This is a genomic window from Halomonas sp. DP4Y7-1 (genome assembly GCF_019800705.1).
Classification (GTDB): Bacteria; Pseudomonadota; Gammaproteobacteria; order Pseudomonadales; family Halomonadaceae; genus Halomonas; species Halomonas litopenaei_A.
This window is the reverse complement of sequence record NZ_JAHVKS010000008.1, coordinates 57,672-173,014: the sequence shown is the minus strand read 5'-3', so window position 1 is coordinate 173,014 and position 115,343 is coordinate 57,672. Positions and strand designations below refer to the sequence as shown.

The window sequence follows — 115,343 nt, the reverse complement described above, 5'->3', positions numbered from 1 at the left end:
TGGGTGACTCCCGGACTATGTTGGCCTTGGCTCGGGCGTCTGCTGTCAGGGGCGCAGGTCATCGTCTGCAGAAGTTTGCCCCGCGCCTGGCTAGAGCTGCTCGAGTCTCAACGTGGCCATTTGGCGAGTCTGCATTATTTGCTGGACGATGACATCGGGGCAGCGGCAGAGGATGTAAGCCTTCCGTTGCCCTATCGTGAGCGTATGGCCTTGTTGTCTTGCCACTGCGTACCTCGGCTGTTGGCCTTGGCTGATGAAGTTGTGGTGGCAAGTGAGCGGTTGGCCCGTTGTCTCAGTCGCTACCATGGGACGGTGACGGTGTTGACGCCGGCTCTAGGCTCATTGCCTGGCGCGGCGACTCCGCTGCCAGGTAACGGGCAGTGGCGGTTGGGATATCACGGGACGCGAGCCCATCGAGAGGACCTTGCAAGGATCAGCCCAGCCCTCGTCAATGCCTTGTCGTCGTTTGACAGCGCCTCGCTGGAGGTGGCGATGGGCGCATTTACCCCTGAACCGCTGCGAGACCATAAGCAGGTCATGATCCTTGCACCCATGGGATGGCATGCCTATCGGCGACGGCTCGGCCAGACGCGCCTGCACGTAGGGCTTGCTCCGCTGTGGCCATCAGCCTTTAACAGCGCCAAGTCACACCTCAAGTTTCTCGAGATTGCTCGTATGGGAGGGGTCGGTGTCTACAGCCGCCGCTCGCCATATCAGGAGATCGTCGATGATGGCGTGGATGGCGTGCTGGTCGATGATGATGATCTCGCCTGGCAGGAAGCCCTGGAGCGGTTGCTGTCGTCCCCAGAACAGATGCAGGTGATGGCCAGGCGTGCCGTGGAAAAGGCCGCGGATATAGGTAATCCGGCGAGGCACGAAGCCTTTTGGCGCGAGCGACAATGCTAGGAAAGTGTTTGCAATACTCAAGGCTTGCCTGACTAGGGCTTGTACGAAAAGTGCCTGCGCTTGGTGATACGGCGTTAAAAATCGGCTTAAAATGCTCATTTACACCTCGTAAACTGCGCTTTCTCACCAATTTTTGCCTTGTCTAACCTTCGCTCGTCGACTTTTCGGACAAAGCCTAGGAAGCTCACTTCAACCTCTCTTCTCTCTTCTCTCTTCTCTCTTTTTCCCTCCCCTCGCTTTCTCCCCCTTTCTTCTCTCTCCTCTACTGCTTCTCCCTACGTTGATGGTTCCCCATTCACGCTGTTGCTGCTCACAGGCTTGGGTGTCTTCTTGGTTGGATCATTGGCTTTCCGTTGCTGGGAGAAAGGTCAGGATCCTTCAATCACTACCATTTCATGGCGATGTCGCCATCAATCCACCCAGCGTTTGCAGGGTGAGGTCGATCTGCTCGTGTGTATGTTCGCTACTGACAAAGAAGCGCAGGCGGGCGCTTCGCTCCGGCACGGCGGGATAGAGAATTGGCTGGACATTGATGCCAGCCTCCAGCAGTCGGTGTGAGAGCAGGGTCGCCTTGGCAGAGTCTCCCAGGATGACAGGAATGATGGCATGGCCCTGGCAATGTCCTGTCTCTAGTCCTAGCGCCCTACAACCTGCCAGCAGACGCTGAGCGTTGTGCTGCAGGGCGGTGACGCGCCACGGCTCCTGCTCAAGAAGCTCGAGCGCGCGAATCGCAGGGGCGCCGAGCTGTGGCGCCAGGCCAACACTGTAAAGGAATCCTGGCGCCAGATAGCGCAGGGTGTCGATCAGCGGTTGGCAGCCGGCAATGTAACCACCGCTCGATGCCAGTGCCTTGCTGAGCGTGCCCATCCAGATATCGACCTCGGCGGCAGGTACGTCGCAATGCTGGTACAGCCCTTGTCCGGTCGCTCCCAACACCCCTAGTGAGTGCGCTTCATCCACCATGAGCCAGCACTGATGGTGACGCTTGACGGCAATGAATCGGGTTAGGTCCGGCGTATCACCATCCATACCGTAGAGCCCTTCGATCACCACCAGTACCCGCTCGAAACGTTGGCGGTGGCGTCGAAGCAGCTGGTCCAGGGCGTCGGGATCATTGTGAGGAAAGCTCATGCGCGTGGCCCCGGATAGCTTGGCGCCGACGAGCACGCTGTTATGGATCAGGCTATCGTGAACGATAAGGTCGCGTGGCCCGACCAACATGGCAATGGTGGACACATTGGTCGCGTGGCCACTGACGAAGGCCAGGGCATCGTCGCTCTGATAGTGCTGGGCCAGCGCGCCCTCCAGTTTTTGGTGGAACGGCCGTTCGCCGGCCACGATGCGACTGGCGGAAACGGAAGTCCCATAGCGTTCGATAGCGTGGCGCGTCGCGGCGATGACCCTGGAGTCTCCTGCCAGTCCCAGGTAGTCATAGCTGGCAAAGTTGATGACATCGCGACCCTGTAGCTGACTAACGGCCCCCGCTCTAGCGTCATGACAGCGAAAGAAGGGGCTGGCGACACCAGCAGCGCTGGCGAGTGAGCGCATCATGCTGATCTGGCGGTAACCTTCCAGCGTGCTGAAGTCGGTGAGGTCAGGGGCGGCATCCTGGCGGCCAGGCAGCTCGCTGTGGCTGGCATCCTGCCTCCTGGCCTGATCGAGCCATCGCTCCTTCAATACTTTGCGTTCGTCAGGCGTCATGCCCCCTCCTTCTCGGCCGCTGTGCTTGCACCATGACGGTGGGCCAGGTGGGTCTGCTCGTCGTGTACCGTGTCGGATGGGCCCATCGCCTGTTCGCAGATCAGGTTAACGGTTCGCTTGAGCGTTGCTGCGTCTGCCAGGGCCATGGGAGACAGAGTGACGCCCAGCTGGTGATCGATAGCCGTCACCAGCTCGACCCCCATCAGGGAATCGAACCCCAGTTCCGAGAGACGCTTGTGGCCGTCGATCCGCTCCGGCTCGAGCATCAGGATGCTGGCGAGCTGCTGGCGCACCACGCTTTCCACGATCTCCGCCCTTTCGTTGTCGTCCAGGGTCGCCAGGTCGACTTGGGGGAGAGTCACTTCTGAGCTGTCCGTCCGTTGCCACTGCTGACGCAGGTCGTCAAAGCGGCGCTGGGCGGGCAAGCCATCGACGGGGCCAATTACAGCGCCGACCCCGATATCCTCGGTGATGGCCTGTTGCAGCTGGTCCAGCGCCTGGCCGGCACGCAGCTGACTGCCCCCCATGCGCTTGGCCAGTGACTGTTGGAGAGAGGGATGGCGCGCGAGAAAGCCGGTGTCCTCGATGATGCCCCAGCTCAGGCAGGTAGCAGGCAGGCCCGCCCGTCGTCGTCTCACGGCAAGGGCTTCCAGCGCCATATTGGCGGCAACGTAGGCGGACTGCCCAGGGCTACCGAAAACGGTGGTGGCGGAGGCATACAGCACGAACATCTGTAGCGGGAAGTCGCGGGTCAGGTGATCCAAATGCAGTGCCCCCAGCAGCTTGGCTCCAAGCGTTGTCTCCAGGTGGGAGCGCTCCAGATGGTGCACCAAGGCGTCATCGATGGCGGCCGCCGCATGGATGACCCCTCGCAGGGGGGGGCGCTGCTGTTGCGTGACCCTGATCAGCGCAGCGAGCGCTGCGCCATCGGCAAGGTCCACGCAGGGGGTCTCCACGGTAATGCCCTGGCGATGCCAGCGATCGACTGCCGCCTTGGTTTCGGCGCTGCTGGCGCCAGATCGACTTAACAGCAGCAGGTGACGGGCACCGCGGTCCACCAGTCGCTGGGCAGTCGCCAGCCCCAGCCCCGATAGCCCTCCGGTGATCAGGTAGCATCCGTCTGCATCGACCCAAGTTTCTCCAGAACTGAACTCATCCTCTTGCAGTGAGCCCGGCTCATGGTCGCTGGGCTCAACGCCTGTCCTGATCACGTCAGAGGCGAGTCCGGTGGCGACAGCGCTGTCCGGTAGCTCGCTCTGGTGGGCCGTGTCAGGGGCGGTCACGATGATCTTGCCGATATGTGCGGCCTTTTGCATGTGGCGAAAAGCATCGACCACGCGTTCTGCAGTGAAGACGGTACATGGCAAGGCGTGAAAAGCCCCCGAATGGAAGCCTTCCATCAGTTGCCCCAACAGCTTCCCGGCGAGAGCGGGTCGATGGGACAACAGCTGGTCGGAGTCGATGCCGAAGTAGCTCAGGTTTTGGCGAAAGGGTCTCAGCCCCATCGGCGTATCCTGGTAGAAGTCGCGTTTGCCGAGTTCCAGGAAACGACCGAACGGCGCCAGTACCCGCAGGCTTTGGTGAATCGCCTCGCCAGACAGGGAGTTGAGCACCACATCAACGCCATCACCTTGAGTATCGTCGAGGATCTGTTCAGCGAAATGCAGGCTGCGGGAATCGTACAGGTGGGTAACGCCAAGCAGGGTCAGCATATCGCGCTTCGCCGGGCTGCCTACCGTCGCAAAGATCTCGGCTCCCTTCCACTGGGCGATCTGTATGGCAGCAAGGCCGACGCCTCCGGCGGCACCATGGACCAGTATTCGCTCGCCCGGAGAGAGCCGAGCCAGATGTTCCAGCGCGTAGAACGCGGTCAGAAAGGCGGTGGGTACTCCGGCGGCAGCGATGGGATCGACGCCAGGAGGAATCCGCGTCAACGCGCTAGCACTAGTGACGAGGCGGGAGGAGAAAGCGTTTGAGCCGAGCCCCATGACGAGGTCTCCCGGCGCCAGTCCCTCGACACCGGGGCCCGCGGCTTCAACGATGCCTGAGAACTCCAGCCCCAGGCCTGCGCCCGAGAACCCTTGTTCCAGGGCCTCGTCGCTCAGCATGCCGAGGGCATACATGACATCGCGGAAATTCAGTCCCGTGGCCAGCACCTTGACCCTGACCTGATCCGCGTCGAGGGCATCAGGCGCATGGCCGCTGGTGAGCGCTGGCTGCCAGGTCAGACGTGATAGCTGTCCCGGATGGCTGATGGCCAGGCGCTGGTCGTTCGCGCCGGTCGTCACAGGCGCGGACACTGGCCTGTCGCAAGCCGGGGGGAGTGCTGGCCATCGGCGCACGCGAACCGCGTAGCGATCTCCCTGGGCAGTGATCACGGTTTCCTCTTCGCCATCATCCTGCTCAAGTGCCCGGCCAAGCGTCTCCAGCGCTTCATCGGTCAGGACAATATCGACGGCGCGACAGCGCACCTTCGGCCGTTCATTTGCCAGGCTGCGCCACAGTCCCCAGGCGGCGGCCTGTTCGATCTCATCAGCCGCCGTGCACCACATCGCGTCCGCCAACCTCGGCGTGGCGCCGTTCAGCAGCGGTGCCAGCTGGCAGGTGACCAGCGTCATGGCAGCGACCTCAGGCAATCGAGCGAGCTGGCCAAGCTGTTCCAACCGATCGAGACAGCGACGGTGGGTATCGATAGGGAGACAGGGCTCTTGCTGCGAGCTGATGGCTGTAGCGCCAGTGGCTGGCGCAGTGGAGGCTGGCGCAATAGGCGTCTGGCGATCGCCCGTGGACAGGCCGCGCAGGTCGACGAGATGGACGCGTGCGCGCTCGTCACTGGTCAGATGTTCAAGCTCAGCCTCCAGCTCACTCTCCATTAGGCAACGTGGCATCAGGCAGTGTGCGTGGCTTGCTCCTTCCCCTTCCCCTTCCCCTTCCCCTTCTCCTTGCCCTAGCTGCAGCTGCAGGCGCTGCGCTGCTTGCTGGTTACGCTGATCGGTGATGAGCCAGAGCGAAGGAGAAGTAGCAGCCTCGGGCGTGTTGGGCCGTGTCAGTACGGCGTGAATGATCGCCGGTTGATGAGCTTTTGTACGTGAGGGGGGGCTAAGAATGTCAAAGCCATGGTCGATGAGATACCGACATATGGCGTCGTGTCGGGCCGGACGAGCGGTTGGGTACAGTGCACCCAGGGCTTGCCACCAGCGGGTGGAAGGGGGCGCCAGGATGATCAGCTGTCCCTGTTCGGCCAGAGGGGCCCTGGCCTGATCGATGGCCTTCAAGCTGGCATCGAGATCGAGGGGCGTGGTGACTACCCAAGCCAGTTGAGCCGGAGGCCCAGCCGTGGATGTCGCCAACGATATGGCGCTGTTGGCGTCGATCAGGCGTTGGGCGCGCTGGCGCGAAAGCTCGTCCGAGACACAGAGCTGCAGCGTGATGCGGCTAGGCTGAAGCACCGGCAGCAGCGCCTCCGCCAGGCGTGGGGCCGCCATCCCCGCCTCCACCAGGCGTACAGGCTGAGACGAAGGAAGCTCCTGGTGCAGCGTGTCGACCAGCCCACGGACCTGCTGATGCAGTACCTCCCATAGAGCGTCATCTATCAGACTGGCCGCGGCAGGCTGGAGCTGTTCCAGAGTCAGCTCGTCGATGACCTGGTGCGTCCCGGCCAGCAGCGACGGCAGGTGCTGGCCAAGGCGTCCAAGCGGGCCTAGCAACGCCAGTTGCTGAGGATATTCCGCCAGCAGTAGTCGCCACAGCGCGGCGGGCGCATGTTGCTCATCTTCGCCGGACGCGGCGGTCGAAAGCTGCGCTTCGTGCTGGCACGGGGGCTCTGGCGAGTCATCCTCTGAGACGTGGCGCGTGGTCGGGAACAAGGCCTCGAGCCGGTGTGCCACGCTGTCTTCTGTGATACCGACGCTTTGCTCTGTCCTCGGCTCGCTGGCTGCAGCCTGGCAGGCGGCCTGTGCAAGCCAGCGATCGCAGAGGTGATTCAGCAGCACACTGAGTTCCTCCAGCACAAGTCCGTGGCGGCCGTTGATCACCTCCTGGAGCTGAGCGGCTAGACGGCTGCCGTGCTGGCCGATCGGGTGTGGCGAGAGTGGCGCGGGGACCTGGGTCGACGTCAGTCGTTCCACACCGGCTGTGGCGTTGGAGGAGACTCCTCGTGGCAAGGGCGTGGCGGCAAAGCGCACCGCCTCAAGGGCGGCAACACAGCCATCGGCGTTGTAGAGCCACAGGTCGGCGGTGAAGGAATGGGGGGAGCGCCGACGTATGACGGCTCTGGCCAGTGTCGGCTGGCCTGAGCCGCGACGAAACTGAAGGCGCGACAGTCGCACGGGTAGATAGCCACGATTCTGGGGCTCTCCCAGCAAGGGAAGACACAGCTGCAGGGCGCCGTCGAGTAGACCGGGAGGCAACTCCCAGTCGGTGTCGTCCTCTACCATGGCCAGCGTGGCCATGGCCTCATCACCTTGACACCAGATATGCTCGAGGCAGCGATAGTCACCGTGGTAGTCCAGTCCCATGGCCTGGGTGAGCTCGATATGCTGCTCGCCGCTAAGCTGGGAAGGGGGGGCGGGTAGCTCGGGAGGCGGCTCCTGCAGCGTGCGCCCCAGGCAGCTTGGTGCCAGGCGTGCCGTCAGTTGTGGCGTCCACCGATCTGCCTCGTCGAGTCCTCGGGTCTGCAGGCTGACACGACGCTGGGCATCCACGTCCAGCCGGGTCAGACGTCCCAATGGGTCCTCCAGTACCAGCGGTGCGAGGATTTCCAGGTCGTTGATCTCGATACAGGCGGAATCCTCGAGTGCGGCAGCGGCGGCCAGCACCATCTCGACCTGAGCCGCGGCAGCGAGTACCGGCGTGCCACCGACGCAGTGGTCTGCAAGCGATGGCAGCGTGGCAGTGCTCAGGCGTTGATGCCACACGGCCAGCGTAGGATCCGGGCGGTAGCCCAGCAGCACATGCTCGTCTCGAGCGATCAGCGAGTGGTCGCCCCAGCCGCTTGGGCGGGGCCAGTGGTGGCGACGTTGCCAGGGGTAGGGCGGCAGCTCCACGGGGGCATGGCGTCGGCCAAACCAGGCGGCGAAGCTGCCCTGCACGCCACTGAGCCACAGCCTAGCGGAGGCTTCTTCAAGCGTCGCCGAGGCATCTTTGGTGCGCGCCAGGGTAGTGACATGGAGGACCGGTTGACCATGCAGCCGGTACTGGGCCTCGATATAGCGTTTCAACAGCGGATGCCCACCGACTTCCAGCAGCACCGAGTCGCCGCGCTCCACCAGAACATCGAGGACCTCGCGAAACCTTACCGGGGCGCGCAGATTACGCCACCAGTAGCTAGCATCCAGCGGAGCGTCGACCAGCGTTCCGCTGACACTCGAGATCATCGGCAGCCGTGGAGGGGCGGGGGTTAGGTCGCACAGTGCATCCCGCAGCGAGGGTTCCAGTTCGTCCAGCAGGGCACTGTGAAAGGGGTAGTCCAGCGGTAGGCGAAGATGACGAATACCGGCGGCGGAGAGCTCATGTTCCAGCTCCGTCAGCGCTGCCAGCGGTCCTGCCAGGGTGATATTGCCGTGGCTATTGTCCCCCGCCAGATCAAGGGCAGCGAAGCGAGGCTGTTCCAACCAGGGCGCTATATCGTTCAACTGACAGGCGATGGCCGTCATGCCGCCCCGGTAGCGAAGCAGACTCTGCAGGCGACTGCGCTGGAATACCACCTCTACCGCATCGCTGAGTGACAGGGCACCACAGGCCCAGGCCGCGGCCACTTCGCCTACGCTGTGGCCGGTCACCGCCGTCGGTACTATGCCCGCCGCACGCAGCCATTCGGTCACGCCAACCTGTAGCGCAAAGAGAGCCGGCTGTGCCACCAGGGTGTCGTTCAGCAGCTCAGCATCGACGCCTTCCGCCAGCAAGGTGAACAGCGAAAACCCACCGCGTGGTGCAAAGCAGTCACTGACCTTGGCGATGGCATCCCGGAAGACGCCACTGCTGGTAAAAAGCTCTCGTCCCATGCCTAGCCATTGGCAGCCGTTGCCAGTGTAGACAAAGACGGGCCCGCGGGGGGCCGCGAGACGCGGCTGATGCCACACCGCTGGCGGCTGGCCGGCAGCGGTTTGCGCTGCATCGGGGGAGTCGTCGCCCCCTGATGCTGGCGTAGCCGCCAGCTGGCGCAGCGCCGTCATGGCCTGCTCGTGATCACTGACCAACGCGATGGCCTGGTGGCTTAGCCGTTCACGATGCTGGGTGAGGGTCCAGGTCAGCGCCTCCAGCGCTGGTTGATGGTGCTCAAGGTGGGCGGCAAGCTGAGCGGCCCGCGCCGCCAGGGTTGGCTCGTCATGGGCGGACAGTACCAGCGGCCAGCGCTGTGCGTTGGGCACTGGATGAGTTGCCACGGCAACCTGGGTAGGCGCTGTCTGGCGTGGTGGTGAGGTCAGCACGACGTGGGCGTTGGCTCCGCCAAAGCCGAAGCTGTTGATGCCGATGGTCAGAGGGCCACTGGCAGCCAGCGTTCGGGTATGACGAACGACCTGCAGATTGTGGTCATCCAGGCGCAAGGCAGGATTCAAGCGTTCAATGCCGATCGTGGCCGGAACCCGGCGGGCGCTCAGGCAGCCCAGGGCCTTGTAGAGTCCGGCCATGCCCGCGGCGGTCTCGGCATGACCGATGTTGCTCTTGATTGAGCCGATAGGCAGGGGCATTGAGCGATGCCTGCCGAGTGCTTCGCCGATGGCGGACACCTCGATGGGGTCGCCCACCGGTGTTCCGGTGCCATGCGCTTCCAGGTAGTCGAGCTGGGCCGGCGCGATACCGGCGCGCGCATAGACCTCGGTCAACAGACGCGACTGAGCGTCGGCGCTGGGTACCGTAAGTGCGCTCTTGTGGCCGTCGGTATTGACGCCGGTCGCCGCCACCTCTGCCAGGATCGGGTCGCCGTCGGCCAGCGCCCGGTCGAGCGCCTTGAGCACGACGACCCCGGCGCCCTCCGCTCGCACATAGCCGTCCGCCTCGTCACTGAAGACGCGGCAACGGCCGCGTGGGGACAGCATGCCAGCACGCGAGAAGGCGATGAAACCGAAGGGGTGGAGATGCAGACAGACTCCGCCGGCCAGGGCGGTGTCGCACTCACCGCTGCGAATGGCTTGGCACGCCTGGTGAAACGCCACCAGTGATGACGAACAGGCGGTGTCGATGGCCATGCTGGGGCCCGTGACGTCCAGCAGGTAAGACAGCCGATTGGCAGCGATGCTGAAGGTATTGCCGGTAGCAGACAGGCTGTCCAGTGACGCCAGGTCACCGGTGTACCGATAGGCGAAGTCGGGGCTGGAAATCCCCACGTAAACCCCGCAGCGCGTTCCTCTCAGTGTCGATACCGGAATAGCGGCATGCTCGAGGGCTTCCCAGGTCAATTCCAGCAGCACACGCTGCTGCGGGTCCATCGTGGCAGCTTCTCTGGGAGAAATGCCGAAGAAGTCGGCATCAAAACCGCTGATATCCCCGAGGGTCCCGGCGGCCATGCTGACGCTGGTCCCCAGCGAGCCTCGCTGCGGATGATAGAAACGACGAGCATCCCAGCGTGAGGGATGCACCTGCGTGACCAGGTCTCGCCCGGCCAGCAGGCTCTGCCATAGAGACTCGCCGGGCTGCTGGGGAAAGCGGACTGCGTTTCCGATAATGGCGACACGCCGGGTCATGGCGACTCCTTCGGCCGACGTATGCGGCCAGACACGTAGGGAGAAGTGCCGTTCGAGAGGTACGGCGATGCGGACGAGCGTCGTTCGGCATCTTGATACGCCAGGGCCGAGGCGGCATCCAGCATGCCGTCGGCGAGCTCGGTGAGCTCTGTCACTGGTGGCTGCGGGTCAATACTGGCGCCCTGGGGGCTCCATAGCAGAAAGGGCGTTTTGCCATCTGGATCGCCGAGCCAGTCATAACTGGCGCTCAAGATAGGCACGTGATCACCGTAGGCACAGAGCAGTCCTGATCGCGATTGGCCTGCGAGTGACGCCGCGAGGTGGCCGATCATGGCGTCGATATTCGCCAGATGGTGCAGATAGATGTCCAGCTCGTGACTTACCTTGTCCGGGCGCCGGGTATCTGGAGTCAGCCAACGTAGCGGCGATGGCATAGGTTCGAGCAGAAAGGGCCCATGACTTTCCATGGTGATCACCAACACCATCAACGGCCGGGGATCGGGGTCCTGGAGCGCCCGTTCGACACGCTCAGCCAGTACTGCATCGGCCACGTAGGGGCCGTCGCGACGCTCGTGCCGGAAGTTGTCGAGATCTTCAAAGACATCAAAGCCTAGCCTCGGCATCACCTTGTCTCGCTGATAGAAACTGGCCGGATAGGGGTGAAGCACCAGGGTCCGGTAGCCGAGTTGAGAGCAGGCGCTGGCCAGGCTGGGGACCTGTTGACGAGCCAGCTGGTGGTACGGATTGAAGCGATGCATGCCGAGGGCGTCAGCGCTCAGCCCGCAGAGAAATGCGGTCTCGCTGCGCACGGTATTGGCGCCCCAGGCGGGCACGCTAAGGCGCCCATGGGCCAATGCGCTGGCGCAAAGGTGGTCCCAGTGGGAGAGCACCTCAGCAGGAATCTGGGAATACCAGGGACGAGGGGCGAACAACGACTCCCCTTGGACGATGACCAGGTGAGGCAGGTTGTCCACCGAGGGCCTGAAGGGGGGCGTGTGCTGAGACAGCGGGATCGACGGCTGGTTGAAGTGCATCCGTCGAGGTTGGCGCAATGAGATGGGGGCGCGGGAAACGTTGATCGGGGTGTCTGGGTAGCGTGCGAAGGCCCAGAAGCCTGCCCATAGCCCCAGTCTGCGGTGATGGGCAACAGGATCCAGGCTAGCCCCTGGCAAACGCGTCAGGCCCAGCGCCAGAGCTGACGCCGGCGCCAGGGCCAGGAAAAGCCACCACAGCACGCTCTGCTGAGGGCCAAGCGTGGACATCAGGCTGGGCTCCAGCCACCAGAACGCCGCGATGGCCAAGAGGCCTGCCAGGGTCGCTGATATGGCCAGCGTGATGCCGAAGAAGGGCAAATACAGTCGCGGATGACGCACCGCGTCCAGGAAATACTCGAAATCCTGGAGCAGGAAGGGTTCCTTCAGGCTCTGCCATTTGGCCCGGTGGCTGTGATGCACGACCCACTGCAGGGTAAGAGTGATGACCATGGCCAGCATGCCGCGCTGTACCAAGCCCAGCCAGAGCAAATAGACAAGACCCCATGAGCCCATGTGGACCAGCCAGGCAGACGCAGGGCGTTGGCGCCACGGCGCGCGTTCATCGGAAGCCTCGAGGGCGAGGCTGAGCAGCGTGCCGAGGGGAAGGCCAAGCAGCCCCAGGCACAGTGCCGTTCTCGCTACCTGTGTATCCAGCCCGAAGGTCATCATGACAGGACATCCTGGCCGAGCCCTCGGCTCCTGGCGGCTGACCCAAGGCTTACGCAGCGCATGGCACGCATGACAGCAACTCCTCGAGTCGAGAGCGTTCGGTACAGAGGCGACGGGCGCTGTGGTGGACCGCCAGTGCGATGCCTGGGCGGCAGTAGAAACTGCCGTTGAGCTGAACGGTATGGAGCAATGTCGTTTTCAGTGCCTGGAATAGCTTGCCGTCTGGACGGGGCGCTGCATGCCAGAAGTCCGCTGGTACCCGACGTCGAGATAGCGTCAGGCCCGGCAGGTTGTAGATGGCATTACCGAGGGAAAGTAGAGGGCAGTTGTTTTCCAGCGCCACAAAGCCCGAGGTGCTGTTGACGGTAATGGCTCCCTGGGCGGCAGGCAGCAGATGATTGAGGTCGCCGCCCTCGATGAACAGCAGGCGATGATCGATCTGCCACTCCCTCGCCATGTTCTGGGTATGCCGACGAAGGCCGCTCAATCCCGGATCGAGGGGATGATTCTTGACCAGCAAACGAGCGTCGGGAGGAGCAAACTGAGCAAAGGACAGCAGTACCTCGCGCAGTACCCTGAGCATGTCGGGATAGGCTGAGTGACAGCGAATCTGTGCATCGCTGTCCAGCTGCAGCAGCAACACAAAGTAAGGCCCAGGATGGCCAAGAAACGCCCTCAGGCGATGAGCTTCGCTGGCGCGCTCAAGACGCTTGCGCGTCAGTTGCCGTAGATAGCCGGCGTATTCACGCGGTGCACTGACGGGAGCGTGGCCGCGGTAGCCGGGAAACAGCAGTGGATTGGAGAGCCCGGCCAGGTGGTAGAGAACGTCATGGGTGGCGCGCACCCTGAAGGGACTAAGGCTGTGTTGTGCAGGGGGCGGTGGGCCGAGCCTGGCGGCGGCTTCCACAAACCAGTCTGGGTCCTTGGGGAGCCGGGAGCAACCGTTGACGCCATCCGGCTCCAAGGTGACCCAGTGGGGTCTCAGGTAGCCTTCTTCAAACACCTGGACGCGCAGTGCAAGCTGCCGAGCAGCCTGGATCGCTATTCGATGATGAGGGCGCTGATCACCAAACACCACAAGGTCGGTGATCCGCCATTGGCTCATCCAGGTGGCTATCTGTGACGTGAAGTCCGTCAGCCCGCCGCGAAACCGACGACTGCCTAGCCGCCAGCGGTAGATCAGGTCACCTCCGCACAGGTCGATCAGATGTACGCCATGGCCACGTTCCAGCAGCTCACGACTGAGCGTTGTGAAGAATGGTGAACAGGGGCCCTGTAGCAGCAGGAACTGGCGAGTCCTGAGCAGCGTCATTGGCGGGGCACCCTTAACCTGCTGGGCCGCTTTAATTTGCGGGGCAGCCCGAGAGCGTGATGATTGCTCATGGCCTGACAGTGGCTCGTCGACAACAGCAAGGCGCGCGATGATTGGCCATCCACCGCTAAGCCGCAGTGCTGAGACGTGGGTTCCATCATGCGAGCCGATAAAATCCTGTGTCAGTGAAACGCCCGGCAGTGACCACAACGTCCTGGCTGGCTGCGTCGAGGCTGAGGCATCTGAGAGTGATAGGGATGTGGTTCGCAACATATCATGCGAGCGGGTGACATTTTGGTACGAACTTCGCAGAATCGGGCGCTAAAAGTACGAGATTCATGACAGCCACTGCTTCTATCCGATGGCGGCACAGCTTCTGTCGGCTTGGATAGGCGTTGATCGTGCTCCTGCAACTTTTCCACAGGACATCTCTGTATCGTCCACAGTGTTGTGCACAGCCTATGAGCCTGACAGTGCTGCCGGTCGGGGAAGATGCTGGGTCACGGACATTCCGACGAGGGCCGACCGCCCGTCAGGCATCCGTGGAAATGGCCTCAGGAGGAGGTGGTGCCAGCGGCATCGGCGCCTACGATCAGAGGACGGATATCTGCCGGTGCCAGTGGCGGCTGGTCACGATGTGCCGACAGTGGCTGCCCGCTGGCGGCTGTCAGCAGGATGTGCAGTGGGTCGCCGTGGCTGACGAGCAGGATGGTCTGGAGGTGAAAGCGGGCCTCCAGGTCGATGATCAGCGCGATCATACGCTGGACAACGTCCGCGACACTCTCGCAGCCTTGAAGGTGGTGATGGGGGTTCTCGGCATCGTGGCTCCAGATAGAGGCGTAGGCGCTATCCGGGCCCTGGTCGAGATCACCGAAAAAACGCTCTCTAAGCCGTTGGTCGGGCGTGGGCGTGAGCGAGAAATACGCGCCGACGTGCTCGGCGGTCTGAGTGGTACGTAGAAAGTCGGAGTGCACGATATGTGTCGGTGTCGCTAGATGCCAGCTGTCGAGCCGGTGCTGCAGCTGTTCCTCGCCCTTGGCAGACAGGCCATAGCCCTCGCAGCCGTGGGTAGGAGAAGACACGATCAGTCCTCTGGCATTGGCCTGGCTATGTCCATGGCGCATCACCAGATAGTGGTTGTGGCAGTGAGGAAGAGCCACTGTAGTGGCGTCTGCCATGGGCGTAGCTCCCGCTGCAAGAGGTGTTGCCTGGAAACGGCGTGCGGTCGGCGAGCGTCTGTGACATCGCCGTATCACCCAACAGCATAGGCGCTGGTAGAACAGGCTGCATCGTCAGCTTTCATCAGCGTGGCCCTTAGCGTGGAAACCCCCACTGCGATGTCAGCTCCAATTCAGCTATTCTCGATACATTGAATGCCTGATTCAGGGATGGGTCGCTCAGCCGATGAAGATGGACGCCCGCCGAGCCTTTCAGCGCCTTGCCGACAGCCTCTCTCGCGAAGTGGGGGGAGACTTCTTTGTTCATCTGGTAGAACGCCTGGCGGTGATTCTCAATGCAGATGCACTGGTGGTGGCGGTACCCGTCGGGGATGGCACGAGGCTGCGCACGCTGGTGTTGTATGTGGACGGCGAATGCCTGCCGAACATCGAATACGTGTCGGCGGGGACTCCCTGCCATGGCGCCATGGTCAGTGGCGCCTGCAGCTATACCGAAGACGTCTGTCATGCCTTTCCCGACGACCAATGGTTGCGTGAGTTCAGGGCCCAGGCCTACTCCGGTGTTCCCATGCATGGGCCGGATGGAGAGTTGCACGGGGTGCTGGTGGCGCTGTACCGCCATCCTCTGCGCCAGCAACATCTGGTGGAGGAGGTGCTGCGAATTGCCGGTGCCCGCTGCGGCGCTGAACTCTCCCATCAACGCACCGAGCGCAAACTGGCATCTACCGCGATTCAACTGGAAGCCACCAACCGGCAGCTGCAGCGAACCCATCGCGCTCTGACACTGCTGCGTCTGGTCAACCGAGCCGTGATCCGGTTGACGGACGAAATGGACGTACTCGAAGAGGTCTGTCGGTTGGCTGTTGATCAGGGGAGCTATCGCTATGCCTGGGCAGGGTTGGCCCAGGACGCACCGGACTATCGCATTCTGCCGCTGGCCAGTGCTGGGGGGGCGGATGAACTGCTGCGCCATGCCAGCTTCAGCTGGGATGCTGACGGACGCCATGGTCAGGGGCCGAGCGGGAGAGCGATTCGTGAGGACGTAGAGCATCTGGTGGCCGATTACGCCGACATGGAACACTATCCCAACTGGGTCCAGCGCTTCGGAGTGAGGGCTGAAATCGCCTTGCCGCTACATCTGGGGAGTGGGCGCCGGGGCGTGATGGTGCTGCTGATGGACACACCCTATCGCGCCAGTGACGGTGAGCTGGCGCTATTGAGGGAGCTGGCGGGCAATCTGTCGTTTGGGCTGCAGGCCATGCGTGCGCACCAGCATCAACGCCATACACAGCAGGCGGTGCTGGATATGGCGGAAGTGGTCACGGCCCGCAGTGATGACGCCTTTTTTTCTCAGTTTGTGCGCCGACTGGCCAAGGCTCTGGGAGCAGACGGTGTCTTTGTGTCCCGGGTAGAAGAAAGTGTCCCGCTACAGGCGACCTTGTTGGCTGGATTGGTGGATGGTCAGCCGGTGGCACCGTTTCACTACTGCTTTGAAGGCTTGCCTTGCGACGATGCCTTTCGCGACCTGGAACACGTTATTGCGCGTGGGGTAAGCGACCGCTACCCACGTGCCCAGGAGATGATCGGGTTCCGTGTGGAGGCTTATGTGGGGCGCCGCCTGGAAGACGCTAGCGGGGATGCCATTGGGACATTGTTCGTGCTGTTTCGTGAGCCTTTGCACGACCCAGAGCCCGTGTCGCACCTGTTGCGCATCTTTGCCGCAGGCGCGTCGGCGGAGCTGGAGCGGCGACGCAGCGACGCCCATATCCGCCGACTGGCGTTCTTTGACCCCGGTACCGGATTGCCCAATCGCGCTAACTTCATGGAGTGTCTGCAGAGTGCTATCGCCCTGGCGCGCACCGAGCAACACCGGGTCGCGCTGATGTTTCTGGACCTCAATCGGTTCAAGGAAATCAACGACAGTCAGGGCCACGATGTAGGTGACCAGGTGCTCAAGGAAGTGGCTGCACGGTTCAGCGCCTGCCTGGGCAAGCAGGGTACCCTGGCCCGCCTGGGCGGCGATGAGTTTGTGGTCATGGTCGAGCGAGCTGACGAAATCGGAACGGCTCAGGTCGTGGGGCGACTGCTCAGTGCACTGAATGCTCCGGTGGTGCATGACCGTCATCGCTTCAACGTGGAGGTAAGTATCGGCGTTGCCTTCTTCCCAGAGGATGGGGATGGGCCTAGAGAACTGCTGAAACACACCGATATCGCCATGTATCACGCCAAGGAAAGCCGCAGCGGTTATCGTTTCTATGCGTCGGAAATGGGTCGTGACCTGCGTCGTCGCCTGGTGCTGGCTGCGCGCCTCGATGATGCGCTGGCCGGAGAGCGGCTGGAACTGTGTTTTCAGCCCAGCGTGGCGTTGGGCAGTGGGGCTCTCGTCGGGGCCGAGGTGTTGTGCCGCTGGTTCGATGCCGAGCTGGGTTGGGTGAGCCCGTCAGAGTTCGTCACGATCGCCGAAGAGCGTGGCATGATCGAGGCCTTGGGCAGCTGGGTGATGGAGCGCGCCTGTCGCCAGCTGAAAGAGTGGCAGGACGCTTCGCTGACGCGCTTGCCGCATCGCCTGCACGTCAATTTGGCTGCCGCACAGTTTGAGGACCCAGACCTGGCCAAGCAGTTGACCGACATTGCCAGTCGCTATGGGATCTCGCCGCAACAGCTTGGGCTTGAGATCACGGAGAGCGGCTTCATGAAGGACCCTGAGCAAGCCGTGCGAATCACCGACGATCTCCGCCAGCGAGGCTTCTCGCTGTCTATCGATGACTTCGGCACCGGCTATTCGTCCCTTGCCTACCTGAAGCGTTTTGCGGTGGAGGCGGTCAAGATCGACATGTCCTTTGTCAGCGATATGCTGACGGACAGTAACGATCACGCCATTGTGGCGACCATCATCGCCATGGCACGGCAGTTGGGATTGACCGTGGTCGCTGAAGGCATCGAGACCGCTGCTCAGCTAAAGGCCCTGCGCGAGCTGGGGTGCGACCATGGCCAGGGTTACTTGCTGTCGCGTCCACTGAGCAGCGAAGAGTTCGCCCAGCAGTGGTTGATGGGTGAGACCAGCAGAGGACCCCTGACAGAGACCGAGTTCGCCGAAGGGTATCGTCCTGGCTAGATCGTACAGGCTAGGTCGTCATGGCGAGATAGAGGGCGAGCCGGAGGAGTCGCCTGCCTCCTGAGTGCACAACCTGTTCAAGCGCGACAGCGCCTCATCGGCGCCTGCCAGTGAGAAACTGAGAAACCAATAGTCACTTTCCTTCTCGGTCATGCGCAGCCGGAGATGCAACGTACTGCCGGTGCTCAGGCGTGACTCCAGCAGTGGCATGTCCAGATCTTCGACGTGGACATACAGACCGTCATCGCCCCGCTGCGTAGAAAGCACTGCCGTCCCGGTCTGGGCGGTCTGCTCATCGACCAGAATATCGACGGGCACGCGGTTGACCACTTCACTGCGTGATTGACGTTCCCCCAGGCGGCTTCTCAGCTCAAGCCAATGGATGGCGCAGTGCCCTGCCGTGGCATTGATGCTGAGCAGCGTATCGCTGTAGCTGGTGTTTTCGAGGGCGCGTACATGTCGCTCCCCACCCAGAGAGGCGGTCAGCGACTGCCAGCGTTGGTGACGTTGTCCGTCGGCGACATTGAAGCTGGTGGCGAATACGGCTTGGGAGCTGGTCAGCGCGCCTACCAGGATCGCCATGCCAAGCAGACGACTGGCACCACGGCGAATACCCCGGTGAACGGAAAAGGCATGGGACAGCAAAAACGGCATGACAGCTCCTGACAGCGCTCGAGACAGAGCTCAGGAGGCTAGCACTCACGGGCGTCTCTGTCCCGGCCTTAGCCGGTGCGATCAGGCGCTCTCGGCTTCCGGTGTCAGCGAAATCAGCTTCAAGGCGTGCAGTCGCTGGCGGCAGTCAGTGGTCATCAGGTCATCCAGCGTATAGCGGTCGAGTACTTCCAGGAACGCTGCCAAGGCCTCGTTGGCGATCTGCTTGAAGCGACAGATGGGTGCCATGTAGCAGGCGCTGTCGTCCCCATCGCACTCGACCAAGGCCAGGCTGTGCTCCGTATCCTTTACCAATGTGCCCAGGTGGATGCTGGCGGGTTGACGCTTGAGCGACAGCCCTCCGTGCTTTCCTCTGACGGCGGACACATAGCCCAGGCGACTGAGTTCCTGGACCACCTTCATCAGATGGTTGCGAGATACCTCAAATCGCGAGGCAATTTCGGCGATGGTGGTGCGCTCATTACCTGATTCTGCCAAGTACATGAGAACGCGAAGAGAGTAGTCAGTAAAACGTGTGAGGTGCATGGGTCGTATCCCGGCGCCCTAGGGCGGCAGTTAGAAAGCGATAGAGGAAGATCTTTATCGGGTTCGACTCTATCAGGGGAGGGCAATACTAACGCAGGTATGGAGCATGAAAGTGAAGTAATGTGTGGAAAAACCTACAGCACATGACCTATATCAATTACTCGAGCGTGAGCAGATTTCTCATCATCTTTGATGTCATCTAAACCTCACTATAATTTGAATGTAGCATGGAACTTTTCTTGAAATAGATGAAACATGAATTAATGAGTTCGGATGACCGCATTGGTTTAGTTTTCATACCTCGTTCGGGGTATTTGGAAGAAAGTCTGCTGATGTGGCTACCACGATTGAGACTTTATTCGGCCGGCCAATCTACTGGGCTATCAGCGAGTGAGCAGAGAGAAAGCCGGACAGGCAGGGGCTGGAGGCGCCGTACGAAGGGGGATGTCGGTAAGGGAATGAGTCACTTGTGGCGCAGTGGTCTCGCCTTTTCCAGATGGATTTCACTACCATACAGCGTAAAGCGTCACTATTTTTTTCATCGCCTAGGTGTCGATAAATGACTAAATCGCGACATCTGACTGACCCACCGTGACGGCAATGTGTCTATCAAAGGGGGTAGATTGGGATGGCGAGGTAACATTTTCAGGATGTGATGAAGGGACCTCGAGAGCGAGAAAAATGTATGATTTTTCTGGAATATCCAGCAATGATTGTGTGGTCAGAAATGCGTGTTTTAGCAAAGTGCTTAAGGAAGCCTCTCTCCTGGGAAGCGGATCGACGGGCGTGCCGCCATGGGGCAAATCTCGCTGAAGTATGTCTGGATAGTCGTGGCTCTTGATAAATGGCGCAGAAGCATGTCGTGAGCATAGCGTCGCGGGCATAGCAGGGGAGATAACGCGCCAGGGGGCATGTTACGTGCGTCATGACGTCTCTTTGTGACACCCGACACGGTCATCAGCGGCTTGCGCCGCATGGCTATCCGCCTCGTGCCTCCCGAAAGACCCATGTGCCAGCAGGCCGTGGGTGATAGCCGCCATTGTGAGGCAGGCATCATGGCGGTGGTGGTCGTCATGTGCTGGCACGAGAGCCCGACCTGGCTGAGGGTTGCCGGTACTGCAGGACACCGGAAGCTAGAGAGAACGCTTCGCTGGGTGGCCTAGCAGCGTCGCGACCTGTTGTCAGGGCGTCAGTGAGGAGTAGTAGGCGGCAATGTCGGCGATGTCTTGATCGGACAGTGCAGCCGCCTGGGGGGCCATGATGGCGGACATGCCGCCGCTGCGCTGGCCGTCGCGGTAGGCCTTCAGCGCGCCTTCCAGGTAGGGCGCATTCTGTCCTGCCAGGTTGGGATAGATGGGGCCAGTGGCCTTGCCATCGGTGCCATGGCAGGCGGCGCAGGCCCCGACCTTGGTTTCACCGGCGTCGGCGTCGCCCGCGGCTTGGGCAGTAACACTGAACAGACAGGCGGCGCCAAGCGCGGCCAGGGGGAACCATTTCATGATGAGCGCTCCTCGGGATTGGGTCTGCGGATGGGCAGCGTGGGCAAGGCATGCCACGCCGCCAGCCGAGTCTGTCCGGGGTCGTTGTGTCGGCAAGCCAGAGCTGCCGGCAACCCTTGGGACTCTCGAGTATTGGAGCGCTCAGCGACAATACCCTATGACGCTGGTCAACTTTCGCTAGGGAGAGGTAGTCGCTACGCACTATGCTTGATGGGGATCAAGGGAATCAGACAGGCATCATTGCGGTGGCGGCCGTCATGCGCTAGCACCAGAGACCGACCTGCCTGGGGATGACGTCCTGGTACTGATTTGATGCAGATCATGTCTGGCTTCGTCTATCGGAGCCAAGCCGAGATGACGTGAGACAATGCCGACAGATGCCGCCGTCGGGCGGTCGTGTCATGAGAGGCCTTGTCGATGTCATCCGATGTATTGCCGTTTCAGCGCAGCCTGGTCGAAAAGTATGATCGCCCCGGCCCGCGCTACACTTCCTACCCCACCGCGCCAAATTTCCATGCGGGCTTCGGTGTCGATGACTACCGACAGGCGGTACAACGCAGCCAGCAAGGAACGCCAAAGCCGCTCTCGGTGTACGTGCACGTGCCCTTCTGCGAAAGCCTCTGCTACTACTGCGCCTGCTCCAAGATCATTACCCACAATCGCGAGCGTGCCGCCGAATATCTGGGCCTGCTCAAGCGCGAGATCGCCCTGCAGGCCGAACTGTTCGATGGCCAGCGTGAACTGGCTCAGCTGCACCTGGGCGGTGGGACCCCCACCTTTCTGACTAACGCTCAGTTGGCTGGGCTGATCGACAGCCTGGCGCAACACTTTTCCTTCGCCCCAATGTCCCGTCGTGAATTTTCGCTGGAAGTGGACCCGCGCACGGTAACGCCCCAGCAGATACATGAATTGCGGGCCATGGGCTTCAATCGGTTGAGCTTCGGCATTCAGGACTTCGACCCCCTGGTGCAGAAAGCGGTGAACCGGTTGCAGAGTGAGGCCCAGGTAGCGGCGCTGATGGATGCCGCCAGAGAGGCGGGCTTCGCCTCGGTGTCGGTGGATCTGATCTACGGGCTGCCGCTGCAGACCCGCGACAGCTTCGATACCACGCTGGCCAAGGTGGTAGCGCTCAGGCCCGATCGTATCGCCGCCTACAGCTACGCCCACCTGCCGTCGCTGTTCAAGGCGCAGCGGCTGATCCGTGACGAGGACATGCCACCGCCTGGGCGCAAGCTCGAGCTGCTCGAGCTGACCATCGAGCGGCTGACCCAGGCGGGCTACGTCTATATCGGCATGGATCACTTTGCCTTGCCCGAGGATGAGCTCAGTCTGGCCCGTGAGAATGGCACCCTGCAGCGCAATTTCCAGGGCTACTCGACCCATGCCCAGTGCGACATGATCGGCCTGGGGGTGACGTCCATCGGCAAGGTGGGCGATGCCTACAGCCAGAACGTCAAGACCACCGCCGAATACGCCGAGCACCTTGAGGCCGGGCGGCTGCCGGTGCTGCGTGGTTACCGCTTGACCGAAGAGGACCAGCTGCGCGCAGAGCTGATCACTGCCCTGATGTGCCACGGCGAGGTACGCTTTGCCGAGTTCGAAGATCGTCATGGTATCCACTTTCAGCAGCACTTCGCGGCGGCGTTGAACCAGCTGGAAGAGATGCGCGAGGACGACTTGATCGAGATCAAGCAGGACGCACTCAGGGTGCGCCCGGCAGGCCGGCTGATGATGCGCAATCTGGCCATGGCCTTCGACGCCTACCTGGTGGCGGAAAGTGGGCGCTTCTCCCGTACCGTCTAGGATGCGCCGGACGGTTGGCGTCCCCGCCAGGTCCTCGCCGGTCCAGGCGTGACCGTTTATGCGCCAAAGGCAATTTAAAAACCGGGCCTTCCGTGTCCGGTTTTTTCGTTTATATTGTGCCGACGGCCAAAAATTTAACTATATCTAGTAGAGCGATCGACCTTGGCCGTAACGCGCGTCGACGCCCTTGTTACCTCGTTTCTTTGCCGGCAATTTCATCGGAGACATGTGTTCATGACCACATCCGCCAAGGCCGCCGCCCTGTCGCAGGAGGTTCCCATGCAGGGTCCCTCGTATGATATCTGGGATGCCAAGTACCGCTTGAAGGACCGTCACGGCCAGCCCGTGGATAGCGACCTCCAGGCCACCTGGGAGCGCGTGGCCAAGGCGCTGGCTGCTGTAGAGGGCGAGGCCGCTGACACCTGGTTGCCAAAGTTTCGCTGGGCCTTGGAGAACGGTGCCGTACCGGCGGGCCGGATCACCTCCAACGCCGGCGCCGAGGGCTACAAGCCCGCCGTCAGCCTGATCAACTGCACCGTGTCCCGCACCATCCGCGACTCCATGCACGACATCCTCGACAGCGTGGTGGACGCCGGCATGACCCTCAAGGCCGGCTGCGGCATCGGCTACGAGTTTTCCACCCTGCGCCACAAGGGAGCCTTCGTGTTCGGTGCTGGTGCCGGCACCAATGGCCCCCTGGCGTTCATGGATATCTACGACAAGATGTGTTTCACCGTGGCCTCCGCCGGGGGGCGCCGCGGCGCTCAGATGGGCACCTTCGACGTTGGCCATCCCGATGTTCGCGAGTTTATCGAGGCCAAGCGTGAAGCCGGTCGACTGCGCCAGTTCAACCTCAGCCTGCTGATCACCGACGAGTTCATGGAGGCGGTGAAAGAGGACGCCGACTGGCCGCTGGCCTTCCCCCTGCACTCGGGCGAAAAGGGCGATATCGAGGACAAGGACCTGATCTACCGTGACTGGCCGCTGATCGAGGACGGCTACACGGTGGACGCCGAAGGGCGCGTGGCCTGCCGCGTGGTCGAAGTGATCAAGGCGCGCGAGCTGTGGGACACCATCATGCGTTCCACCTACGACTACGCCGAGCCTGGCTTCATCCTGATCGACCAGGTCAATCGCATGAACAACAACTGGTTCTGCGAAGAGATCCGCGCCACTAACCCCTGTGGGGAGCAGCCGTTGCCGCCGGAAGGGGCCTGTCTGCTGGGCTCGATCAACCTGACTCGCTTCGTGATCGACCCGTTTGGTGAGGCGCCGCGCTTCGACTGGGACAAGTACCGCCAGGTGGTCGCGGTTTTCACCCGCATGCTCGACAACGTGGTCGAGATCAGCGGCCTGCCGCTGTCCGGCCAGCGTCGCGAGATCGAGGCCAAGCGCCGCCATGGCATGGGCTTTTTGGGACTGGGATCGACCATGACCATGCTCAAGATGCCCTATGGCAGCGCCGAATCGCTGGTCTTTACCGAGGAAGTCAGTCGGGTGTTGGCCGTGGAGGGCTGGAAGCAGGCGCTGGAGCTGTCCCGCGAGAAGGGCATGGCGCCGATTCTCGAACAGGAGTTCGAACTGACCCCCAGGATGCTGCGTGAACGTCCAGAATTGAGCCGCGATGGTTACGAGGCCGGCGACAAGGTGCCAGGCCGCATCCTGCATGCCCGCTACAGCCGCTATATGCAGAAGATCGCCGAGGTCGAGCCTGAACTGGTGGCGCAGCTGGCCGAGCATGGGGCGCGCTTCACCCATCACTCCTCGATTGCCCCCACCGGCACCATCAGCCTGTCGCTGGGCAATAATGCCTCCAACGGTATCGAGCCGTCGTTCTCTCATCGCTACTTCCGTAACGTCATCCAGGCGGGCAAGAAGACCAAGGAGCAGGTCGAGGTGGTGTCCTTCGAGCTGGCCGCCTATCGTCACTTCATGCACGCCGAGGCGGTAGAGAGCGACCTGCCGGATTACTTCATCACCGCCGATGCGGTGACCCCCAAGCAGCACGTGGCGGTGCAGGCCGCCGCCCAGGCCTGGGTCGACTCGGCGATCTCCAAGACGGTCAACGTGCCCACCGACTTTGCCTTCGAGGCGTTCAAGGACCTGTATCTGGACGCCTACCAGAGCCGCCTCAAGGGCTGTACCACCTTCCGCTTCAATCCGGAGGCCTTCCAGGGCGTGCTGGTGCGCGAGGATGACCTCAAGAACACCACCTACGTGTTCGAGCTGGAGAACGGCGAGACCCTTGAACTCAAGGGCGACGAGACGGTGATCTACGACGGCGAGGAGCACAATGCCGCCAACCTCTACGACGCCTTGAAGGAGGGGACCTATGGCAAGTGGTAACGCCCGGGGCGAAAGGTCGTTGCGTGGTGGCCGGCGCCTGTGGGCACCGCGTCTGAATCATCTTTGTGGAGGAGCCTGCTGATGGCTGTCGAAATCACATCCAAGATCGTGGGCTACCGGGTCAAGAGCGAAGAGGCCCCTGCGGCCCCGGTGCCGCCCCCTCTGCCCGAGGAAAACCCGCTGACCATGCGCATTCCCTCGCGCCCCGAGGGGACGCTGGAGGCGGTGTCCGAGAAGATTTCCTACGTCGGCGCCGAAGGCCGCAAGAAGGTCTACCTGTTAGTGTCCTTTATGCCGGTGGAAGGGGTGCTGAACGGACAGCGCGTGATCATCGAGCGTCCGGTGGAGTTCTTCTTTCCCTCCGGTCAGCTGTCCAGCGAACACCAGTGGATCACCGCCACCATGCGCAGCCTGTCGCTGGCCGCTCGCGGCGGCTACGTCACCCAGGCGGTGGCCGATCTGCGCAAGGTGGCCTGGGACAAGGGCCTGGTGCGTTGCGGCATGAACCGCTGGAACAAGCCGATGTTCCACGACTCCGAGGTTGCCGCGATTGCCTGGTCGATCCAGCAGATCCTCTATCGCCGCGGCTTTCTCGATATCGACGGCAACCAGATTCCGGTAGAGGAGCTGGTCAGCCGCTATGCCAAGCGTCAGGCCTCTGGCCACGGCTGGTTCCCTGCCGAGGTCGAAGAAGATGTCGCCACTGGCGCTGTCGAGCCACTGGATGGCAAGCCCGTCGAGGGTGGAGCAGGTGAAGGTGCCGGCCCCGCGGTGGTTGGCCACTGCCCCGAGTGTCGCGGCGAGCTGATCATGATGGACGGTTGCCCCACCTGCTACGCCGGCTGCGGTTGGTCAAAGTGCGGCTAGTCGAAGCGCGGCTAAACAAAGCGCGGCTAAAGCAAGGTATGGCCAAACGATGACCCAGCTATAGCCAAACTATGACCCAAGTATGGCCAAACCAGGCATGACTCATTTGGCGTCATGGCCGTCGCCGCCGTTGCGACGCTGACAGGTAGCAGGTGAACGTGGCTTTCCGCGAGCGAACAGCAAGCCTGACGAAAGGGTAGTGCGCCGACAAGGGTGTGGATAAGTGTGCGGGCTGGCTGTGAATAAGCGTGTGGTAATCGGTGGAAGGGCTGTGCAAGGGATCTGTTCGCCGCTCGGCGTGGAGTGACAATAGCGTGTGACGGCAAAAGAAAACGGGCCCCTGGGGGCCCGTTGTTGTATCGAATGCAGGGTTACTGTCCGCCAGAAGGGAAGTTGAACTCTGCCTTGGCGGTCTCGAAGGATGATGGCCAGCGCTGGGACACGGCCTTGCGGCGAGTATAGAAGCGCACCGCGTCAGGGCCGTAGGCGTGCAGGTCACCAAACAGCGAGCGCTTCCAGCCACCGAAGCTGTGGCTTGCCACCGGTACCGGCAGCGGCACGTTGATGCCGACCATGCCAACCTCGATGGCATCGGTGAAGCGGCGCGCCGCTTCACCGTCACGGGTGAACAGGCAGGTGCCGTTGCCGTACTCGTGGGCGTTGGTCAGGTCGATGGCTTCATCCAGGCTCGATACCCGCACCACGCACAGCACCGGGCCGAAGATTTCTTCTGCATAGATGGTCATCTGCGGGGTAACCCGGTCGAACAGGCAGCCGCCGACGAAGAAGCCGTCTTCATGGCCTGGCACCACCAGGTCGCGCCCATCGGCGACCAGGTCGGCGCCTTCCTGAATGCCCTTCTCGATATAGCCGAGCACCTTGTCACGATGCTGGGCGGTGACCAGGGCACCCATGTCCAGGCCCTTGTCGGTGCCGGGGCCGATCTTCAGCGCGGCGATCTTCGGCGTCATCGCCTCGATCAAGCGATCAGCGGTGTCATCGCCGACACACACCGCCACCGAAATGGCCATGCAGCGTTCGCCAGCGCTGCCGAAGGCAGCCCCCATCAGGGTGTTGGCGGCATTGTCGATGTCGGCGTCGGGCAGCACGATGGCGTGGTTCTTGGCGCCACCGAGGGCCTGCACGCGCTTGCCGCTTTCCGCGCCACGGCGGTAGATGGTTTCGGCGATGGGAGTGGAGCCAACAAAGGAAATGGCCTTGACGTCGGGGGCATCCAGCAGCGCCTCCACGGTCTCACGGCCACCTTGTACGACGCTCATGATGCCCTGGGGCAGGCCCGCCTCTTCCAGCAGCTTGGCGACCGCGACCGCCGCGGAGGGGTCCTTTTCGGAAGGCTTGAGGATAAAGGCGTTGCCGCAGGCAATCGCCATCGGGTACATCCACAGCGGCACCATGGCCGGGAAGTTGAACGGAGTGATGCCCGCGACGACCCCCAGCGGCTGGAAGTTGGAGAACGCGTCAATGGAGGGGCCCACGTTGTGGGAGTATTCGCCCTTGAGCAGTTCCGGTACGCCGCAGGCGTATTCCACGTTCTCGATACCGCGCTTGAGCTCGCCCATGGCGTCTTCGACGGTCTTGCCGTGTTCCTCGCTGATCAGCTGGACCAGACGCTCGGCGTCGCGCTCCAGCAGCGCCTTGAACCGGTACATCACCTGAGCGCGCTTGGCTGGCGGGGTGTCGCGCCAGGCCGGGAAGGCGGCCTTGGCTGCCTCGATGGCGGCCTGCACGGTGGTGGCATCGCCCTCGGCCACCTGGCGGATGGTAGCGCCGGTGGCGGGATTGGTGACCGGCAAGGTGCGGCTGGACTCCAGGTCCTGGCCATTGATCCAGTGACTGACGTATTCCATTGAAGACCTCTTGTCTTGAAGGGTGATGTCTGGACGCTGGGTCCAGCAACGATATCGGTGTGAACAGTGGCCACAGGCAGGCATGACACCTGCCTGTGGATAATGCTGTGAATGATGGGTGTAAAGGTTGTCCACAGGCTGTCGATGTGGCGTGGATAACCGTTCTTGCTACTCACCCGTCAGCGCTGATGTTTGCCCCCTGGGGCGCTCAATGTGCTTACGCCAGGCGGTCGAGGGTGGTGGCCACGGCGTCGAACAGTCGCTCGAGCTCTGCCTCTGTGGTGCCGAAAGGAGGACCAAACTGCAGGGTATCGCCGCCAAAGCGCACGTAGAAACCCGCTTCCCACAGGGCCAGATGTGCGTCCCTTGGGCGAATGCTCGGGTCGCCGTCCCGTGGTGCCAGCTGGATCGCTCCGGCCAGGCCATAGTTGCGGATATCGACCACATGGGAGCGACCCTTCAAGGCATGCAGACGGTCCTCGAAGGCGGGGGCGATGGCTCTGACCTGGCCGGGAAAGTCTTCCCGCTCCAACAGTTCCAGCGACGCCAGGGCCGCGGCACAGGCCACCGGATGTCCGCTGTAGGTGTAGCCATGGGTGAATTCGATGGCGTGCTCGGCACCGCCTGCGTGCATGAAGGTGTCGAAGATCTCGTTGGATGCAATCACCGCGCCCATGGGCACCGCACCGTTGGTGATCTGCTTGGCCACCGTCATCAGGTCTGGCGTCACCCCGAAGGCCTCGGCTCCGGTACGGGCACCGCTGCGCCCGAAGGCGGTGATGACCTCGTCGAAGATCAGCAGGATATCGTGGGCCGAGCAGATCTCGCGCAGACGATCCAGATAGCCCTTCGGCGGAACGATGACGCCGGCGGAGCCTGACATCGGTTCGACGATCACCGCCGCGATGTTGGAGGCGTCGTGCAGGGCGATCTGCTCGAGCAGGGCGTCGGCCAGCTCTGCCCCGGTGTCGGCCTGGCCGCGGGTGAAGGCCAGTGACGGTTGCAGGGTATGGGGCAGGTGGCTGGCATCCATCAGCTGGCCGTAGTGCTTGCGGTTGCCGCCGATCCCGCCAAGGCTGGTGCCGCCGACATTGACCCCGTGGTAGCCCTTGGCGCGGCCAATCATGCGGGTCTTTTCCGGACGTCCCTTGAGGCGCCAGTAGGCCTTGGCCATCTTCAACGCGGTATCGGCGGACTCGGAGCCAGAGTCAGTGAAGAACACATGGTCGAGCCCCTTGGGGGTCAGACTGGCGACCTTTTCCGCTAGCTTGAAGGCCAGCGGGTGGGACACCTGGAAGCTCGGCGCATAGTCGAGGCTGCCTAGCTGCTGGGCCACCGCCTGTTGAATCTCGACCCGATTGTGACCGGCGCCGCAGGTCCAGAGGCCTGACAGGGAATCAAACAGCCGACGCCCGCGGTCGTCGATGAAGTAGCGACCCTCGGCCCCGTGGATCAGCCGTGGGTGAGCGTGGAAGTCCCGGTTGGCGGTGAACGGCATCCAGTAGTGATGGTTCAGGTCGCTGTTATCCGCTTTCTCTGCGGTGGCGTCGGGGCGAGTCTCCAGAGTGTCGAAGGTCAGCATGGTGGGTCTCCTGTCAGCCGCCTGGGGCCGGGGCCTGGTGGTCATGGCCTGTCGTTGTCGTGGTCTAGCTGTCTTATCGGGTCTGTCTTGTCCGGGCTGTCTTGTTCGGGCTGTCTTGTTCGGGCTGTCTTGTCCGGACTGTCTAGGTCAGGCTAAGCGCCGAGCGGTGATAGCCGGATGGTCGTGACATAACGGCAGCATGGCGGCTGTAGAAAGTTGATAAAACACCACTCTGTTTTCGCTTAGGTCAGTAAATCTAAACGTAATTGGGTCTGCTGGCGTTGGCATAAATTGACTTGACCAATTCGCGCATTGGGACTAATCCTTATATTTATTCGAATAAATGACCGAGATGCCCGTGCCGACTTCTTTTCCCCAGCGCCGTCAGAAGCTCGCCGACCTGATCTGCGAGGACATCAAGCAGAAGATCGTGATGGAGAACCTGTCGCCAGGGGACCGGCTGCCCAACGAAAAAGCCCTGATGGAGCGCTATGAATGCGCCAAGGGCACGATTCGTGAGGCCCTCAGGGTGCTTGAGGTAGAGGGGCTGGTAGTGCTGAAGACGGGGCCAGGCGGTGGCGCGATCATCCGAGAAGTGACCATCGACCCGGCCTGCCGCGCCCTGCGCAACTTTCTGCACTTTCAGCACGTGGATGGCAGCCAGGTCTATCAGCTGCGTCGGATGGTAGAGGTGGAGGTCGCGGTAGCGGCCATGGATCATCTCGATGAGGCCGGACGTGAGCGGCTGCGTGACAACATCGCCCACTGCCAGCGGCCCCATGAAGATGAACTGAGCCAGCGCCAGCACCGCATGCTGGAGCTCGAGTTCCACAACATTCTGGCGGAGTACTGTCCCAATCCGCTGCTGCGTTTCATGAGCACCTTTCTCAACGATCTACTGCGCGACCTGGTGGTGATCAAGAAGGCCTATCGGCCGGAACGTCATGCCTTTGATGAGTCCAACATTCGCTACCACATCGCCCTGATGGAAGCCTTTGACAACGGTGACCGTGAAGCGGTGCGCCGTCTTATGTTCGAGCACATGTGTGATGCGGAGCACCACATGTCGGCCCTGGAAGGCGAGATGGCCAACCAGTTTCTGGTGTCGCCCGAGGTGCTGGGCGAAAGCGGCTGATCCCGTTTAGCCCGATCCGGCGACGGCCCACAGCGACCTATAACAACAACAGCGTCCCTTATAACAACAACCAAGCCACCCACGTCAGCGACCCCTCATCCACTCCGATGACGTCGACAAGAGGAATAACAATGACAGTGCGCAAGACACCCCTTCTGCTTTCCGCCCTGGCCCTTGGACTCGTGGCCCAGCCGTTGCTGGCCCAGGATCAGGAACCACTGACCTTCTACGGCGTGAAGTCGCTGTCTGGCGCCTTCGCCAGTTATGGCAAGTACGCCGAAATGGGGTCTCGCCTGGCGGTGGAAGAAGCCAGAACGTCCCTGGGACGTGATATCGACTACGTCAGCCTGGACACCGAAGGCAATGCCGGCCGGGCCATCCGCAAGGTGCAGGAAGCCATCAACCAGGACGGCGCCCGCTTGTTCAACGGCGCCACCCTTTCCTCCACCGCATTGGCGGTAGGCAAGGAAGTGGCTGGCGTCGAGGGGGTGTTCATGACGCCTGCCGGCGCCGACGAACTGACCGGCACCGAGTGCAACGCCTCCACCTTCCGCTGGTCGGTGCCGACCTACGGCGCCATTCGCGAAACCCTGGTGCCGTTGATGGAAGCGCTGCCCGAGGCCAAGCGGTTCTATACCATCACCCCGGAATATGTGTTCGGCGAGGCGCTGCTCGACAACGCCAAGGCCGTCTTCGAGGAAGCCGGTGTCGAGCACGTGGGGAACAGCTATCACTCGCTGCAGGAGCAGGAATTCTCCGGCTACCTGACCAACGCCATGGCGGCCTCTCCTGATGTACTGGTGCTGCTCAACTTTGGCGCCCAGTCCTCCAACGCCCTGCGCCAGGCACGCAACTTCGGCCTCAATGATCAGATGGATATTCTGATGGTGTGGTCGGCGGGCCTGGACCAGTTCGAAGAGCTGGGTGCCGCCAATGTCGAAGGCATCTACTTCGGCGCCCAGTACTGGCACGAGGTGGATACACCCTTCAACAACGAGCTGGTGGCAGCGGTGCGCGATGCCTATGACATCACGCCCACCTATCCGCTGGCAGCGGACTACACCATGACGCGGGTGATGCTGGAGGTCGCCGATCAGAGCGGGGCCAGCACAGGTCCGGCGCTGATCGAAGCCCTGGAGGGGTACACCTATCAAGGGCCGACCGGCGAAGAAACCATCCGAGCGTCTGACCATCAGGTCATCAAGGATTACTACCTGCTCCAGGGCAAGGCTCAGGACGAGATGGACGATGACGATGACTATGCCGACGTGATCAGCGCCGGCCAGTCCTTTGTCGCCCCCGAAGATTCGCCCTGCCAGCTGTAAGGCAGCCCTCGTCCGTCTGCCGGGGGCGCCGCCCTCGGCATTCCAGGAGCCGCGACCATGCTTAATGTCTATCTGTTCCAGGTCCTTAACGGCCTGGGGCTCGGGATGATCTATTTTCTGATTTCGGTGGGATTGACGCTGATCTTCGGCCTGTTGAACTTCGTCAACTTTGCCCATGGAGCCTTCTTCCTGGTCGGCTCCTACCTCTGCTACACCCTGGTCAGCCTGACCGGCAACTTCTGGCTGGCCCTGGTGGCGGGACCGCTGTTGGTCGCGCTGCTGGCCTGGGCGCTGGAGCGTAGCCTGATCCAGCGTATCTACCACTTGCCGCATACCTTTCAGATCCTGGTGACGCTAGGCATCGCCCTGATCATTCAGGAACTGTCGATCATGATCTGGGGGCCAGTGGGCAAGAGCATTCCCACCCCGGAAGCCCTGCAGGGCGTGGTGCGCATCGGCAACTTTGCCTACCCCTACTACCGACTGTTCCTGATCGGCTTCAGTGCCCTGGTCGCCGTCGTGCTGTGGCTGCTGCTGGAGCGGACCCGTTTCGGCGCCCTGGTCCGGGCCGGCAGCGAGTCCACCGAGATGGTGTCGCTGCTGGGCTCCAACATCTTTCGTCTGTTCTCGGTCACCTTTGCCCTGGGAGTGGGCCTGGCGGGATTGGCCGGGGTGCTGTCGGCTCCCCTGCGCGGGGCCCATCCGTTCATCGGCCCAGAGGTTCTGGGGCTGGCGTTCGTGGTGGTGGTGATCGGTGGCATGGGCTCCTTCAGTGGTGCCCTGGTGGCGGGATTGATCGTGGGCGTGGTGCAGAGCCTGATGACCTCGCTGTGGCCACAAGGCGCAAGCCTGATGATCTACGCCGCCATGGCAGTGGTGATTCTGCTGCGTCCCCACGGACTGTTCGGGAGAGCATGAGATGATGACCAAGACTCTGGAACCTACCAGCACCGCTGCGCGCCCAAGCCGGTTCAAGGGCCGGCTGGGGACGGGGACGACGTTGGCCATGCTGGCGGTGATGGTGCTGCTGCCGGTGGTGCTGCCGTCGGCGACCCTGGCGACCGAGATTCTGATCTTTGCCATGGCCGCACTGGCCTGCAATCTGCTGCTCGGCTTCACCGGTCTGCTGTCCTTTGGCCAGGCCATCTTCTTCGGTGCGGGGGCCTATATCAGTGCCCTGGCGATGATCCACCTCAATGCCGGGCTGGTCGGTGCCCTGTTGATTGCGGTGGTGGTGGGCGCCGTGCTGGCGCTGGGTGTCGGCATGCTGTGCATCCGCCGTAAAGGCATCTACTTTGTGATGCTCACCCTGGCCCTGACCCAGATGGCCTACTTTCTGGCCTACACCTTGAGTGACTGGACCGGTGGCGACAACGGCCTGCTCGACGTGCCACGTCCGCCCCTGGCAGTGGGCGAAACCACCCTGATCAGCTTCGACTCACCGCTGGCCTTCTATGCGCTGGTCGCGGTGCTGTTTGCGGTCATCTACGTGGTGGCACGACGCATCACCGACTCACCCTTCGGCAGCACCCTGCTGGCGATCCGCGAGAACGAACAGCGCGCCTCGGCGCTGGGGTATGACACCCGACTGTTCAAGGTCATGGTGTTCGTGCTGTCCGGGGGAATCACCGCCCTCGCCGGTGCCCTTTACGGCATGCTGCTGAACTTCGTGCCGCTGTCGAACATCGAGCTGTTGATGTCCGAACAGATCCTGATCATGACCATCATCGGCGGCACCGGCTCGCTGTTCGGCTCACTGCTGGGCGCCGGCGCGATCGTCTTGCTGGGTGATCTGCTGTCATCGATCTGGCCGCGCTGGATGCTGCTGCTCGGGGTGGCCCTGATCGCGGTGGTGATCTTTATGCGAGGTGGTCTGTGGGGCGGCCTGTCCAGCCTGCTGGAACGTCGTAGCAAGCGCACCGATGGCAAGGAGGGCGACCAATGACCACGCAAACCTCGCGTCCCGGCGCCGACACTCTGCTGGAAACCCGTGACCTGGTGCTCGCCTACGGGGCCTTCCACGCCGTGGATGGTGTCAACCTGCGTATCGGCAAGGGCAAGATCCATACCGTGATCGGGCCCAACGGGGCAGGCAAGACCAGCCTGTTCCACTGCCTGACCGGCGAGCGCCGTCCCAGCGCTGGCAAGATCCTGCTGGAGGGGAGAGACATCACCCGCGAGCCAGCCCATGGCCGAGTGGGACTTGGCATGTCGCGCTCGTTTCAGGTGACCAGCTTGTTTCAGGAGCTGAGCGTGCACGAGAACCTGCGGCTGGCGGCCCAGGGGGTCGACGGTTGGCGCGCCCTCAATTTCTGGCAACGCCTGAACAAGCGTCGCGAGCACCTGGCTCGAGCGGACGAGATTCTCGAACGCATTGGTCTGTCAGGCCGTGCCGGGGTGGCCGCGGGCGAGCTGTCCCATGGCCAGCAGCGCATTCTCGAGGTCGGCATGGCGATCTGCCCGCGACCACGCCTGCTATTGCTCGATGAGCCGACCTCAGGGATGGGCATCGACGATATCCCCAGCATGACCACGCTGATCGGCGAGCTGGGCCGAGACCACAGCATTCTGTTGATCGAACACAACATGAGCATCGTGATGTCGATCAGCGACACCATCACCGTCATGAACCGGGGGCAGGTGCTGGTGGAGGGCGACCCCCACAGCGTGCGCAATGATGCCCGTGTCAGAGACGCCTATCTGGGAGAAGCCGCCTGATGCTCGAGTTGACGGATATTCACAGCTATTACGGCAAGAGCCACGTCCTGGAAGGGGTATCGCTTACGGTCGGTGAAGGCGAGCTGGTGACGCTGCTGGGACGTAACGGTGCAGGCAAGACCACGACCTTGAAAAGCATCATGGGCCTGGTCGATACGCCGACCGGCAGCATCAGCCTGCGAGGCACGCCGCTGCTTGGCCAGGCACCGTTCCAGATTGCTCGCCAGGGCGTGGCGCTGGTGCCGGAGCATCGTGGCATCTTCAGCATTCTCAGCGTCGAAGAGAACCTGCAGATCGCCGTTCGCCGCGGCAGTCGCTGGCAGATGGCAGATATCTTTCGCTGGTTCCCCCGCCTCGAGGAGCGGCGACGCAATCGCGGCAACGCTCTATCCGGCGGCGAGCAGCAGATGCTGGCGATTGCCCGGGCGCTGCTCAACGATCCCCAGATCCTGCTGCTGGACGAGCCCACCGAGGGCCTGGCGCCAGTCATCGTCGACGAGATCGTCAAGATCCTCAAGGCCATTCGCGGCGAGGGACTGTCGGTACTGCTGGTCGAACAGAATCTGCGGGTCTGCGAAGAGGTGGCCGATCGCCACTACATCCTCGAACAGGGCCAGATCGTCTACACCGGCAGCGCCGATGATTTTCGTGACGATCCCGCGGTACGTGACCGTTATCTGGCCCTCAGCGCCTGACCTGGCGACGCCCCGGCTGCTGCGTTCGGCTGGGGCCACGCTACGCCCTCAGGACCCAGCGTCACCGCTCCCCTGGGGCGCTGAAACAGCACAATGACAAGGATACTCTGATGACAGCAACCGTCACTTCCCCGGCAGCCGCAGCGACTGCCACCCTGGCCTGCGATGGCGAGCGCCTGTGGGCCTCACTGATGTCCCTGGCAGAGCTGGGCGCCACTCCCAAGGGCGGCGTCAATCGCCAGGCCCTGACCGAGCTCGACCGCCAGGCCCGTGACCTGTTTATCGGCTGGTGCCAAGCGGAGGGCATGAGCGTGCGTATCGACGCCATCGGCAACATAGTGGCGCGTCGCGAGGGCAGTGAACCCGACCTGCCGGCGGTCATGACCGGCAGCCATATTGATACCCAGCCCACCGGTGGCAAGTTCGATGGCTGCTTCGGCGTGCTGGCGGGGCTTGAGGTCGTCCGTACCCTCAATCAGCATGCCATCACCACCCGTGCGCCCATCGACGTGGTCGCCTGGACCAACGAAGAAGGCTGTCGCTTTCCGCCCTGCATGATGGGTTCCGGAGTCTATGCCGGCCAGCTGGGTCTGGACGACATGCTGTCTCGCCAGGATGACGCTGGCGTCAGCGTGGGCGAGGCCCTGGATGCCATCGGCTATCGTGGTAGCGATCGGCTGGACCCCTCTGCGGTCAAGGCCTACTTCGAGGCGCATATCGAGCAAGGGCCCCTGCTCGAGGATACCGACACCACCCTGGGAGTGGTCATCGGTGCACTTGGCCAGAAATGGTTTGACCTGACCCTGACCGGCGTCGAAGCCCACGCCGGACCGACGCCCATGCATCTGCGCAAGGATGCGCTGGTGGGTGCCGCCGAGATTACCGTAGCGATCAACCGCATGGCGCGCGACGCGGCCCCCCACGGGCGCGGTACGGTCGGTGTGATGCAGCCCCATCCCGGGTCGCGCAACGTCATTCCTGGGCAGGTCAAGATGACCGTCGACCTGCGTCACCTGGACCCGCTGACCCTTGAGACGATGGCGACCCAGCTGGCAGAGGTGGTGCAGGAGGTCAGCCAGCGTCATGGTCTGGCGGCAGAACTGACGCCCACCGCCGATTTTCCGCCGGAGGCCTTCGACGATAGCTGCATCGAGGCCGTGCGTGCCGGTGCCAAGGCCCACGGGCTCAGCCATATGGACATCGTCAGTGGCGCCGGCCACGACGCCATCTTCGTGGGACGGGTGGCGCCGGCGGCGATGATTTTTGTGCCCTGCAAGGATGGTATCAGTCACAACGAAAGCGAGTATGCCAAGCCGGAGGAGCTCAAGGCCGGCTGCGATGTGCTGTTGCACGCCATGCTCGAGAGCGCCGGTGATGGCAGTGACGCCGCTGACCAGGGAGGCCAGGCATGAGCCATGAGGCTGCAGTGACGACCGGCCAGGCGGCGGAGCTTGCTGATCTGGGAGCGACCCAGGCGCTTGAGGCCTATCGCCGCGGCGAGTGCACGCCCAGCCTGGTCATCGCAGATTGCCTGTCGCGCATCGCCCGCGACAACCCACGGGTCAACGCCTTCTCCCATGTGGCGGGGGACGATGCCCTGGCGGCCGCCGAGGCGTCGACCCTGCGCTGGCAACAGGGCAGACCGTGCGGGCCATTGGACGGCGTGCCGGTGACCATCAAGGACCTGACGTTGACCCAGGGCATGCCGACGCGGCTGGGCTCACGTACCAGCGATGCCCATGCTCCTGCCGCTGTCGATGCCCCGGTATCGCGCTTTCTGCGCGAGGCCGGCGCCATCATCGTCGGCAAGACCTTGTCGCCGGAATTTGGCTGGAAGGGGGTGACCGATAACCCGCTGCATGGCATCTGTCGCAATCCCTGGGATACCCGTCTGACCCCAGGGGGCTCGTCGGGAGGAGCCGGGGCGGCGGCGGCGCTCAACCTTGGCATGCTGCATCAGGGGAGCGATGCCGGTGGCTCGATCCGTATTCCCTGCAGCTTTACCGGCACCTTTGGCATCAAACCCACCTTTGGCTGGGTGCCCCAGTGGCCCTCCAGCGCCATGAGTACCCTGTCCCACCTGGGGCCCATGACTCGCTCTGTGGAAGACAGTGCCCTGATGATGCGCTTGCTGGCACAGCCGGACAGCCGCGATGGCTATGCGGGGCCGCGTTGCCCCATCGACTGGCAGGCGCCGCGGCCTGATCACCTGCGCGGCGTTCGGGTCGCGATCAGTCTCGACCTTGGCTATGTCGAGGTAGCGCCGGACATTCGCCAGGGCGTCATCCGCGCCGCAGCGCTGCTGCAGGACCTGGGCGCCAGTGTCGAGTGGGTCGATCCGGGGTTCGCCGATCCCATCGAGACCTTCAATACCCTGTGGTTTGCCGGGGCTTCCCAGGTGCTGGAGAGACTCGATGAGTCGCAGCAGGCCATGCTGGATCCCGGTTTCCTCGAGATCGCCCGACGCGGCACCGGAATTTCCCTGTCGCAGTATCTGGCCGCCCGTCGTCATCGCAGCGAGCTGACCGCCGCCATGGGGGAGTTCCATCAACGCTATGACCTGCTGATGACGCCGACCATGCCGATCTCGCCGTTTGCCGCCGGCCACAACGTACCCCCGGGCGGGCCTTACCGGGAGTGGATGGACTGGACCCCCTTCACCTATCCCTTCAACCTCACCCAACAGCCCGCCGCCTCCTTGCCCTGCGGGCTGGACGAGCAGGGACTGCCGATGGGGCTGCACCTGGTCGGACCGAAGTTCGCTGATGACCGAGTGATGCAGGTGGCGGCGCTGCTGGAGTCACGTCTGCCACGCCTTACACCGCCGCGTCCCTGACCCAGGCCTTTATCCAGGTATTGAGCTTGACCTGCCTCAGCCACCGCCTTTTCCTCCAGGGCGTTGGCGGGGCCTTTGGTCTTAGCTGTCCAGCCGTTGGCGCGCAGCGGGTCAGCGCGTCGGTCGGCTTTGCCAGCACGCTCGTCTCAGGGATTGAGCTGCTCCAGGGTCAGCCGGGGAGACAGGGCCTGGCGATCCTGGCGCAGTTCCAGCAGTGCCGGGGAGGCACTGCGCCGGGTATGCTCCAGGGCACGTGACAGGGCGTCCACGAAGGCGTCATCGTGGTCCACGGTTTCGCCGAAGGCGCCATAGGCGCGGGCCAGGGCAGCAAAGTCTGGATTGACCAGATCGGTGGCGGACGGCCGCCGTGGGTAGCGCTTCTGCTGATGCATGCGAATGGTGCCGTACATGCCGTTGTTGATCACCAGAATCACCACCGCAGCGCCATACTGGCAGGCGGTGCCCAGCTCCTGGGAGACCATCTGGAAACAGCCGTCGCCGGCCAGGCAGATGGCATCCCGCTCGGGATGGCGCAACTTGGCGGCAATGGCGGCGGGCAAGCCATAGCCCATGGAGCCCGAGGTAGGGGCAAGCTGGGTGCGAAAGCCGCGATAGCGGTAGTAGCGGTGTAGCCAGGCGGAGTAGTTGCCGGCGCCATTGGTCAGGATGGCGTCATCACCCAGCACCTCATTGAGCCGTGCAATGACGTTCTCCATACGTAGCGCGCCTGGCGTGGGCTCCGGCTGTTGCCAGCTGGCGTAGTCGTCGCGGGCGGCGCGGACCCAGGCGCCGCGCTCGACGCTGGGCGCCTCGGCCGCTGCCGCCAGCTGCTCGATCATCGCCCCCGCACACGCGACCACCGCCAGCTCAGGACGGTAGACCCGCCCAAGTTCGCTGGGATCGGCATGCACGTGGATCAGCCGCTGACGTGGCAGCGGTGGCGTCAGCAGGGTGTAGCCGCTGGTGGTCATCTCGCCCAGGCGCGCGCCAAGGGCCAGGATCAGATCGGCATCACGGACCCGCTGGGCCAGCGCCGGGTTGATACCGATGCCCACGTCGCCGACGTAGTTCGGGTGGCGATTGTCCAGGTAGTCCTGGCAGCGAAAGGAGGCGCCGACGGGGAGTTCGCACAGGCGTGCAAAGTGGCCGAGCGCTTCGGCGGCGCGAGCCGACCAGCCGCCGCCTCCGATGATGACCAGTGGGCGTTCGGCACTGCCAATGGCGCGCATTACTGCCTGCACGTCGTGCTGCGCGGCGAGTCCGCTAGGCAGGGTGGCAGCAGGCACCGACGCCGCATCACAGTCCGATGACAGCATGTCTTCCGGCAGGCCCAGCACCACCGGGCCAGGCCTCCCGCTCTGGGCCACGTGGAAGGCGTGACTGATGTATTCCGGCAGGCGGTCGACCCGATCGATATTGGCGACCCACTTGGCCAGGGGCGAGAACATGGCGACCAGGTCGACCTCCTGAAAGGCCTCGCGATCGCGCTGGTCGCTTGCCACCTGGCCGACGAACAGCACCATGGGCGTGGAATCCTGATAGGCCACGTGCACGCCGCTGGCGGCGTTGGTGGCGCCCGGGCCGCGGGTCACAAAGGCGACGCCAGGGCGCCCGCTCAACTTGCCATCGGCCTCTGCCATCATCGCAGCCCCACCTTCCTGGCGGGCGACAATGGTCTCGATCTCGGCATCGTGGAGGGCATCCAGCGCTGCCAGATAGCTTTCGCCGGGCACACAGAATACCCGCTCGACCCGCTGCTGCTGCAGCGCCTCGACCAGAGCAAGTCCACCGTGAGGATGGGTCATGAAACCTCCTGGCTCAGAGCGGTGAGAAGCGGGTGGAGCGCAACAGCTTGTTGGTCTGATGCTGGACGTTACCGGCCTCGGCGCTTTTCTTGCGATAGGCGATCCATTCGGGGTCCTGTTCCATGGCCGTGCGACGGCGCTCCCGGTCCGCCGCGGAGGCATACCCCCACAGGTGCACCACCTGATTCTGTGGTCCGGTCTCGGTGACGAAGTAGCCGATCAGATTGCCCAAATGGCGCTGCTGGATGGGCAAACCCTCGCGTTCGTAGAGCTCGAGAAAGGCGTTCAAACGGCCGGGGACCATGGTGTAGGTGCGGTGGTCGACGATCATGAGATCTCCTGGTGGGGCACGATGGGTGAGGCATTCATTTGTCAATATTTGTAGTACATATGATTAATTCGTGCGAGTACGACCATGGTGGAAGGTGGAGGCAGCGAAGGTAGGAAAGGGTGTTTCGTAGCAGCGATAAAGCAGAGATAAGCTAGCGATAAAGCAGAGTTAAGGTGGCGATCTGGTAGCGATAGGGGGGTAATAGCGCCGCCCGGTCGGGACGCGGGGTTGTCGAAGGGACGTCGTTGCTGGTCGCTGCTTCACTAAAGTCGCATTTCGTTGTGCGGTGGCCCCGTCTATGTTGCTCATACAGCAACTTTGTATGATGTAGTACTTAATCTTCGACGGCGGTGCTGGCCCTTAGCGGCGAGGCACCACCCTCAAGGAGAGGTTCGATGACTCAGGTCACCTTTGACGAGCTGCGCTCGCGTTTGGCCGCAGTGCTGAATGCGGCGGGCCTGGCGCCGGAAGATGCCGAGCTGTGCGCGCGCATTCATGCTGAAAGTACTCGTGACGGGGTGGTCTCCCACGGTATTGGCCGCATTCCGCGTTTCGTCGATTACCTGAACAAGGGGTGGGTCGATCCGGCTGCTCGGCTGAGCCTGGTGCAACGATTGGGTGCCCTGGAAGTCTTCGATGGCCACTTTGGGATTGGCGTTCGCCACGCACTCGACGCCACCGAGCGGGCCATGGAGTTGGCCTCCGAGCATGGCATGGGGCTGGTCGCCGTGCGCAATACCACCCACTGGATGCGCGGTGGCAGCTATGGCTGGCATGCGGTCGAGCGGGGATTTGCCGCGATCATGTGGACCAACACCGAATCCTGCATGCCCGCCTGGGGGGCCGCCAGCCAGAGTATCGGCAACAACCCGTTGGTCATGGCGGTGCCTGCAGAGCAGGGTCCCATGGTGCTGGACATGGCCATGTCCCAGTTCTCCTACGGCAAGCTGAACAGCCTGGCCCTGGCCGGCGAGTCCTTGCCGGTGGACGGTGGCTTCGACCAGGCGGGACAGCTCAGTCGCGATCCTGGCGCCATCGCTGAGTCGCGGCGCCTGCTGCCTGCGGGCTACTGGAAGGGATCCGGCCTGGCGATGCTGCTGGACGTGATGGCGGCGCTATTGTCCCAGGGCAACCCCACCCATCATATCGATACCCTGGGACGCGGCAGCGGTGGCGGCGCCTCCCAGGTATTTCTGGTCTTCGACCCGCGCAAGCTGGCCGGCCTCGAGGCCTGCAATGCGCTGGTCGAAGGGCTTGCCGGCCACCTGGCCGACGCCGTGCCGGTGGACGCCGTGCCGGTGGACGCCGGCCGGCCGCCCCGCTGGCCGGGACAATCCACCGGAAATAGGCGCCACGCAGACAACGACAGCCTGCTCGACGTGCCCGATGACCTGTGGCAGGCCGTTCTCGCCTTACCTAGATAAAGAGCCTTGAGACGAGGTCCATGAGCCGGCCGTCGCCAAGCGGCAATGTTGTCAGGGCAGGCCAGTATCCGCTTCCACCGGCCCCCGGTGCAGGGCCATCAGTGTAACGCCAGCAGTCGCACCGCCAGCAATCACAATGCCAACAGACCCAAATCGCCAACAACAATGGCAAGGAGTGAACAAGATGCGCAAGTTGATGAGCGTGGCCCTGGGAGGCCTGATCGTTGTCGCCAGTGCCAGCGCGCAGGCCGACTACCCCCAGCGTGATATCCGCATGATCGTGCCCTGGGGCGCCGGCGGCGGCACCGATGGCATCGTCCGCAAGATCTCCAATCTTGCCGAGGCGTCCCTCGATGGCACCATCTATGTCGAGAACATCGAGGGTGGGATGAGTGCCAATGGTCTGGTCCAGACGCTGGGAGCCCGGCCCGACGGCTACACCCTGGTGGCACTGACCTACGACAGCGTGGTGACGATTCCCTGGCAGGGGATGCTGGCCGGCTTTGATATCGACAAGCTCGACCTGATTGCGCGTATTACCAGTGAACCCGATGCCATCGTGGTGCCCGCAGACTCGGACTATGCAAGCCTGGAGGCGTTGATCGACGCTGCCAAGGCGGCCCCCGGAGAGGTGCGCGCGGGTATTCAGAACATGGGCTCGCGTACCCACCTGACCCTGCTGCAACTGCAGGACCAGGCCGACGTGTCGTTCAAGATCGTGTCCTATCCCGGCGGTGCCGCGCCCCAGAAGGAAGCCCTGCTCAACGGCGAGGTGGACTTTGCACTGACCAGCCTGGGGGATTTTGAGTCGTTGATTTCCGCCGGCAACGCCAAGGGCCTGGTGGAGTTCACCGACGTCCAGAGCGAGAGCTTCCCTGATGTGCCCCCTGCCAGTGAGCTGGGCTACGACATCCAGATGGGCAGCTTTGTCATTCTGGCCGCGCCGGCCAACACGCCGGAAGACGCCCTGACGGCCCTGGAAGCGGCCTATCAGCAGGCCTACGACAGTGAAGAATTTCAGACCTGGCTGGTCGACGTAGGGGTCACCCCCAACTGGCTGGGTGCCGACGAGGTCGAGGCCTGGGCAGAAGATACCCAGGCAGAGCTGTTCGCGCGGATGGATGAGCTCAAGGAAGCCGGCCTGATTGGCCAGTGAGTCTCGGTTGCCGCCGGGCGCCGGCGGCAACCCTTGTGAGGATGTTGCCATGAAACTGCTGCTACGGGCGGGTGGTTGGCTGGGTGGGCGGCGAGGTGTTGTCGCCTGCCTGCTGGCAGTGACCCTGATCTACCTGGTAGAAGCCTTCAAGATTGCGCCACCACTGCATAATGGTGCCCTGACCGCGTCGTTCTTTCCGGTGCTTCTGGGCGTTGTCATGCTGCTGGCACTGGCCTTCGTCGTGCGTGCCGATCGCCACGCTGACGGTGACAGCGCAGAGGACGAGGCCCCGATGAGCGAGTCTGCCCAGGAGGCGACTCAAGAGGCGACTCAAGCGGCGACTTCGGGCGAGCCGGCACCGGCATCAATCTGGCAGGGCGCCCTGGCGGTGACCCTGTCGACCGGTCTCTATATCAGTCTGTTTGCCAGCGTCGGCTACTTTCTTTCTACCTTTGCCTACGCCTTCGCCATGATGCTGATCTTTGGCGCGGGCCGTCCTGCGCTTCGCAGCCTGGGCTTCAAGGCGCTGGTGGCGGTGGTCATCGCGCTGCTGGGATACGCCCTGTTCGAGCTGGTGTTCCAGGTGCGTCTGCCGACGCTGTGGAGGTGACGGCATGGATTACCTGATCGAACTGTCCAAGGGCTTCGCGGTGCTGATGCAGCCGGATATCCTGCCCTATCTCATCGGTGGCTACCTGATCGGTACCTTCTTTGGTGCGGTGCCGGGGCTGACCTCGATGCTGGCCATTGCGCTGCTGCTGCCGTTGACCTACAGCCTTGATATCACCGCCGCGCTGGTGGCCTGTGCGGGCATCTTCATGGCCGGGATGTGCAGCGGCAGCATCACCGCGACGACCATCAATATTCCCGGCGCCCCGGCCTCGATGATGACGGCGATCGAGGGCTATCCGTTGCAGCAGCGCGGCCAGGGCGCCAAGGCGCTGGGGCACGCGGCGCTGGCGTCGATGATCGGTGGCGCCATCGGGGCCCTGCTGCTGATGGTCATGGCACCCCTGGCAACGGATGCCGCGCTGCTGATTCGTACCCCCGGCAAGTTCTCGCTGATTGCCTTTGCGCTGATCGTGATCGTGATCTCTCAGCGCGGGGCCATCTCCAAGGGGCTGGTCGCGACCACCCTGGGGGTGATGGTGGCCACTGTCGGCATCGACGTGATGCAGCCGATTACCCGCTTCACCTTTGGTACTGGGGTACTGATGCAGGGCATCGACATCATGCCGCTGGTCATCGGCGCCTTTGCCGTCAGCGAGCTGTTGGTGCAGTCGCAGAATCGTGCCAAGCGTACCGTCGAGCGGGATGCGATCAAGGCCAGCGCCATTCGCCGGCGCGACTTTATTCCACCGTGGAAAGAGGTGCGCGAGATCGGTCTCTATCGCTATCTCAAGTCGGCCATGATCGGCTACAGCGTCGGTGTATTGCCCGGTGCGGGAGGCTCCATGGCGGCCTTCGTGGCTTACGCAGAGTCCATGCGCAGCTCACGCCACCCGGAGAAGTATGGCAAGGGCTCGGTAGAAGGTATCGCCGCCGCGGAAGGGGCCAACAATGCGATGTGCAGCGGGGCCTTCGTGCCGATGCTGTCGTTCGGCATTCCCGGTGACCCGACCACCGCCATTGTGCTGGGGGTTTTGGTGGTCAACGGCCTGCAGCCGGGGCCACAGTTCCTCGACAGCCAGCTAGCGCTGGTGGCACCGATGTTCATGGCCCTGCTGGTATCTGCGCTGGTGCTGGTGCCCCTGACCCTGTACGTGCTGGGGCCGTATTTCGTGCGCATCGTCTCCATCCGGCGCGACGTGCTGTACGCCAGTATTGCCGTAGTGGCCTTGGTGGGCTGCTATGTGGCGACCTATTCGGTGTTCCAGATGGGCCTTGCCCTGGTATTCGGCGTGCTGGCCTTCCTGCTGCGGCGCCAGGGCTACCCGGTGGCCTGCCTGTTGCTGGGCTTTGTGCTGGGGCCGAGCCTGGAGGAGTACTGTCGGCGCTCACTGTCGCTGTCCGACGGCAATCCGCTGATCTTCCTTACCAGTCCAGACAGTCTGTTCTTCCTGGCACTGACCGGCGTGTTCTATTACTTCATGGTGATAAGAAAGCCGGAAGCCCGTCAGCACGCTTGAGGCGCTGGTCCAGCCACCGTCGCCGTCTTGTATCTGCCAGCAGGCCGCGCTCTGATCCCAGAGCGCGGCTTTTTTATGGATGCCGGCGTCGCAGAGGAAGCTTTGTTGATAGCGCTTTGGCGCTAACGCAACGGTGCTAAAGCGACGGTGACGAAGATCGACAGGGGTCAGGCCGCGTGCAGCGGGCGCGAGGGACCAAAGTGCTCGTAGTGGCGCTGCTCAGGGGCAATACCCAGGGCGGCCAGGTGGCTGTCGATGGCACTCATGAAGGGCTCAGGGCCGACAAAATAGCACTGGGTATCGGCACCCGGCAGCAGTCGGGCGAGCAGAGCCTGTTCAAGGCGTCCCGTGATATCACCGTCGTCTCCATGATCATAGGCACAGATCCGCGTCATCAGCGTCGGGTACTCCCTCACCAGGGCGTCCACTTCGCTGCGAAAGGCGTGGTGGTGGATGTCCCGTGCCGCATGGACATAGCACAGCCGGCGGCCCTGGCTGAGCGCCTGGCGTGCCAGCGGCAGCATCGGCGTCTGGCCCACGCCACCGCTGATCAGCATCACCGGCCTATCACTATTGTCCAGCGTCAACTCTCCGGCGGGAGGCAGCAGCGCCAGGGTGTCGCCAACCTGCATCTGCTGGTGCAGGTAGTTGCTGACCCGTCCGCCTGGCTCCTGCTTGACCGAGATGCGGTAATCGCAGCCGTTGGGGCTGCCGGACAGGCTGTAATGGCGGTGGACGGTCTCGCCGTCGATGCGCAGTTGCAGTCCGATGTACTGACCCGGCAGCGCATCGGCGACCGGCTGACCATCGCAAGGTGCCAGGATGAAGGAGCGAATGACCTCACACTCGCGCTGGATATGGGCAATGCGAAACTCGCGCAGGCCCTGCCAGCCACCGGGGCGGCCAGCGAAGGCCTGATAGCGCTCGGCCTCTGCCGCGATCAGCAGCTCGGCCAGGTCGCCATACAGGGCTCCCCAGGCGTCAGCGATCTCGGCGGTGACGGCATCGCCCAGGACGTCGCCGATGGCGGCCATCAGGCACTCGCCAACGATGGGGTACTGCTCGGGCTGGATGCCCAGTGAGACATGCTTGCTGATGACGGATTGCATCTGCTGGCGTACCGCCTCGGGTTGCTGGCGCAGCCCCACGTAGGCGAGCACTCCCCGTGCCAGGGCCTTGGGCTGGCCGCCGTCGGCCTGGTGGGCCTGGTTGAACACCGCCTTGACCTCTGGGTAGCGCTCGAACATCAGCGGGTAGAAGCGGGCAGTAATGGCGTCCAGATGCTCGGCGACCAGCGGGGCGGTAGCATCGATGATGGCGTCTTGGGCAGCTGTGGTCATGGTAGGTCCTGTCAGGGAAAGGTGGTGACGAAGGTGCCGTGCATCCTTCATCTTGGCGTCTTGGCGCTGTCGTATCGGAGGCATGGCTCGCTGCGGACTAGTCGCAGTCCTGGCGAGGTGGTCAGCCAGGCTGTCGCAGCGGGTCGGAGGGTGGCCGTTCGCGCCCGTGCTGAAGCGCTGCGCGTTTTAAGATCAACAACGTGGTGACGCGTCAGGCTCCCTCTGCCTGATGTCTCAGGAGCAAGGGGCGTGCCCAGGCGTCATGGGTGCGCCAACTTGCCGCGGCCCTGGCAGGATCGCCAGCGAGAATGCGGGCTGGGGCGGGCTAGGGCAGGCTGGGTCGGGCAGGACGAGCGCGATCGAGGGGCGAGTGAATGTTGCCTAGTGTCATATCGACAGGGTTATTGCTATCTTTTTGACACTGGTCATGTCAAAAGGACAATGCGAGTGGTCGATTTTCTTCAACAGCTGCGTGGACTGCTGCAGCGGCTGGGTGACCAACAGGGGCCTGAGCTCGCCGAGGCCTGGCAGGGCGTGCTGCGCTCGCTGGTGGCGAGAACGTCGGCGGACGCCAGTGCCTTGCTGGTCGTACACGGGCCAGGGCTTCGACCCGTGGCGATTCAGGGCCTGCCTGAAGGGGTCGCGGGCAGAACCTTTGTTCTCCAGGACCATCCTCGCCTGGAAGCTATCGCCAAGGCGCCCGGGGTCTGTCGCTTCGCTGCCGACTGTGGGTTACCCGATCCCTATGATGGCCTGCTGGATGACGGCCTGACCCCGGTGCATGACTGCCTGGGTGTCCCGCTGCGCGATGGTGGCGAGCTGATCGGCATGCTGACCCTGGACGCGCTGACCCCGGGAGCCCTCGCCGACTTGGATGACGAGGGTCTGCTGGCTGCTGCCGAGCTACTGGGCACCTGCCTGCGCCTGTCGCAGCGTCTGGACAGTGCGCGTTTGCAGCTGGCCCTGAACCATGCTCCTGAGGGCCATCGCAACCAGCGCCTGGTGGGCTGGCGCAGCGCCACCATGCGCAAGCTGATGGCGTCGGTCGAACTGGTGGCAGCTACCGACATGAGCGTGCTGGTGCACGGGGAAACCGGTGTCGGCAAGGAGCGTATTGCTCACGCCCTGCATCATGGTTCGCGCCGCGCCGGGGGGCCCCTGGTGGTGGTGAACTGTGCGGCGTTACCGGCATCACTGATCGAAAGTACCCTGTTCGGCCACCGGCGCGGCGCCTTCTCCGGGGCGGTGAGCGATCACAAAGGCCACTTCCAGATGGCCGACGGTGGCACCCTCGTGCTGGATGAAGTGGGAGAACTGCCACTGGAGCTGCAGCCGAAGCTGCTGCGGGTGCTGCAGGAAGGGGAAATTCAGCCCCTGGGCAGCGATCAGCTGCGCCATGTCGACGTCAGGGTGGTGGCGGTGACCAACCGGGACCTGGCCCAGGAGGTGACCCAGGGACGCTTTCGTGAAGACCTCTATCATCGGCTCAGCGCCTTTCCCCTTGAGGTCCCGCCGCTGCGCCAGCGCCTGGATGACGTGATGTTGCTGGCCGGACATTTTCTCGAGCAAAACCGGGTGCGACTTGGCGTCGGCAATCTGCGTCTTAGCGACCAGGCGCGTGCAGCACTGCTCGCATGGCACTGGCCGGGCAACGTGCGTGAGCTGGAGTCCCTGCTGGCCAGGGCGTCGCTGCTGGCGATGGCCGAGGTCGACCGGCTGGCGTCACCGGATGCACGACGCAGAAGCCTGCGTATCGATACCGTCCACCTTGGACTGAAGACACCTCCTCTGACGCGCTCAGCCGCCCACCTCGATGAGCAGGTGAGTGCTCAACGTGGGACGGCACATGACCTATTGCCGCTCAGGGAGGCGACGGACGAGTTCCAGCGCGATTGCATCAGCCAGGCCCTGGCCATGGAGCAGAGCTGGGCCGGAACGGCGCGTCGGCTGGGCATGGACCCGGGCAACCTGCACCGGCTGGCCAAGCGGCTGGGGCTGAAGGCCTGAGGGGTGCCCGGAGGCACTAGCGAGGCTGCTATCTGGAGGCGGCCAGCAGGGGGAAGGTCGGCCTGGCATCAGCAGTGCCTTTGATGTGCATCATGGTGGCGATAGCCAAAGCGGGCCAGACTGGACAAGACCAACGGCTTTACTCGGGTACTTGTCATGTCCTCCATTGCCGATCGCCTGCCGCTGGCACGCCTTGCCTTTCGTCCCTTCTTCTTGCTGGCGGCGGCATTCAGCCTGCTGTCGCTGCTGCTGTGGCTGGGCTACTGGCACGGCGTGTTCCTGCTGTCGCCCCGGGCGGGCATGCTGTGGTGGCACCAGCACGAAATGCTGTTTGGCGTGGTGGCCGCGGTGGTCTCGGGTTTTCTGTTGACCGCGGTGCAGACCTGGACGGGACTGCGTGGCCTGCACGGTGGTCCACTGCTCGGGCTTGTAGCGCTGTGGCTGGCGGCGAGGCTAGGGCTGGCGTTTCCCGGCTTGCCCGAGCCCCTGGTAGTGGCGCTGGACGTCGGCTTTCTTGCGCTGGTCTGTGCGGTGATGGCGGTGATGGTCATTCGTGCCAGGCGCTGGCGTAATCTGGTCTTTATCCCGGTGCTGGCGATTCTGGCCGGGGCCAATCTGGGCAGTCACCTGGGGGTTGCTCGGGGAGACCCGGAGCTGGTACGTCAGTCCTCCTACCTGGCGGTCATGCTGGTCACGTTGATCATGGCCGTGCTGGGGGGGAGGGTCATCCCGATGTTCACCGCCAACCGCATGGGACTCAAGCGACGACCGTCGCTGGGATGGCTGGAAGGTGCGGCACTGGGCAGTCTGGCCGTGGCGGTGCTGCTGCAGCTGGCCCGGACGTTTGGCATTGAGCTGCCTGATGCCCTGCTGGCCAGTATTCTGTTGTTGGCGGCAGTGCTTCACCCGCTGCGTCTGATCCGCTGGCAAGGGGTGGCCACCGCGCGGGAGCCGCTGTTGTGGAGTCTGCACCTGAGCTATGCCTTTGTCCCATTGGGACTGCTGCTGTGGGCGTTCGGGCTGTTCGGTGTCGGCCGCGTGGAGCTGGGCATTCACGCCATCACGGTGGGCGCCATGGGGACCATGATGCTGTCGATGATGTGTCGCGTGTCGCTGGGACATACCGGCCGTCCGATGCGCTGCCTGCCGGGGGTCGGCGTGGCCCTGGGGCTGCTGATCATCGCCGGACTGTCACGCTCGCTGCTGTTGGCGCTATGGCCTTCGGTAACCCACTGGGTCTACAGCGCCAGTATTGTGTGCTGGTGCGCCGGCTACGGACTGTTCCTTCTGCACTACCTGCCGATACTGAGCGCACCTCGCCTCGACGGCCAGATGGGCTAGCAGCATGTCGGCAAGCCTCTATCTGTTCATGAAATCGCTGCATGTGACGCTGGCCGTGTTCAGCGTGCTGTTCTTCGCCTGGCGCTGGTGTCGCGCCATGCAGGCCGGTCCAGCGGTTGGCTCCCCCACGATGAGAAAGCTCCCTCATGTTCTGGACAGCCTGTTGCTGGCGGCAGGGGTAGCGCTGATGGTGTCGACTTCCCAGTGGCCTCACCAGACACCCTGGCTTGCCGCCAAGCTGACGGCCTTGCTGGCCTATATCGGGCTTGGAATGCTGGCCATGCGGCCAACCTTGCCTTTCTGGATACGCAGCGTCGCTGCCTCACTGGCTCTTGTGGTGTTTCTCTACATGCTGGGGGCGGCTCATCGCCACAGCATGCTCTCCTGGTTTTCGTCATTTTCATGACCCGATGGCGGCTCGTCTTTGAGCTGTATCAATGCTTTTCTTTCAGTGTTTATGGTGACGGCATTGTCTCCATGAAGTAGGCGTATATCTCTGCCAAAAAAGGGTGAATAACGTCACTCCATTAAATGGTTGATAGGGCGAATCAATCGATAAAATGGGTGATGCACGTCATATTCCGAGTGTTTTTGTCAGGTATAAAGTCTCTCCTCTTCATACAATGAATATCGGCGCCATGGAGGTCTGTCTTTTCGGCGCCATGGGCCAAAACAATGAGGAGGCGTCGTTATGGCCGAGGGTCTGACAAAATCTGCAGCACGCAACATCTTCTATGGTGGCTCACTGTTTTTCTTCCTGATCTTTGTAGCTCTGACGGCGCATAGTCACTGGTACATCGTGAAGGAGTCTACCAGTGCCCTCCCTCTCACCGATTCGGTGAGGGCAGGCAAGCATGTCTGGGAGAAAAACATGTGTATCAACTGCCACAGTATCATGGGTGAGGGGGCCTATTTCGCACCAGAGCTTTCCAATGTATGGACACGCTACAAGGGACGTGACAACCCAGAGGCTGCTAGAGCAGGCCTGGCCGCCTGGATGCGCGCACAGCCGCTAGCGATCCCCGGTCGTCGAAAGATGCCGCACTTTGACCTTAGCGACGAAGAAATGACGTCGTTGATCGACTTCCTTCAATGGACCGATGCCATCGATGACCAGAACTGGCCACCCCATGAGTCCGGGTAGCAGCCTCTGGCTATGCCAGCCAGTGGTCGGCAGTCACGAGATGGGGTCGAGAGAGGGATAATCCTGGAGGGATATGCAACATGAAATATGAAACGCAGAAGGTGGCCTACGCCTTCTTTCTGGTCGCCATGGGGCTGTTTGCCCTGCAGGTCGTGTTTGGCATCATGGCCGCAGTGGTCTATGTGTTTCCTGATTTTCTGGCCCAGGTCATGCCGTTTAACGTGATCCGGGTGAGCCATACCAACCTGCTGATTGTGTGGCTGTTGATCGGCTTTATGGGCTGTACCTACTACCTGATGCCGGAAGAGGCTGAACGGGAGATCCATAGTCCGATGCTGGCCTATCTTCAGCTGGGCATCTTCGTGGTCGCGGGCGTCGCCGCCCTGGCGTGCTACCAGCTGGGGATCCATGAGGGGCGTGAATTTCTCGAGCAGCCGTTCTTCGTCAAGGTGCTGATCACGGTGTCCTTCCTGATCTTTCTCTATAACACCAGCATGACCTTGCTCAAGGGCCGCAAGACCACCATCAACCTGGTGTTGATGCTCGGCCTGTGGCTGGCCGCGGTGTTCTGGCTGTTCGCATTCTACAACCCGGGCAACCTGTCGGTGGACAAGGTCTACTGGTGGTGGGTGGTGCATCTCTGGGTGGAAGGCGTGTGGGAGCTGATCATGGCGTCGCTGCTGGGATATCTGCTGATCAAGATGTCCGGGGTGGACCGCGAGGTGATCGAGAAGTGGCTGTACGTCATCGTCGGTCTGTCGCTGTTCTCGGGGCTTCTCGGCACCGGACACCACTACTACTGGATCGGCACCCCCAGCTACTGGCAGCCCATCGGCAGCATCTTCTCGACCCTTGAGGTGATTCCGTTCTTCGCCATGGTGGTGTTCTCCTTTGTGATGTTCTGGAAGGGCTCGCGCAATCACCCCAACAAGGCGGCCATGCTGTGGACCATGGGATGCCCGACGGTGGCCTTCTTCGGCGCCGGGGTGTGGGGCTTCATGCATACCCTGTCGTTCATCAACTACTACTCCCACGGCACTCAGGTGACGGCAGCCCATGGCCATCTGGCCTTCTATGGCGCCTACGTGATGCTGATCCTCGGGGTGATCAGCTATGCCCTGCCGCAGCTGCGCCGGACTCAGCCCTTCCACCAGGTGCTCAATATGTGGGGCTTCTGGATTCTGACGTCGGCCATGTGCTTCATGACCTTCACCCTGACCTTTGCCGGTGCGGTGCAGACCCATCTGCAGCGGGTGCTGGGAATGAACTACATGGAGGTGCAGGACCAGCTCGGCCTGTTCTACGCCATGCGCCTGGGCACCGGTATCGCTGTGGTGGTGGGCGCGGCGCTACTGCTCTATGCCTTGTTCGGGCCGATTCGCCGTGGCACGGCGGCGGGCTCGACACTGTCTGCTGCCTGACCCGCATTGAGGCCGTCTTAGGGCGGCCTCGAATGTCTGGAGGACCCCCTTGATGACTCACGCTTCACTCTCACCACTACTCTCACCACTACTCGCACCACAGCCGCGCAGCCTGGCCGCTGACAACGTACCGTTCTACCAACCTCAGGGTAACGAAGTCGCGCTGTTCGAGCATGCCTATCGCCAGCGGCTGCCGCTGATGCTCAAGGGGCCCACGGGCTGCGGCAAGACGCGTTTCGTGCGTCACATGGCAGCGCGGCTTGGCCTGCCGCTGCATACGGTGGCCTGTCATGATGATCTGACGGCGTCAGATCTGACCGGGCGCTATCTGCTCAAGGGTGGGGAAACCGAGTGGTCCGATGGCCCCCTGACCCGGGCGGTTCGCGACGGTGGGATCTGCTATCTGGATGAGGTGGTGGAAGCACGCAAGGATGTGACCGTGGTGCTGCATCCGCTGACCGATGACCGGCGCCTGCTGCCGCTGGAGCGCACCGGCGAGCAGCTTTTGGCCCCGGATGATTTCATGCTGGTGGTGTCCTACAACCCGGGCTACCAGCATATTCTCAAGACCCTCAAGCCCAGCACGCGCCAGCGCTTCGTGGCCATCTCGCTGGACTTTCCCGCGGCATCGGTCGAAGTCGACATCGTAGCCCGGGAGAGCGGCCTGCCCCGTCAGCGCTGCGAGGCGCTGGTCAGCCTGGCCGCCCGGCTCAGGACGATGAAGGGCCAGGACCTGGAGGAGGGCGTCTCGACACGCCTGTTGATCTACTGCGCCAGCTTGATCCAGGCCGGTATGCCGGTGCTGGACGCCGCCCGGGCGGCGCTGCTGGAACCTCTCAGTGACGATCCTGATGTGCTGAAGGGCATCGAGGATGTCGTCACCGCCACGTTCGGGTAGCCGCTGTCATGCTGGAGTTTCTTGAGGTCGAGGAGTTCGTGGGCCGTCGCTGGCACCGCTGGGCGTCCCGCGCGGCGAGCTACCAGGAGTATGGCGAGGCGGCGGTTCACCTCGATGAGCTGTCTCGCCCGCTGGGGGTGCTGTTTCGCGCCAGCGGGGGAGACCCGGGCCTGACCATCGAGGCCATCGGCAAGCGTGCCTCTCGCCACCGGCTGTCGTGGCGACAGCGGCTGGGTTTCGATGAAGAAGCGCTGGAGGTGGCGCGGCGAGATAGCGAACACCTGCTGCTACCGCCGCGCCTGGCGCTGCTGCCCGAATGTGCCCTGAACCTGGACCTGTATCGCTGGCTGGTGATGTTTCTGGCTGAGGCCCGTCCCATCGCTGCCGCGAGGGACCCTCTGGTGCGTGACCTGGCGTCGCTGGCTGAGGCCCGGCGCTGTACCGAGGCCACCCTGGCGCGCTATCCGGGGTTCGTCGCCCGTCACGCGCGACTCTGTCGGGCGCTACTCAAGGCGCGTCCTCAGCGCCGTGGATTGCCACCGGCAGAGGCCGCCGTGGAGGCGCTGGTTCGCCGCCTGCTGGGGGATGACGCTGGTGAGGCGTCGCCCTGGTGGGACTGGCTCCAGCATGGCGCTGCAAGGACCTGCCCTGAGGTGCGGGCACCCAAGGGCTATCGTCACTACCTGCCACTGCCGTTGTGGGGCGAGGCACTGAGCCCCATGACCCTGTCGGGGGCGAGTGACGATGACGAGGACATTGACGATGCGTCAGCCTTGCCCAAGGCGGTCGAGGTGGAAGGGGCCAAGCGCAAGGCCGAGCGACGCTACCAGGACCAGGCGGAGAGGGACGATCCGCTGATGCTGAATGCCTCGGAGAAGATGCTGTCCTGGGCGGAGATGGTCAACGTCAACCGTCAGCTGGAGGATGAGGACGAAGAGGCCGCGCGGGAAGCCGCCGACCAGCTCGACGAGATCACCTTGAGTCGCCACCAGCGGCGCGCTGCGTCACGCTTGAGCATGTCGCTTGAGCTGGCGCCCCACGCCGTTGCCGACAAGGCGCTGGTAACGAGCCAGCCTGATGAGGTGCTGTACCCCGAGTGGAACTACCGCAAGGGGTGCCTGCTAGCGGACCACTGCCGGGTGATCGTCGAGCCCGCCACCGACGAGGCCGAGCCCTGGCAAGGGGATCAGCAGGCGTCTCGACGGGTGCGCAAGGTGCGCCGACAGTTCGAGGCGCTCAGGCCGCGGCGTGAGTGGCTAAGAGGCCAGGCGGAGGGCGACGAGCTGGACCTTGACGCACTGGTGCGGTGTCGCTGTGACCTGGCGGCAGGGAGCCAGGCCAGCGATCGGCTGTTCGTCGATGCCAGGCCCCAGGGACGGGATCTGGCGGTGTCGATACTGATCGACGTATCGCTCTCCACCGATGCCTGGCTCGATAGCCGTCGGGTCATCGACGTGGCCCAGGAAGCACTGATGGTGCTGGGACATGGCATTGCCGACTGTGGCGACGATGTCAGTATTCATAGTTTTACGTCCCAGCGCCGCCACAGGGTCTGGGTGCGCCAGCTCAAGGGCTTTGATGAGCCCATGGGAGAGCGTGTCGAACGCCGCATTTCGGCGCTTACGCCGGGTCACTATACCCGCATGGGACCGGCAATCCGCCATCTGGCGAAGGGGCTGGTGGACCATCCTCGTCGACACCGCCTGGTGCTGGTGCTGACCGACGGCAAGCCGAACGATACCGACTATTACGAGGGACGATACGCCATCGAGGACACCCGCCATGCCGTGCGCGAGGCCATGCGCGACGGGGTGCGGGTGTTCGCGGTGACCATCGATCGCGAGGCGAGCCGCTACCTGAGCCGTATCTTCGGCCGTTCGGGCTACGCTATCGTGCCGCGGCCGGAACATCTGGCGCTTGCGCTGCCGGGCATCTATCGCCAGCTGGTGGCGCAATGAGGGACGTTCGCAGCGATGCCAGCCACCACGACAGGAACCAGCGCAGAGGGACTTCACTACGCCATCGGCTGGCGTTGGTAGCCGGCCTGGCACTGGCAGTGGCGTTGCTGACGCCGCTGGCCTGGCTGATCCATCACCGAGACTGGGGAGTCCTGCTGATGCCGCTGGTCCCCGTGGTGATCTGGTGGACCCTTAAAGTGTGGCGTTATCTGGAGCAGCGATTCCCTGGCTAGCGGACGAGGTCCCGGATACCCACTATTTCGTAGGCAAACTGGGCGCTGTCGTGGCGATAGATGTCGGTTCTCAGCACGCGCTGTCCCAGCAGCACCGCCGGGGAGGAAAAGTTCAGTGCACTCTGGGTGCAGTCACCGTAGCCCCACTGGATCTGGTAGTGGTCATTGCTCTGGCGATCCAGCACGAAGGGGTAGGTGACCAGCGCCTCTTCTGCGTGGTCGCGAGCGTAGCCGTAGACCTGCTCGGAGGTCAGGTCGCCGTGTTCGTCGATCACCGCGATCAGGCGGATGGTCTCGCTCGGGTCATCCTCGAAGGTCATGTCAACTTCCACGGCCTTGTTCATCATGGCTCCTTGGGTGTTGGTCGTGTCTTGTCTGTTTCGGGCAGGTCTGTTTCGGGCGGGTCTGTTTCTGGCGGGGGGGCTTGGCAGCGAGGCCGCATCAGTCCATTGCCAGCCAGCGCGGCAGCAAGCCCGCCGCCGCGAGGCAAAGTCCCATCACGCCGACCATGAGCAAGAGTCCGCCGCGCCAGGCGGAAGGGGCAATACGCAGGTCGAGGTAGTTCGCCAGGATCTGTTGTGCCTTGATCAGGCTGGCGCCGATCACCAGCGTCAGGCCCCACCAGGGCAACTCGCCCCGATGCAGGGCGCCACTGGCCATGGCCAGCAGCGTCATCAGCATCAGTAGCGCCCAGGTCCGCCAGCGGCGTCGTTGCAGGTCGTGGTGCATGGTCGTGGTCCCTTCGATACGGGTGTCGTTGGCGTCATCTCACCAGGTACAGCAGCGGATAAAGCAGCACCCAGACCAGGTCCACCATGTGCCAGAAGGCAGCGACGGTCTCCACCGTATGGGGGTGTGGGCGCCAGGCGGCGATGGCCAGCAGGCATAGACCAAATATGACGTGTGCCGCATGAAAACCGGTCAGACCGATATAGAAAGTGAAGAAGGTGACGCTATTGGGTATTGGGCTGGTAAAGAACTCGAGGTGATATTCGAAAGCCTTGATCACGCAGAACAGGATACCCAGCGCCATGGCGATCCAGAGCCGCTGACGGGTGCGGCGTCGCTGTCGCGCAGAAGGTGGTTGTCGGGAGGCGTCGACGGCCAGCGCTGCGGCCAGGCCGCTGGTGAGCAATACCAGGGTATTGAGACCGCCAATCAGCGGCGCGAGATGCTGTTGGCCGAGCAAGAAGGACTGCGGTGCGTTCGCACGGTGCCAGGCAAACACACCGAAGAAGGCCGCGAAGACCAGCAGCTCGCTGAGGATCAACACCCACATCAGCGGGTTGCCGGGCAGGCCCGATAGCGGGCCCCAGCCCGGATTGGGCATAGCGCTGGGCATAGCGCTGGGACTCTTATCGCTGGGCATAGCGCTGGGACGCTTATCGCTGGGGCCTTCGATATCACGCCTTCGCTTGAGGTTCGCCATGACGTATCAGTGTGGCGGCGCGTCGGTGAAGCGAATGCGACAGCCCCCAAGCCATGGCGACCATGGGCACGGAATCGCTTGCTGCGCCAACAGTCGGCGAATGCCGAGGGCGCAGCGTCCCACCATCCAGATCAGCGCCAGGGTAATCCCCGCGTAGCCATAGACCCAGCCGACACGTCCGTTCAGTGCCAGGGCCTCACTGGCGGTACCGATCAGCTGCCACAGGCCAAGCCCCACCAGGCCAGCCGCGACGCCATACCAGAAGGTCGCCAGCTGAAAGCGCAGATGACTGAGGAGCAGGGCAGCGGCGGGGCGTCGCAGCAGCAGCCACAGATGTGCCACGAGGGCACAGACAGGGGCCGTCACCACCGCCATGACGCTGCCCAGCATCAGGGCATACAGCAGCAGAACCCGACGCTGTTGCGAGTGAGAGGCGGACGGCGGGTGGTGATCGTTGCTGTCCTGTGACAGGGGGCGACTCGGCATGCCTTGTCTCCTGGGCCTACAGGCCGATGCGGTGGGCGCGGTCGGTGAAGAAGATGCCGCTCGGGGAGGCGATATCGAGAGTCGCCAGACGCTCGAAGGTGGCGGTGTCATAGACCACCACCTGGTCGGAGTCACGGGCCGAGATCCATACCTCTTCGCCGCGAGGACTGAACTCCATATGCAGCACGGCCTGGCCTGGCGTCAGCGACCTGATGACATCTCCGCTCTCGCTGTCGAGGACCTGGACCATGTCGTTATCCGGATAGGCGAAGTTGACCCACAGCTGTCGCTGGTCCGGGCGACTCATGACAAACACTGGCTGGCCATGTACCGCGATACGGCGTTCGAGCTGCCAGTCATCGAGACTGGCCATCAGCACCTCATGGCGGCCTACCGCCGGCCACCAGGCGTGATCGTTGGCGATGGTCCAGCCTTCCAGGTGCGGCATCTTGTAGACCGGCAGTGACTCGTCGCCCTGACGGTAGCCGGAAAGCACCGGCTCGACCCCGCGCTCCGGGTGCCACAGGTCGAGTCGGGCCAGGTGGTCCTCGCCGAACAGTCCCGCCACATAGTAGCGGCCGATAGGGTCGATCAAGGCGTCGTAGGGCCGGTCACCGATCTGGGTAAAGCGGGTGACGGTGGGCGCCTCTCCGCTGGCCAGGGGCGTCGTGTCGAGTATCTGAATCTCGTCTGCCTCCCACAGGCTGTAGACGAAGCGGTGGCCAGGCGCATCCACCAGACCGACCACCTTCGACAGGGCTTCATGACCGCTGTTGTGCTGAACGCTGTTGTGCTGACCGTTGTGCTGACCTCCTGATGGATAGCGTGCCGGGACCTCGGCCAGCAGCGTCAGACTATCCGAGTCGAACAGCTTGACCCCGCCGGGCTCATAGTTCGCCACCGCCACGATGCGCCCGTCCTGGGATATCGCGCCGCCAATGCTGTTGCCTGACTGAATGACCCGGGCGGCGATACGTGCGCACAGCAGGTCCACCTTGGTCAGCCCGCCATCACGCCCGAACACATAGGCGTAGCGCTCGTCACTGGAGAACTTCACCGAGGCATGGGACAGATCCCCAAGCCCCTCGATGCGATCGACCACCTTGTGTGCGCGGCGGTCCACCAGCGCCAGTCGGCCATCTGCCCGCTCCACCACTACGCCGAGTCCTCCGGTGGCACGCAGCTGGCAGGCGCCGGTGTCTTCTGGCAGTGCAGCGGGGGAAGGTGACGTGCCAAGCGAGTCGGTCGTGCGGATCGTCGTGGTGTCCTCGGAACGATCCTGTCCCATGGCAAATCCTGAGCCCAGCAGCAGGCCAGGCACCAGACCAAGCATCAGACCAAGCGACAGCATGGCGCGACAACTCCGCCATGCGGTGGATAAGGCGGGCGACAGGGCGGTGGGTGACGTGGGCGCCGGTGACGCAGTCACGGGGCTCGCGTCACGTTGGGAGCCGTGCCCGAAGCGGGAAAGCGTAGTGGTCATGGAGACTCCTGGGGAGCAGCAGGCTGATGCTTCAGGGCGTCAGCGATCCAGTGGGCCTGCTGCGGGGACAGCACGCCACGCCATGGCGGCATGGCGGTGCCGGGCAGGCCATCGAGGATAAGCCTGGTCAGCGTGTCGGTGTCATAGGCAGACAGTCGCTCGCTGGTGAGGGGTGGGCCAAGCCCTCCCTTCAAGGTCATGCCGTGGCAGGACCCGCAGTCCTGGTGCAGCAGGTTATCGAGGGCTGCGGGGTCGACACCGTCGGCCGCAGGCGTCGCCGCCGCGACCATGGAGGTTGGGCTCAGCAGCAGGCCTGCTGCCATCAGGCCAGCGGTCATCAGACCGGCTGTCGCCAAGCGGGCAGGCATCCGACTCGCCGCCGCCGAGTGCTTCACCAACCGTTGATGTGGATAGGGTCGCACTACCCACCACCCGCACCGAGCTGGCGCTAACCGTGTGAAGTGGCGAAAAACATATCGCAATGCCATGGAAACACTGCCTCCAGCGATGGACCTGTTGCGTTCGCCAGTGTCCTTGATTCATCAAGAATATGTATTGATATGGATCGTTGTTTTTCCATTGGAAGCGTCAGTGATGGAAAGAAGTTGTATTGAGTAGTCCAGTTTTAAAGATCTGTCGATGTCCAGGAAAACGGTTAGATGATACGCGTCAATATCTTGCTTGAAATGGCATGAAACTATCTTTTTGCGACAGTGATTTGAGAGGTCTTTGCTAGACAAGTGTTTGAAAATAAATATAAATATGGCTTAACGCCATAAGGGGTAGAAATAGTTGATGAGGATCAAGAGTCAGCAAGAGACCAAGTGAAATTGTCGGGAATGCGCGTTTCCATAATGGCAAGGAGAAACATCGCCGATGGCGGGTGCCCATAGGGCTATCGTCCGGCGTGTTGATAGCGCCAAATGATGACAAGAGTTTTGCGAGAAAAGAGCACTAGCGCGCACAAAAAGAGTGGCAAACACCTGGCGACATTTTCACCTTGTGGCTCAGCCGAGGCCCTAGGTGAAAGACACGTGGATCATGACTCGAGGTGAAACGATGACCAGCAGCGTCACGACTCTCAAGCCCCTGGCCGCAGCGATCGCCATAGTGATCGCCGGCCTGGGCAGCGCCTACGGCGCCGACAAGACCCTGTCCCCGGAGGAGTCCGCTTATCAGGGCAGCCCATCGGGTATCGACCCTGCTGCGGTGATGATGCCCGATGAGGAGGGCGCCCCCGCCATGTCGCGGGAGGAATTCGAACACGCCAAGGAGATCTACTTCGAGCGCTGTGCCGGTTGCCACGGTGTCTTGCGCAAGGGGGCCACGGGCAAGCCGCTGACGACGGATATCACCCGGGAACGGGGCGTCGACTATCTCAAGACCTTCATCACCTACGGCTCGCCCGCCGGCATGCCCAACTGGGGCACGTCAGGCGAGCTCAGCGACGGCGAGATCGACATGATGGCCCGCTATGTCATGCACGAGCCACCGGTGCCCCCGGAGTATGGCCTGCAGGACATGAAGGACACCTGGACGGTATTCGTCGCACCGGAAGATCGTCCCACCGAGCAGCTGAACGACCTGAATCTCGAGAATCTGTTCTCGGTCACTCTGCGTGACGCCGGCCAGATCGCCCTGATCGACGGTGACAGCAAGGAGATCGTCAAGGTCATCGATACCGGCTACGCGGTGCACATTTCCAGGATTTCTGCCTCGGGGCGCTACCTGTTCGTGATCGGCCGGGATGCCAAGGTCGACATGATCGACCTGTGGATGGAAGAGCCCACCACCGTTGCCGAAATCAAGGTGGGCCTGGAAGCCCGGTCGGTCGAGACCTCCAAGTTCGAAGGCTTCGAAGACCGCTACGCCATCGCCGGCACCTACTGGCCGCCCCAGTACGTGATCATGGACGGCGAGACCCTGGAACCGATGAAGATCGTCAGTACCCGGGGCATGACCGTGGGTACCCAGGAGTACCATCCGGAGCCTCGTGTTGCCGCCATCATCGCCTCCCATCAGCACCCGGAGTTCATCGTCAACGTCAAGGAAACCGGCAAGGTTCGCCTGGTCAACTACGAGAATCTGGACGCCCTTTCCAGTGTCGAGATCGAGACCTCTCGCTTCCTGCACGATGGGGGCTGGGACAGCACCGGTCGTTACTTCCTGACCGCCGCCAACCAATCCAACCAGATCGTGGTGATCGACGCCAAGGAGCGCGAGCTTGAAGCCATCGTCGACGTGGGCAAGACCCCGCATCCAGGACGCGGTGCCAACTTTGTCGACCCCGAGTTCGGGCCGGTGTGGGCGACCAGCCACCTGGGCGACAACACCATCTCGCTGATCGGCACCGACCCGGAGGGTCACCCTGATCAGGCCTGGCAGGTGGTGCGCACCCTGGAAGGACAGGGCGGTGGTTCACTGTTCATCAAGACCCATCCTGAGTCCGAGCATCTGTATGTGGACACCGCGCTGAACCCGGCCGAAGCGATCAGCCAGAGCGTTGCCGTGTATGACGTCAATGCGCTGGAGGAGGGCTTTAGCGTGCTGCCCATCGCCGAATGGGCCGATCTGGGTGAGGGGCCCAAGCGGGTAGTTCAGCCGGAATACAACCGCGCTGGCGACGAGGTCTGGTTCTCGGTGTGGAACACCGCCGATCAGACCTCCGCCTTGGTGGTGGTGGACGATGAAACGCTTGAGCTTGAGGCGGTCATCAAGGACGAGCGACTGGTCACGCCGACTGGCAAGTTCAACGTCTACAACACCCAGCACGACGTCTACTGACGTCAGGGTGGGCCGCCGTGATGGCGGCCCGCCTGTCATTGAGCCTAGCTCGGGAGGTGACCATGACATCCGACGGCCTGGTGGCATGTCTGGACGACGTCGATCGCCGACTGCTTGATCGTTATCAACGCGGGCTGCCCCTGGTGGAGCGACCCTATGCGGCCATGGCCGAGTCCCTGGGGGTGACGGAACAGGCGCTGATCGAGCGTCTGGCCCGGCTGACCGAGATGGGCATCGTCGGACGCGTAGGGGCGGTGTTCAATCACCGTCAGGCCGGTGCCAGTGAGCTGGTGGCCGTGTCCGTGCCAGACCATCGCCGCGAGGCGGTGGCCGCCATCATCAGCGCCTGCCCCGGGGTCAACCACAACTACTGGCGCGAGCACCGCTACAACCTGTGGTTCGTGGTCACCGCACCGGATGACACCAGCCTCGAGCTCAGACTGACGCGGCTCGAGGCCCAGCTACACACGCCGCTGCTGCGCTTACCCATGGTGCAGAGCTTTCATATCGATCTGGCGTTTGCTCTGCCCTGGACAGAACTGGAGGACGCATGACGGAGGCTAGCGCAGGGCGATTCCAGGGGCTGTCTCAAGGGCTGTCTCAAGGGCTATCCCAAGGGCTATCCCGAGAACTGCTGGAAGGGCTGAGCGAACATGCCCTGGCGGGGGCGCCACACGAGCAGGACTGGCGTCACACCAGGCTGCGAGCCTGTCTGGAGCAGGGCCTGCCGCTGGTGCCTGAGCCGTTCAAGGCTCTGGCCGAGGAAACGGGACTGAGCGTCGGGGAAGTGCGCGCGCTGATCGGCTATTGGCAGCACAGTGGCCTGATCAAGCGTGTCGGCCTGGTGGTGCGCCACCGCAGCCTGGGCCTCACCGCCAATGCCATGGTGGTGTGGAATCTGCCGGACGAACGCGTCGATGAGATAGGTCGCCGTCTGGCCAGTGAGCCCCAGGTCACGCTGTGTTACCAGCGCCTGCGCCGTCCGGACTGGCCCTACAACCTGTACTGCATGATTCACGGGGTCCGTCGCGAGCGCGTCGAGGCCCAGATTACGGCTCTGATCCAGCGCCACGCGCTTGAGCACGTCGAGCACCAGATACTTTTTAGCCGCCACGCCTATTGCCAGCGTGGCGGTCGCTTTACCCCAGAGATGCCCTGAGCGGTATCGCCCCATCCACTACCGGAGGAGCCATGAAGATGACTGCCTCGAATCACGGCTCCACGGACGGAACCACCAGTGCCCACGTTGATGTGGTAGCCAAGCTGACCCAGCAAGAGCGCGACATCATCAACCGGCTGCAGCGGGGCGTACCGCTGACGCCAGACCCCTACGGTGACCTGGCCCATGAGCTTGGCATCACCTCTCGGCAACTGCTTGACAGCCTGCGCGACTTGCTCGAACGCGGCGTGCTCAGTCGTTTCGGGCCGATGTTTCAGGCTGAACGCATGGGCGGCGCGCTGAGCTTGGCCGCCATGGCGGTGCCCGAGCACGATGTCGAGCGGGTGGCAGCGATCGTCAATGCCTGCCCGGAGGTGGCGCACAACTACCAGCGCGAACACTGCTTCAACCTGTGGTTCGTGATCGCCAGTGACGAGCCTGGGCGTATCGCCGAGGTGATCACGGCGATCGAAGGTGCCAGCGGTTACGAGGTCATTCATCTGCCCAAGGAGGAGGAGTTCCATGTCCATCTCCATCTACCGGTCTGAGGATCCCATGGCGACCAGCGCAGGGCGGCGTCTGGACGATGCTGACCTTGCCCTGATCGAGGCGACCCAGGACGGCTTGCCCCTGGTGGCGGACCCCTGGACCGCAGTCGGCGAGCGTATCGGCATGTGTGGCGAGGAAGTGCTGGCGCGCTTTCATCGACTGCTGCTCACGGGAGTGCTGCGGCGCATGGCGGCGGTGCCCAACCACTACCGGCTGGGCTACCTGGCCAACGGCATGACGGTGTGGGACATCGATGACGCGCGGATAGCTGATATCGGTCGTCGTCTGGCGCAATGGCCCGGCGTCAGCCACTGCTACCGTCGACCCCGCCGCGGCCCCGACTGGCCCTACAACCTGTTCGTGATGCTGCATGGCCATCAGCGTGACGAGGTCGAGCACCAGGCCGAGCAACTGCGCGAGCTGATGGGAGACGCCTGCCGTGACCATCAGATCCTGTTCAGCACCCGCATTCTCAAGAAGACGGGACTGAGGCTGACGCGTCGGCAGCGGGAGGCATCATGTTCCGAGTAACTCGCTACATCGACAGCCTACTGCATCCGGCACCGTTGCCTCCCGCGCGCAAGCCGCCGGGGCCGGTGGTGATCTGGAATCTGATTCGCCGCTGCAACCTGACATGTCGTCACTGCTACACCGTATCGGCGGATATCGACTTCGCCGGCGAGCTGACCACCGACGAGGCGCTGGGGGTGCTCGATGACCTCAAGGAGTTCCATGTGCCCGCGCTGATTCTGTCCGGGGGCGAGCCGTTGATGCGGCCGGACATCTTCACCCTGTCCCGCCATGCCAAGGCGCTGGGGCTCTATATTGGGCTATCCACCAACGGCACCCTGATCACTGAAGACAATATCGACGCCATCCAGGACGCCGGCTACGACTACGTCGGCATCAGCATCGATGGGCTTGAGGCGACCCACGACCAGATTCGCCAGCGCAAGGGCGCCTTCCGCGATTCCCTGGCCGCGGTGCGGCTGTGCAAGGATCGCGGCATCAAGGTGGGGCTGCGCTTCACCCTGACCCGGGACAACCATGCCCAGTTCGATGACATTCTGGCGCTGACCGCCGATCACGATGTGGACAAGTTCTACCTGTCCCACCTCAACTACGGGGGCCGCGGGCATCGTCATCGCAAGCACGATGCCTGGCACGACATGACCCGGGATGCCATGACGCGGCTGTTCGAGCGCTGCCGGGATGAGCTGGTCGCCGGTATCACCCGCGAGTACGTCACCGGCAACAACGATGCCGATGGGCCCTTCCTGCTGCGCTGGGCCAGCCAGCACTACCCGGATCGGGCGGTCGATCTCGAGGCACGCCTGCGCGCCTGGGGCGGCAACGCCAGCGGTGAATACATCGCCAATATCGACAACCTCGGCAACGTTCATCCTGACTCCTTCTGGTGGGATCACCACCTCGGCAATGTCCGCAGCCGTCCCTTCTCCGAGATATGGCGCCAGGCCGACGACCCCTTGATGCTGGGGTTCCGCACCCGACCAAGGCCGCTCAAGGGACGTTGCGGCGCTTGCCGTTACCTGGCCATCTGCAATGGCAACACGCGGGTTCGTGCCTTCAAGACTCAGGGGGATGCCTGGGCCGAGGATCCGGGCTGCTACCTCAGCAACGAAGAGATCGGCGTGGCTGACGCCTCTTCCTCGATGATTCTGACGTCCGCCTGAACGGGAGACCACCATGTTTATCCAAGCCCTCAAGGAGCAACTCGGTGAAGCGCCACTCTCCCCGGGAGAAGTCGCTATCGTGGGCGCAGGCCCCGGCGACCCTGGGCTTCTCACCCTGCGAGCTCTTTGCCTGCTCAACCAGGCCGACTGCCTGGTCTACGACCGCCTGGTGTCACCCGATGTCATGGCCTTGGCGCCGCAGGCGGCCCAGCGCTTCTATGTCGGCAAGGCGTCGCGCTGTCATGCCCTGACCCAGGACGAGACCAACCAGCTGCTGGTACGCCTGGCGGTGACCGGCAAGCGCGTGGTGCGTCTCAAGGGTGGCGACCCCTTCATCTTCGGTCGCGGCGGTGAAGAGGCCGAGATGCTGGTGGACAACGGTATTCCGTTTCGCGTCGTGCCGGGCATCACTTCGGCCCAGGGCTGCAGTGCCTACGCGGGCTTTCCATTGACCCATCGCGACTACGCGCAGGGTGTGACCTTTGTCACTGGGCATGCCCGTGCCGATGGCAGCCTGAACCTGGACTGGCCGGCGCTGGCCAGTCGTCGGCATACCCTGGTGTTCTATATGGGGCTGACCAATGCGGAGCTGGTTCGCCAAGAGCTTCTGGCCAACGGCATGCCGTCACGGCTCCCGGTGGCGTTGATCGAACGCGGCACCACGCCGCAGCAGCGACGGGTCATCACGACCCTGGACCGCCTGCCGGATACCATCCGCGACGAGTCGCTGATGCCGCCTACGCTGATCGTGGTGGGTGAAGTGGTGTCACTGGCTGCACGCCTCGACGCAGGCTGCCTGGCGGAGGCGGTGGCATGAAGCCCGCAGGGTTGCTCGGTGCGGCGCTCCTGGGTGTGATGCCGGGGCTGGCCATGGCGGCGCCCACCGCCGGCAGTGCGGCACCGTCGCCGCTCTATCAGGAACACTGTGCCAGTTGCCATGGCGCCGACCGCCTGGGTGCCATGGGGCCGGCGCTGCTGCCTCAGAACCTGGGGCGGATCAAGCCCGAGGAAGTGCGGCAGGTGATTGCCGAGGGACGCCCGGCCACCCAGATGCCGGGGTTTGCCGATGTTCTGGACGCCGCACAGCTCGATACCCTTAGCGACTGGGTACTCAGTGATCCGCCGGTAACGCCGGACTGGACGCTGGACGACATCCGTGCCAGTCAGGTGGTGACGCACCCCTTGGGGAGTCTCTACGACAGCCCCGAGTTCGACGCTGATCCCCAGAATCTGTTTGTGGTGGTGGAGACCGGCGATCACCATGCCAGCGTGCTGGACGGTGACACCTTCGAGCGCTTGGCCCGCTTTCCTACCCGCTTTGCCCTGCACGGCGGCCCCAAGTACAGCCCCGATGGTCGCTATGTCTATTTCGGCTCCCGCGATGGCTGGATCACCAAGTTCGACCTCTACCACTTTGAGGTGGTGGCAGAAGTGCGCGCAGGCATCAATATGCGCAATATCGCGGTGTCTGCCGACGGCCGTTATGTGATGGCCGCCAACACCCTGCCGGGCAATCTGGTGCTGTTCGATGCCCACGAGCTCGACCCGCTGCGAGTCTACCCCGCGGTCGATAGCGAGGGTCATGGCTCCCGGGTCAGCGCTGTCTACGCTGCACCGCCTCGTCATAGTTTCATCGCCGCGCTCAAGGATGTGAAGGAAGCCTGGGAAATCCCCTGGCCGGTCGCCCCTGAGCCGGTGGTGGCTACCGGCCATATGGCCGAACCGCTCAGTGATGCTGGCCTGCCCGAGACGGACAGCTTCGAGGTGCGCCGGGTTCCCGTGCCGGACTACCTGGACGACTTCTTCTTTGACCCTGAGTATCGGCGCCTGATTGGTGCCTCCCGGGGCGGCAGCGGCGCCATGGTCATCGATCTGAACAGTGGCGCCAAGCTCGCCGACCTGCCGCTGTCAGGGATGCCGCACCTGGGCTCCGGGATTACCTGGGAGACCGGCGGTCGCCGGGTGATGGCGATTCCCCACCTGGCCAAGGCAGAAGTGTCGATCATTGATATGGACGACTACTCCCTGGTGAAGACGCTGCATACCGACGGCCCCGGCTTTTTCATGCGCAGTCACGCCAACTCCCGCTACGCCTGGACCGATGTCTTCTTTGGCCCGAACCGGGACCGCGTCCACGTGATCGACAAGGATCGCCTCGAGATCGTGGAGACGCTGATCCCTGAGCCCGGCAAGACTTCTGCCCACGTGGAATTCGACCGCAACGGCGAGACGCTGCTGCTGAGCCTGTGGGAGCGCGATGGCGCGGTGATCGCCTACGACGCCGACACCCTGGAGGAAATCACCCGCATTCCCATGGACAAGCCATCGGGCAAGTACAACGTGTGGAACAAGACCCACTACGAAGAGGGCACCTCGCATTGACTGGCCAGGCCCTCCGCCGGCGCCAGGCGGCGCCGCTGGGCCGGCGATCGGATGGCTGACAGGCTTGGCCGAAAGGCGCCTGCTTCAATCCAACGTTTAAAACAATCGTCGCAGTCAGGATTGACCCGCCAGGGTCGGGCTCGGATAGTGGAAAGGTGCATTACGCCCACACGGAGACCCCGCGTGACCAGTGCATCGGCTCACGCCGGGCTTCCATACACCTCTGGAGCTGAATCCATGCGACACAATAACAAGACGTTGCTGAACCTCTCTCTTGCTGCAGCTGCTGCAATGGCGCTTGGCGCTGCCAGCAGTGCCTCTGCGGCCACCCTGGACGACGTGTCCTCTCGCGGTGAGCTGCACTGTGGCGTCAACGTGGGCCTGTCGGGTTTTTCCTCGCCGGATGAAAACGGCAAGTGGCAGGGTCTCGACGTAGAAACCTGCCGAGCGATTTCCGCTGCGGTATTCGGTGACGCCGACAAGGTGGTCTACACCCCGCTGACTGCCAAGGAGCGCTTTACCGCGCTGCAGTCCGGCGAAATCGATGTGCTCTCGCGCAATACCACCTGGACCGCGACCCGTGACAACTCGCTGGGACTCAATTTCACCACCACCACCTTCTATGACGGTCAGGGCTTCATGGTGGCCAAGGATCTGGGTATCAGCAGCCTCGAGGACCTGAACGGCGCCTCTATCTGCATCCAGTCCGGCACCACCCACGAGCTCAACCTGGCGGATTACTTCCCGGCCAAGGGCATCGACATCAACACCGTGACCTTCGATACCCCGGACCAGACCGCGTCGGGCTTTGCCAGCGGCCGCTGTGACGTGCTCACTTCGGACACCTCTCAGCTCAGCGCCCTGCGCCTGCAGCTGCCGGAGCCTGACAGCGTCGAAATTCTGACCGAGCTGATCTCCAAGGAACCGCTGGGCCCGGTTGTCGCCCAGGGTGACGATCAGTGGTTCGATATCGTCAAGTGGACGGTCTTCGCCATGGTCAATGCCGAGGAGCTGGGGATCACCCGCGACAACGTCGAGCAAATGAAAAATGATCCGCCCAACCCCCAGGTGGCGCGTCTGCTCGGCGTTGATGGCACCTACGGTGAGCAGCTTGGCCTGTCCAATGACTGGGCCTACAACATCGTGTCTCAGGTCGGGAACTACGGTGAAGTGTTTGCCGATACCGTCGGCGAGAACTCTCCGTTGGGCATCAGCCGTGGCATGAATGCGCTGTGGAACGAGGGTGGCATCCTCTACGCGCCGCCGATCCGCTGAGACCAGGGCGGGCCTGACCAGGCCCGTCTTGACCCAGCGGGGTTGCTAGCGCCCTGAGCGAGGGCGGTGAACGGCCTCGCTCAGCCCCCCGTACGACGCGGCCCTGGCGAGTGCCGGGGCCGTCCGAGTTCCTGCGGATCGAGTGATGCCACCATGTCCACCCCCCCTATTGAACGGACGCCGCTGTGGCGGCGCCCCGCCTTTCGTGCGCTGATCATTCAGGCGCTGCTGCTGGCAGGCCTTGTGGCACTGATCGCGATGATGATTGGCAACGCCCTGACCAACCTGGAGGCCAGGGGTATCACCACTGGCTTTGCGTTTCTTGGCGAACGCTCCGGCTTCTCGATTCCCCAGACGCTGATCGACTATTCCGGCGACAGCAGCTATGCCCGTACCTTCGTGGTGGGGCTCTTGAATACGCTGCTGGTGTCGGCGCTCGGGATCATTGCGGCCACCCTTATCGGCTTTGCCGTGGGCATCGCCAGGCTGTCGCCCAATTGGCTTTTGGCCCGTCTGGCCGCTGCCTTTGTCGAGATCTTTCGTAACATCCCCCTGCTGGTACAGATCCTGTTCTGGTACTTCGCGGTGCTTCAGGCCTTGCCCAGCCCACGTCAAAGCCTGTCGCTGTTCGAGGCCTTCTTTCTCAACGTGAGAGGGCTGATCGTGCCGGCACCGGTGCCGGAGCCGGGCTTTGGACTGACCCAGCTGGCTGTGCTGGTGGCAGTGGTTGCGGTCGTGGTGCTGGGACGCTACGCCAAACGCCTGCAGCAGCGCACCGGCAAGGCTCTGCCCGTCTACTGGCTCGGTGCCGGGCTGATCATCGGCCTGCCACTGGTGGTATTTGTCGCCAGCGGTATGCCGCTCGGCTGGGAGACGCCTGCCCTCAAGGGCTTCAACTTCGCCGGTGGTGTCACCATCATTCCTGAGTTGATGGCGCTGTGGCTGGCACTATCGATCTACACCGCATCGTTCATCGCGGAAATCGTGCGTTCCGGCATCCAGTCGGTACCCAAGGGGCAGGTCGAGGCGTCCCGGGCCATCGGCCTGCCAGGCAATATCACCCTGCGCAAGGTGGTGATTCCCCAGGCCATGCGGGTGATCGTGCCGCAGTTGACCAGTCAGTACCTGAACCTGATCAAGAATTCGTCGCTGGCCACCGCCATCGGCTATCCCGACCTGGTGGCGGTGTTCGCCGGGACCAGCCTGAACCAGACCGGCCAGGCCATCGAGATCATTGCCATGACCATGGCGGTCTACCTGACCATCAGCCTGGTGGTGTCGGCGTTGATGAACGTCTACAACGCCCGCACCCTGTTGAAGGAGCGCTAAGATGACGGACCACCCCAAGCCTCCTTCCCAGTCGCCGATCCATCCGCCGAGCGACGATTCGCTCGTGCCGGGAGCGCTCTCCACCGAGCACACCATGATCGCGGCCCGGCCAGCCCCCGTGTCGCGGCACGGTGTCAGCGGTTGGCTGCGCAGTCGGCTGTTCTCCACGCCGCTGAATTCCGTCGTCTCGCTGATCACCCTGGTGGTGATGCTGTGGGCACTGGCGCCGCTGGTGCAGTGGGCCATCATCGACGCCGACTGGATCGGCACTACCCGCGACGCCTGTACCGGTGAGGGCGCCTGCTGGGTCTTCATCAGCGCTCGCTTCGAGACCATCGTCTATGGGTTCTATCCCGTGGCGGAACGTTATCGGGTGGATATCACCCTGGCGCTGCTGGTGGCGACCATTGCTTGGCTGGTGATCCCGCGGATGCCGGCCAAGCGCTGGGTCGTGATCTTTGCCCTGGTCGGCTTTCCGTTGATCGCCTGGGTGCTGCTGCTGGGCGGCAGCTTCGGTTTGCCTGCCGTCCCTACCCGGCAGTGGGGCGGCCTGATGCTGACCCTGACGGTGGCCATCGTGGGGATTGTCGGCTCCTTGCCCCTGGGCGTGATCCTGGCGCTTGGGCGTCGCTCGCAGATGCCTCTGGTGCGCAGCCTGTCGGTGGTGTTCATCGAGTTCTGGCGAGGCGTGCCGTTGATCACCGTGCTGTTCATGGCCTCGGTGATGTTGCCGCTGTTCGTGCCCAGCGAGGTGGAGTTCGACAAGCTGCTGCGGGCGCTGATCGGCATCATGTTCTTCTGGAGCGCCTACATGGCCGAGGTGGTGCGAGGTGGCCTGCAGGCCATTCCACGCGGCCAGGAAGAGGCGGCCAAGGCGCTGGGGCTTGGCTACTGGCGGCGGATGGGGCTGATCATCCTGCCCCAGGCGCTGAAGCTGGTGATTCCCGGCATCGTCAACACCTTCATCGCCCTGTTCAAGGACACGTCCCTGGTGTTGATCATCGGTTTGTTCGACCTGCTCGCGATCATTCGCGCCGGGCTCACCGATACCAACTGGCTGGGTTTTGCCACCGAGGGTTATGTGTTCGCTGCGTTGATGTTCTGGATCTTCTGCTTCGGCATGTCCAGGTACAGCCAGTACATCGAACGTCGCCTGCATACCGGGCACTGACAACAGCGGGCCGGAGGCACCGTATGGGGTGTCTCCTGGCCGATACCAAGACAAGTGACAGGGGGACGCCGCCATGACGGCCCAAGCGACCAGTGCAGCCAGCAACGATGCGCCGATGATCGAGATCAGCGGACTCAACAAGTGGTATGGAGATTTTCACGTGCTCAGGGATATCGACCTGAGCGTCAAACCCGGTGAGCGCATCGTGATCTGCGGCCCTTCCGGGTCCGGCAAGTCAACGTTGATTCGCTGTATCAACCATCTGGAGGAGCACCAGCAGGGCAGCATCACGGTGGGTGGGGTTCACATGACCCAGGACGTCAAGCGTATCGAACAGATTCGCCGTCACGTGGGTATGGTGTTCCAGCACTTCAACCTGTTTCCCCATCTATCGGTGCTCGACAACTGCTGCATCGCTCAGACCTGGGTACAGAAGAAGCCCCGGCGCGAGGCCGAGGCGACCGCGATGGAGTTTCTCGAACGGGTGCAGATCGCCAACCAGGCCCACAAGTATCCCGGCCAGCTGTCCGGCGGTCAGCAGCAGCGCGTTGCCATCGCCCGTGCCCTGTGCCTGCGCCCGGAGGTGATGCTGTTTGATGAGCCCACTTCGGCGCTGGACCCGGAGATGATCAAGGAAGTGCTGGATGTGATGATCGAGCTGGCGCGGGAGGGCATGACCATGCTCTGCGTGACCCACGAGATGGGATTCGCCAAGACCGTGGCGGATCGGGTCATCTTCATGGATCAGGGGCAGATCATCGAACAGGCACCTCCCGAGGAGTTCTTCAACAACCCCCGGTCGGAGCGCACCCAGCTGTTTCTCAGCCAGATTCTGGGTCACTGACGGGGTCGCCCACCGCGTGGTCCTGGCGGCCTCCGGCGGCGGTCGTCAGGTGCTCGATGAAGCACCGAACGCGGGCCAGTTCGCCCAGTGGTTCCGGCGTCACCAGGTAGTAGGCGTCGGCACTGCTCATGACCCGTGGCGAGGCGAGGGCGAGGCGTCCATCGGCGAGCTCCGGCTCGATCAGCAGGCGTGGAATCAGCGCCAGGCCAGCGCCCTCGATGGCCAACCGAATCAAGGTATGAAAGGTGTCGACCCTTACGCCGTGGTAGCTGCGCTGACGATGGATGCCCTGGTCAGCGAACCAGCGATGCCAGGCGTCAGGCCGCGTCGTCAGATGCAACAGCCGAACCTGATCCAGCTCCGGGGTACGCGGTAAGCGCGAAGGTGCCCCAACCGCTACCACCTCCTCATCGCAGAGCCAGTGGCAGTCCAGCCCCGGCCAGCGCCCGTGGCCGTGAAACACGGCCACATCGATACCGTCGCCGGTCAGGTCGAAGGCTTCGCTACGGTCGCTCAGATGCAGGGTGATGTCGGGATGAGCCTGCAGAAAGTCAGGTAATCTCGGCGCCAGCCAGCGACTGCCGAAGGTGGGCAGGGTCGCGACTTTCAGCACGTCACCGGCACCGTGGTAGGTCAGGATGGTGTTGGTCGACATTTCCATCTGCGCCAGGATCTTGCGCACCTCTGAGAGGTACAGCGAGCCCTCCGGTGTCAGCACCAGCTGACGGCGCAGACGGCGGAACAGGGCGTGCTGCAACAGGGTTTCCAGCTGGGCGACCTGTTTGCTCACGGCGCTCTGGGTCATCGCCAGTTCCTGGGCGGCCCGGGTAAAGCTCAGATGGCGGGCCGCCGCTTCAAAGCACAGCAGGGTCGTGGTAGAGGGAAGGTGTCTGGGTTTCATAAGTTTCTGGACTGACAAGGCCGAGCATGACGATGGCCGCGGTCGATATGGCCCGCCAACCGCCCTATCGGGGGGGCGGTGCGGTGTTTTGCATTCCTTTTTTTCATGCTAGCAGCGTTTTTTTTCGTTTGTCGCGGCTATTTGTCTCTGGTCTCATCTCAGAGTCCATCGCTCTAGTCAGGAGACTTGCCGGAATGTCAGCCGATATCGTGACCGCCAACGAGATTCGCCAGCGCTTTGCCAGCGCCATGTCGGACATGTATCAGGCAGAGGTACCACAGTATGGCGCCCTGCTGACCCTGGTGGCCGAGGTGAACCGGGATACCCTGGCCGCCGACCCGGCACTGGCCGCAAGACTCGAGGCCAGCGGCGAGCTGTCGCGCCTGGACGTGGAGCGACATGGTGCCATTCGGGTGGGTACCGCCGAAGAACTGGCAACGTTGAGGCGGCTTTTCGCGGTGATGGGCATGTTCCCGGTGGGCTACTACGACCTGTCCGAGGCCGGGGTGCCGGTACATTCCACCGCCTTTCGGCCGATCGACGAATCCTCCCTGAGCCACAACCCGTTTCGCTTGTTCACCTCGCTGCTGCGCCTGGATTTGATCGAAGACGCCGAATTGCGGGACTTGGCCAGCGATATCCTCAGCCAGCGAGATATCTTCACCCCTGGCGTGCGTGAGCTGATCGCCATCCACGAGGCCGAGGGCGGGCTGACCGATGCCCAGGCCGACCGCTTCGTGGCTGAGGCGTTGGAGACGTTTCGTTGGCATCATGACGCGACGGTGGATCGCGCTACCTATGATCGCCTGCACGCGGCACATCGTCTGATCGCAGACGTGGTGTGTTTCCGCGGCCCGCACATCAACCATCTGACGCCCCGCACCCTGGATATCGATGAGGCGCAGCGGCGGATGCCCTCCCATGGCATGACACCCAAGGCGGTGATCGAGGGACCGCCTCGGCGCCAGGTGCCGATCCTGCTGCGCCAGACCAGTTTCAAGGCGCTGGAGGAAACCACGCACTTTCTCGGCGCTGATCAAGGGGCGCATACGGCGCGGTTTGGCGAGATCGAGCAGCGAGGCATTGCCCTGACGCCAAAGGGCAGGGCGCTCTACGACCGGTTGTTGGCCGAGTCTCGCGAGGCCACAAAGGGATTGGACAACGAGGCCCACCAGCGTCGCCTTGCCGAGGTCTTTGCGGACTTCCCCGACGATGACAGCGTGCTGCGCCGGGAGGGGCTGGCCTACTTTCACTACCGTGCCGTGGCGGAGCTTGACGACGGAGCCGGTCTCGAGCAGTGGATCGCTGCCGGCAAGGTCGTGGCCGACCCCTTGACCTACGAGGACTTCCTGCCGGTGTCGGCGGCCGGCATCTTCCAGTCCAACCTGGGCGGTGAAGCTAGCGCCGTGACCCAGGGCAATGCCAACCGCGAGGCGTTCGAGCTGGCGCTGGGGGCACCGGTCATCGATGAGCTTGACCACTATGCTTGCCGGGAGCGTGCGTCCTTGGCTGCCCTGGGTATTGATGCTTGAACGGTCGATCTCTGGCAGTTCCATGTCTGAGCATGCCGTGAGCTGACTCGCGAGGCTTACGCCACGACCCTGCGATCTAAGGTAGGCTAAGGGACCTCGCCTCATCTTGTTGGAGTCCCTTGCCATGGATTGGCTTGCCGTCCTGTCGCCCTTGCCGCCGCTCGTCAGCCTGGGGCTGATTCTGCTGTCAGGGTTCACTTCGCTGATCAGCGCCTCCCTCGGGGTAGGCGGAGGCACGCTGCTGATCGTGACCATGGCGCAGGTGATGCCGGCAGCTGCGCTGATTCCCGTCCACGGCATGGTCCAGCTCGGTTCCAATGGGGGGCGCCTGGTCATGAGCTGGCGTCACCTCCACTGGCCGCTGCTGCTGGCGTTTCTCCCGGGTGCGGTGGTGGGGGCCCTGGTCGCGAGCTGGCTGCTGATTCGCTTGCCGACAGGCCTGCTGGAACTGACCATCGCCGCCTTCGTCCTTTACACCCTGTGGGGTCCCGGCCTGCCCAAGCGGGCGCTAGGGCGCTGGGGTACCGGCATCGCTGGCGCTGTCACGACCTTGTTGTCCAGCTTTGTCGGCGCCAGCGGACCCATGGTGGCGGCCTTCATCAAGCAGCATGGCAATCCTCGCCAGACCACCGTGGCCACCTTTGCGGCCTGCATGACCTTCCAGCATCTCACCAAGGCATTCGTCTTCGGGGCGGCCGGCTTTCTGTTTGCCGATTGGCTGGCGTTGATCGTCGCGATGGTTGCCATGGGCGTGGTCGGCACCTGGCTGGGACTGCGCCTGCTCAACTGGCTCTCTGAGCATCGCTTCGATCATGGCTTTCGACTGGTGCTGACGGCGCTGTCTCTGCGCCTGGTGTGGTTAGGTCTGTCACGCCTGCTGGCGTGAGCCATGAAGGCGCCCCGGGGGCCCTTGGGGCGCTCTGTCCCAGTGCCTGCAAGGACAAAAGAAGCGAGCGATATACCGCCGAGTAGGTAGTCTCTCCAGGCCCCCAGGACGGCGAATTGGCATAGAGTGATAGATTCCTGTCACCCAGCCACAGCCTCTTTCGAGTCGTCTTGATGCGCCTGCCTTTCCATCGAGAACAGCCCATACAGCTACTGATCGCTGCCTCCATCGTCGGCATGATGCTGGTGCTGGCGGGGCTGTTGCTGTGGCAGTCGTGGTACCAGGCGAGAGCCTCGCTGGTGCAGTCGCTGGAGCGGACCAGTCAGCAGCTGTCGACGATGGTGGAAGTGCGAACCCAGGCTCTGCTGGAGCCCGCTCGCGCCATGCTCGGGGTGCTGGTCAGCGAAGCGGATGTGGACAAGTTCCACAGCACCAGCGGCGCCAATATGCTGCAGCTGCTGGCGGCCGCGGTAGGGGCCCAGGAGGTACTCGGCAGCGCCTACATCGGCAGCGACACCGGCGACTTCCTGATGGTACGGCTGATCGAGCGTATTTCTCCCACGGCCATTCCTGCCGAGGTTGACCTGACCGGCGGTATCTATCTGACACTGATCCTGCACGGCGACTCCGCGGCCCCGCACGGCTTGGCCAGTCGCCAGCAGGAGGAGGGCTACTGGCAGGTGCTGGATGGCCAGCTGCGCGAGATGCGTCGGTATCCGGTGGTCGACTACGGCTTCGACCCGAGGACGCGCCCCTGGTATCGCGACGCGGAAACCGATTTTCTGCCGCACCTGTCGGATCCCTATACCTTCTTCACCAATGGCGAGCAGGGAGTCACCCTGTCGCAACGTTCTCATAGCGGCCGGGCCGTGCTGGGTATCGACATGACCTCAGAGGACCTGGGCCGCGAGATTCAGCGATTTTCCACCGAGCCCGGGTCTCGTCTGGCCATCACCACGCCGGATGGGCTCTTGTTGGCGCATGACATCGACCAGGGCCAGGCGCCGCTGCCGGGTACCACGCTCAGCGATCTTGGCGATACCCCGCTGGTGACGCTGAGATCGCTGAATGTCATTGAGCGGCCAGTGCGCTTTGCTCACGGCGACCAGCAGTGGTGGGGGCTGGCGCTGTCATTCGACATGCTGGGCAGTCGCCTGGCCTGGCTGCTGGTGGCCACTCCAGAGGCCCAGCTGATGGCCAGCATGCGGGAATCACTGTGGCATCGCCTGTTGCTGTCTCTCGGTCTGGTCACGCTGATGGTGCCGTTGGGCATCCTGTTGGCCCATCGCCTGGGACGACCGCTACGGGCCCTGGCCCAGCAGGTGCGCACTATCTCGGATTTCAACCTGGAGGCCTATCGTGGCGTGGAGTCATGGGTGAGTGAGGTATCGCACCTGTCCCGGGCTCTGGACACCCTGGTGCACCGAGCGGGCAAGTTTCAGCAGATCAACCGGATACTGGGGCGCGAGCAGGGCCTTGATGCCATGCTCGAAGCGATACTCGGGGAGCTGCTCAGCGTGACCGGTAGCCACCATGGCATGATCTATCTGGCCGACGAGGTTCGGGCTGATCGCTTCGTGGCTACCGCCGAAGCAGGATGCGCTGACGCATCGGAGCCGCTGCCCGAGGCCCTCGAGATTGCCACCGCCAGTGGCCCACTGGCCGAGGTGCGCGAACAGCTGGAGGCGAGAGGCTATCTGGTGCAGTCGCTGCGTGATCGTGCCGACAAGCGCCTGGGCGTGCTGTTGCTGGCTCGCCCACGGCGCGATCACAACGATGGTCGCTGGCGCAACTTTGTCGCCGAAGTCTCCTCGGTGGCGGCGGTGGCGATCGATATGCGGCGCCTGCTGGAAGCCGAGGCTCGCCTGTTGGATGCGATGATCCAGCTGGTGGCCAAGGCCACGGATGCCAAGTCTCCCCATACGGGAGGCCACTGTTCACGAGTGCCGCAGCTGGCCGAGATGCTGATCGACGAGGTGGACAAGGCCACCCAGGGGCCTTTCGCCGCTATCAGCCTGAGCGATGACCAGCGGGCGACCTTTCATCTGGCCGCCTGGCTGCATGATTGTGGCAAGCTGACCACCCCTGACCACATCATGGAAAAAGCCACCAAGCTGGAGACCCGCTACAACCGGATTCATGAAGTGCGGACCCGCTTTGAAGTGCTGTGGCGGGACGCCGATGTGGACTATTGGCGGGGGCTGGCCGAGGGCCGTGATGCGACCACCCTGGCAGCGACGCGTTTACAGCGCCGCCAGGAGCTTAGCGATGCCTTCGCCTGTGTCGCCAGGGCCAACCAGGGCGGCGAGACGATGGGAGAAGCGCTGCAGCAGCGCCTGGTGGAGATCGGCAGCTGGTGCTGGCAGCGGCATTTCGATGATCGGCTGGGGCTGTCCAAGGCCGAGCTGGCCCAGCTGGTCGATGAGCCGGTGCACCCGCTGCCAGCCCAGGAGCAGCTGCTCGCTGATCAGCCCCGTCATCGCCTGGCCTGGCAGCGGGCCTGTCCGCCGGTGCACCCGGAAGATCCCCTCAACCGCTGGGGCTTTGCCATGCAGCCCCCGGCCCTGGCCGAGCACCAGGGCGAACTGTATAACCTGAGCGTGCCTCGCGGAACCCTCAATGATGTCGAACGCTTTCGCATGCAGGAGCATGTGATCCAGACCATCATCATGCTCGAGTCGCTGCCGTGGCCGGCTCACCTGCGGCGGGTGCCGGAAATCGCCGGCAATCATCACGAGCGCATGGATGGCCGCGGCTACCCGCGCCAGGTCAAGCTCAGCGAGGCCAGCATTGAAGAGCGCGTCATGGCGCTGGCCGACGTGTTCGAAGCGCTGACCGCCTCTGATCGTCCCTACAAGGTTGGGCTCTCCCTGTCCCGCGCGTTGGAGATCCTGGCGGACATGGTCAGCGAGGGACACCTGGATGCCCAGCTCTTCCTGCTGCTGCTGGATAGCGGCGTATGGCGTCGCTACGCCGACAACTTTGTCGCCAGCCGACAGCGCGATGATGTCGATCTTGCGGCGATCAAGGCGCGTGCCACACGGCCGGCGTCCTCCCACCTGGGGTGCTGACCCTCTACCCCCCCTTCATGGCGGTGTAAGCAGGCAAAAAGTATCGATGCTGCATATAGTTGTAGGAGCCCGTTGCGCCCTTGCGCGCGAGGATTCCCCCTAGGCAGCCGCCCCGGCGTACATACGAGGCTCGATCATGCACCGTCAGCGTTTCGTCGTCTCGATGCAGTGGCTGATCGGCGTCGTCATCGCTGCCGTCATGACGGTCATGGCGGTCGCGCTGCTGTGGTTTTCCTGGCATCAGTCCCAGCGCACCCTGGGCGCGACCCTGGAAGAAACATCGCATCAGCTGGTCAGCACTCTGGAGGCACATACCCAGGCGCTGGTCAGGCCGTCCCAGGTCGCTATCGACATGCTGGCAAGTGGTGCCACCGGTAGCGCCAGCGACTGGCTGGAGCAACGTCCGCTGATGGCGTCTGCGCTGGCCGCCCACCGCCTGATTGACGCCGTCTACATGGCCAATGGTGACGGCGACTTTGTGATGTTTCGGTCCGTGGAGCGGATGATGGAGAGCGTGCGGCCGGAGCTTGCCCATCACCCCGACGCCGCTTACCTGGCGTTGGTCGTGCCGGGGGATGCCAGCGCCGCGGACGCCAGCGAATGGCGACTGTACGATCAGCGGCTGAGTCCGCTTGGGCGAGAGCCTCTGGCTCAGTACTTCTTTGATCCGCGTACACGTCCCTGGTTTCAGCGGGCCAGCAGGGAAGGCACGTCTTACCTGACGGCGCCCTACGCGTTCTACTACACCGGCGAGATCGGCATCAGCATGGCACGACGTCATGGCGAGGTGGTGGTGGGGCTCGATGTGGCCTCCCAGGACCTCGGCCTGGGAATGGACAGCCTGCGCCTGACTCCGGGCACCCGCATGGCGATCGTGACGGACACGGGGCAGGCGCTGGCGACCACCATCCACAGCGCTGAAGACGACACTCTCAGTGTCTCAGCCAGCACCCCTGTCAGCAACCCTGCCAGCAACCCAGCCAACTCCTCCTCCAGCGCATCCACGACCTCCAGCTCGCCCTTGAACGCGACGCCTGGCATTGCCCCGCTCGATCAGCCAGGGTCGAGCAGGGCGGTCACGGATGGCCGCCTGGCATCGATCGACGAGCTGAATTTTCCCGTGCTACGAAAGTTGAGAGCGCTGGAACACACGCGAGAGCACCTACCGTCGGGCGAGCAAAGCCCTGTGCGACTAGAGCACGAAGGGCGTCATTGGTGGGGGCTGGTGCTGCCGTTTGCACGTCTGGGGGACCAGCCCACCCAGCTATTGGCGGTGGTGCCTGAGGAGGAGCTGTCCGCCGGTGCGGGGCAGATGATCATCGAAAGCTCGGTACTGGCCGGCATGGTGACGCTAGCGCTACTGCCGCTGGGGCTGGTCCTGGGACGGCGTCTTGGGCGGCCGCTGCAGCGGTTGTCCGAGCAGGTGGAAGCGCTGGGCCGCTACGACTTCGCCGGTTGTCACGGAGTGAGCTCGCGAGTGTCGGAGGTCAGGGGGCTGAGTCTGGCCCTGGGGCGCTTGTCCCGGGGCGTGGAAGGGTTTGGGCGCATCACCCGCGTACTCAACAGCGAGCCGCAGCTGGCACCGATGCTGACCAGCATCCTCGAAGACTTGCTGCAGGGTGCTGGCAGCCGCTCCGGCGCCATCTATCTGGCCGATGAACATAACGAGAGGCGCTTTGAGCGCGTGGCGCAGTCGGGTGAGGCCCGTGACCCGGACAGCGACCCCAGGGCACCGGAGCTGGCACTTGAAGGGTCCCCCGAAGGTGCCCTGGCACGGCTTGAGGCTGACTTTGATCGGCACGACTATCTGCTGCAGCCGCTGTGCAATCGAGAGGGGGCGATTCTGGGACTGCTGGCGGTGGCCTTGCGTTCGACCGACGACGATGACCTGCACTGGCGTGCCTTTGTGAAGGAGGTGTCGTCCGCGGCGGCGGTGGCCATTGACCTGCGCAGGTTGCTCCAGGGCGAGGCGCGTCTGCTGGACGGCATCGTCAAGCTGGTGGCCCGTGCCATCGATGCCAAGTCACCGCATACCGGCAGTCATTGCTCGCGGGTCCCCGCCCTGGCGGAGTTGATCGTCAATGCCATAGAGCGAGCGGATTCGGGGGCCTTTGCCGAGGTCCACTTTGATCAGCGCCAGCGCAGTGCCTTTCATCTGGCCGCATGGCTGCATGATTGCGGCAAGCTGGCCATTCCCGACGAGGTGATGGAAAAGGCCACCAAGCTGGAAGCCCGACATGATCGCATTCATGAAATCCGCACTCGCTTCGACGTGTTGTGGCGAGATGCCGACGTGGCCTATTGGCAGGGCCGGGCTCACGGTGGTGATCCAGTCATTCTCGAACGGCGGCGGCATGCCCGCCAGCAAGAGCTTACCGCCGCCTTCGAGTGCGTGGCAGAGGCCAATCGTGGCGGCGAAGCCATCAGTGACGCCTTGCTCGAGCAACTGGCCACGATCGCCGAGTGGCGCTGGTGGCGCCACTTTGACGATCGCCTGGGGCTGTCTCGGGATGAGCTGGCACGCATGGCGCGGGAGCCTGTACGTCGTCTGCCCGCTGAGGAGCGCCTGCTTGCTGATCTGCCGCGCCACGAGATTCCCTGGCATCGCTCGCGGCCCGCGGTGGAACGCGGCGATCCGGACAATCGTTGGCAGTTTGACATGTCACCCTGTCCGCTGGCGGGTCATCACGGCGAGCTTTACAACCTGTCGGTTCGCCGCGGTACGCTCAATGATGTCGAACGCTTTCGCATTCAGGAGCATGTGATCCAGACGATCATGATGCTCGAGGCGCTGCCGTGGCCGGCGCATCTGCGCCAGGTGCCCTCGATTGCCGGCAATCATCATGAGCGCATGGATGGTACGGGGTATCCTCGGCGCCTGAAGCTGAAGGAAGCGAGCCTCGAGGAAAAAGTGATGGTGATGGCCGATGTGTTCGAGGCGCTGACCGCAGCAGACCGTCCCTACAAGGCAGCCATGACGCTGTCGCGGGCGTTGGCGCTGCTGGCGGACATGGTGCGCGATGGCCATCTGGACCCCGACCTGTACCGGCTGCTGCTGGAGCAGCGAGTCTATCGGGATTTTGCCAAGCGTTTCCTCAAGCCGGGGCAGTGGGACAAGGTGGATCCACAGGCGCTGCTGGCGCGCGCGGGGCTCGAGGGAGACGCTGCGGATTGAGGGCTGGCGAAGGCGCCTGCACAAAATAGGCAATGTCATACCGCTATTGATGGCAAAGCCACGTTAATTGGGCCTGTACAGTCGGTGTAAGTGGGTCATAATGCCGTCAGTGCAGTCGGATAAATCGCAGGGGTTTTGGATAATGGTGACCACAAGGTATTCCGTGTGGCGGTCGCTGACCATGCTGATAGCGCTGGTGGTGACGTGCCTGATGGTACAGTCGGCTCACGCCGGCAATCCGCGCTACGCCGGTATCGTGGTAGACGCCGAGACGCATGAGATCCTCTATGCAGAACATGCCGACGAGTCGCGTTACCCCGCCTCGCTGACCAAGATGATGACGCTCTACATGCTGTTCGAGTCGCTCGAGGGGCGGTCCATGAGTCTGGGGCAACCGCTGCCCGTGTCGTCCCATGCGGCGTCAATGCCAGCGACCAAGCTATGGCTCAAGCCCGGGGATACCATTCCCGTGGAAAAGGCCATCCAGGCGCTGATCGTGCGCTCGGCCAATGACGTGGCCGTGGTGGTGGCGGAGTCGCTGGGCGGCACCGAGTCCCACTTTGCGGAAATGATGACGCGCAAGGCGCGTAGTCTCGGGATGAACAACACCACCTTCCGCAACGCCTCGGGCCTGCCGGATTCAGGGCAGGTGACTACCGCCCGGGACATGGTGATCCTGGCCCGGCGCTTGATGCTGGACTTCCCCCAGTACTACCCCTACTTCTCGCTGACGGAATTTACCTGGCGCGGCACACGGCATACCGGCCATAACCGGCTGTTGACCAAGTACCCCGGAACCGATGGCCTGAAGACCGGTTTCATCCGTGCGTCAGGCTTCAATGTGGCGACGTCGGCGACCCGCAACGGACGCCGCATGGTGGCCGTGGTCATGGGGGGGTATACCGCCGCGTCCCGGGATGAACAGATGATGAGCGTGCTGGATCGTGGCTTTCTGCGTGCTTCCCTGTCGGATGGCCGCGGCTTTCTTGCCAGCACCGATGTATCTGGCGGCGAGTTGATGGCACCACGTCAGCGCGGATTGATCTCAGCCCCTGTGCCAACGTCATCACGCCTGGCCCAGACCTCGTCCAATGCGGTGCAGCCGTCGCGGGTCGAGACCATCGTGCCTCCTGCCCAGGTTGCCAGTCGCCAGAGTGCAGGGACGCCCGTGCGCTTCGAGTCGTCGACGCCGGTGATCTCTGGCACCCGGCCCCAGACGGACCCACTGCGTCGACTGATGGATGATGCCCCTAGCTCGGCTCCTGCGGTGGCGTCCATTCCTGTCGCCGCCTCGGTGCCGGCCGCGACTCGCCCAGAGCCCAGGGCAACGGCGTCGTCGGCACCCAGCGTTGCGCAGACCGGCGACTGGGGGGTTCAGGTGGGCGCGTTCAGCGACATGGACAGCGCCCGCAGCCAGGCCAGCCAGGCGGCCAATCGCCTGGCAAGCGAGATGTCCCATGCTCGCGTGGCTGTCGCCAGGGCGGATAACGCCAACATCTATCGCGCGCAGGTCCTGGACCTTCAGGAAGGGCAGGCGCGTTCGGCCTGCCGTCGCCTGATGGAGCAGGGCATGGACTGCATGGTGGTGCAGGCGAGTCTGTAAGCACGTTGGTGCAAGCCCCGCCTGTCCAGTGAGGCCCGCTTCGGCGGGCCTTTTGCATGGCGCGTGACCCAGGTGTCTACGCACTTGCACAGTCATGGTGCAAGATGCTTGCCTCAAAAGCGTTATCCCCCTAACGTTATTGAGCACTGCCTGAACGGCGTGACGTACTGTTGTCCGTTCTTCTACCCGTTCTTCCATAAGCACTCCGCCGGCCACCGGGTCGGGGGCCGCCGTAGTAACAAAAAGTCAGCACCGGAAAGCTAGTACCGGAAAGTCAGCACCGGAAAGCCAGTACCGGAAAGTGAGCACCGGACAGTTGGTGACGGACAGCGAGTGACTGGCGATGACTGACCGGCGGCTTGTGACGAGTGACGGGTGCTATCCAGGCGGGTATCCAAGCGTCGCATTTTCAGTCCAGCAGGGAGGTCGAATGGCATCGTCAGTGAAGGGAATCGGGTTTATGTGCCTGGGGGTATTGTGCCTGGCATTGGGGGATGCCATCTCGAAGTGGTTGGGAGAGGTGCATTCGCCGGTCCAGATCATCTTCTTCCGAACCCTGGTATCGCTGCCGATGATCATGCTGCTGGCGTGGAGGGGAAGCGGACTTCGCACGCTGGCCACCCGTCGCCCTGGTGTGCACCTGGTGCGAGGGCTGATCTATACCGGCACGATGGGTTGCTTTGTGCTGGGGCTGACCCTGATGCCGCTGGCGGAAGGTACCGCCATTGCCTTCGCGGCTCCGCTGTTCGTGAGTCTACTGTCGGTGCCGCTGCTGGGTGAGAAGGTCAGCATGCCCGTATTGTGTGCCTCTCTGGTGGGTTTTGTCGGCGTTCTGGTGGTGGTCCGGCCAGGTAGCGACGGCATCTCTCTGGGCGCGCTGGCCATGTTGGGGGCAGCGGTGTTCTACGCCCTGATGATGATCACCGCACGTCGCTACGGCGCTCGCGAGCATCTCTGGGCGATGGTGTTCTACATGACCCTGGTGCCTTTTGTGATCACCGGGCTCGCATTGCCGTTGGTTTGGCAGGCGCCGGAAGCGGCGCACTGGCCGGCCTTTCTGATGGCGGGTGTGCTTGGGGTGGGTGCCACGGCGTTCATCACGCTGGCATTTCGTCACGCCCCTGCGGCCATCGCCGCGCCCTTCGACTATACCGCCATGCTATGGGCGGTGCTGCTGGGCTGGCTGTTCTGGGGAGAGCTGCCGGATTGGGGCGTATGGGTCGGCGGCACCTTGATCATCGCCAGCGGCCTGGCGATTGCCTACCAGGAAGGGCGCACCAGCCTCAAGCGCCGCCCAACGGCATAAAACGATCGGTAGCGACTCGTCTGCTCCCACTCGCGCGAGGGCGTCTCGCGTAAGCGAGGCTTAAGGGTTGAATGCCAGCCTACTTCCGCGCGATGTCGCGTACCTTCGACGGGAGTAGCGAGATGACAACGGCAGCAAGGACCCCGACCCCACAGCGCATCATGGTGTGGGATCCGCTGGTGCGAGTCTTTCATTGGGCGCTGGTGCTCGGATTTGCGCTCAACTACGCAGAGATAGGCCCTCACCGCTATATCGGCTATACCCTGGTGGGGTTGATTGGCCTTCGTATCCTGTGGGGCCTGGTGGGCCCCTGGTCAGTGCGCTGGACGAGTTTCTGGCCGACGCCAGCGCGACTCAAGGCAGCGATTCGCGGTCACGCGGCAGAAGGCGGTCGCATCACCCACACGCCGCTGGGGGCGCTGATGATGATCAGCCTGCTCGCCTTGCTGCTGGGGCTAGGAACGACGGGCATGCTGATGGTGCACACCGAACGCTTCCACGACCTGCATTGGATGGAGGAGCTGCATGAAGGGCTGGCGACCGCCGTTCTCTGCCTGGTGCCCGTGCATGTGCTTGGTGCGGTGCTGGAAGGCCGCAAACAAGGCGATAACCTGATCGCGGCGATGGTCCATGGGCGTCGGCGACCGCAACCTTAGTGGTTGCGGCGTGCCGGATCCCTGGGCGACTTACCCTTCCCAGGCCGCCAGCAGGTCCTGGGCGGCCTGGCTCGGGTCGGGTTGGCCGCAGATGGCGGAGACCACGGCCATGCCATCGGCACCGCTTGCCCGTATGGCGGCGGCATGTTCTCGCTTCAGCCCGCCAATCGCCACGCTGGGCAGCGGGCTGGCCGCCACCAGCGAGGACAGGCCAGCAACGCCTAGCGGGGTCGCGTGGTCGCGCTTTGTGGAGGTAGCGAATACCGGGCCCAGGCCGAGATAGTCCAGCGCCCGCACGTCCAGCTGTGTCAGCTGTTCGGGACGCTGAACCGACAGCCCAATGATCGCCTCGTCGCCCAGCAGGCGGCGAGCCTCGCTCACGTCGCCATCGTCCTGGCCAAGGTGTACGCCGTCGACCTTGGCGGCAACGGCGACCTGAACCCGATCATTGATGACCAGGGGGATGCGGTGCTCGGCAAGCAGCGGTTTCAAGCGCAGTGCCAGGGCCATCAGTTCCTCATCGCTGGCCCCCTTGTCGCGAAGCTGGACCAGGGTCACGCCGCCGTTGACAGCCTGGCTCACGGTGTCCTCGATTCCCCTCTCAGCGCACAGCTCGGGGTCTGTCACCAGATAGAGGCGCAGGGCCTGTCGGTCGAATCGGCGGGGAGATCGCGTCACGTGCAGCATCCTTGAAAAGAGTGAAGTGGCAGGCGGGAAAAGCGGGTCATGGGAGAGTGCTGATCTCCAGGGGCGTGCGGTTGGCCAGAGCATCGGCAGACAGCTGGTGCAGCGCGTCAATGAAGGCCACCGCAAAACTACCAGGCCCCGGCGCCGTCTGCCCGGCCTGAGCACCCGCCTCAGCGTAGCAGGTGAGGGCGCAGGCCGTAGCCAATAGTGGGTCCTTCTCACAGGCCGCGAAGGCCGCTACCACTCCGGAAAGAGCGCAGCCAAGGGCCGTGACTCGCGGCATCAGGGCATGACCTCCCACAATGCGGACACATCGCTGGCCATCCGTGACCAGGTCGACCTCGCCGGTGACGGCGACCACTGCCTGCTGACGTCTGGCCAGGGCCACCGCCGCCGTGAGCGCCTCGTCACTGGCTGCGGTGGAATCGACGCCTCGTCCGCCCAGGGCGTCGCCGGCGAGGGCGATGATCTCTGAGGCGTTGCCGCGGATGATAGTCGGAGAAAACTCGAGCAGGCGGGCACAGGCGTCACGTCGAAAGCGTGTAGCGCCAATCGCCACAGGATCCAGCACCCAGGGGGTCTGTTGTTGTTGAGCGGACTCGGCTGCGCTCAACATGGCATCGACCCAGGGGGCGGAAAGGGTACCGATGTTGATGACCAGAGCATTGGCGAGGGCCGCGAACTCGGCCGCCTCCTCGGCGGCGTGCACCATGGCGGGCGATGCGCCCAGGGCCAGCAGCACATTGGCGGCGGGGTTCATGGCCACGTAGTTGGTAATGCTATGTACCAGTGGCGTGGACTGGCGCAGTCGCGTCAGCGTGGCGCCAATATCGGCGCCGGCAAGGGCGGATGTCATGTGAGGCCTTTGTCTCGGCTGCGCAGCGCATGCAGGGCACGCTGCGGCAATCAGATAACCAGGGCCTCATGATCCGGGCATGGCGCGCAGCTGTAAAGCCACGATGTTCTTACGCCGCTGGATGGAGCGTCATCAGGCCAGCAGTTGCAGGGCGACCAGTACACCCACCGCCGCGAGGGTCAGGTGCGTCAGCGAGAATGTCGTCTTGGCGTGGGCTGTCTCGGCAACGCGAGCCTCACGATCCAGGTCTGCCTCTGTGTGGGCGGCGCTGGAACGCGGCCACAGCGCCATGCTGCCCAGAATCAGACTGAGCGTGCCAAGCGACAGGCTGATCGGCGACCAGAATGCCATCAGGGCCATGCCGCCGAGTATGGCAACGCTGACCGACAGCCATCCGCGCAGAGAGAGGCGGGCGTGGGATCTGCTGACCTGTTGCAGGAAAGGCATAAAGACGGTTCCTTATCGTTGCTGGGTAAAGGATCGATGCCATCGTAGCGGCGCCACCTTAACGAGTGCTTAAGCTTTGTTGACGACTATGTGACATCTTCTGATGCTCGAAACAGCATAGCGTTCATTCGTCTTGATGCGACCTTGGTCGATAAAGTCGGACGGTGGCGCATGCAACAGAGCGGCGGACGGCGCAGAACGGGAGAACGCGAGAAGGAGAGGAAGAGAGAGGTCAGCGCAGCGCCCCGTTCAAGGCGCGGCGGCGGCGGCGCCGACGAAACGCTCTTGCCAGTAGTCGAGGGTCAGCGATGTCGTGGTGACCTGGCGGCCCCGGCCCGGTGCATGAATCATGACGTCGTTACCGGCGAAGATGCCGACATGGCTGACCTCGGAGCCCTTGCCGGTGGCGAAGAACAGCAGGTCGCCCGGGCGTGGCTGGTCAATCGCCGGCAATTGGTGATATTGCTCCCGTGAGGACCGGGGGACACTGATGCCGGCCCGGGAGTAAGCCATCTGCACCAGGCCGGAACAGTCGAGTCCGCGAGGGTCATTGCCGCCAAAGCGATAGGGGGTGCCCAGGGAGCCCCTGGCTTCCGACAGGATCAGGGCACGCTCCATGGACAGCCCCTTGTTGCCGCCGCTGGTATCCAGCTGTGGCGACGCACAGCCGGCCAGTATCAATAGCAGCGTGCACATCAGGGACCATCTGGCCAGGTAAGGCGTCAATGCGCTCATTGCGGCGTGCTCTGCACAGACATGATGAGGCTTACGGTACTCTGTCATGACGTGCAGGCCAATAGTCCAGGGCTGGTCTGAAAAGGGCCTGCGCCTGGTGATACGGCGTTTAATACCGGCTTAACGTGCTCATTAGCCTAGCGTAAGCTGCTATTTCTCAACGATTTTTACCTTGCCTCACCGTCGCTCTTCGACGTCTCGGACAACGCCTCGCCTCAGCGGAAGGCAATACGAGTGCCGTTGGCCAGCATCTCATCCGGTGTCATGGCCTTGCCTTCCACCCCGATCATTTCATCGCCGCATTGATCCGACCAGGTCAGCACGCCGTGGGTAAGGCCGACGCCGCCCAGCAGCTCACGAATTTCTCCGGTGCCGAGGAAGGTGCGTGTGCGGCCCTTGTCGTCGGCCAGCTCCGATGCTCCGTTGGCATGGTGGAAGCGCACCGTGTAGATGCCATCCATGGACTCGACTTCGACGATCGGAGAAAAACCGTGGGCCAGCGCCCTGGCTAGCGCCTTGATGGTGATCTGGCGCTCGAGAGTGTAGTCGATATCAGCCATCTACTTGCCTCCTCCCACGGGGGGATATAGGGGACCGGCGGGGCTCTTGGTGAGGGGCGTTTCACCAGTGTGCCGTTTCCTCTTAAGACTGGATCAGCCCGGCATTCTTGGCAAACTCCAGCAAAGGAGCCGTTGAAGGCGCCGCCTTGAGGCACAGCGCTGAGAGGGTATGGTAGAGACCTCTATCGCAATCTACAGGTGCTTCATGCCGTATTACACGATGTCTGCTGCTGTGCTGGCTGCCTTGATGGCCGCTACACCATTGGCCGCCCAGGCGGAAGCAGAGCGCTCGACTCAGGAAGATGCCCAGGTTCGTTTTTCCGTTCCCGCCTGGCCGGGAGTGACGGTCAAGACGGCCCTGGCATCCACCCTGCTGGAGACGCTCGGCTATCAACCCGTACAGGAAGAGCTTGGCTCCACCATTACCTACCAGGCCCTGCGCCAAGGCGAGCTGGATGCCTTTCTGGCGGCCTGGCTGCCTGCCCAGCAGGGGATGTACGACGCCAGCTTCGAGGGCGACGAGCCCACCCTTGAGGATCTCGGCAACAACGTTGATGGCGCCCGGCTGGGGTTCGCCGTTCCTGCGTATGTGTACGACGCGGGTCTGACATCGGCAGAAGACCTGGACAAGGAAGAGTTTGCCGAGCGTCTGGATCGCACGATCTACTCCATCGAGGTCGGCTCCGGCATGAGCGACTCGCTGAATGCCGCAGTGGACGACGACAGCTATGGTCTGGGCGACTGGGAGCTGTCGGAAACCTCCACCCCCGGCATGCTCAGTGCCGTGGATGCGGCCATCGATCGTGAAGAGTGGATTGTGTTCGCGGGCTGGACGCCGCACTGGATGAACATTGAGTTCGACGTTCGCTACCTCGATGATCCGAACGACATGTGGGGGCCGGAGGGCGGTCGCAGCGACGTGCGGACACTGGTCCGTCGCGAGTTCGCGCAGAGCCATCCCAATGCCACACGCCTGCTGGACCAACTGGTCTTCAGCGCCGATGACCAGAGCGCGATGATTCGTGGATTCAGCTACGAAGAGCGTGAGCCGGAGCAGGTGGCGCTGGAGTGGCTACAGCAACATCCCGAGCAGACCCGGTCGTTCGTCGAGGGAGTGACCACGCGAGATGGCGAAGAAGCCTGGCCGGTGATTCAGCAGGCGCTGGAGATTCCTGACGCCTGATAGCGCTGGCTGGACTGCGGGCGCCTGGCGTCTCGGCAAGCCCGGCTGATGTGTTCAGCGCTTCGCTGATGCGTTCAGTGCCTCGCTAAAGGACCGCCCCCGGGCGGTCCTTTGCATGCTGGCGGATGCGCAAGAGTGATCAGTGCTGGTGGTCGTCATGCGCTGCATGATCATGATCGTGGTCATGGTCATGGTCTGATGATTCGGAGGCATCCTGGTGCAGCAGGCCTTGGTGCAGCACCTCGGCGTTGTGCAGGATCATCCCCACGTAGTGGGAGGTCATGCCGTCTTCCGACAGCGCTCCGTTATACAGCGTACCGGCGATGGGCACCCCTGTTTCCTCGGACAGCTGTTCCATCAGCGCCGGGCTGGACATGTTTTCAATGAACAGCGCGGGGATCTGGCGCTCGCGAATGATGTCCACCATCTGGGCGATATCGGCGGCTGATGGTTCCGCTTCGGTGGAAAGGCCCACCGGCGACAGGAAGTCGATCCCGTAGGCACGCGAAAAGTGACCGAAGGCGTCGTGGCCGACAATGACCTGAGCATGGTCTGGCAGGTCGTCCAGCAGCGTCAGCACCTGTTGGTGAGCCGCCTTGATGTCCGCCATGTAGCTATCGGCCCTGGCGGTGTAGTGGGCGCTGTTGTCGGGATCTACGGCGATCAGGCCATCGCGGATATTGGCGACGTAGATCAGCCCTGCCGACAAGTCGAGCCAGGCGTGGGGATCATACTGTCCATGGTCATGGCCAGCGTGGCCGTCATGATCCGCGTGGTCATGCTCGTCGTGGCTGTCATGGCCAGCGTGGCTGTCATGATCCGCGTGGTCATGCTCGTCGTGGCTGTCATGGCCAGCGTGGTCGTCGTGATCCGCGTGGTCATGCTCGTCGTGGCCGTCATGGCCAGCGTGCTCTGCGTGGTCATGCTCGTCATGGCCTGCATGCTCAGCGTGGTCGTCATGACCCTGGTGTTCGCCGTGGTCGCTCTGTTGATGCAGCGACTGGCCGCCATAGGCCAGCACTGGTACGCCCTCAGTGGCGACAACGGTTGTGCCTTGGTAGCCACTGGCGTCCAGCAGGCGTGTCATCCAACCCTCGAACTGCAGGCCGTTGAGCACCACAAGGTCGGCCTCTGCCAGGGCTCTGGCATCGGTGGGGCGAGGAGAGTAGACGTGGGGGTCGCTATCTGTCCCGACCAGGGAGGTGACCTCAACCCTGTCACCACCGACGTTGCGAACCATATCGGCCAGTACACTGAAGCTGGTGACCACCTGCGTAGGTTCGGCCGCCAAGGCCTGGGGGCCGAGGGCGAGTCCCGCCAAGGCCATCCAGGCGTGGCGTTTGATGAGAGCGTGAGGCAGTGACAGGGGCATGAGTGTCGTTCTCCGGTGGCGGTTGGATGGGCGTGGTCAGGTCAGGCGCGTTCGTCGGCACCCAGCGGCATGGCGCGGCGTCGCAGTCGCGCGGCAAGGCTGTGCTGGCGTCCAAACACCGCAGACAGCAGGTAGGCGACCCCCGCCAGCAGTATGATGGCAGGGCCTGAAGGTAGGCTGAGGTGGTACGACAGCAGCAATCCACCAAGGCTTGCACCCAGTGCAATGATCACCGACAGGCCCATCAGGCCTTCCAGGCGAGTGCTCCAGAAGCGCGCCGTGGTGGCCGGCAGCATCATCAGGCCAACCGCCATCAGAGTGCCCAGGGTCTGGAACCCGGCGGTGAGATTGAGCACCACCAGGCCCAGGAAGATCCCGTGCACCAGGCCGCCCTTGACTCCCTGGCTGCGTAGAAACAGCGGGTCGAGGCATTCCACCACCAGCGCACGAAAGATGACGGCCAGGGTGATCACGATCAGGCTGCTGATACTGGCGATCAGCACCAGAGCGGTGGTGTCCACCGCCAGGATGGAGCCGAACAGGACATGGGTGAGGTCGACGCTGCTGCCGCCCATGGCGACCAGCATGACCCCTGCTGCCAGGGAGATAAGGAAGAAGCTGGCCATGGCCGAGTCTTCGCGATGGCCGGTCAATTGAGACACGCTGCCCGCCAGCAGTGCTATCAACAATCCTGACAGCATGCCGCCAAGGCTCATGATCGGCAGCGAGAAACCCGCCATGAGAAAGCCCAGGGCAACGCCGGGAAGAATGGCGTGGGACATGGCGTCGCCGATCAGGCTCATGCCCCGCAGCATCAGGAAGACCCCCAGTGGCGGTGCGGCCAGCGACAGGGCCAGGCTGGCGACCAGGGCGCGGCCCATGAAGGCATAGTCAAACGGCGCAATCAGCCAGGCGTGCAGGGTCGATACAAGTGCGTCAAACATTCAGACAGATCCAGGAAACGTCAGGGGCAGGCGCGGTGGGCGCGTCAGCTGGCCGGTGTGGCGCTCGACCAGAGCGTCGGGGGTGGCCCAGCGGCCATGTCCCTCGGTCAGCACCAGCACGTCATCGGCCAGGCGCGATAGCTGCGTCATGTCGTGCAGGACGATGACTAGCGTGGTTCCCGCGTCGGCCATTTCGCGAAGCACCGTCATCAGCATTTCCACGGTGTCGACGTCGACGTTGGCAAACGGCTCGTCGAGCAGCAGCAGCTCGGCTTCCTGCATCAGCGTGCGCCCGATCAAGGCGCGCTGGCGCTGACCGCCGGATAGCTCGCCGAGGGGACGGTGTGCGAGGTGAGAGATGCCCAGTCGCTCCATGATGTCCCGGCCCCTGCGGTAGTGCGCACCACAGTAGCCCTTGAAGGCCCCGTGGCTCGGCCAGGTGCCGGTCATGATCAGTTCTTCGACACTCATCGGGAAGCTGAGGTCCAGTGCCAGCTGCTGGGGCAGCCAGGCGCGCCGGGCGGCGGGCACGTCACATTCCACTCGTCCGGCGACCGGCGTCAGTGTGCCCATGATGGCCTGAATCAGGGTGCTCTTGCCGGCACCGTTGGCGCCTATCAGCGCGGTGATGGCACCGTCTTGGAAGCGGCCTTCCAGGTGCTCGAGCACCGTGCGGCCGCCGCGTGCCAGCTGCAGGTCATGGAGGGTCAGGCGCGACATCAGTGCCACCACCCTGCTGACCAGCTAACGGCCAGCCACAGCGGCAGCAAGGGGATGGCGACCAGGCCGAGGCGACGCTTCATGGACAGCGACATCAATGAGAAATGGCAAGGCCCCTCGGGACGATGGCGATGGGACATGCGGAACTCCGGAGTGGTGACGGGCGTGCGGAATCGGCTGGAGGGTATAACATAACACTACCGCGGTTTCCATGACTTCACCGCGTTGGATCGCCGGATGCCGGCACCACGACGATACCCGCGCAGGGAACTTTCCCTGAATCGATACTGCAAAGAATGTCGTCTCACGATAAACTTGTACAAGGTGTCATGTGCGAGAGACCTCGCACAAAGGACGCACTGCAGACCTGGTCGAGCACGCACGCGCTGTGCTCCTGGGGTGGCGAGGGTTCCAGGGAGTGTATGACATGTCACGGATCATGCGGCGAATGATGCTGGCAGGGGTGGTCATGGGACTGGCACTGATGGCATCGACTCACTGTGTAGCGGGCGGCAGTACAGGCCTCTACGTGGGGATAGGTGCAGGCCAGATTCAGGGCGACGATGATTTTGACGATGAAGCGTCAGCGGCAAAGGTATTTGCGGGCTACAACTTTGGCTGGCTGCCTTTCCTGGACCTTGGTGCGGAGCTGTCGTACCTGAACGGTAGCGAGCTCGACGGCGATGTCGATGGCACCTCCGCCACGTTGGATATCGAAAGCCTGCAAGCCATGGGTATCGCAGGCTTCAGCTTTGGCCCCTTCGGCGTCTACGGCAAGGCAGGCATGGCCGACTGGGATGCCGACCGTAATGGCCGCGGGGTGAGCAAGGATTACTCCGGTACTGACCCTGTGTATGGGTTTGGCGCCAGGGTTCAACTGTTCGATGTGACCGGTCGACTCGAGGTGGAACGCATCGACGCGGATCGTATCGGGCATGTGGATACGCTGACCGGAAGCGTGGTCTACACGTTCTGACAGACACATCTTGTCTGCCTGGCGAGCGGTAAATTGACGAAGGGCCGGCGCGAAAGCGTCGGCCCTTCGCCGTAGTTGGTCGTCACTGCGGGCCTTGTACGGCGCAGCGAGAGCGTTGGGGAAGCAGCAAGCAGCAAAAAACCTTGATCTGGATCAAGCTGACAGCCGCGTAGGTGATCGCGCACAAATGTCTAAGTCAAAAGGGGTAGGTAGCGTTCAGTATACAGTGTGTATCTCGTCACACTTGGTGTCCTTATGGCTAGCCTGCTCCTTGTCTCACCCTCTTCCTTTACCGGGGCGCCTCGGCTGCGCGCCGTCTGTGTGCGGGTGGCTCTCAGCGCTCTCTTGCTGCTGGCGATCATCGGTCTGATCCCCCATGGAGAGGTCGTCGATGTGGCGATCTGGGCAGGGATGTGCAATGCCATGCTGCTGTTCGGCATGGATGCGGTGCTGGGGCTGTTGCTGGAGAGCCTGGGTATCTCGTCGGCGGTGTCGGAACGGTCATGGCTAGGGACCTTGCTGGCGGTGATGGTAGCCGTGGTCATGTGGGTATTTGCCATCTTCCTGCTGCCACTGGCGCTGGCCTGCCGCCACTTGCGCGGTCAGTCCTGCCACAAGGGCTACTGAGATCGGCACATCGTCGTTACCATAGGGCAATGTCGTGACGTCACCCGAGGTAGCCCATGAGCCCTGCACCCTTTGACCTAGCCTGTTCCAGACTCGATGCCATGCATGCCGATGATCCTCGCCGCATCGAGGTCGACGGTCAGCAGCAGCCGCAGGAGCTGTGGCACGCCGGTCGCATGTCGGCGTGGCTCGAGCGCCTCGATCCCAAAGCCCCCGAGCTGGTCCGGCTAGCGGTTCGCAACCAGCACCTCAAACGCTGGGAAGTCCCGCGCAGCGACTACGAAGAAGGTCGTATCGGCTACCTGACCTGGCGCCGCGACCAGGGCAAGCGTGCAGGTCTGCTGGCGGCCGAGGTTATGCGCAGCAGCGGTTACAGCGACGCCGATGCCGACGAAGTGGCGCGGATGATCCGCAAGCAGGGACTGGGACGTGATCCTGGTACCCAGGCAGTAGAGGACTGTGCCTGCCTGGTCTTTCTCGAGAATTACTTCGCAGACTTTTCCCGCCAGGTCGACCACGACCACCTGATCCGCATCGTCCAGATGACCTGGAAGAAGATGTCTCCCGCCGCCCATCAGCTGGCGCTGGGCCTGCCCATGAGCGACGAAGCCCGCGCCATCGTCGAGGAAGCGCTGGGGTAGGAGGCGGATGACTCGTGCCGACGTGCGGCAGCGGTGACAGGCCCCGGGAGCGCATCGACACGTCCAGGGCCGTTGCGTCGCGTCCCCCTCAAAACCCCTTGGCCTGGCCTCTTGGTCGCGCCGGGGTGGGAGTGTCGCAGCGCAGGAACTCGCCGCCATCCGGTGGGCCACAGGGTTTGCCATCGCGGGCCACGATCCGGCCTCGGTTCAATGTCATGACGACCTTGCCGGTGAGCTCGAGCCCTTCGTAAGGGGTGTAGTCCACGGCGTGGTGCAGGTCGGCGTTGCGAACGGTGACGCGGGCATCGGGATCCCACAGGGTCAGGTCGGCGTCACTGCCCACGGCGATGTTGCCCTTGCGCGGATACAGTCCATAGATCTTGGCCGGGTTGGTGGCGGTCAGCGCGACGAAGCGGGTGGCGTCGATGCGCTGCTTGATGACGCCCTCGGAAAACAGGATCGACAGGCGCGTCTCGAGCCCGGGAATACCGTTGGGGATGCAGGAAAAGCTGGCATCCTCGCCGTTCAGCTTCTTGCCCTTGTCGTCCTCGTAGCGGAAGGGCGCGTGGTCCGAGGAAAAGACCTGAAAGACCCCGCTTTCCAGCGCCTCCCACACCGCCTGCTGTGCGGCTGGGTCGCGCGGTGGTGGGCTGCACACGCACTTGGCGCCCTCGAAGCCATCCTGGTCCAGGTCGTCGGCGGTCAACATCAGATACTGGGGGCAGGTCTCGCCATAGACCCTGAGGCCTCGGCTCTGGGCCCAGCGGATCTGCTCGATGGCCTGGGGGCCGGAGACGTGCACGATCAGCACCGGGACGTCGATCAGCTCCGCCAGGGAAATCGCGCGGTGGGTGGCCTCACGCTCGGCAATGGAAGAGTGGGCCTCGGCATGATAGCGCGGGGCGGTGTGGCCCTGGGCCTCCAGCAGCTCGGTCAGGTAGGCGATGCAGTCGGCATTCTCGGCATGCACCATCACCATGGCGCCCTCGCGACGGGCCAGGGCCAGCACTTCCAGCACTTCGCGGTCGTTGAGCTTCAGATCATCGTAGGTCAGGTAGATCTTGAAGGAGCTGTAGCCTTCCTTGATCAGCGCCGGCAGCTCGTCGCGCAGTACCGTCTCGCTGGGGTCGGTGACGATCATGTGAAAGGCGTAGTCGATCATCGCCTGGCCATCGCTTTCCCGGTGATAGTCGTCCACCGCGGCACGCAGCGACTGGCCCTTGAACTGGGCGGCGAAGGGAATCACCGTGGTGGTCCCGCCCGCCGCGGCCGAGCGAGTTCCCGACGCGAAGCCATCGGCCATTACCGCGCCGTCGCCCAGGGGCTGGGCCAGGTGGCAGTGGGCGTCGATGCCGCCAGGCATGACCCACAGCCCGGCAGCATCGATGGTGTCACCGGTCACCTCAGCGGTGGCGGCGAGCCCTTCGCCCAGGGCGACGATGCGTCCGTCGCGAATGCCGATATCGGCGCTGAAACGGTCGGCGGCGGTGATCACGTTGGCATTGGTGATCAAGGTATCGAGGCGTTGCATCTTGCGTTCTCCCGAGGCCGACGGGGTCGGCAAAGGTCATTGTTGTTGGTGTAAAACGCTACCCCATCACCCCTGGCAACCACAGCACGATGGCCGGCCAGGCGGTGATCAGGGCAACAAAGCCGAGCATGACGGCCAGGAAGGGCAGGCTGCCCAGCATCACGTCGACGATGGAGCCGCGCCCGCGCACTCCCTGCACCACGTAGAGGTTCATGCCGATGGGCGGAGTGATCAGCGAGATTTCCATCATGATCACCAGAAAGACGCCAAACCACACCGGGTCGATCCCGAACTGCACCACCATGGGCACCACGATGGGCACGGTGGCGATCATCATCGATAGTGTCTCGAGGAAGCAGCCCAGTACCAGGTAGAACACCACCAGAGCCAGGATCAGCCCCAGCGAGGTCAGGCCTAGCTCAGACACCCATTGGGTCAGGGCGAAGGGAATGCCAAGGATGCCGACGATGTAGTTGAGAAAGAAGGCCGCAGCGATGATCAGCATGATCATGGCGGTGGTACGGGCCATCGAGAGAAAGCACTCGTGCAGCATGGCGAGCGATAGCTTGCGATTGATCGCTGCCAGTACGAGGGCCGCGATGACCCCCAGGGCCGCCGCCTCGGTAGGGGTCGCCCAGCCGCTGTAGATGCTGCCGATGACGATGGCAAAGACGAAGGCCGGCGGCAGTAGGTCGACCAGCGAGCGTAGCCGCTGGGCCAGCGGCCCCCGTTCTTCGCGGCTGCCTGCCACGCCAGGGCGCAGCAGGCTGATGGCCATGATCACCAGCATGAAGGCGGCGGCCAGGGCGAGCCCCGGCACGATACCGGCAATGAACAGGGCGCCGATGGAGGTATTGGTGATGGCCCCGTAGATGATCATGTTGATGCTGGGAGGAATCAGGATGCCCAGCGTTGCCCCGGCCGCCAGGGTGCCCAGCGCCAGTCGCTCGCTGTAGCCGCGCTCATTGAAGGCCGGTAGCGCCACGGTGCCGATGGTGGCTGCGGTCGCCACCGACGAGCCGGACATCGCGGCAAACACGGAAGAGGCGCCGATGTTGGTGTGGAGCAGGCCTCCGGGCAGACGATTGAGCCATACCGACAAGGCCGAGTACATGCGTTCGGTAATGCCCGCGCGCAACAACAGTTCTCCCAGCAGGATGAACAGCGGAATCGCGGTAAGAATAAAGTCGTTGAGGGTGCCCCAGAGCAGATCGCCGAAGGAATAGAGTAGCGGGGTGCCCAGGTAGAGCAGGGCACCGAGGGCAGCGGTGACAAAGATGGCCACGGCGACATGGATGCCTACTGCCATCATGGTGATCATCAGGGCAAAGCCCAGCAGCACTTCGCTGATGGATATCATGACGGTGTCCCCCGGTCATGGATCTGGGGGGAATGCCCTTTGTGCCGAGCCTGTCCTGCTGCGGCGACACTGCTTGCGGACCCAGCGTCCACGTAGTGGCGCTTCGCCTGGTCGAGCTCGTCATCGGCGCTGGGCGGGTCGCAGTCCGCATTCAGCTGAGAGAAGCGTCCGCGACACAGCTGGGACAGCGCCTTTCCGGCGGCGCGCAGCGTGACCAGGGCGAAGATCGAGAGCCCGATGAGCCACAGCGACTGCGGAATCCACAGCGGCGTCTGCAGCGGTGTACTGGCGAGGCTCGAGAACTCGATGGTTTCGCCCAGGGCAGCGGCCCCGCGCCACAGCATGAACAGCGAAAAGCCACATAACAGCAGCTGCGCGACGGCGTTGAGCAGCGCCCGCATGCCCTGGGGCAGCCGGGTCAATAGCACGTCGACCCGGGTGTGAGCACGCTGGGTCAGGGCAAAGGCGAAACTGGCGGCGACGCCGATGGCCAGCACATAGCCGCCTATCTCATCGACCCCTTGTAGCGAGAAGGCGAAGAACTTGCGGGCCAGCACCTCGAAGGTGATCAGTCCGGATAACACCAAGGCACCGTATCCGGCCGCCAGGGCGGCACCACGAGACAGGCGGGCAAGGCGTGCATCGAGGCCCTGGGACCTGTCCGACGCTGGCGCATCAGCATGACGAAGGTGAGGCATGGGAGCTCCTTGGGGGCCGCCAGGCGGCCCCACCACCAGGAAAGGACAATGACGAGACGGCGTCAGGGGGCTTCAGCGGTCAGTCCGGTGACCTCGCCAACGCTTGCGTTCCAGAGCGCAGTACATTCGGGGTAGCGCGCATCACAGGTGTCCGCCCACACCGGCAGTACCGCCTCGGTGGTGATCTGCTCGATACGCGTGCGGGAGTCCTCGTCGATCTCCACCAGGGTCATGTCGTAGGCGGTGTGATTTTCGCAGCTCGGCTGGCCGGTGTTGCAGGCGATGGCATCGTCATTGACGCTATAGGCCAGCTCCCACATCTGGTCCTCCAGGCGGGCGAAGGCCTCGGTCAGGGCAGCCTGCTGCTCGGCGTCGAAGCCGTTCCAGGTATCCAGGTTCATGAAATGCCCCTGGACCGAGTAGGACAGCGGCAGCGGCACGAAGTGGTCGGTCACCTCTGGCCATTTGCCGTTGCTGCCGGCGGAGGGTGCGGTGACGCCACAGTCGGCCACGCCGCGCTGGAGGGCCAGGTAGACCTCGCTGAATTGCAGCGTCACCGGCACCGCGCCGAGCCCTTCCACCAGGCGTGACATCGACGGGGTGAATACCCGCACCTTCTTGCCAGCCAGGTCGTCGGCGCTGTCGATGTCGCCATTGCAGAACATCATCTGCGGGCCGAATGGCCACAATGTCATCAGCTTGGCGTTGAAGCGTTCCTGCAGGCGGGCGTCGAAGTCGGCGCGGAAGGCGTCCACCGCCTCGCGTTGCTGGTCCAGATCGGCGGTGACGCCGGCCAGGTCGATACCTTCGAAGAACGGCTCGTCTCGTGAGGCCATGCCGATCTGCACCGACATCACGTCAAAGGCGCCTGAGCGGATGTTGCGCAGGGCGTCGGCGGCCTCCACTCCGATGGCATCCATCGGGTTGTAGCTGACCGTCAGGTCGTCACGCGCGTCCAGCTCGGCGAAGAAGGGGCGTTCCACGCTGTCGACGTGAAGCTTGTTGCCGGAAAAGTTGCCGGCGACACGCAGCAGGGTGTCGGCCTGAGCCTGACTGGTAGCGATCCATAGGGGGGCGGCGACGAGCGCACCAAGCGCCAACCGGCCGGTTCGTGTTGCCAGGGGAAACGTCATCATCGGAGCACCTCAATGTTGTTGTTGGATAGGGTGTTGGGTGGTTCGCAGGACGGGCGTCAGCGCAGTCGAGGGTCGTGGAACAGCTGGCCCCAGCCGCGGATGTCAGCGGGGTCGCGGCCAGCCAGCGCCAGGCATTTCCATACTGTGACGCTGACCGAGTCATAGATCGGAATGCCGATCTCGGCCTCCAGCGCTTCGACAATGCCGGCACCACGCAGATTGGTGCAGAGAATGGTGATGGCATCGGGCTTGGCCCTGGCGACGTCGCGCACCATGTCCGCAAGGGTGTCTTCGCTGTACTCGGAAAACGAGAAGTTGCCGCGATCGTTCAAGTGGCGCTCGGCGACCACCTCGATGCCTTCCTGCCGATAGTTGGCGACGATCGCCGCCTGGATATCGTCCAGGTAGGGGGTGACGAGGCCTAGCCGCGTGACGCCGGTGCGCTGGAGCACCTCGTTGAGTGCCAGCACGCTGCTCGTTGCCGCAACGCCGGTGGCATGGGTGATGGCCTCGCATAGCCGACGATCGGCGTCGAAGCCCAGCCAGCTCGATGACGTGCCGTTCCAGGCGATGACGTCCATGTGGGCGTCATGCAGAAGGCGGGCGGCGTCCAGCTGCGGCTGTGGGTCGAACTGGGCGAGGGCCGCTTCGCTCAGCGAGATTTCCTTGACCGTGAAGCGCTGAAAGTGCGCGCTGACATGGGGCATCAGGTCGTGAAGAATCGCGCTGGTATAGGGTTCCAGCACGGTATTCGACGACGGGGTCAGCATCCCCAGGAGTGTGCGGTGCATGGGCTGTGGTTCCTTGCCGGGAGTGGCGATTGCCAGGTGTTGTTATTGTCGTGCAGCAGCGGATGCGGTCTGGCATCTGGCGTTGCGCTCCCGTCAGGACGCGACATGCTACACTCAGAGTCATTAAGGAATTCGGAATTCCAAATTTCTACGACCTTTTCAGCATTGCACAACGCCAAGTTTTTGCAAGTACACTGCGATGTCCTGGCGTAAGTGATGTGTGACGTCGACCGCTGTCAATGCAAGGAGCAAGCATGAACGAGCCCGCGAAAAAGGAGGTGCTGTCGGCGCCAAGAGCCGCACCACTCAAGCGTTCCAGCCTGTACGAGGCCGTTGCAGAGCGCCTGCGTGACATGGTCATGGAAGGCGAGCTGGCGCCGGGCAGTCGCATTGCCGAGAAGTCCTTGTGCGAGGCGTTCGGGGTGTCACCAACCCCACTGCGACAGGCGCTCAAGGTGCTGGCGAGTGAAGGTCTGGTCGAGATGCTGCCCCATCGAGGCGCCCGGGTGACCACGGTGGACAGGGAGGAAGTGAGGGACCTGTTTGAAGTGATGGCGGCGCTGGAATCCCTGGCGGGCAACCTGCTGGTGGTGCGTGCCAGCGATACGGACATCGCACAGGTGCGTGCGCTGCATGATGAGATGATGGAACACTTCAACGCCAACCGTCGTCCGCAGTACTTTGCCCTGAACCAGCAGATCCACGCTCGCCTGGCCGAGCTGTCGGGTAACCGCGTGCTGAAGGATCTTGAGCAGTCGCTGACGCTGCGCATCACCCGCGCACGCTACGTGGCCAATCTGGATTCGGCCCGCTGGGAAGAATCCGCCAGGGAGCACACCTACTTTGTCGAGGCCCTTGAAGCGCGGGACGCCCAGGCACTGTCGGAGGCGCTGAGCCTGCATATGCGCAAGACAGGCCAGGCCATTCTGCAAGGTCTGCCCGCCAGCCCCTGAGCGCGGTCGTCGCGCGTCCGCTTTTTCTCGGCTCTTTCTGCTCCTATTTCCTGGCTCCTCACGGCTAGCTCCTCAAGGCTAGCTCCGTTCGCCCCCTCCGTTCTCCCTGCCTCCTGCAGACGGTCTCTTCGGTCTGCGGGATGGCGGCCCTTTTGCGTCCGTGAATCGGGTCGTTCTGTGTAGTGGTTGATTTTTTAAAACAGTAATTATTTGAAAAATATATAAATATAAAAAAAAAGTATTCAAGATTTGGAATTTTCAAAGACATTCGACTAAGGTCAAAGCATGGTCGCTCGGGAGGCTCCATGGTGGGCCTGCCTGGTGGCTCTGCTTCGCTAGCGTGCTTCTGCATGACGCCAATAACGCCAATAAAAAGGATTGCCTGATGTCGATGATCTTCCGCTCCCCCCTGATGACCGCTGGCGCACTCGCGCTGGGACTGTGCACACCCTTGCTGGCCCAGGCCGACAACCTGCGTTTCGGCGGTAACTTTGCCACCGATCACTCCAGTAGCCGCGCCATGGAGCGCTTTGCCGAAAACCTGGCTGAGCAGAGCGATGGCGAATTGACGGCCCAGCTGTTTCCCAACATGCAGCTAGGGGGTGCCGGAGAGAACCTTGATCAGGTCAGCTCCGGCGCCATCATGGGCAGCTGGATCGGTATCTCGTATCTGTCGCGGACGGTGCCGGAACTTGAGGCCCTGAGCCTGCCCTTTGCCTTCGACAGCCGCGAGGATGCCTTCGCCCTGATCGACGGTGAGGTCGGAGACCTGCTCAACGAGAAGTTGGCTGAGGCGGGATTCGTGGCGCTGGGTTACATGGAGCTTGGTTTTCGCCATGTCACCAACAACGCGCACCCACTGACCTCCATCGATGACTTTGCCGAGCTGAAGATTCGCCTGCAGCCCAATCAGACGCATCTGGATACCTTCCGTGCTATCGGGGCCAACCCGGTGTCGATGGACATCAAGGAAGTCTACGGTGCCCTGCAGCAGGGCGTGCTCGACGGTCAGGAAAACCCCTACAGCATTATCGAGACCAAGCGTCTGGACGAGGTCCAGTCCTACCTGTCCGACACCGGACACTTCTATGACTACATCGTGGTGGTCGCCAACCGTGACAAGGTCGAGGGCCTCAGCGACGACCAGCGCGAGATGCTGATGAGCGCCATGGACGAGGCGGTCGCCTGGCAGCGTGAAACCGCCGCGGCAGAAGACGACCAGGCCCGTGAGACCTTGATCGAGCGGGGCATGCAGTTCACTCCCATCAGCGACGAGACCCGTGAGCAACTGCGCGAAGCGAGCCAGGGCGTAGTCGACGAGTTGAGAGACAAGATCGGCGCCGAGCTGGTCGACAAGGTCATCGAGGAGCTGGGGGCATGACACGGGCCTGGCAACGTCCGGAGGCCCACGCCCATGCATCCGGCCGTCGCCACTTGCTGCAACTGCTGGCCTGGATGGATCGGGGCTCCTACTACGCCATCCTGTTGACCATGGGGCTGATGACGATCCTGGTGTGTGCCCAGGTGGTGGCACGCTACCTGCTGGGCACCAGTATCGACTCCGCCGATGAACTGTCGCGACTGTGTTTTGTCTGGGCGATCTTTCTGGCCATACCCCATGGAATCCCGCGCGGCGTGCATGTCGGCATCGATGCTCTGGTCAGCCACCTCCCCACCGGCGCACAGCGCCGGCTGGGCCGGCTGATGGCCGCCCTCGGCGTGCTGCTGATGGTGGTGCTGGGGGTGGTCAGTCTGGGAGCCGTGATCGACAAGTGGCCTCAGCTGATGCCCACCATGCCGGTCACGGCAGCCGTGTTCTACGTCGCGGTGCTGGTCTCGGCGATCCACTGTGCCTTGCACCTGCTGGCTCAGGTACTGGAACTGACGCCCCAGCAGGCGCTGCCAGGGGAGTCGCCGGAGCAGCCCCCGCGGGCGATCGATGGGCAGCGCTCATCGGATGATCCGAATCAGGAGACGCGCCCATGACGACCGCGATTCTGGTGAGTTTTGCGCTGCTCGCGCTACTGCGGATGCCGCTGGCCTTTGCCCTGGGGCTGGCCTCGTTGGTGGGGCTGCTGGTGGGCGGCATGGACCTGGCGGTGCTGCCCCAGCGCATGATGCATTCGGTGGACAGCTTTCCGCTGATGGCGATTCCGCTGTTCATGCTGGCAGGGGAGCTGATGGTTGCTGCCGGCATCCTCCAGCGCCTGGTCGATTTCGCCAACTCCCTGATCGGCCGGGTGCACGGCGGTCTGGCCCATGTGGCCATCGTGGCCGGTATGGTACTGGCAGCGGTCAGTGGCGCTGCGGTCGCCAGTGCCAGCGCCCTGGGCAGCTCGCTGGTGCCGTCCATGCGTCAGCAGTACGACACGGGCTACAGCAGTGCGGTGGTCGCCTCGGCGGCCAATCTCGGCGCCATCATTCCCCCCAGCAACGCGATGATCGTCTACGCCTTGATGGCGGGCTCCAGCGTCTCGGTGGGCGGGCTGTTCATGGCCGGTATCGTGCCTGGCGTCGTGCTGGCGCTCGGGTTCATGGGCCTGGCCAGCTGGCTGTCGATGCGACGGGGCTATCCGCTGGCGGGGGGAGTCATCGGCCTGCGACATGTGCTGGTGCAGACCTGGCGGGCGCTGCCCATCCTGTTGATGCCGATCGTGGTGGTGGGCGGCATCGTGGTCGGCGCCTTCACTCCCACCGAAGGGGCCGGCATCGCGGTGCTCTACGCCCTGCTCATCGGCTTCTTCGTCACCCGACAGCTACGCCTGTCGCATCTGCCCAAGGCCATGTTCAACGCCGCGGTAACGGCAGCCATGGTGGGAGCGCTGATCGCCTTTGCCTCGACCATGACCTTTGCCTTCACCATTGATCTGGTGCCGATGCGCCTGACCAGCGCGCTGCAGGGGCTGACTAGCGACCCGCTGATGTTCCTGCTGCTGGTGATGGGGCTATTGATCCTGGTCGGCATGTTCGTCGAGTCCAACGCCGCCTACATCATGCTGGTACCGCTGCTGGCGCCTATCGCCCTGTCCTACGGTATCGACCCGCTGCTGTTCGGCTTTCTGTTCGTGATGAACCTGGTGGTAGGCATGATGACGCCACCGGTGGGCGTGCTGCTGTTCGTGATGTGCGGCATTTCCAAGATCAGTCTGCACGAGCTGATGAAGAGCGCCTGGCCTTTCATCGTCTTTCAATACGTCGTCCTGGTGGCCTGCATCGCCTTCCCCTCCCTGGTGACCTGGCTGCCGCGAACGCTGGGCTATTGACCGGCCTACGGCCACGCTGGGTCACCCTTGCCGGTGATCGCTGTGGTCATGGCCATGCGTGACAACAACAAGAGACTGCTATGAAACTGCTGGTCATCAACCCCAACATCTCCGAAAGCGTCACGACGCTGATCGAGCGAGAAGCACGCCTCAGCCTGCGGGCTGGCGTCCAGCTCAGCATGGCCACCGCGCCCTTCGGCGTGGCCTATATCGAAACCCGTGCAGAGGCCTTGATTGGCGGCTATGCGACACTGGGAGTTGCCGCCGAGCGCTACCCTGGCCACGACGCCGTGGTGGTGGCGGCCTTTGGTGATCCGGGGCTTGCCGCCTTGCGTGAAGCGCTGCCAGTGCCCGTGGTGGGATTGACCGAGGCGGCATTGATGAGCGCCTGCCAGCTGGGGGGACGCTTCTCCATCATCGCCATTTCCCAGCGCATTCAGGCCTGGTATCGCGAGACCGTGGAGAGCCACGGCCTGTCTTCGCGGCTGGCCAGCATCCGCGCCCTGGACCAGCCGCTGCCGGATATCGGCAACGTGCAGCTGGATCAGGGCACGCGCCTGATCGAGCTGGCAGAACGGGCGGTCAGGGACGACGGTGCCGATGTCCTGATACTGGCGGGCGCCCCGCTGGCCGGACTGGCCCGCGACGTCGCCGACCGACTGCCTGTGCCGGCCCTGGATGGAGTGAGCTGTGCCATCGTCCAGGCCCAGGCGCTGGTCGAGCTTGGTCGGGGCAAGGGTGGTGTCGCCAAGGCAGGTAGCTATGCCCCGCCGCCGAGCAAGGCCAGCCTCGGGCTCGGTGACGCGATGACGGCTCTGATCGGACGGCAGCCGACGTGACAGCCCGACTGGGCGCGCAGCACTGCGGCTGCCTTCCAGCAGCCCCTCGGGCGCCCTGACGTCATTCGCCTTGGCGTCGGGTCGCTCGCTATACTCCTCGCTCGGCCACTCTCTCCACCTGCTTCGGACATCGGTCAATGGATGCGACCCAGGATGACAGCTCCACCGCGCCAGCACGCTCAAGCGCGCTTCACCGGCGCAGGATACAGGCGCCATCGTTGGCGGATGAAGCCTACGAACTGCTCAAGGGGCTGATTGTTCAGGGCGAGCTGGCGCCGGGTGAGCGCCTGCTGGAGCCTGCGCTGTGCCGTCGCCTGGGTATCTCGCGCACGCCGCTGCGTGATGCCTTAAACCAGCTGGCCGGTGAGGGACTGGTGACCTTGCGGCGTAATCGTAATGCGCTGGTGACCCGGCTGGACGGCGCCGAGTTACGTCATCTGTTCGAGGTCGAAGCCGGGCTTGAAGCCATGGCCGTCGAGCTGGCCGCCCTGCGCATGACGGCGACCGAGCTCAAGCGCCTGACCAACCTGCAGGAGCGTCTAGAGAAGCAGCATGCCAAGGGGGACCGGGATGGCTACTTCGCGACCAACACCCGCATCCATGCACTGCTGGTCGCGGCGGCGCGTAACCCGGTGCTGGTGGAGACCCATCAGCGTCTGCTCGGTCGCCTGGAGCGGGCGCGCTACCTCGCCCTGGATAAGCTTGGCCGCTGGCAGGAATCCACCGACGAGCACCGCGCGATCCTCGACGCGCTTCACGCACGTGATCCGGATCTTGCGCGACGGCGCATGCACGACCACGTGATGCATACCGGGGTGGCCATCAGCGGCCTGCTGGCTCCCTGAGTGCCCGGGGCAACGTCAGTGCTTGAGCGCCAGCCAGTGGCCCCCACTATGGTCCAGTTCATCCAGCTCGGCGTGGTAGAGCTCTGACAGGGCGTCTGCCCGCAACACCTCCGACGGTGCGCCACTGGCAATGCGAGTGCCCCTGTCCATCAGCCACACCCGGTCGGCGTAGGCATTGGCCAGGTTGAGGTCGTGCAGCACGCAGATCACCGCCAGGTCCTGCTGTTGCGTCAGCCGCTCCAGGCAGCGCATCAGCGCCTGGCTCTGGCCAATGTCCAATGCGCTGGTGGGTTCATCCAGCAGCAGGTAGCGAGTGCCCTGACTGGGGCCCGCCAACTGGCACAGGGCGCGGGCAATCATCACTCTCTGCCGCTCCCCGCCAGACAGCGTCTGCACATTGCGCTGTGCCAGGTCGCTCAGCTCGAGTCGTTCGAGCCATCGCGCGACCTCATCTTCGTCACATTGGGCGCCAAGGGCGGCCAGCTGATCCACCCGCCAGGCAAACACCGGGCTTTCCTGCTGGGCCACCAGGGCGCGACGCTGGGCCAAGTCGTGGGGGTGCCAGTCATCTAGCGGGCGCTGATCCAGTGTCACGCTGCCCTGGGCAGGCTTGCGAAAACCGCTTAACAGCCCCAGCAGGGTACTCTTGCCCGCGCCATTGGGCCCAAGAATGGCCAGAAAGTCACCGCTGGCGACGCTGTCACTGAGGCGTTCCACCAGTGGCGGTGTGGTCAGGCTGGCAGCATGCAGTGTCAGCATGAGGGGCGCTCCCGGATCAGTAGCCAGAGAAAGTAAGGGCCGCCGATCAGGCTGGTCAGCAGGCCTACCGGAATTTCGGCCGGATTGGCCAGTCCCCGCGCAAGTCCGTCGGACACGATAAGCAGCAGCGCGCCCCCCAGCATCGAGGCCGGAATCAACAGCCGGTGGCCTGGGCCCAGCCACAGCCGCAGGCAGTGGGGGATCAACAGGCCGATGAAGCCGATGATGCCGGCCAGCGCCACGCTGGCTCCGACGCCCAGCGCGGTGGCCACCACCACCCGCCGACGCAGGCGCGAACTGTCGAGTCCAGCGGCGTGAGCGGTGATATCCCCCAGCTGCAACAGGTCCAGATCACGGGCGCTTCTGAGAAGGATGATGATGACGACCGGCGCCACCAGCCACAGGCCAATCACCGCCGGCCACAGGGCATTGGCCAGACTGCCCATGCCCCACAGGCTCAACTGCCGAAGCTGTTCATCGTTGGCGATAAAGGCCAGCACGCCGCCTCCGGCGGCGGCCAGGGTGTTGATCGCCAGGCCCGCCAGCAGCAGGGTGAACAGGGCACTGCTGGAGGCCGCGCCCATCAACCCACGCTGACTGATGGCGAAGACCAGAAGGCCGACGGTGAAGGCACCGACAAAGCCCGCGATGCAATGGCCATAGAGGCCAAAGGGCGAGCCGTCAGCCTCCAGCAACACGATCCATAGCGACACCGCCAGCCCCGCGCCGCTGGCCATGCCGAGCAATGTCGGATCTGCCAAGGGGTTGCGAAACAGGCCCTGCATCGCCGCGCCGCTTCCCGCCAGCAGCATGCCCACCCCCAGCCCGAGCAGCAGCCGGGGTAGCCGTAGCTGCCACCAGATGGTCAGGGCCTGCTGATCGACGGCAGGTATCAGCTGGTCCAGTGACAGCCCCAGTGGGCCGGTACAGGAGAAGATCACCAAGGCCAGCAGCACGGCCAGGGCCAGGCCGGTGATGGCCCGGTGCGGGTTTCTATGGGGTCCTGGTTGAGGCGCGCTGGCGGCCGGGCCCGGGGCCGGGGTGACGGCAGCGGTGCTCCTGGCCGATGGCACCGCTGACTTGCGATGACCACCGGTGACGGTACGCCAGGGTATGGATCTCATGGCTGGTGGTCTGGCGTGAGTGACTCAAGCGCGCCGTGCAGTTGCACTAGCGCCGCAGGGGTGCGCGGCCCCATCGATAGCAGCGCACTGCTGTCGATGGCGACGAGGTGTCGCTGACGCCCGGCCGGTGTCTGTGCGAGCCCCGGCAGTTGCCATAGTCCTGCCTCGCCGCCCAGCGCATCGAGCCCCGCCTGGGGCACGATGACCACATCCGGCGCGGCAGGGATGATGCCTTCCGCCGAGACTGGCTTGTAGCCGGACATGGCGGCGAAGGCATTGGTGGCGCCGAGCGCCTCGATCAGGGTCTGGGCCAGGGTATCGTGGCCACCGACCATGGGTGTCATGCCGCCGTGATGCAGTAGAAACATCACCTTGAGACCACTTAATGGCGGCAGCGACGCCAGTTGTTCAAGGTCCTTGTCGAGTTGCTGGGTCAGCTGTTGACCCTGCTCCTCCCGGGACAGCGCCGTGGCGATGGTGTCTACCTTGTGGGCGATACCGGCAAGTCCCTGCTCGCCGGGTACACGGATCAGTTCGACACCGCTGGCGTCGAGCTGAGCCAGGGCCTGCTCGGGGCCGGCGGCATGTGCCGCGATGATGCGCTGGGCGCCAAGACCGAGCACGCTCTCCGCCGATAGCCTGCGCAGGTAGCCCACCGATGGCAGGTCGGCGAGGGCGGGTGGGTAGCTGACAGTGTCGTCCCGAGCGATGATCGACGCCTCGGCGCCCAGCGCCGCCACGATCTCCGCTACGTCACCTCCCAGCACCAAGGTGGCGGGGGGCTCTGCCTTGGCCTGGCTGAAAACGCCTAGCCAACACACCAGGACTGCGCTTAGCAAGGCTCTGGGTAAGGCGCTAGACAAGGCTCTAAACAAGACAGGGGATCGCCGGGGCAGGACAGGCGTCAACATGATGCGCTCCTTCAGGCGGCCTGGTGATGGACAAGGCGATCGAGCAGGGTGCGCCACAGGCGAGATTCGGGCTCACCTTCACGGCGCTCGGCGTAGATCTGCAGGGCCAGCTCACCGTGCTGGTCAAAGGCTTCGAGACTCGTCACACCGCCGTCCCGGTTGGGCTTGTGCACCGTCCAGACCTGGTCGATGCAGGTGTCGTTCAGGTGCAGGGTGGCGTCATCCATGAACAGGTTCAGCCAGCCTCGCATGCGTTGGGGAGGCACAATATCCCCGGTGCGAATCTGCACACAGCCACGGCTGCTGACGAACAGCATGAGCGGCAGCGCTTCAGCCGCTGCCAGGTCGAGCAGGCTAGCGACGCTGGATGTTGGCAGCGCCTGGGTAAATTCCCCTTCCATCAGGCGGTTGGCATCAAGGCGGCTGAGGTGGTGACGACGCAACAAGGCAAAGAACTGGTGCACATCGGTCATGCTGCCCCAGTCCTGCTTGAGGCCCTCGCGCGCGGTGGCCGGGATCTCGCTCGCGCTGGGTGTTGCTTCGTCGACGAAGCAGGGAGCGTCGCTGGTGCCTTCTTCCCATATCTCCTGCCAGCGCGAGAGATGACGTTCGCTGACCGAGAAGGCCTTGTGCACGGCGTTGCCGGATTGGTCGAATACCTGCAGGCTCCAGCGCTCACCCTCCGGCAGTTCATCACGAATCAGGCAGGCCCAGTGCCAGCGGGAGAAGATCAAGCGCAGGTCGAGGCCACGCGGCGCCAACAGCAGTCCCGCATGGGGGCCGCCCTGCAAGCGGGGGTACTCGCCGGTCTGTTCCAGTACCGCGAGACGGGAGCGGGTCAACGCCTTGACCGGGCCCAGGGTGTGCAGCATCCCGGCGACGGTGGTCGCAGCGTAGGGCAGGGTCATGACGTCCTCGCCCAGACGCGAGGCTTGCAGGGCGCCTTCGCTGACGCCGATACACTCCGCCATACTGATCGCCGGGGTGCGTGGGTTGGTCTCTCGCAGTGCGCGGAAGGCATCGAGAATGGCGTTGCGTTGATCATCACTCATGGCGCATCTCCTACCACTGATAGCTGATATTGGCGAGCAGGCTGCGGCCGTCGCCGAGACTGCCGTCGGGGCGATACCACTGCTGGTCGGCGACGTTGGCCAGACGCAGCGAGGTCGATATCGCGTGACTTGGCTGCCAGGCCAGCTGCAGGTCGTTGAGTCCATAGCCAGGCAGGCGACTGCCGTCTCCGGTGTCATCGAAGTCGCGGGCAAAGCGGCCTCGCCAGCCGACCGTCAGGTCAGCATCGGAAAAGTGCCAGTCGGCGCCGAGGGTGGCCTCCAGCGGCGTCTGGCGCTCCAGGTCTTCGCCGCTATCACGGTCCTTGCCCGAAACGCGTGATACCGACACAAAGGTGTCCAGGGGCGGCAGGGCGCTGGGCTGATAGCCCAGTCTCAGGTCGTAGCCCCACAGGTGCGCGCGGGAGACGTTGACGGCCTGGGTAGTCCCGGCGAACAGGTCGACGCTGGTATCGATGAAGTCGTCGGCCTTGATATCGAAATAGCTGCCGCGCACCGACCAGTCACCCTGCTGCCAGCCAAAGCCGGTCTCCCAGGTATCGCTGGTCTCAGGGTCCAGGTCGGGGTTGGGAATCCAGAAATTGTCGGGTACGCAGAAGAAAGGACCACCGCAAAAGCCCGCGAAGTGGCGATCGTTGGCATACAGCTCATTGAGTGTCGGGGCGCGGAAGGCCTCGGCATAGCCGGTATAGATCACCCAGGCGTCGGTCGGACGCCAGGACAGACGGACCTTGGGGGAAAGCTCGTCTTCGTCGCTATCTCGGCCAGCATTATCCTCGGCGTCATAGCTGTCGTAGCGCAGGCCCAGGCCCAGATCGAACTGTCCTATGCCGCCGTCGTGCACATAGCGCCCGACCGTCAAGGTATCGTCGAGATAGACCGACGACGTATCAATATCGGCATCGGGGAAGCCCGTCGCACCGCCTGACGGGTCCTGTTCGGCGCGCTCGAACTCTATGCCAAAGGCCAGGGTCTGATCGAGCCATCCATGGCTCAGGTGGTGCACGCCATCGCTCTGGATGCCATAGCGCTCAAGGGTACGATCACTTTCGTCATCGATGTCCTGGCGGCTGAGGCTGAGGCGTGTTTCGAGGAAGCTTGTCTCGCTGGGTGTCCAGCGGTGGGCCAGCTGGGCGTTGTCACTGGTGACCTCACGGTCGATCAGTGGATTGCTGGGGTCAGGATCGATGACCTGCGGATTCGATGGCTGGCGGCTGTCCTCGTCGTAATGCTGCCAGCTGGCGGACAGCTCCTGGTGGTCGGCAAACTGCCAACTGCCCTTGGCCAACAGGCTGGTCAAGTCGGCATCTTCTTCTGCCTGCTGGCCGCCGGCACGGCGAATGTCGCCAGAGTCGGAATAGCCGATGGCTACCAGCCCCTGACGCGCTCCTGTACCACTACCCTGCCGTCCAAACAGGGTTACCTGAGAGCCCAGCTCATGGGAGGCCGTCGCGCCGGAGACCGACAGCCGAGCGCCGCTGTCCTCCCCTGGTGCGAGCAGGTCCTCGGCGTCGACGGTGGTGACGCTGACCACACCCCCCATGGCGTTGCCCCCATACAGGCTGGACAGTGAGCCACGGGCAATCTGTACCTGCTGGATCAGCCCGGGATCGAGAAAGACGTTGCCAATATGCCCGGTATCGATGTCCTGGCGCACCCCATCCAGCCGGATCTGAACGCCGTTTTCATCGAAGCCTCGCATGGTCAGGAACTGGCCGTTGCGGCGGCCGCTCCCGGCAACATGAACGCCCGGCTGCTGTGCAATGACGTCTTCCCAGCGGGTTGCCGTCGACAGTGCCGGGTCATCGCACTCGATCACGTCAATGATCATCGGCGCCCGGTGGACGTCGCCAGGCAGGCGCGTACCGGTTACTACCATGGGATCGAAGGCAGGGTGATCCTCCCCGTTGCCACTCGTTGGGGAAACGAGAGGCTGAGCCGATAGCGGTGATCGGGTCGGCGTGGGCGCGTCGGCGCTGTCGGCGCTGTCGGCGCTGTCGGCGCTGTCGGCGAGGGCAAGCGTAGGTGCCAGCAAGAGCACGGGGAGCCAGCCAGCGCCCGTCGAGACAAGTTTCATGGGCTTTCCTGGTCAGTTTGCTGGCTTGGGCGATGGCCCTGGCTGGCAGATAGCGGATAGAGAAATGGGTGAGTCGATGTGTGAACGGTATTACGCCGCCTTGGCGGCTTCGGTCGTTACAAGGTCAGGATCAACTTGTTGTTACGTGTCCTGGTGAGCTGGTAGTGGCGCCCGTCCAGAACGATAAACAACCGACCATCAGCACCAAGCAGGCGCTCAGCCGAGACATAGTCGTCGGTCACGGTCACCTGACGTGACGTGGCGGCAGACTCCCGGGCGGGGCTGGGCGTGGTACTGGGTCTCAAGGGGTGTTTCATCATCTCATACGTTGTAAATGATAATTCTTCGCATAAGATATCAATGCTCATTCCCTTGCACAAGCCTATCTCCCTTGCCTGTTAGCTGGCAGCGGGTTCAGCACAGCTGGAGTGGGCGATGGCAGAGCCGGGGAGAGATCCTGGATGGCGGCGCTGGATGGCGTAGACCTAGGAGGGCGGGGCCATCAGCAGCGAAGGGGTTGTGATGGCTCACTGCTGGCGTTGGGCAGGACGGAGATCAGGGCTTTCTTGACAGCCTTTAAGAACACGACCATATTGCAAACGGTAATTATTCTCATTGTTTTGAGTTGTCCGTCTGCAGGAGGTCGTCATGTCCTATCGCATCAAGACTGCACTTCACGGCGCCAATCCGACGCTGGAAATCTTCGACGTCAGCTCCGGCTCCATGCGTATGGCCTGGGAGTACCCCAAGGAGATGGCGAACGCAGACACCGATCCAGAGCTCGCCGCCATGCGCCGCGAAGAGGCCATTCACGAGCTATTTCGGCGACTGTTTCTGCTGACCACCGAACAGTACCTGAAGGGTGAGCTTGGCAAGGGGGCTTCTGGTAAGTGAGGTATCTGTTTCGTGAAGTGTCTGCCCGGCGCAGTATCGCAGCGGCTCAGTGCGAACGGGGTGCCAACTGCATGGACGCCAGCGGCTGACATGGCTTGCCATGACGAAGCCACAGCACCTTGTCGGTCAGGTCCATGACCACGCTGAACAGGGTTTCCATTCGCTCGGCCTCGGGCACGCTGGGGTCGAAGTGGCGACACAGGCTTTCTTCCCCCGGGGAGTGGTCGCCCAGCAGGTCAAACAGACGATCGGGATCGAGCCCTGTCGCATCGTCATCGGCAGACGGCTGCGCTGCTACCAGGTGCTCGATCTGCTGATCAAGGCGGGTCAAGCGGGACCAGGAGTCGGGCTTGGGAAAGTCCTCGACCCAGTGGGTCGCGGCATCGCTGACCAGGTGATTGGTGTGGGTGATGGCACCGCGGCGAGGAGACAGCTGCCCCGGCGGGCCCGGATGAACTTCAAGCCCCAGGGCGCGACCATCGCCGTCGGCCAGCAGCAGGTGAGCCGGAGCGCAGACGCCGTCGTGGGCCACGGCCAGGGCATTGTCGAAGTCTTCGCTCTCGAGCATCTTGCGCAGCGCCAGGTGGATGGGCAGTCCCTCGCCACAGGTGGCTGAGCGAATGGCATTGAGGCCGACGCCGATGCCCTGAGTGTTGAGACCGATCTTGGCGACCATGCCAGCTTCACCAATGCTGATGAAGGCAGGTACCCCCGGCGCCTGAACATCCAGCACGACCAGGTGGTCGAGTTGGTCAGCGCGCCAGTCCCAGTTCTGGGCCAGCCATTGATGTCCCCCCCGGGCCAGGCTGAAGGCCGAACAGCCGCCGCTGGCACGGGTCAGCGAAATCTCGCTGCGACAGTTGAGGGTCAGGACATCTGTCAGCTCTCCCCCGATCCCCTGGGCAATGCCATCCATTTCCTCGAGGATCGCGGGAAAGCGTGACTCGATCATCGGCATGAAGCGCTCGGCATCGCGCCGGGCTTCATGCCATCTCAGTCCTGCCAGATCGTGGAACAGGCGATCATACACATCGATACTGGCGAGGATCGCCTCGCGATGCTGACGGCCATGTTCTCGCCCGATCTCGAGCCGACTGCCGGATAGTCGAGTGAGCTGCATCGTCCCTGTCCTGCCGCTGTGTGGTTACTGTCAGCGTAGCAGGTTATGGCGACGCTCAGGTCTTGTTGGCGGCGTTGTAGACGTCCTCGTCGAGCTCGCCTTCGCTCTTGCCGACCAGGGTGGTGACCATCAGGTCCCCCGCCACATTGACGCTGGTACGGGCCATGTCGAGGATTCGGTCGACGCCTGCCACCACTGCCAGAGCCTCCAGGGGCAGGCCGATCTGGGCCATGACGATGGACAGCATGACCAGGCCTGCGCCAGGCACGCCGGCGGTGCCAATGGAGGCCAGGGTGCCGGTGACGATGATCATGCCGTAGTCTGCCAGGCTCAAGTCCACGCCGATCAGCTGAGCGATGAACACCGCGACCACCCCTTGATAGATGGCGGTACCGTCCATGTTGATGGTCGCGCCCACCGGCAGTACGAAGCCGGCAACCCCCTCCGAGACACCCAGGTTCTTGGTCGCACAGCGCAGCGACACCGGCAGCGTGCCGGAAGAAGACGCCGAGGAATAGGCCACCACCAGGGCGTCGAGTATGCCCTGCAGATAGCGCATCGGGTTGAGACGGCCCAGCAGCGACAGCAGTCCCGAGTAGACCACCAGCACATGGACCACGCTGGCAAGGTAGGCCACGCCGATCACCTTGACCAGCGGCAGCAGGACCTCAGCGCCGTAGCTGCCGGCGACATGGGCGATCAGGCCGAACACGCCGAAGGGCGCCAGCGCCATCACCAGGCTGGTCAGCTTGACCATGGCCTCGGCGAAGCTTTCGAACACCTTGACCACCGGCTCGCCTTTTTCCCCTATCAGGGTCAGCGACACACCGAGGCCGATGGCAAATACGATGATCTGCAGAATATTGCCGCTGGCCAGGGCGTCAACGGGATTCTGGGGCACCAGACCCACCAGAATCTGGATCAGGCTGGGCGCTTCCTTGGCCGCTTCAGGGTTCGCCTCGAAGGACATGTCCAGGCCGACCCCAGGCTCGAACAGCCAGGAGGCAGCCAGGCCGATGGCGATGGCAAAGGCCGTCGTCAGCAGATACAGGCCAATGGTCCGGGCGCCAATGCGTCCCATCTTCTGGGGATCACGCATGGCGGTGATCCCGACCACCAGGGTGGAAAACACCAGCGGAACGATCAGCATCTTGATGGCGCTGATGAAGATATCGCCGATGGGCTTGAACACGCTGGCACTTTCGCCCATCAGGGTGCCGACGAGGACGCCCAGGGCGAGACCAACAAGGATCTTCTGCCACAGCGGAATGCGCCGCCAGAGGCCGGGGGAGCTGCTGGTGTGGGACATGAAACGTCTCCAGGGAAGGGGGAGGCGACACCCGCCTGCCTCCTCAAGGTGAATCGAGCATCGGCGCCCGGAACGGCCTAGCAAGATAGTCTCGTTGGGCCGTTCCTATCAGGCGATCGACATGATGGATGCGGATTCTATCGAAAAAACGTCTGCCGCGTTTTCATCCCTGGGACCCCAAGCGCTCGGCGACGTGAATTGGGCAGCCCCGTGTTTCGCTGCTGAACCTTACCGTGTGCGCCTTACCCTTCGCTGTTGCCTTGGCCATTGCTCAATGTCCGCGAGAGCAGGTCGTGGAAGGCGGCCCAGGATGCCTCGTCAGCCCGCTGCTGGTAACGCTCGCTGTCGAACACGGTGAAGGCATGGGGGGCACCGGAATACACCTGAATCTCGTAAGGGGCGCCGGCGGCTTCCAGTTCCTGTGATAGGGCGGCCACCTGATCCATGCTGATGGAGGTATCGGCGCCGCCATGGGCGATCAGCAGCGGCGGGGTGTCGGCGGAGTAGCCCTGGCCCTCGGGGGTGTCGAGACCGCCATGAAAGCT

The 115,343-nt window shown here is 63.4% G+C and carries 98 protein-coding genes (1 of these 98 only partly in view); 55 read left to right on the top strand and 43 right to left on the bottom strand.

Annotation, left to right across the window (positions count from 1 at the left end; all coding sequences use genetic code 11):
- The first annotated feature begins 492 nt into the window (after positions 1–492).
- Positions 493–906: a glycosyltransferase gene (locus tag KUV72_RS15525; protein ID WP_222239007.1), complete on the top strand. Its 414-nt coding sequence runs from the start codon at positions 493–495 to the stop codon at positions 904–906.
- Positions 907–1,299: 393 nt separating this feature from the next.
- Here KUV72_RS15525 and KUV72_RS15520 read toward each other — a convergent pair whose 3' ends face one another.
- From KUV72_RS15520 to KUV72_RS15500, 5 genes are all read right to left on the bottom strand, one after another.
- Positions 1,300–2,607: an aminotransferase class I/II-fold pyridoxal phosphate-dependent enzyme gene (locus tag KUV72_RS15520; protein ID WP_222239006.1), complete on the bottom strand. Its 1,308-nt coding sequence runs from the start codon at positions 2,605–2,607 to the stop codon at positions 1,300–1,302.
- Positions 2,604–10,289 carry a type I polyketide synthase gene (locus KUV72_RS15515; RefSeq protein ID WP_222239005.1) on the bottom strand — a complete coding sequence of 2,562 codons (7,686 nt, stop codon included), beginning with the start codon at positions 10,287–10,289 and terminating at the stop codon, positions 2,604–2,606. The genes KUV72_RS15520 and KUV72_RS15515 overlap by 4 nt, the downstream gene beginning before the upstream one ends.
- Positions 10,286–11,992: an LTA synthase family protein gene (locus KUV72_RS15510; RefSeq protein ID WP_222239004.1), complete on the bottom strand. Its 1,707-nt coding sequence runs from the start codon at positions 11,990–11,992 to the stop codon at positions 10,286–10,288. The genes KUV72_RS15515 and KUV72_RS15510 overlap by 4 nt, the downstream gene beginning before the upstream one ends.
- A 49-nt stretch (positions 11,993–12,041) precedes the next feature.
- The gene (locus KUV72_RS15505) at positions 12,042–13,304 is read right to left on the bottom strand and encodes a capsule biosynthesis protein (RefSeq protein WP_222239003.1); all 1,263 of its coding nucleotides are present in this window, start codon (positions 13,302–13,304) and stop codon (positions 12,042–12,044) included.
- A gap of 554 nt (positions 13,305–13,858) precedes the next feature.
- Entirely contained in the window at positions 13,859–14,482 is a 624-nt protein-coding gene (locus tag KUV72_RS15500) for a histidine phosphatase family protein (RefSeq protein ID WP_261317527.1), read from the bottom strand.
- A gap of 226 nt (positions 14,483–14,708) precedes the next feature.
- Between KUV72_RS15500 and KUV72_RS15495 the strand changes: the two genes are divergently transcribed.
- Positions 14,709–17,597, top strand: a complete 2,889-nt coding sequence (locus tag KUV72_RS15495) for an EAL domain-containing protein (RefSeq protein ID WP_222239002.1) — start codon at positions 14,709–14,711, stop codon at positions 17,595–17,597.
- Positions 17,598–17,615: 18 nt separating this feature from the next.
- Here KUV72_RS15495 and KUV72_RS15490 read toward each other — a convergent pair whose 3' ends face one another.
- From KUV72_RS15490 to KUV72_RS15480, 3 genes are all read right to left on the bottom strand, one after another.
- The gene (locus KUV72_RS15490; protein ID WP_261317526.1) at positions 17,616–18,251 is read right to left on the bottom strand and encodes a hypothetical protein; all 636 of its coding nucleotides are present in this window, start codon (positions 18,249–18,251) and stop codon (positions 17,616–17,618) included.
- Between the two features lie 81 nt (positions 18,252–18,332).
- Entirely contained in the window at positions 18,333–18,794 is a 462-nt protein-coding gene (locus KUV72_RS15485) for an Rrf2 family transcriptional regulator (RefSeq protein WP_206943719.1), read from the bottom strand.
- A gap of 1,181 nt (positions 18,795–19,975) precedes the next feature.
- Complete coding sequence (locus KUV72_RS15480; RefSeq protein ID WP_222239001.1) at positions 19,976–20,293, bottom strand: c-type cytochrome; 318 nt, start codon at positions 20,291–20,293, stop codon at positions 19,976–19,978.
- 417 nt (positions 20,294–20,710) lie between these two features.
- On the opposite strand from KUV72_RS15480, the gene hemN reads away from it, so the two are divergent.
- The 3 genes from hemN to KUV72_RS15465 all read left to right on the top strand — a co-directional run bounded on the left by hemN (position 20,711) and on the right by KUV72_RS15465 (position 25,309).
- Positions 20,711–22,096 (top strand): oxygen-independent coproporphyrinogen III oxidase, encoded by a 1,386-nt coding sequence (gene hemN, locus KUV72_RS15475; RefSeq protein ID WP_222162406.1) that lies wholly within the window; start codon positions 20,711–20,713, stop codon positions 22,094–22,096.
- A 234-nt stretch (positions 22,097–22,330) separates the two neighbouring features.
- Complete coding sequence (locus KUV72_RS15470) at positions 22,331–24,442, top strand: adenosylcobalamin-dependent ribonucleoside-diphosphate reductase (protein WP_222162407.1); 2,112 nt, start codon at positions 22,331–22,333, stop codon at positions 24,440–24,442.
- Positions 24,443–24,523: 81 nt separating this feature from the next.
- Positions 24,524–25,309, top strand: a complete 786-nt coding sequence (locus KUV72_RS15465) for a ribonucleoside-diphosphate reductase (RefSeq protein ID WP_222239000.1) — start codon at positions 24,524–24,526, stop codon at positions 25,307–25,309.
- Between the two features lie 371 nt (positions 25,310–25,680).
- Here the strand turns inward: KUV72_RS15465 and KUV72_RS15460 are convergent, their stop codons facing one another.
- Both KUV72_RS15460 and KUV72_RS15455 read right to left on the bottom strand, forming a co-directional pair.
- A complete protein-coding gene (locus tag KUV72_RS15460) occupies positions 25,681–27,177 on the bottom strand; it encodes a CoA-acylating methylmalonate-semialdehyde dehydrogenase (protein WP_206943728.1) in 1,497 nt (498 codons plus the stop codon).
- Positions 27,178–27,394: 217 nt separating this feature from the next.
- Positions 27,395–28,675 carry an aminotransferase class III-fold pyridoxal phosphate-dependent enzyme gene (locus KUV72_RS15455; RefSeq protein WP_315857912.1) on the bottom strand — a complete coding sequence of 427 codons (1,281 nt, stop codon included), beginning with the start codon at positions 28,673–28,675 and terminating at the stop codon, positions 27,395–27,397.
- Between the two features lie 442 nt (positions 28,676–29,117).
- Here KUV72_RS15455 and KUV72_RS15450 point away from each other — a divergent pair, with 442 nt between their 5' ends.
- From KUV72_RS15450 to KUV72_RS15415, 8 genes are all read left to right on the top strand, one after another.
- Positions 29,118–29,894 carry a FadR/GntR family transcriptional regulator gene (locus KUV72_RS15450; RefSeq protein WP_409995511.1) on the top strand — a complete coding sequence of 259 codons (777 nt, stop codon included), beginning with the start codon at positions 29,118–29,120 and terminating at the stop codon, positions 29,892–29,894.
- 131 nt (positions 29,895–30,025) lie between these two features.
- Positions 30,026–31,219 (top strand): ABC transporter substrate-binding protein, encoded by a 1,194-nt coding sequence (locus KUV72_RS15445; RefSeq protein WP_206943734.1) that lies wholly within the window; start codon positions 30,026–30,028, stop codon positions 31,217–31,219.
- 57 nt (positions 31,220–31,276) lie between these two features.
- On the top strand, positions 31,277–32,137 hold the full coding sequence (locus KUV72_RS15440; RefSeq protein ID WP_206943736.1) for a branched-chain amino acid ABC transporter permease: 861 nt from the start codon (positions 31,277–31,279) through the stop codon (positions 32,135–32,137).
- A 1-nt stretch (position 32,138) separates the two neighbouring features.
- Entirely contained in the window at positions 32,139–33,164 is a 1,026-nt protein-coding gene (locus KUV72_RS15435; RefSeq protein WP_261317525.1) for a branched-chain amino acid ABC transporter permease, read from the top strand.
- A complete protein-coding gene (locus KUV72_RS15430) occupies positions 33,161–33,937 on the top strand; it encodes an ABC transporter ATP-binding protein (protein ID WP_206943738.1) in 777 nt (258 codons plus the stop codon). Before KUV72_RS15435 ends, KUV72_RS15430 begins: the two co-directional genes overlap by 4 nt.
- Positions 33,937–34,632, top strand: coding sequence for an ABC transporter ATP-binding protein (locus tag KUV72_RS15425; RefSeq protein WP_222238998.1), 696 nt, complete (start codon positions 33,937–33,939; stop codon positions 34,630–34,632). Before KUV72_RS15430 ends, KUV72_RS15425 begins: the two co-directional genes overlap by 1 nt.
- A gap of 110 nt (positions 34,633–34,742) precedes the next feature.
- Positions 34,743–36,044 (top strand): Zn-dependent hydrolase, encoded by a 1,302-nt coding sequence (locus KUV72_RS15420; protein WP_222238997.1) that lies wholly within the window; start codon positions 34,743–34,745, stop codon positions 36,042–36,044.
- Positions 36,041–37,468, top strand: a complete 1,428-nt coding sequence (locus KUV72_RS15415; RefSeq protein WP_222238996.1) for an amidase — start codon at positions 36,041–36,043, stop codon at positions 37,466–37,468. The genes KUV72_RS15420 and KUV72_RS15415 overlap by 4 nt, the downstream gene beginning before the upstream one ends.
- A 146-nt stretch (positions 37,469–37,614) precedes the next feature.
- Here KUV72_RS15415 and KUV72_RS15410 read toward each other — a convergent pair whose 3' ends face one another.
- Together KUV72_RS15410 and KUV72_RS15405 are read right to left on the bottom strand one after the other, a co-directional pair.
- Positions 37,615–39,273, bottom strand: coding sequence for a thiamine pyrophosphate-binding protein (locus tag KUV72_RS15410; RefSeq protein WP_222238995.1), 1,659 nt, complete (start codon positions 39,271–39,273; stop codon positions 37,615–37,617).
- A gap of 13 nt (positions 39,274–39,286) precedes the next feature.
- Positions 39,287–39,604: an NIPSNAP family protein gene (locus KUV72_RS15405; protein WP_206943748.1), complete on the bottom strand. Its 318-nt coding sequence runs from the start codon at positions 39,602–39,604 to the stop codon at positions 39,287–39,289.
- A 395-nt stretch (positions 39,605–39,999) separates the two neighbouring features.
- Here KUV72_RS15405 and yiaK point away from each other — a divergent pair, with 395 nt between their 5' ends.
- The 4 genes from yiaK to KUV72_RS15385 all read left to right on the top strand — a co-directional run bounded on the left by yiaK (position 40,000) and on the right by KUV72_RS15385 (position 44,313).
- A complete protein-coding gene (gene yiaK, locus KUV72_RS15400; protein WP_222238994.1) occupies positions 40,000–41,028 on the top strand; it encodes a 3-dehydro-L-gulonate 2-dehydrogenase in 1,029 nt (342 codons plus the stop codon).
- 184 nt (positions 41,029–41,212) lie between these two features.
- A complete protein-coding gene (locus KUV72_RS15395; protein WP_222238993.1) occupies positions 41,213–42,184 on the top strand; it encodes a Bug family tripartite tricarboxylate transporter substrate binding protein in 972 nt (323 codons plus the stop codon).
- Positions 42,185–42,233: 49 nt separating this feature from the next.
- Positions 42,234–42,794 (top strand): tripartite tricarboxylate transporter TctB family protein, encoded by a 561-nt coding sequence (locus tag KUV72_RS15390; RefSeq protein WP_222238992.1) that lies wholly within the window; start codon positions 42,234–42,236, stop codon positions 42,792–42,794.
- 4 nt (positions 42,795–42,798) lie between these two features.
- Entirely contained in the window at positions 42,799–44,313 is a 1,515-nt protein-coding gene (locus KUV72_RS15385; RefSeq protein ID WP_206943756.1) for a tripartite tricarboxylate transporter permease, read from the top strand.
- A gap of 167 nt (positions 44,314–44,480) precedes the next feature.
- Here KUV72_RS15385 and hmpA read toward each other — a convergent pair whose 3' ends face one another.
- On the bottom strand, positions 44,481–45,653 hold the full coding sequence (gene hmpA, locus KUV72_RS15380; protein WP_222238991.1) for an NO-inducible flavohemoprotein: 1,173 nt from the start codon (positions 45,651–45,653) through the stop codon (positions 44,481–44,483).
- A 441-nt stretch (positions 45,654–46,094) separates the two neighbouring features.
- Between hmpA and norR the strand changes: the two genes are divergently transcribed.
- The 8 genes from norR to KUV72_RS15340 all read left to right on the top strand — a co-directional run bounded on the left by norR (position 46,095) and on the right by KUV72_RS15340 (position 54,655).
- Positions 46,095–47,660, top strand: a complete 1,566-nt coding sequence (norR, locus tag KUV72_RS15375; protein ID WP_222238990.1) for a nitric oxide reductase transcriptional regulator NorR — start codon at positions 46,095–46,097, stop codon at positions 47,658–47,660.
- Positions 47,661–47,816: 156 nt separating this feature from the next.
- Positions 47,817–49,001 carry an NnrS family protein gene (locus KUV72_RS15370; RefSeq protein ID WP_222238989.1) on the top strand — a complete coding sequence of 395 codons (1,185 nt, stop codon included), beginning with the start codon at positions 47,817–47,819 and terminating at the stop codon, positions 48,999–49,001.
- A 4-nt stretch (positions 49,002–49,005) separates the two neighbouring features.
- Positions 49,006–49,407, top strand: a complete 402-nt coding sequence (locus KUV72_RS15365; protein WP_222238988.1) for a SirB2 family protein — start codon at positions 49,006–49,008, stop codon at positions 49,405–49,407.
- Positions 49,408–49,692: 285 nt separating this feature from the next.
- Complete coding sequence (locus tag KUV72_RS15360; protein WP_206943768.1) at positions 49,693–50,145, top strand: c-type cytochrome; 453 nt, start codon at positions 49,693–49,695, stop codon at positions 50,143–50,145.
- An 80-nt stretch (positions 50,146–50,225) separates the two neighbouring features.
- Complete coding sequence (locus tag KUV72_RS15355; protein WP_222238987.1) at positions 50,226–51,566, top strand: cbb3-type cytochrome c oxidase subunit I; 1,341 nt, start codon at positions 50,226–50,228, stop codon at positions 51,564–51,566.
- Positions 51,567–51,618: 52 nt separating this feature from the next.
- The gene (locus tag KUV72_RS15350; protein WP_222238986.1) at positions 51,619–52,464 is read left to right on the top strand and encodes a CbbQ/NirQ/NorQ/GpvN family protein; all 846 of its coding nucleotides are present in this window, start codon (positions 51,619–51,621) and stop codon (positions 52,462–52,464) included.
- Between the two features lie 8 nt (positions 52,465–52,472).
- Positions 52,473–54,422, top strand: a complete 1,950-nt coding sequence (locus KUV72_RS15345) for a nitric oxide reductase activation protein NorD (RefSeq protein WP_222238985.1) — start codon at positions 52,473–52,475, stop codon at positions 54,420–54,422.
- Positions 54,419–54,655 carry a hypothetical protein gene (locus KUV72_RS15340; protein ID WP_222238984.1) on the top strand — a complete coding sequence of 79 codons (237 nt, stop codon included), beginning with the start codon at positions 54,419–54,421 and terminating at the stop codon, positions 54,653–54,655. The genes KUV72_RS15345 and KUV72_RS15340 overlap by 4 nt, the downstream gene beginning before the upstream one ends.
- On the opposite strand, the gene KUV72_RS15335 is transcribed toward KUV72_RS15340, so the two are convergent.
- The 6 genes from KUV72_RS15335 to KUV72_RS15310 all read right to left on the bottom strand — a co-directional run bounded on the left by KUV72_RS15335 (position 54,652) and on the right by KUV72_RS15310 (position 58,421).
- Positions 54,652–55,002, bottom strand: a complete 351-nt coding sequence (locus tag KUV72_RS15335) for a hypothetical protein (RefSeq protein WP_222238983.1) — start codon at positions 55,000–55,002, stop codon at positions 54,652–54,654. The two genes, KUV72_RS15340 and KUV72_RS15335, sit on opposite strands and share 4 nt — an antisense overlap.
- Positions 55,003–55,096: 94 nt before the next feature.
- Positions 55,097–55,384, bottom strand: coding sequence for a cytochrome C oxidase subunit IV family protein (locus tag KUV72_RS15330; RefSeq protein WP_222238982.1), 288 nt, complete (start codon positions 55,382–55,384; stop codon positions 55,097–55,099).
- A 34-nt stretch (positions 55,385–55,418) separates the two neighbouring features.
- The gene (locus tag KUV72_RS15325) at positions 55,419–55,997 is read right to left on the bottom strand and encodes a cytochrome c oxidase subunit 3 (RefSeq protein WP_261317524.1); all 579 of its coding nucleotides are present in this window, start codon (positions 55,995–55,997) and stop codon (positions 55,419–55,421) included.
- 93 nt (positions 55,998–56,090) lie between these two features.
- Positions 56,091–56,570: a hypothetical protein gene (locus KUV72_RS15320; RefSeq protein WP_206943781.1), complete on the bottom strand. Its 480-nt coding sequence runs from the start codon at positions 56,568–56,570 to the stop codon at positions 56,091–56,093.
- Positions 56,571–56,586: 16 nt separating this feature from the next.
- The gene (locus tag KUV72_RS15315) at positions 56,587–58,053 is read right to left on the bottom strand and encodes a cytochrome D1 domain-containing protein (RefSeq protein WP_315857909.1); all 1,467 of its coding nucleotides are present in this window, start codon (positions 58,051–58,053) and stop codon (positions 56,587–56,589) included.
- Positions 58,050–58,421: a c-type cytochrome gene (locus tag KUV72_RS15310; protein WP_261317523.1), complete on the bottom strand. Its 372-nt coding sequence runs from the start codon at positions 58,419–58,421 to the stop codon at positions 58,050–58,052. Before KUV72_RS15310 ends, KUV72_RS15315 begins: the two co-directional genes overlap by 4 nt.
- A gap of 691 nt (positions 58,422–59,112) precedes the next feature.
- On the opposite strand from KUV72_RS15310, the gene KUV72_RS15305 reads away from it, so the two are divergent.
- From KUV72_RS15305 to KUV72_RS15250, 12 genes are all read left to right on the top strand, one after another.
- Entirely contained in the window at positions 59,113–60,837 is a 1,725-nt protein-coding gene (locus tag KUV72_RS15305; protein ID WP_222238981.1) for a nitrite reductase, read from the top strand.
- A gap of 62 nt (positions 60,838–60,899) precedes the next feature.
- Positions 60,900–61,391 carry an Lrp/AsnC family transcriptional regulator gene (locus KUV72_RS15300; RefSeq protein ID WP_261317522.1) on the top strand — a complete coding sequence of 164 codons (492 nt, stop codon included), beginning with the start codon at positions 60,900–60,902 and terminating at the stop codon, positions 61,389–61,391.
- A complete protein-coding gene (locus KUV72_RS15295) occupies positions 61,388–61,996 on the top strand; it encodes an Lrp/AsnC family transcriptional regulator (RefSeq protein ID WP_222238980.1) in 609 nt (202 codons plus the stop codon). Before KUV72_RS15300 ends, KUV72_RS15295 begins: the two co-directional genes overlap by 4 nt.
- A 38-nt stretch (positions 61,997–62,034) precedes the next feature.
- A complete protein-coding gene (locus KUV72_RS15290) occupies positions 62,035–62,544 on the top strand; it encodes an Lrp/AsnC family transcriptional regulator (protein ID WP_222238979.1) in 510 nt (169 codons plus the stop codon).
- Positions 62,519–63,076 carry an Lrp/AsnC family transcriptional regulator gene (locus KUV72_RS15285; RefSeq protein WP_222238978.1) on the top strand — a complete coding sequence of 186 codons (558 nt, stop codon included), beginning with the start codon at positions 62,519–62,521 and terminating at the stop codon, positions 63,074–63,076. Before KUV72_RS15290 ends, KUV72_RS15285 begins: the two co-directional genes overlap by 26 nt.
- On the top strand, positions 63,064–64,239 hold the full coding sequence (gene nirJ, locus KUV72_RS15280) for a heme d1 biosynthesis radical SAM protein NirJ (protein ID WP_222238977.1): 1,176 nt from the start codon (positions 63,064–63,066) through the stop codon (positions 64,237–64,239). The genes KUV72_RS15285 and nirJ overlap by 13 nt, the downstream gene beginning before the upstream one ends.
- Before the next feature lie 13 nt (positions 64,240–64,252).
- Positions 64,253–65,056, top strand: a complete 804-nt coding sequence (gene cobA / locus KUV72_RS15275; RefSeq protein ID WP_222238976.1) for a uroporphyrinogen-III C-methyltransferase — start codon at positions 64,253–64,255, stop codon at positions 65,054–65,056.
- Positions 65,053–66,621: a cytochrome D1 domain-containing protein gene (locus tag KUV72_RS15270; RefSeq protein WP_315857908.1), complete on the top strand. Its 1,569-nt coding sequence runs from the start codon at positions 65,053–65,055 to the stop codon at positions 66,619–66,621. Before cobA ends, KUV72_RS15270 begins: the two co-directional genes overlap by 4 nt.
- 237 nt (positions 66,622–66,858) lie before the next feature.
- Positions 66,859–67,896, top strand: coding sequence for an amino acid ABC transporter substrate-binding protein (locus tag KUV72_RS15265; protein ID WP_222238975.1), 1,038 nt, complete (start codon positions 66,859–66,861; stop codon positions 67,894–67,896).
- Positions 67,897–68,049: 153 nt separating this feature from the next.
- Positions 68,050–69,225, top strand: coding sequence for an amino acid ABC transporter permease (locus KUV72_RS15260; protein WP_206943792.1), 1,176 nt, complete (start codon positions 68,050–68,052; stop codon positions 69,223–69,225).
- A 94-nt stretch (positions 69,226–69,319) separates the two neighbouring features.
- Positions 69,320–70,396 (top strand): amino acid ABC transporter permease, encoded by a 1,077-nt coding sequence (locus tag KUV72_RS15255; RefSeq protein WP_206943951.1) that lies wholly within the window; start codon positions 69,320–69,322, stop codon positions 70,394–70,396.
- 115 nt (positions 70,397–70,511) lie between these two features.
- Positions 70,512–71,240 carry an amino acid ABC transporter ATP-binding protein gene (locus tag KUV72_RS15250; protein ID WP_206943953.1) on the top strand — a complete coding sequence of 243 codons (729 nt, stop codon included), beginning with the start codon at positions 70,512–70,514 and terminating at the stop codon, positions 71,238–71,240.
- Here KUV72_RS15250 and KUV72_RS15245 read toward each other — a convergent pair.
- Positions 71,218–72,141 carry a LysR substrate-binding domain-containing protein gene (locus KUV72_RS15245; RefSeq protein WP_222238974.1) on the bottom strand — a complete coding sequence of 308 codons (924 nt, stop codon included), beginning with the start codon at positions 72,139–72,141 and terminating at the stop codon, positions 71,218–71,220. The genes KUV72_RS15250 and KUV72_RS15245 overlap by 23 nt on opposite strands.
- Before the next feature lie 194 nt (positions 72,142–72,335).
- Here KUV72_RS15245 and KUV72_RS15240 point away from each other — a divergent pair, with 194 nt between their 5' ends.
- From KUV72_RS15240 to KUV72_RS15210, 7 genes are all read left to right on the top strand, one after another.
- Entirely contained in the window at positions 72,336–73,673 is a 1,338-nt protein-coding gene (locus KUV72_RS15240; protein WP_222238973.1) for a VOC family protein, read from the top strand.
- 124 nt (positions 73,674–73,797) lie between these two features.
- Positions 73,798–74,559 (top strand): sulfite exporter TauE/SafE family protein, encoded by a 762-nt coding sequence (locus KUV72_RS15235; RefSeq protein WP_222238972.1) that lies wholly within the window; start codon positions 73,798–73,800, stop codon positions 74,557–74,559.
- A gap of 173 nt (positions 74,560–74,732) precedes the next feature.
- Entirely contained in the window at positions 74,733–77,630 is a 2,898-nt protein-coding gene (locus tag KUV72_RS15230; protein WP_222238971.1) for an HD domain-containing phosphohydrolase, read from the top strand.
- 136 nt (positions 77,631–77,766) lie between these two features.
- The gene (locus KUV72_RS19905) at positions 77,767–80,805 is read left to right on the top strand and encodes an HD domain-containing phosphohydrolase (RefSeq protein ID WP_261317521.1); all 3,039 of its coding nucleotides are present in this window, start codon (positions 77,767–77,769) and stop codon (positions 80,803–80,805) included.
- Between the two features lie 181 nt (positions 80,806–80,986).
- Complete coding sequence (locus KUV72_RS15220; RefSeq protein ID WP_261317531.1) at positions 80,987–82,408, top strand: serine hydrolase; 1,422 nt, start codon at positions 80,987–80,989, stop codon at positions 82,406–82,408.
- Between the two features lie 430 nt (positions 82,409–82,838).
- Positions 82,839–83,714 carry a DMT family transporter gene (locus KUV72_RS15215; protein WP_206943799.1) on the top strand — a complete coding sequence of 292 codons (876 nt, stop codon included), beginning with the start codon at positions 82,839–82,841 and terminating at the stop codon, positions 83,712–83,714.
- A 122-nt stretch (positions 83,715–83,836) separates the two neighbouring features.
- Complete coding sequence (locus KUV72_RS15210) at positions 83,837–84,370, top strand: cytochrome b/b6 domain-containing protein (RefSeq protein WP_222162440.1); 534 nt, start codon at positions 83,837–83,839, stop codon at positions 84,368–84,370.
- 30 nt (positions 84,371–84,400) lie between these two features.
- On the opposite strand, the gene thiE is transcribed toward KUV72_RS15210, so the two are convergent.
- The 5 genes from thiE to KUV72_RS15185 all read right to left on the bottom strand — a co-directional run bounded on the left by thiE (position 84,401) and on the right by KUV72_RS15185 (position 87,655).
- Entirely contained in the window at positions 84,401–85,048 is a 648-nt protein-coding gene (gene thiE / locus KUV72_RS15205) for a thiamine phosphate synthase (protein ID WP_315857906.1), read from the bottom strand.
- A gap of 46 nt (positions 85,049–85,094) precedes the next feature.
- Positions 85,095–85,913: a hydroxyethylthiazole kinase gene (gene thiM, locus KUV72_RS15200; protein WP_222238968.1), complete on the bottom strand. Its 819-nt coding sequence runs from the start codon at positions 85,911–85,913 to the stop codon at positions 85,095–85,097.
- Between the two features lie 132 nt (positions 85,914–86,045).
- Positions 86,046–86,360, bottom strand: coding sequence for a hypothetical protein (locus KUV72_RS15195; RefSeq protein ID WP_222238967.1), 315 nt, complete (start codon positions 86,358–86,360; stop codon positions 86,046–86,048).
- A 249-nt stretch (positions 86,361–86,609) separates the two neighbouring features.
- Entirely contained in the window at positions 86,610–87,095 is a 486-nt protein-coding gene (locus KUV72_RS15190; RefSeq protein WP_206943806.1) for a C40 family peptidase, read from the bottom strand.
- Between the two features lie 215 nt (positions 87,096–87,310).
- Complete coding sequence (locus KUV72_RS15185) at positions 87,311–87,655, bottom strand: hypothetical protein (protein WP_206943808.1); 345 nt, start codon at positions 87,653–87,655, stop codon at positions 87,311–87,313.
- Between the two features lie 205 nt (positions 87,656–87,860).
- Between KUV72_RS15185 and KUV72_RS15180 the strand changes: the two genes are divergently transcribed.
- A complete protein-coding gene (locus KUV72_RS15180) occupies positions 87,861–88,838 on the top strand; it encodes an ABC transporter substrate-binding protein (RefSeq protein ID WP_206943810.1) in 978 nt (325 codons plus the stop codon).
- Between the two features lie 139 nt (positions 88,839–88,977).
- Here KUV72_RS15180 and KUV72_RS15175 read toward each other — a convergent pair whose 3' ends face one another.
- The 4 genes from KUV72_RS15175 to KUV72_RS15160 are packed head-to-tail and all read right to left on the bottom strand — an operon-like array spanning position 88,978 to position 92,014.
- Positions 88,978–90,210 (bottom strand): metal ABC transporter solute-binding protein, Zn/Mn family, encoded by a 1,233-nt coding sequence (locus KUV72_RS15175; protein ID WP_222238966.1) that lies wholly within the window; start codon positions 90,208–90,210, stop codon positions 88,978–88,980.
- A gap of 41 nt (positions 90,211–90,251) precedes the next feature.
- Positions 90,252–91,154, bottom strand: a complete 903-nt coding sequence (locus KUV72_RS15170; RefSeq protein ID WP_222238965.1) for a metal ABC transporter permease — start codon at positions 91,152–91,154, stop codon at positions 90,252–90,254.
- Positions 91,155–91,874, bottom strand: coding sequence for a metal ABC transporter ATP-binding protein (locus tag KUV72_RS15165; protein WP_222238964.1), 720 nt, complete (start codon positions 91,872–91,874; stop codon positions 91,155–91,157).
- A complete protein-coding gene (locus KUV72_RS15160; protein ID WP_206943818.1) occupies positions 91,874–92,014 on the bottom strand; it encodes a hypothetical protein in 141 nt (46 codons plus the stop codon). Before KUV72_RS15160 ends, KUV72_RS15165 begins: the two co-directional genes overlap by 1 nt.
- Before the next feature lie 287 nt (positions 92,015–92,301).
- On the opposite strand from KUV72_RS15160, the gene KUV72_RS15155 reads away from it, so the two are divergent.
- The 3 genes from KUV72_RS15155 to KUV72_RS15145 all read left to right on the top strand — a co-directional run bounded on the left by KUV72_RS15155 (position 92,302) and on the right by KUV72_RS15145 (position 94,118).
- Positions 92,302–92,850, top strand: coding sequence for a porin family protein (locus KUV72_RS15155; protein ID WP_206943820.1), 549 nt, complete (start codon positions 92,302–92,304; stop codon positions 92,848–92,850).
- 255 nt (positions 92,851–93,105) lie between these two features.
- Positions 93,106–93,477 (top strand): hypothetical protein, encoded by a 372-nt coding sequence (locus KUV72_RS15150; RefSeq protein WP_222238963.1) that lies wholly within the window; start codon positions 93,106–93,108, stop codon positions 93,475–93,477.
- Positions 93,478–93,533: 56 nt separating this feature from the next.
- A complete protein-coding gene (locus KUV72_RS15145; RefSeq protein ID WP_222162449.1) occupies positions 93,534–94,118 on the top strand; it encodes a DUF4202 domain-containing protein in 585 nt (194 codons plus the stop codon).
- Between the two features lie 88 nt (positions 94,119–94,206).
- Here the strand turns inward: KUV72_RS15145 and hydA are convergent, their stop codons facing one another.
- The 5 genes from hydA to KUV72_RS15120 all read right to left on the bottom strand — a co-directional run bounded on the left by hydA (position 94,207) and on the right by KUV72_RS15120 (position 99,634).
- Positions 94,207–95,649, bottom strand: a complete 1,443-nt coding sequence (gene hydA, locus KUV72_RS15140; RefSeq protein WP_222238962.1) for a dihydropyrimidinase — start codon at positions 95,647–95,649, stop codon at positions 94,207–94,209.
- 58 nt (positions 95,650–95,707) lie between these two features.
- Positions 95,708–97,009 (bottom strand): TRAP transporter large permease, encoded by a 1,302-nt coding sequence (locus KUV72_RS15135; protein WP_222238961.1) that lies wholly within the window; start codon positions 97,007–97,009, stop codon positions 95,708–95,710.
- Positions 97,006–97,707: a TRAP transporter small permease subunit gene (locus KUV72_RS15130; RefSeq protein ID WP_222238960.1), complete on the bottom strand. Its 702-nt coding sequence runs from the start codon at positions 97,705–97,707 to the stop codon at positions 97,006–97,008. Before KUV72_RS15130 ends, KUV72_RS15135 begins: the two co-directional genes overlap by 4 nt.
- A 62-nt stretch (positions 97,708–97,769) precedes the next feature.
- Positions 97,770–98,843 (bottom strand): TRAP transporter substrate-binding protein, encoded by a 1,074-nt coding sequence (locus KUV72_RS15125; protein WP_222238959.1) that lies wholly within the window; start codon positions 98,841–98,843, stop codon positions 97,770–97,772.
- Positions 98,844–98,899: 56 nt separating this feature from the next.
- Positions 98,900–99,634, bottom strand: a complete 735-nt coding sequence (locus KUV72_RS15120; protein ID WP_222238958.1) for an aspartate/glutamate racemase family protein — start codon at positions 99,632–99,634, stop codon at positions 98,900–98,902.
- Between the two features lie 254 nt (positions 99,635–99,888).
- Here KUV72_RS15120 and KUV72_RS15115 point away from each other — a divergent pair, with 254 nt between their 5' ends.
- The 6 genes from KUV72_RS15115 to KUV72_RS15090 all read left to right on the top strand — a co-directional run bounded on the left by KUV72_RS15115 (position 99,889) and on the right by KUV72_RS15090 (position 105,534).
- Complete coding sequence (locus tag KUV72_RS15115; RefSeq protein WP_206943834.1) at positions 99,889–100,587, top strand: GntR family transcriptional regulator; 699 nt, start codon at positions 99,889–99,891, stop codon at positions 100,585–100,587.
- A 385-nt stretch (positions 100,588–100,972) separates the two neighbouring features.
- Positions 100,973–101,968, top strand: coding sequence for a TRAP transporter substrate-binding protein (locus KUV72_RS15110; RefSeq protein ID WP_206943835.1), 996 nt, complete (start codon positions 100,973–100,975; stop codon positions 101,966–101,968).
- Positions 101,965–102,573 (top strand): TRAP transporter small permease, encoded by a 609-nt coding sequence (locus tag KUV72_RS15105; protein ID WP_222238957.1) that lies wholly within the window; start codon positions 101,965–101,967, stop codon positions 102,571–102,573. The genes KUV72_RS15110 and KUV72_RS15105 overlap by 4 nt, the downstream gene beginning before the upstream one ends.
- Positions 102,570–103,850 carry a TRAP transporter large permease gene (locus KUV72_RS15100; protein WP_222238956.1) on the top strand — a complete coding sequence of 427 codons (1,281 nt, stop codon included), beginning with the start codon at positions 102,570–102,572 and terminating at the stop codon, positions 103,848–103,850. The genes KUV72_RS15105 and KUV72_RS15100 overlap by 4 nt, the downstream gene beginning before the upstream one ends.
- Before the next feature lie 80 nt (positions 103,851–103,930).
- On the top strand, positions 103,931–104,689 hold the full coding sequence (locus KUV72_RS15095) for an aspartate/glutamate racemase family protein (protein ID WP_222162455.1): 759 nt from the start codon (positions 103,931–103,933) through the stop codon (positions 104,687–104,689).
- Positions 104,690–104,826: 137 nt separating this feature from the next.
- Positions 104,827–105,534, top strand: a complete 708-nt coding sequence (locus KUV72_RS15090; protein ID WP_222162456.1) for a GntR family transcriptional regulator — start codon at positions 104,827–104,829, stop codon at positions 105,532–105,534.
- Positions 105,535–105,549: 15 nt separating this feature from the next.
- Here KUV72_RS15090 and KUV72_RS15085 read toward each other — a convergent pair whose 3' ends face one another.
- From KUV72_RS15085 to hemP, 6 genes are all read right to left on the bottom strand, one after another.
- A complete protein-coding gene (locus KUV72_RS15085) occupies positions 105,550–106,293 on the bottom strand; it encodes an ABC transporter ATP-binding protein (protein WP_222162457.1) in 744 nt (247 codons plus the stop codon).
- Positions 106,287–107,417, bottom strand: coding sequence for a FecCD family ABC transporter permease (locus tag KUV72_RS15080; protein ID WP_222238955.1), 1,131 nt, complete (start codon positions 107,415–107,417; stop codon positions 106,287–106,289). Before KUV72_RS15080 ends, KUV72_RS15085 begins: the two co-directional genes overlap by 7 nt.
- Positions 107,414–108,256 (bottom strand): hemin ABC transporter substrate-binding protein, encoded by an 843-nt coding sequence (locus tag KUV72_RS15075; protein ID WP_261317520.1) that lies wholly within the window; start codon positions 108,254–108,256, stop codon positions 107,414–107,416. The genes KUV72_RS15080 and KUV72_RS15075 overlap by 4 nt, the downstream gene beginning before the upstream one ends.
- Positions 108,257–108,339: 83 nt before the next feature.
- On the bottom strand, positions 108,340–109,380 hold the full coding sequence (locus KUV72_RS15070; RefSeq protein WP_222238953.1) for a ChuX/HutX family heme-like substrate-binding protein: 1,041 nt from the start codon (positions 109,378–109,380) through the stop codon (positions 108,340–108,342).
- Positions 109,381–109,390: 10 nt separating this feature from the next.
- Entirely contained in the window at positions 109,391–111,475 is a 2,085-nt protein-coding gene (locus KUV72_RS15065; protein ID WP_261317519.1) for a TonB-dependent receptor domain-containing protein, read from the bottom strand.
- 116 nt (positions 111,476–111,591) lie between these two features.
- Positions 111,592–111,780: a hemin uptake protein HemP gene (gene hemP / locus KUV72_RS15060; RefSeq protein ID WP_206943846.1), complete on the bottom strand. Its 189-nt coding sequence runs from the start codon at positions 111,778–111,780 to the stop codon at positions 111,592–111,594.
- Positions 111,781–112,123: 343 nt separating this feature from the next.
- On the opposite strand from hemP, the gene KUV72_RS15055 reads away from it, so the two are divergent.
- Positions 112,124–112,369 (top strand): hypothetical protein, encoded by a 246-nt coding sequence (locus KUV72_RS15055; RefSeq protein WP_206943848.1) that lies wholly within the window; start codon positions 112,124–112,126, stop codon positions 112,367–112,369.
- A gap of 46 nt (positions 112,370–112,415) precedes the next feature.
- On the opposite strand, the gene KUV72_RS15050 is transcribed toward KUV72_RS15055, so the two are convergent.
- The 3 genes from KUV72_RS15050 to KUV72_RS15040 form a co-directional block, all read right to left on the bottom strand.
- Positions 112,416–113,489: a C45 family autoproteolytic acyltransferase/hydolase gene (locus tag KUV72_RS15050; protein WP_222238952.1), complete on the bottom strand. Its 1,074-nt coding sequence runs from the start codon at positions 113,487–113,489 to the stop codon at positions 112,416–112,418.
- 55 nt (positions 113,490–113,544) lie between these two features.
- The gene (locus tag KUV72_RS15045; protein WP_206943851.1) at positions 113,545–114,798 is read right to left on the bottom strand and encodes a dicarboxylate/amino acid:cation symporter; all 1,254 of its coding nucleotides are present in this window, start codon (positions 114,796–114,798) and stop codon (positions 113,545–113,547) included.
- A gap of 242 nt (positions 114,799–115,040) precedes the next feature.
- Positions 115,041–115,343: the final stretch of a dienelactone hydrolase family protein gene (locus tag KUV72_RS15040; protein WP_222238951.1), read on the bottom strand. Its footprint extends 489 nt past the window's final position; the window shows 303 of its 792 coding nt (coding positions 490–792); its start codon lies beyond the right edge, outside the window; it ends in the stop codon at positions 115,041–115,043.

Bases quoted from the DNA above. Each gene is read 5' to 3' on its own strand.
- KUV72_RS15525 (WP_222239007.1), top strand. From the start codon at position 493: ATGGGCGCATTTACCCCTGAACCGCTGCGAGACCATAAGCAGGTCATG.
- KUV72_RS15520 (WP_222239006.1), bottom strand. From the start codon at position 2,607: ATGACGCCTGACGAACGCAAAGTATTGAAGGAGCGATGGCTCGATCAG.
- KUV72_RS15515 (WP_222239005.1), bottom strand. From the start codon at position 10,289: ATGACCCGGCGTGTCGCCATTATCGGAAACGCAGTCCGCTTTCCCCAG.
- KUV72_RS15510 (WP_222239004.1), bottom strand. From the start codon at position 11,992: ATGATGACCTTCGGGCTGGATACACAGGTAGCGAGAACGGCACTGTGC.
- KUV72_RS15505 (WP_222239003.1), bottom strand. From the start codon at position 13,304: ATGACGCTGCTCAGGACTCGCCAGTTCCTGCTGCTACAGGGCCCCTGT.
- KUV72_RS15500 (WP_261317527.1), bottom strand. From the start codon at position 14,482: ATGGCAGACGCCACTACAGTGGCTCTTCCTCACTGCCACAACCACTAT.
- KUV72_RS15495 (WP_222239002.1), top strand. From the start codon at position 14,709: ATGAAGATGGACGCCCGCCGAGCCTTTCAGCGCCTTGCCGACAGCCTC.
- KUV72_RS15490 (WP_261317526.1), bottom strand. From the start codon at position 18,251: ATGCCGTTTTTGCTGTCCCATGCCTTTTCCGTTCACCGGGGTATTCGC.
- KUV72_RS15485 (WP_206943719.1), bottom strand. From the start codon at position 18,794: ATGCACCTCACACGTTTTACTGACTACTCTCTTCGCGTTCTCATGTAC.
- KUV72_RS15480 (WP_222239001.1), bottom strand. From the start codon at position 20,293: ATGAAATGGTTCCCCCTGGCCGCGCTTGGCGCCGCCTGTCTGTTCAGT.
- hemN (WP_222162406.1), top strand. From the start codon at position 20,711: ATGTCATCCGATGTATTGCCGTTTCAGCGCAGCCTGGTCGAAAAGTAT.
- KUV72_RS15470 (WP_222162407.1), top strand. From the start codon at position 22,331: ATGACCACATCCGCCAAGGCCGCCGCCCTGTCGCAGGAGGTTCCCATG.
- KUV72_RS15465 (WP_222239000.1), top strand. From the start codon at position 24,524: ATGGCTGTCGAAATCACATCCAAGATCGTGGGCTACCGGGTCAAGAGC.
- KUV72_RS15460 (WP_206943728.1), bottom strand. From the start codon at position 27,177: ATGGAATACGTCAGTCACTGGATCAATGGCCAGGACCTGGAGTCCAGC.
- KUV72_RS15455 (WP_315857912.1), bottom strand. From the start codon at position 28,675: ATGCCGTTCACCGCCAACCGGGACTTCCACGCTCACCCACGGCTGATC.
- KUV72_RS15445 (WP_206943734.1), top strand. From the start codon at position 30,026: ATGACAGTGCGCAAGACACCCCTTCTGCTTTCCGCCCTGGCCCTTGGA.
- KUV72_RS15440 (WP_206943736.1), top strand. From the start codon at position 31,277: ATGCTTAATGTCTATCTGTTCCAGGTCCTTAACGGCCTGGGGCTCGGG.
- KUV72_RS15435 (WP_261317525.1), top strand. From the start codon at position 32,139: ATGATGACCAAGACTCTGGAACCTACCAGCACCGCTGCGCGCCCAAGC.
- KUV72_RS15430 (WP_206943738.1), top strand. From the start codon at position 33,161: ATGACCACGCAAACCTCGCGTCCCGGCGCCGACACTCTGCTGGAAACC.
- KUV72_RS15425 (WP_222238998.1), top strand. From the start codon at position 33,937: ATGCTCGAGTTGACGGATATTCACAGCTATTACGGCAAGAGCCACGTC.
- KUV72_RS15420 (WP_222238997.1), top strand. From the start codon at position 34,743: ATGACAGCAACCGTCACTTCCCCGGCAGCCGCAGCGACTGCCACCCTG.
- KUV72_RS15415 (WP_222238996.1), top strand. From the start codon at position 36,041: ATGAGCCATGAGGCTGCAGTGACGACCGGCCAGGCGGCGGAGCTTGCT.
- KUV72_RS15410 (WP_222238995.1), bottom strand. From the start codon at position 39,273: ATGACCCATCCTCACGGTGGACTTGCTCTGGTCGAGGCGCTGCAGCAG.
- KUV72_RS15405 (WP_206943748.1), bottom strand. From the start codon at position 39,604: ATGATCGTCGACCACCGCACCTACACCATGGTCCCCGGCCGTTTGAAC.
- yiaK (WP_222238994.1), top strand. From the start codon at position 40,000: ATGACTCAGGTCACCTTTGACGAGCTGCGCTCGCGTTTGGCCGCAGTG.
- KUV72_RS15395 (WP_222238993.1), top strand. From the start codon at position 41,213: ATGCGCAAGTTGATGAGCGTGGCCCTGGGAGGCCTGATCGTTGTCGCC.
- KUV72_RS15390 (WP_222238992.1), top strand. From the start codon at position 42,234: ATGAAACTGCTGCTACGGGCGGGTGGTTGGCTGGGTGGGCGGCGAGGT.
- KUV72_RS15385 (WP_206943756.1), top strand. From the start codon at position 42,799: ATGGATTACCTGATCGAACTGTCCAAGGGCTTCGCGGTGCTGATGCAG.
- hmpA (WP_222238991.1), bottom strand. From the start codon at position 45,653: ATGACCACAGCTGCCCAAGACGCCATCATCGATGCTACCGCCCCGCTG.
- norR (WP_222238990.1), top strand. From the start codon at position 46,095: ATGCGAGTGGTCGATTTTCTTCAACAGCTGCGTGGACTGCTGCAGCGG.
- KUV72_RS15370 (WP_222238989.1), top strand. From the start codon at position 47,817: ATGTCCTCCATTGCCGATCGCCTGCCGCTGGCACGCCTTGCCTTTCGT.
- KUV72_RS15365 (WP_222238988.1), top strand. From the start codon at position 49,006: ATGTCGGCAAGCCTCTATCTGTTCATGAAATCGCTGCATGTGACGCTG.
- KUV72_RS15360 (WP_206943768.1), top strand. From the start codon at position 49,693: ATGGCCGAGGGTCTGACAAAATCTGCAGCACGCAACATCTTCTATGGT.
- KUV72_RS15355 (WP_222238987.1), top strand. From the start codon at position 50,226: ATGAAATATGAAACGCAGAAGGTGGCCTACGCCTTCTTTCTGGTCGCC.
- KUV72_RS15350 (WP_222238986.1), top strand. From the start codon at position 51,619: ATGACTCACGCTTCACTCTCACCACTACTCTCACCACTACTCGCACCA.
- KUV72_RS15345 (WP_222238985.1), top strand. From the start codon at position 52,473: ATGCTGGAGTTTCTTGAGGTCGAGGAGTTCGTGGGCCGTCGCTGGCAC.
- KUV72_RS15340 (WP_222238984.1), top strand. From the start codon at position 54,419: ATGAGGGACGTTCGCAGCGATGCCAGCCACCACGACAGGAACCAGCGC.
- KUV72_RS15335 (WP_222238983.1), bottom strand. From the start codon at position 55,002: ATGATGAACAAGGCCGTGGAAGTTGACATGACCTTCGAGGATGACCCG.
- KUV72_RS15330 (WP_222238982.1), bottom strand. From the start codon at position 55,384: ATGCACCACGACCTGCAACGACGCCGCTGGCGGACCTGGGCGCTACTG.
- KUV72_RS15325 (WP_261317524.1), bottom strand. From the start codon at position 55,997: ATGCCCAGCGCTATGCCCAATCCGGGCTGGGGCCCGCTATCGGGCCTG.
- KUV72_RS15320 (WP_206943781.1), bottom strand. From the start codon at position 56,570: ATGCCGAGTCGCCCCCTGTCACAGGACAGCAACGATCACCACCCGCCG.
- KUV72_RS15315 (WP_315857909.1), bottom strand. From the start codon at position 58,053: ATGACCACTACGCTTTCCCGCTTCGGGCACGGCTCCCAACGTGACGCG.
- KUV72_RS15310 (WP_261317523.1), bottom strand. From the start codon at position 58,421: ATGCCTGCCCGCTTGGCGACAGCCGGTCTGATGACCGCTGGCCTGATG.
- KUV72_RS15305 (WP_222238981.1), top strand. From the start codon at position 59,113: ATGACCAGCAGCGTCACGACTCTCAAGCCCCTGGCCGCAGCGATCGCC.
- KUV72_RS15300 (WP_261317522.1), top strand. From the start codon at position 60,900: ATGACATCCGACGGCCTGGTGGCATGTCTGGACGACGTCGATCGCCGA.
- KUV72_RS15295 (WP_222238980.1), top strand. From the start codon at position 61,388: ATGACGGAGGCTAGCGCAGGGCGATTCCAGGGGCTGTCTCAAGGGCTG.
- KUV72_RS15290 (WP_222238979.1), top strand. From the start codon at position 62,035: ATGACTGCCTCGAATCACGGCTCCACGGACGGAACCACCAGTGCCCAC.
- KUV72_RS15285 (WP_222238978.1), top strand. From the start codon at position 62,519: ATGTCCATCTCCATCTACCGGTCTGAGGATCCCATGGCGACCAGCGCA.
- nirJ (WP_222238977.1), top strand. From the start codon at position 63,064: ATGTTCCGAGTAACTCGCTACATCGACAGCCTACTGCATCCGGCACCG.
- cobA (WP_222238976.1), top strand. From the start codon at position 64,253: ATGTTTATCCAAGCCCTCAAGGAGCAACTCGGTGAAGCGCCACTCTCC.
- KUV72_RS15270 (WP_315857908.1), top strand. From the start codon at position 65,053: ATGAAGCCCGCAGGGTTGCTCGGTGCGGCGCTCCTGGGTGTGATGCCG.
- KUV72_RS15265 (WP_222238975.1), top strand. From the start codon at position 66,859: ATGCGACACAATAACAAGACGTTGCTGAACCTCTCTCTTGCTGCAGCT.
- KUV72_RS15260 (WP_206943792.1), top strand. From the start codon at position 68,050: ATGTCCACCCCCCCTATTGAACGGACGCCGCTGTGGCGGCGCCCCGCC.
- KUV72_RS15255 (WP_206943951.1), top strand. From the start codon at position 69,320: ATGATCGCGGCCCGGCCAGCCCCCGTGTCGCGGCACGGTGTCAGCGGT.
- KUV72_RS15250 (WP_206943953.1), top strand. From the start codon at position 70,512: ATGATCGAGATCAGCGGACTCAACAAGTGGTATGGAGATTTTCACGTG.
- KUV72_RS15245 (WP_222238974.1), bottom strand. From the start codon at position 72,141: ATGAAACCCAGACACCTTCCCTCTACCACGACCCTGCTGTGCTTTGAA.
- KUV72_RS15240 (WP_222238973.1), top strand. From the start codon at position 72,336: ATGTCAGCCGATATCGTGACCGCCAACGAGATTCGCCAGCGCTTTGCC.
- KUV72_RS15235 (WP_222238972.1), top strand. From the start codon at position 73,798: ATGGATTGGCTTGCCGTCCTGTCGCCCTTGCCGCCGCTCGTCAGCCTG.
- KUV72_RS15230 (WP_222238971.1), top strand. From the start codon at position 74,733: ATGCGCCTGCCTTTCCATCGAGAACAGCCCATACAGCTACTGATCGCT.
- KUV72_RS19905 (WP_261317521.1), top strand. From the start codon at position 77,767: ATGCACCGTCAGCGTTTCGTCGTCTCGATGCAGTGGCTGATCGGCGTC.
- KUV72_RS15220 (WP_261317531.1), top strand. From the start codon at position 80,987: ATGCTGATAGCGCTGGTGGTGACGTGCCTGATGGTACAGTCGGCTCAC.
- KUV72_RS15215 (WP_206943799.1), top strand. From the start codon at position 82,839: ATGGCATCGTCAGTGAAGGGAATCGGGTTTATGTGCCTGGGGGTATTG.
- KUV72_RS15210 (WP_222162440.1), top strand. From the start codon at position 83,837: ATGACAACGGCAGCAAGGACCCCGACCCCACAGCGCATCATGGTGTGG.
- thiM (WP_222238968.1), bottom strand. From the start codon at position 85,913: ATGACATCCGCCCTTGCCGGCGCCGATATTGGCGCCACGCTGACGCGA.
- KUV72_RS15195 (WP_222238967.1), bottom strand. From the start codon at position 86,360: ATGCCTTTCCTGCAACAGGTCAGCAGATCCCACGCCCGCCTCTCTCTG.
- KUV72_RS15190 (WP_206943806.1), bottom strand. From the start codon at position 87,095: ATGAGCGCATTGACGCCTTACCTGGCCAGATGGTCCCTGATGTGCACG.
- KUV72_RS15185 (WP_206943808.1), bottom strand. From the start codon at position 87,655: ATGGCTGATATCGACTACACTCTCGAGCGCCAGATCACCATCAAGGCG.
- KUV72_RS15180 (WP_206943810.1), top strand. From the start codon at position 87,861: ATGCCGTATTACACGATGTCTGCTGCTGTGCTGGCTGCCTTGATGGCC.
- KUV72_RS15175 (WP_222238966.1), bottom strand. From the start codon at position 90,210: ATGCCCCTGTCACTGCCTCACGCTCTCATCAAACGCCACGCCTGGATG.
- KUV72_RS15170 (WP_222238965.1), bottom strand. From the start codon at position 91,154: ATGTTTGACGCACTTGTATCGACCCTGCACGCCTGGCTGATTGCGCCG.
- KUV72_RS15165 (WP_222238964.1), bottom strand. From the start codon at position 91,874: ATGTCGCGCCTGACCCTCCATGACCTGCAGCTGGCACGCGGCGGCCGC.
- KUV72_RS15160 (WP_206943818.1), bottom strand. From the start codon at position 92,014: ATGTCCCATCGCCATCGTCCCGAGGGGCCTTGCCATTTCTCATTGATG.
- KUV72_RS15155 (WP_206943820.1), top strand. From the start codon at position 92,302: ATGTCACGGATCATGCGGCGAATGATGCTGGCAGGGGTGGTCATGGGA.
- KUV72_RS15150 (WP_222238963.1), top strand. From the start codon at position 93,106: ATGGCTAGCCTGCTCCTTGTCTCACCCTCTTCCTTTACCGGGGCGCCT.
- KUV72_RS15145 (WP_222162449.1), top strand. From the start codon at position 93,534: ATGAGCCCTGCACCCTTTGACCTAGCCTGTTCCAGACTCGATGCCATG.
- hydA (WP_222238962.1), bottom strand. From the start codon at position 95,649: ATGCAACGCCTCGATACCTTGATCACCAATGCCAACGTGATCACCGCC.
- KUV72_RS15135 (WP_222238961.1), bottom strand. From the start codon at position 97,009: ATGATATCCATCAGCGAAGTGCTGCTGGGCTTTGCCCTGATGATCACC.
- KUV72_RS15130 (WP_222238960.1), bottom strand. From the start codon at position 97,707: ATGCCTCACCTTCGTCATGCTGATGCGCCAGCGTCGGACAGGTCCCAG.
- KUV72_RS15125 (WP_222238959.1), bottom strand. From the start codon at position 98,843: ATGATGACGTTTCCCCTGGCAACACGAACCGGCCGGTTGGCGCTTGGT.
- KUV72_RS15120 (WP_222238958.1), bottom strand. From the start codon at position 99,634: ATGCACCGCACACTCCTGGGGATGCTGACCCCGTCGTCGAATACCGTG.
- KUV72_RS15115 (WP_206943834.1), top strand. From the start codon at position 99,889: ATGAACGAGCCCGCGAAAAAGGAGGTGCTGTCGGCGCCAAGAGCCGCA.
- KUV72_RS15110 (WP_206943835.1), top strand. From the start codon at position 100,973: ATGTCGATGATCTTCCGCTCCCCCCTGATGACCGCTGGCGCACTCGCG.
- KUV72_RS15105 (WP_222238957.1), top strand. From the start codon at position 101,965: ATGACACGGGCCTGGCAACGTCCGGAGGCCCACGCCCATGCATCCGGC.
- KUV72_RS15100 (WP_222238956.1), top strand. From the start codon at position 102,570: ATGACGACCGCGATTCTGGTGAGTTTTGCGCTGCTCGCGCTACTGCGG.
- KUV72_RS15095 (WP_222162455.1), top strand. From the start codon at position 103,931: ATGAAACTGCTGGTCATCAACCCCAACATCTCCGAAAGCGTCACGACG.
- KUV72_RS15090 (WP_222162456.1), top strand. From the start codon at position 104,827: ATGGATGCGACCCAGGATGACAGCTCCACCGCGCCAGCACGCTCAAGC.
- KUV72_RS15085 (WP_222162457.1), bottom strand. From the start codon at position 106,293: ATGCTGACACTGCATGCTGCCAGCCTGACCACACCGCCACTGGTGGAA.
- KUV72_RS15080 (WP_222238955.1), bottom strand. From the start codon at position 107,417: ATGAGATCCATACCCTGGCGTACCGTCACCGGTGGTCATCGCAAGTCA.
- KUV72_RS15070 (WP_222238953.1), bottom strand. From the start codon at position 109,380: ATGAGTGATGATCAACGCAACGCCATTCTCGATGCCTTCCGCGCACTG.
- KUV72_RS15065 (WP_261317519.1), bottom strand. From the start codon at position 111,475: ATGAAACTTGTCTCGACGGGCGCTGGCTGGCTCCCCGTGCTCTTGCTG.
- KUV72_RS15055 (WP_206943848.1), top strand. From the start codon at position 112,124: ATGTCCTATCGCATCAAGACTGCACTTCACGGCGCCAATCCGACGCTG.
- KUV72_RS15050 (WP_222238952.1), bottom strand. From the start codon at position 113,489: ATGCAGCTCACTCGACTATCCGGCAGTCGGCTCGAGATCGGGCGAGAA.
- KUV72_RS15045 (WP_206943851.1), bottom strand. From the start codon at position 114,798: ATGTCCCACACCAGCAGCTCCCCCGGCCTCTGGCGGCGCATTCCGCTG.